An 84,130-nucleotide genomic window follows, 5' to 3' on the forward strand; every position below is an offset into this window, starting at 1 on the left:
GAACAAACCGATTTCTCCATTTACAGACGGTCTGATTGGAGGTGCTGAGCTTTTCTGCAATCTCGCTATTGGTGAGACCTCTGGCACACTCAGGAACTATTCGTGAGCGAAAGGCAAGCGCTTGAGCCGTTTTTCGTCGTCGAGACTAGGACGCTAATGGTTCCTTCTCCTCCGCATTTAAAACCAGTTCCGCCTTTGGTCTGCCAGCCATGCAACACCGCCCCCAATGGATGTTTACCGATAGAGGGAGTACAAGCTATTGTTAAATGAATATTTGGCTCAGCACACTAAGGAGCCACTGAAAAATAGGAATAGTTTTGATGCCGGCGAGGAAGCACCACTCGCAACAGCACAATTTACGGGTGTAAATAAGGATGTGAGACGGGGCTGACAACGTCCTGCGCGAAAACAGGCCATTTTTCAGAGGTTCCTGAACAGCAAACTCAGTAAGGGACGGTACTTTAATGCCGATATAATCGGGGAGGCATTTTGCTTTACAATACCGGCAAGCTGACATGGCTGGCGGAACATATTGATCATTTGCCCTCCTTGGCAGAAAAGTACGTTCGGGAAAAAACCGACAACTTCGGCTGATTGGTTTTTATCTCCATAGGCCCACAGATACAACCAAAGGTTGAAAAACCGGTCGCAGATGAAAATAATGGCGGCCCGATCAACCACCGGTCCGACCGACAATGACTCACTCCTTTTTGCAATTACTGGCTTTGGGAGACCTGCCCTTTCCGAATACGGATGGAAAACTTACCAGTCTGGCATTTCAGGCCTGTCGTTTTTCGGTTGCAGCTTATGATGATAGCGCTCCGCAATTGTTCAGCATCTCTCCACCTGCTGGTTTTGAGCGTTTTGTCGGTAAGCGCAAGGCAGAGTTTGTAGCGGGCAGGGTCTGTGCACAAAAGGCTTTGGGGCACCTCGGGGTTCACGGTGCACAAATCGCCATCGGCGCGAACCGGGCACCGGTCTGGCCTGCCGGCATACTGGGGTCGATCAGTCACAGTCATGAATATGCCTGTTGCGTGGCCGCGAGCACACCAGACAGTACTCTAAACGGGATCGGCATCGATGCCGAGCAGATCATGTCTGCTGAGCGGGCCGATAAGCTGTACGGCCATATTGTCAGTGAGTCGGAAAAACACTACCTCCAGACACTGAACTGCTCATGGCCCACGGCCCTGACACTGGTGTTTTCGGCCAAGGAGAGCCTGTTTAAAACCCTCTACCCGGCCGTTCTCCAGTATTTCGATTTTCTCCACGCCGAGGTCACAGCTATCGATCTGAACCAACAGCGCATTACTCTCAGACTACTTAAAGATCTCACTGCAGAGGTCCGCCAAGGCAATATTTATAATGGCCTGTTTGCGATAGAAGCAGATAGCGTGCAGACTCTGGTTTATTATTAGCCCGGCAAGTATTTATGCCGGGCTAACAGGAAGCCTGTTACAGGGACATGGCCATTTGTTCAGTCACAAATCGCTTAAATATACAGGATCCTGAGTATTCATACTGACTGTTTCAACCACTGCTACATCCGGATATGTATCACGGATCAGCAGATAACGTTCACTGACACACAACTTCAGACGCCTCCATGAAAAACGCTTTAAAAATATTCTCCGGTCACTCCAATCCCACCATCGCCCACGAAATCTGCCATCATCTGGGCATCGCGCTCAGCCCGATGGAGATCTCACGCTTTTCCAACGACAACCTGCATGTCCAGATTCAGGAAAATGTCCGTGAACGGGATGTCTTCATTGTGCAGTCTTTCACCCACCCGGTCAGCGACCATATCATGGAATTGATGATCGCCATCGATGCGCTCAGGAGTGCGTCCGCCCGCCGGATTACCGTAGTTATTCCCTACTATTCTTACGCCCGGTCGGACAAAAAAGATGCTCCCAGAATTTCCATTACCGGCCGCCTGATTGCAGATCTGCTGCAAACGGCCGGTGCCAACCGGGTGTTGACCATGGACCTGCACGCAGACCAGGTTCACGGATTTTTCGGCGTGCCTGTCGATCATCTGACTGCTCTGCCAACACTGGTCGACCATGTCAAAGACAATTACGACACCTCCAATATTGTGGCCGTTGCCACTGATGCCGGTGGCGCCAAACGGGTGGGCAAGTTTTCCACCCGCCTGAATGTTCCCATGGCCATCATCGATAAGCGTCGGGTAAGTGATACCCAAGTGAAGCAGGGCGTGGTCGTCGGTGATGTCAAAGACAAAGATGCTTTTATTCTGGAAGACGAGATCTCTACTGCCGGCACGCTGGTCTCCACCGTTGAAACACTACTCGCCGCGGGTGTCAGAAGCGTCCACGCAGCAGCGACTCATGGCGTACTGTGCGGCCCGGCCATTGAACGTATTCAAAACAGTGGCATCGAATCGGTGATCACCACCAATACCGTGACCGTTGACGATACCAAACAAACCGACAAACTGACCTTATTGTCTGTCGCTCCCCTGTTTGCCGAGGCAATCAAGCGCATACATACGGGTGAGAGTGTCGGCGCATTATTCAGTTAAGGCGAAAACTATGTTTGCAGCTATTTTCAAAGCCAAGATCGGTAACCAGGATGAACGATACCGCCAGACGGTCGCCCGTATGCGCGAACTCGCGTTTGAACGGTATGGCTGTCTGGATTTTATCTCAGTGACAGAAGGTGATCAGGAGATTGCCATTTCTTACTGGGAGAACGAAGACAGTATCCGGCGGTGGCATCAGGATGCCGAGCACACAGAAGCTCAGCAGCACGGACGCAATGGCTGGTATAGCGCCTATGAAGTCGAAATCGTGGAACTCAAACGCCGCTACCGGTATCCGGCAGACAACTGATATTGCCGTGGGGTCACTGCGACCTGGCGTTTGAAGTGACGATGAAAGTGACTCTGATCGGTAAATCCAGTATCCGCCGCGACAGCGGCGATGCTGTTACCGGTCTTCAATAGTTGACGGGCATGGTTGATACGTCGGGTAATCTGCAATGCATGCGGGGTAATGCCATAGTGCTGCCGGAATGCATGCACCAACCGATATCGACTGAGGCCCGCTACTGCAGCCACGTCATCAAGACAAATCTCCCGTACACATTCATCGGCAATAAATTCATAGGCCCGTTGCAGATGGGAAACATTCTTGAACTGGGCTGGAGTATCACAGTGCTGGTCCGCCTGGATCAACCCGGCAAAATAATCGGTCAGATTGACTTCTGCACTCAAACGACTGTGTGGTGAGATTAATAACGAACACAGCTGATGATATTGCTGGTAATGGGAATCGCCACACAACAGTGACTGACTCATGGCCTGAAAGCCACTGTCCGGACTGCGTTCGAGTACGTCGGCCTGTAGAGCTGCCAGCCAATCAGCCTGCAGATACAACATCCGATAAGACCAACTCTGCAAATGCAGCGGATTACAGGCGTGGACCTGGTCGGGATTCATCAACACCACCGCACCGGGACCAATCCTTCGAGTCTGACCGCTGATAAAATAATCCGTGTTGCCGGAGTCCACCACGCCGATGGAAAATTCTTCATGGCTGTGTCGATGATAAGCCACCGAAGTCGCACTGGCCTGCCGGATCTCCAGCATGGGTAAATGTTCAGGACGGTAAAAAACCTGCTGCCCGCTCACACTCAACAACACCCCATCAACGATAATGATTTCAAAAACGACTCTCCACCAAACAAGAATACAATAATGTAAGCCCAAAAGTGCCCAGCAGCATACCCGTTATCTTGTCGATATAAAACGCACAACGGCGAAACCGCTGCTGCATGTCAGCGCGGGATAACACCATAATAATGAACGCATCCCAGACAAACACAATGCTGACCATCCAGATACCGAGCCAGATTTTAAACCCCATTCCAGCCTCTTGATGCAACACCAACGTAAACAGGCTGAGATAAAACAGCGGGTTCTTGGGATTCAAGATACCCGACAAAAAGCCAACGCTGAACTCCCGCCTGAAAGTAGTCTGACTGTGAGTGCCACCGGTGGATTCTGTCAACGATTGATAATCACGTTTACGGGCTTTAAGTGCCCCAAATGCAAGATAGGCCAGAAATAATCCGCCGGCCAGCTTTATCAACAGCATTACCGTCGCCGAAGCGGCCAAAAGCGCACCAACACCCAGTAAACACAATGCAATGTAAACGCCATTGGCAGTCGCAATACCGAAGGCGACCCCAAGGGCCAATCGGCGGTCATGACGTACGGCGCTTCGGACCACCAGAAAAAAATCCGGCCCCGGACTCAATAATGCCAGAAAATGTGCCAGCGCCGCTGCGGCGAATGTGGCGATAAGATGAACCTGCAAATCCGTAGTTCCTCATAAACGGGTGACAGGTCCAGCTTAGATACCGATAGTCAGAAAAGATTGTACAAAATTGCTGCCGGGCTCATGGAGCGTCAGCCAGTGGAGCTTTCCAGATCAACATAGGCATCAGGTACGAAACGGGGCAGACAGAGTGCCAAAAATACCAGATCTTCATCGCCGGTATTGGTGATGCGCTGTCGGCATCCTGGTGGAATGACCACAACTGAACCTGCACTGACAGATTGCTGCAATTCACCGACTTCCACCCGGCCACAGCCTTGCTGAATCACATAACGTTCGGTAATGCCTTCGAGCTGGTGCCAACGGGTGGTGACGCCCGGCCGAACCGTAGCACGGGCAATGGACAGTTCTGGCTGAGTATCACTATTCAGCAATTCCAAAATATAACAACCTTCATGGAAGTAATATTCTTCGCTGGCAGGCTGATGATGAATAGATGGCTGAGCAGGCATAAACGAGGCCTCCAAAAAGCATACAGAATACCAGCATCCTACTCAGCGCACACTGTGATAGGACCGCTGCCCTTGCGGATGACTGTACACCAACTGCCATAACTGGCCCTCACGGGAACGGAAGTAACCGGCACAGCTGTATAGATAGTAACGCCACATGCGATAAAAACGATCGTTGTAATCCTGTTTGAGGTCCGGCCAGCTTTGCTCAAAGTTTTCAGCCCAGGCCATCAGCGTGGTATCGTAATCAGGGCCAAAGTTATGCCAATCCTCCAGCCTGAGCAAATCCACACTATTGTCATTGATATGCTTACGGGATGGGACTTTGCCATTGGGAAAAATATATTTTGAAATAAAACGATCACCGGCATCGGAAGTGGGCTCCTCACCAATGGTATGCAATAAAAACAAACCTTCTTTTTTCAACAACCGGTTCACCACATCAAAATAAGTGCGATAATTTTTGCGACCTACATGCTCGAACATACCAACCGATACTATGCGATCAAATTTACCCGTTAAATGCCGATAATCTTCCAGACGAATATCAACATCGTAGTCGTGAGTAAGCTGCGCAGCCAGTTTCTGCTGCTCTCTGGAAATGGTAATCCCCGTGACTTTAACACCGTAATGTTTCGCGGCATATAACGCCAGACCGCCCCAACCACACCCGATATCCAGCAGATGCATGCCTGGCTCAAGTTGCAGCTTCCGGCAAATCAGATCCAGTTTATGCTCCTGAGCCTGCGCCAGGTTTTCAGCATCCTTCCAATATCCGCAACTGTAAATCATGTACGGGTCCAACATCCGTTCGTACAGTTGATTACCGATGTCGTAATGTACCTCACCGACCTGATAGGCACGGGCGAGAGACTGAAAGTTAAACATCATGTGCGACAATGCACTGAAGGCAAGTTTGATGCGCGCTGTGCCAATGAGTTTTCGGTTGAGCTGAGCTCCCAGTATTCGGGTAAATAACATATCCAGACGTTCACAATCCCACCAGCCTTCGATATAGCTTTCACCGAGACCAACAGAGCCACTGCGGGCCACACGTGCAAACAGGCGGTTATCATGAACAGTAATATCCCAGGGTCGATCACCATTGAGTTTGACATCCGCCAGATCGAGTAATTCCTGTTGAAAACGACGAGCAAGAGGTGGCAGTGTTGCAGAGTTTGGATATGATTTTTCAGCGTCATTAAAAGAATATTCTGTCATAGCACGACTCCCTCTGTTGTGATCGTCGAACCATAATCTCCAATCCGTAAATTCGTCTCCAATAGGTTTTTTTAATGATGGCAATAAACGTCTTTTAGCCTTAATTTCTAAATGGTCAAACAGGTTTCTATGCAGCTCTTAATCTCAAATGAATTGGTTAACATCCTGACTATGTGTTCAAAAACCCACGCTGGTGAGCAACCAAGATAACGGATGTACCGAGTTTCAATGCAGGAGCTTGCAAGTCCAAAATAACCAGTTTGAACAGATGGTTAATGCCGATATATAACGATCTGCCTCTATATCGCGATTGCAGGAGAAGACCCGACAGCACACAACCGGCCCTGCTTAAGAAACCGAAATACCACAGTACGATTACGACGAACCGGGAGACCAATCCACTGGTTGACCCTTTAAAATGTTATGTTATAACATAAAAAAATACATTAACCTCAGGCCACCTGCATGAACAGACTCCCCGTCACCGTGTTATCCGGATTTCTTGGAGCCGGCAAAACAACCGTACTCAACCACATCCTTCACAACCGCGAAAACCGCCGCGTGGCCGTCATCGTTAACGACATGAGTGAAGTCAACATTGATGCCTCTCTGGTACAGCAACAGGTGCAACTGCATCGCAGTGAAGAAAAACTCATTGAAATGAGCAACGGCTGCATCTGCTGCACCCTGCGGGAAGATCTGCTGGTGGAGATCCAGAACCTTGCCAAAGCCGGGCGCTTTGATTATCTGGTCATTGAGTCAACCGGTATCTCCGAGCCGTTGCCAGTCGCGGAAACCTTTACGTTCGTGGATGATCATGGTGTCAGTCTGGCAGACATGGCCAGGCTCGATACCCTGGTTACGGTGGTGGATGGGGTCAATTTTCTCAACGATTATGACGAGGCGGAAAGCCTGCAAAATACCGGCGAATCTCTGGGAGAAGAGGATGACCGCAGCGTAACCGATTTACTGATCGATCAGATTGAGTTCTGCAATGTCATACTCATCAGCAAAACAGACATGATCGATGCCGACAAACTGGAACGACTCATTGCCGTGTTAGGTAGCCTGAATCCCGATGCCGACATTATTCCCTGTCACCAGGGCCAGGTTGCTCTGGATCGGGTACTGAACACTGGCCGGTTCGATTTTGAAAAAGCCCAGCAGGCCCCCGGCTGGCTCAAAGAACTACGCGGCGAACATACGCCGGAAACAGAAGAGTACGGCATCAGCAGCTTTACTTACCGGGCACGCCAACCCATGCACCCGGAACGTTTTTTTACCTTTCTGCACGGTGCGCTGCGGGATCATGAACTACTACGCTCAAAAGGATATTTCTGGCTCGCCAGTCGCCATACCGAGGCCTGGGAGTGGAATCAGGCCGGTGGCATTGCCCGTTATGGCATTGCCGGCCGCTTCTGGTATGGGATTCCTAAGACCCAATGGCCCGACGACGACGAGTATCGTCAGGCGATAGCGCGTACCTGGCAGGAACCCTGGGGAGACATGCGTCAGGAGCTGGTGTTTATCGGTCAGAAGCTGGACCGCGACAAGCTCGCCAGCCAGCTTGATGAATGTCTGCTCAATGCAGAGGAAATGCAGGCGGGTATCAACGAGTGGAGTGCTCTGGCAGACCCATTTCCAGCCTGATCAACAAATCTGTAAGAAAATGACCGCCTTTATACGATCCTGACAGACTCTTTAAGTTCGATGAATTTTAATGTGCACCGATTGACGTTTTACAGAAATACGTGGCAGTTACCCGACACCCCCGTATACAGATGTTAACATTCCAATATTAACAACCCGGGCAGGCGTAAGGCCTGCTTTTATTTGCGACAAAAGTATTCACAGCCCATGACTATTCCCCCTGTACTCCAGCAGTCCCGGTTTCAGTTGTTCAGCCTGATCGCATTACTGTTCACAACGTTTTACCTGATCATCTCCTGGCCTGAAGAACCTCATCTCGAAACACTACCATTGCCATCTGCGACCATTACAGTCCCGGCTCTGCCCGAAGCCAGCGAAACAAAAGAACAACTGATCATTCCCCAGGAGCTGACCAGCCGTTATCAGATTCAATCGGGCGATACCCTCAGTGACATCTTTGCGCATTTCGGCCTCGGCCAGTCCACTCTTGCGGCCATACTGGAAGCCGATGGCGAAAAAGCCGCACTGGATACCCTGCAGCCGGGTAACACTCTGGTATTTACCCAATCAGTGCCCAACAGCGAACTGCAGCAGCTGTCGTTGATTGTAAATCCGGCCCGGACCGTTCAATTCACCCGGACAGCAGACGAGACCTTTCAATCGGAAGAGATTGTCAAACCCACTTACTGGCACCGGCAACTGATCAGTGGCGTAATCGACAACAGCTTTTACAACGCTGCCCACCAGGCAGGACTCAGCGACAGAGACACTCTGAACACACTGCATATTCTTCAGGAAAAAATAAATTTTCGTCGCGAAATCAGACCTGGAGACTGGTTCGATATCGTGCTCGAACAGGAAATGACCGGTACCGAAACCACCGGACAAACACGGATAAAAGCCATATTGTTCGGACTCGGCAAAACAACTCAAAGCGCTTTTCTATACGACGATGGCCGCTACTACGATCAGAACGGCCAAAGCCTGACCCGGTCATTGCGACGCTATCCCGTAAACGGAAAAGTCCGCGTCAGTTCGCCGTTTAATCTGCATCGGGTCCACCCGGTGACTGGAAAGCGAATGCCGCACTACGGTGTCGATTTTGCGATGCCAATTGGCACTTCGGTGTTTTCCGTCGGCGATGGCATTGTGACTCGTATAGCCAATCACCCCTATGCCGGGCGATACATTGAAATAGAACATCCCGGACCGTTTAAAACCCGCTATCTCCACCTGAGCAAAATCCTGGTGAAACGCGGACAACGCATCAAGCGCGGCGATAAAATTGCACTGTCCGGAAACACCGGCCGAACCACCGGTCCGCATCTGCATTTTGAATTGCAGGTCAATAACCGTCCGGTGAATCCTCTAACCGCTAAAATTCCAACCAGCAGTCATATTCCACGTGCGGAAATGGCACGGTTCAAGGAGATCATCAAGGCGACTCAGACGTATATTCGCGATACCGAGGGCACCCATCTGGCATTCTGGCAACAACAGAACAGCTCATCCAATTAAACCCCGCCTGATTTTATCCGGGTTAGACCATAACCCGGATAACTACCTCCAAACGCAGTAGTGCACAGAAGTTGCGAACCTCCGAACAAAAACAGATCACACGCTCGACTCTGCTCCCCAAAATAGACCAAACACACCCCTTTTTGCTTGATTGCAGACACCCATAATACCGACAAGATATTTGCCAGAATCATGGCAATGTTGAGGTTTTGTCATCGTTTATTCACGTTTTTGTCATTAGATAAAACAAAAATTGCATTTGCGTAACTAAATTGGCATTGGTTATGCCACCTTATTTGACCAATTGGTCAATCATGTAGAACTTCCGGAGATGATCGAAACGGCTGTCGATCTCAGGCAAAAAAGAACAACGATAAGGCTCTTGTTAGCTAACTCATTAAATTTCTAGCGTTTTCAATGCCCCAAGGATGACCGGCACGCGCTGCTCAAAAGTTCTCAGGATAGGTTTATTCCGGCGGCCATACAGTCCGTCAGATCGGTTTGGAAAACACTCAGAAAGATCTGAAGGAATAACACAACACTCCATGGTTTTACGGCCACTGGTCAACATGGAGGTATTTCGCTCATCACCGGGCAACTCTAAATGGCCAGGTGAATACCGACATAACGTATAAAAATATTGGGGGTAATAATGAAAAAGCAGTTGTTGGCAACCACCATTGCTGTCCTAGCGGGTGGAACCCAGGCAGATTTGATGATCGACGGGCAAGCCGCCAATGCGGGTACTTGCGGAACTGGCGACATCACTTTGATTTCAGCCATTCAGGGCAGCGGCGGCAGCTCTGCACTGGAAGGTCAGCAAGTCACGGTTGAAGCCGTCGTTTACCAGAACCAGCAAGCCACTGCGCAAGGTTACTTTATTCAGGAAGAAGAGGCTGACAGCGACGGTAATGAGGCAACGTCCGAAGGTATTTTTGTGTTCGACACCAGCCTGCCAGTAACGGTCGGCGACAAAGTCCGCCTGAGTGCCAAGGTCACTGAATACAAGGGTTTGACAGAATTGTCATCCGTTTCCGGGCTAACCGTTTGTTCACAGAACAATACCCTGCCAGCAGCGACCGCCATCACCCTGCCGGTCACCTCTTTGGAGGCCTTTGAACAGGTAGAAGGCATGCGTGTCAGCCTGGCCAACAGCAATCTGGTGGTGAGTGATTTTCATGGTAATGGCTATGGTTTTGGAAATTATGGACAATTTGTCGTTTCCAACGAACTACATTATCAGCCCACCGAAGTCTCGGCACCTTCCAAAGAAAGTTACGACGCCGCCATCGAAAATATCAGACTGAGCAGCCTGCTGATCGACGATGGACAGTCTTCGCAACATCCTGACCCTATCGTGTTTCCCAACAGCGAAGGGTTCAGCAATAGCAATTACATTCGTGTCGGTTATGGCGTTAGTGGTATCACCGGGGCAATGCATGGTTATGATAGCGGCAGCACAACATATCCCTACCAAATCATTCCATCCATTACACCTACTTTCGATCCTCTGAACGCTGACCGCACACTCGCGCCCATTGTGGACAGTTCTGCCAACCTGAAGATTGCCAGCATGAACGTGCTGAACCTGTATAACGGCATCATCGTGGATGACAAGCCTTACTTCCCGACAACAGCCGAAGAAAAAAATAAGACTTATGGCGATTATCGCGGTGCCAATTCGGAAGCAGACTACAACATCCAGGTAGCCAAAATTGTGGCCGCCCTCGACGCCATGGACGCCGATGTGATTGGCCTGATGGAAATTGAAAATGACGGTTATGATGAAACCAGCTCAATTGCTGCGCTGACAAATGCCCTGAACGCCGTACAGACCACCGATGGTGAATATGCCTTTGTCAATCCCGGTGGCAAGATGGGTACCGATTCAATCTCCGTTGGCCTGCTCTATCGCCCCGCTGTGGTGACACCGGTCGGTACCACCACCGTGCTGGATTCCACCAATTCGCCCAAAGATGGTGAGGGCAACCCGTTGTTCATTGATGACAAAAACCGTCCATCATTGATTCAGTCGTTCACCCACAAGGCCACCGGCGATCAGTTTACCGTGGTGGTCAATCATCTAAAATCAAAAGGCAGCAGTTGTTCTTCTCTGGGAGACCCTTACCTGACTGATGGACAGGGAAATTGCAACCAAACCCGCACCAACGCTGCCAAAGCACTGGTGACATTTATGGCCGGTCACCCAACCAGCATCAATACCGATAATGTCGTATTTATCGGCGATATGAATGCCTACGCCAAAGAAGATCCGATTGCGGCTCTTGAAGCCGGCGGCTACATCAACCTGAAATACACCAGTGCCTCTACTGAAGCACAGCCGTTCTCCTACAGCTACTCCGGTTTTCTCGGCAGTCTCGATCACATGATTGGCAGTAGCGGCATGAAAGACCGCCTGGTGAGCGTGGATGACTGGCACATCAACTCACTTGAATCCAATCTGCTCGACTATGACACCACCCTTGATAAATACAACTCCAATGACCACTTTGCCAGCCTGGATCCGTACTATTCGTCAGACCACGATCCAGTCATTGCCGGGTTTGTGATGAAAAGTGCCACGGAAGACGGCGATGAAGATGACGACTCCAGCAGTGGTTCCACCGGCTTGCTGTTATTGCCTGTGTTGTTCATGCTGATGGTCGCCAGAAGAAAATACTGACCATTGCCCGACGATTGAACTGGCCCGAATACTTGCCAGGCTAATCAAACATCCATGTTTCTTTATGAGGTCACCACGGTGACCTCTTTTTTCTACTCTTTTGTCAGCCATCAGCCAGGTTGGCAAAAAACGCTTCCAGACTCTGCTCGCCATAACAGGGAGCCTGCATATCCAGGCTCATAGCCTTGGAAAAAAACTCTATCGGCCCATATACAGAAACCGGTGTTAGCAAGCGCATAACTGGCACCAGAGCGTTCACCAGCCACATGGGCAAATGAGTAATTCTGGCGGGTTTTTGAATGGCTTTGAACGCCAGTTCAGCAATCTGATCATGGCTGAAAACCTGCGGCCCCCCCACATCGATCTCCGTTTGTTCACTTTGAAACATATCACAGCAGACTTTGGCGAGATCGGCGCCGGAAATTGGATTGAAACGCAACTGGCCGTTGCCCAGTAAATAAACCCGACCACTTTGTGCCATGGAGAGAAATTCCTTCATATCGGCGAAAAAGCCACTCGGGCGAATCACACAGTACGGTAGCGAACTGTTTTGCAATCGGGCGACAAATTTCTCCTTGGCCTGGATCATTTTGATATCCGGCAACTTATGGGCATTTAAAACAGACACATAGATGAATTTTTCCACCTGACTTTTTTCAGCCAGCGTCAATAAATTCAGATTGGCACCGTAGTCTACTTTTTCATAGGTCAGACCGTCTTTCTGGCGGGTAATGCCAATACTGGTAAAAACCAGATCAATGCTCTCCATTACACCTGTCAGACTGTCGATCTCTGTCGCCTGACCAACGAACGTCTCATCAGCAATTCGACTGAGAGCCTGCTGTTGTTTTTCCGTGCGCACCAACACCCGAACCCAATACCCTCTGGCCTTCAGTTCAGTCAGCATCGCCCGCCCCAGATAACCACTGGCACCGGCCAGCAATATTTTTTTCATGATCTCGTCCTTTTTAGTCCGAATGGACCAAAAAATAAAACCTTGCACGCCATCTGTCAACCAAATACAGTCCAAATGGACTATAAAGAGAACATCATATGCCCAAGATCATAGACCATGATGCCTATCGCCTGGTATTGACCGAAAAAGCGGTTGAAATTTTCGCCCGCTATGGATACTCCGGGCTGGGCATGCGTAAAATCGCCGAACACCTGGGAATTTCAAAAAGTGCCCTCTACCACTACTTTCCCTCCAAAGAGGCATTATTTTCTGCCTGCACGGACCTCATCACCCGCTTTGAAATGCCGGCTCTGGATGTATCGGAAATGTCGATAACAGAGCGTGTTGATCTGTTGATGAATCTGTTTCAGTCCATGGAAGGTAACTTTAAAGGTGAGCTGACTCTGTTACTCGACTACCTGCGGGACATGACGCCCTCACAGGTCGCCAAGGACAGGAATATGCAACTGGCGAACAAACGCTATCTGCAACTGGTGACCGAACTGGTCGGCAGCGAACATGCCGAAGCAGTCCGATGTATGATGTACGGTATTTTATTACAGCGCTTTCTGGACGGTCGTAAAACAGATTTTGAGGTCATCCGAACGGCCATCCATCAACTTCTGCAAATCCCTTAAAAAATGATGGCAATGTTTCGATTTTTCATCTTCTCCCTACTGTTATTATCTGCGACCGCTCAAGCCGACACCGTTATCACCGCAGATGGCGGCACCTATATCGGGCCATTGGTTGACGGCAGGTTTGAAGGCGAAGGAACCTTGAGCTATCCGGGTGGGCGCCGTTTTGAAGGTCATTTTCATCTGGGCATGTTGTCGGGTTTGGGTCATCTGATTCAATCAGACGGTTCAGAATATCAAGGCGAGTTTGCCAATGGCATGCCGAACGGTCACGGCACCTGGCAATATAAAAACGGCACTGTGTACTCGGGTACGCTCGATAACGGCTGGTGGGTCAAAGGACAACTCGATTCTGCCAACGGCGAACACTACGAAGGTGAATTTGACCAAAACCGTTACCATGGTTATGGCTATCTGAAATATGCCGATGGCACCATCTATGAAGGCTATTTTAACCATGGCCTGCGCCATGGTCAGGGCAAACTGATACCACCTCACAAATGGGTGTATGAAGGCACCTTCAAACAAAACGACCTGCCCTACGGCACTCTCACTGGACCGGATGGTGAGCATTATGAAGGAGAATTGCTCAACTGGCGTTACAACGGCCAGGGAATTTATCACGCCGATAACGAATCTTATGAAGGGGAATTCAAGGATGGCCTTTATCATGGCCAGGGCACACTGACCATCAAACGTTCACGGCAACCGGATCTGGTACAGACCGGACAGTTTGAATACGGTGAGTTTGTCACTGAGGATGAAGAGGCGTATTTCAGTGAGTACGAACAGCTGCCCGAACAACTTGATTTCATCATCAACCATCAGTCCCAGTTGCTACAGCAACAGTTGTCCGGACTGGCACCGCAAACACCGGGTGTCGTCGACACTTACATGATTCTGGCAGCACCTTATTCCAGCCAGACCGTGTTTCGCGACGAAATCGATATTATTTATGACCGCCTCAGCAGCACCCGGGGATTACAACATCATATCGTCAGAATGAGCAATGAAATCGATCTGAGCAGCCCGTATCCTCTGGTCAGCCAACTGGCATTAAAAGACATGGTGACTGCCGTCAGCCAACGAATGGGCGCTGAAGATCTGCTGTGGGTTTATATCACCAGTCATGGCAGTCGTGATCACAAACTCTCTGTCAATCTCAGCTACCAAAGACTGCCGGACATCGACAGCACCACTCTCAGAGACATACTTGATGGAACAGATCAGGCCAAAATCGTCACTTTATCTGCCTGCTATTCCGGAGGTTTTATCGATGACCTCAAACGACCGGATACGCTCGTCATCACCGCCGCTGCCGCCGACAAAACCTCGTTTGGTTGTTCTAACGACAACTACATGACCTACTTTGGCGAGGCGTTCTTTATCGACGCCTTTGATATGGAATATTCTCTGACGGATATTTTTGACAGGGCAAAACAAGTTGTCGATAACCGGGAACAGCAACAAGAGCTGACCAGTTCTGATCCCCAGATCAGTTTGAGTGAGGGTGTATTGAACACTTATGAACAATGGCGGGCACGGTTCCGGAACTAATCAGGCATGGCAAAATTTGGTAAGGAAATTCTCCGTCGTCACGATGGTTATGGCGCAATTCAGATATTTGATAACGGCAACAAGCGCACTCTGATGTTTGGTGCCGACGACGAACAGGGATGTATTCTTAACCGTACTCCGGAAATCGTACAGTACGATTACGTTCGCGCCATGCTGCTCAGTCTGTTATTCCAGAAGGACGTTCACCGCTGTCTACTGCTCGGCATGGGAACAGGTGCACTTGCCACAACCTTATGGCATCACCTGGAACAACTGAAGATTGACGTGGTGGAACTGCGACAAGCTGTGATTGATCTTGCCTACAGTCACTTTTATCTGCCACATGATGAGCGTCTTAAGGTGCAATGCAGAGACGCTGGCGACTATTTGAAACACTCGACAGCTACCTATGACCTGATCTGCAGCGATATTTATCATGCTACTGGCATGGATGCCCAACAAGGTACCCGAAAGTTCATCAAACGCTGTTCTGACCACCTGACCAACGACGGCTGGCTGGTTCTCAATTACTGGCAACAGCATAAAAAACTCGATCTGATTGCTTTGTTGCAGCAACGTTTCCGTCATATCTGGACGAATAATATCAACAAGGAAAACTGGATTATTTATGCCACAAACAGCGCAATCACAATCACCGAAAAACAACGTAAGGTAGAACTGAAGCGAGTAAACAATCTGTTCGGTTTTTCCCTGGCAAAGGTGAACAAAGGTATGAAACTTTACGCTCCTGACTAGTCACCCGACGATCAGACAGGTCATTCTGATCGCGTCGATTATTTTCGGATTAAGGAGACAGCCCCAAAACCAATCAACTCAGACCTCAGTGACATCCTGCTCATACAACTCTAATGGCAGACCATCCGGATCCTGAAAGAACGTATATTTTCGACCGGTATACTCGTCGACTCGTATCGGCTCAACCATCACGCCCTGTTGCTGCAAATACGCGACGACATCATCCACAGACTTCACCAGGAAGGCCAAATGCCGTAGCCCCCTGGCCTCCGGTCTGCTTGGTCGGGCCGGCGGATCAGGGAATGAAAATAACTCCAGCTGATTACCATTGGGTAACTTCAGATCCAGCTTATAAGAATGACGAGCGGCTCGATAATGCTCAGCGACGATCTCAAGCCGCAATATGTGAGTATAAAAATGTTTTGATCTTTCGTAATCAGAACAAATGATCGCTACATGATGAATACCCTGCAGCATACTAGCCCCCTAAAAACAGAAACACAGCTACTGATGAATGGACAGAACTATACCCGTTGCAACGGTTGATAGGGAGGTTCCGGCAACTCCACAATCATCGCATCCCCTGCCCGGACAACACCGCCCTGCAGCACGATGGCCATGATACCGGCTTTACGAATCAGATTACCCTCTTCATCGCGATCCAGCACTGCGGCTGTCAGACCTTTTTGGTAATGATCAAGCTGGGCACAGGGATTACGCAACCCGGTTACCTGAATAACCGCTTCAGCACCGATACGAATAATGGTGTGGGTTGGCAATGACAGCAGATCGATGCCTTCAGTGGTGATATTTTCACCCATGGTGGCCGGATAAACGTTAAACCCCTGATCCTGCAGTTGTTTGATTAACTCACCGTGAATCAGATGAACCTGACGTAGATTGGGCTGACTCGGGTCTACCTTTACCCGCGAACGGTGCTTGACGGTTTCGCCCTTATGCGCGTCACCCTCAACGCCCTGACCGGCAATCAAAGTAATGGATTCTACAACGTGTTTGGAAAAACTATGGGTAGCAGATTTGCTGACAGATACAACAGTAGTCAATAACGATACTCCTCATTCAATATTTCACAAAAACTGAATTATGGGACTGGGCTAGCTCCTTATTTAACAGACTCTGACGCACAAAGAACAAACGAAGTGCAACGCCGGAATGCTACCAAATTTCTTTCTCTTTGACATCTGCCAGATACTGCCAGATCTAAATTCAGCAAGTTGGGCATATCACCAGGCAATACACATACAACGGCGATCATTCGTTGATTCAAACAACGATATACTTTGGCAGGATAACCGTGATGGGAATACGTACCACTGACAGCGGCGACGGATCAGTGATCCAAATTTAAGTTTCACTGCAATCGGCATTTATGAAACCATTAAAACAGCCGCGTCGTTTCTACTATATTTGGCGCATTGTCCGCAAAAGCAGTCCAGGAAAAACAAACCATCAGCAAAGAAAAAACCAGCCTATTTTAGATAATATAAGCTAGGGGGCCTCTGAAAAATAGGAATACTTTTGATGCAGGCGAGGGAGCACCACTCGTAACACCGTAATTTACGGGCGTAAATGAGGATGTGAGACTGAGGCTGACAACGTCCTTCGCGAAAATGGCCATTTTTCAGAAGTTCCCAGAGCTAATGATTCATCACATTAGGAACAACAAACCGAATGGAAAATATGTACATTGGATCAGAGAGCCCCCGTTTTATTCCCCTCCCCAAGCATGAGTCGTAATGAATAATGTTAAGCTGGGCGGCTCTCTGCACAGATGGTTTAAAACTCAGGAGGAGTGTTGTTGCAATACCGCCAGTTTGAGTAGTCCGGCGATTGACAGGGAATCGGTGATCCGACCATCCATGACCATTTCAATCGCTTGCTGCAACGGCAACTTATACACTTCGATGTCTTCACTCTCTTCCAGTTGCTGTCGGCCCGTCGACAAATCAGTTGCGACGAAAACTTTACCGTATTCATCGGTCACTGAGTTGGAGGTATGTATTTCCAATAGTTCCTGCCATTTGGAGGCACATAGCCCAACTTCCTCTTCCAATTCGCGCTTGGCGGCCTCAAGCATGTCTTCGTCCAGCGGTGCACCGCCTTCAGGTATTTCCCAGGTGGCCTGTTCCAACGGATAGCGGGTCTGCCGGACCAACCAGGTATTGCCGGCGTCATCTATGGGAATAACACCGACCGCGCGATTTTTGAAGTGCACCACGCCATAAATACCGGTTCCCCCCCCTGGGGTGATTACGGTCTGGTGAGAGACTTCTATCCAGGGGTTTTCATAACGGGTTTCCTGACTCAGGCACTGCCAGTTGCCAATACACTTCACGGTCATTTTGGTTCTCCAGGTAACAATAGCCTTATTGTCTCGAATACCCGGCGCGAAAAACAGTCTCCCCGATAACGATCTGATTCGTATTTACAACGATTTCACTTGCTAAACCGATAATCTGTCTATACTGAAAAAAAAATCGGTATGGCTACGCCGGTATCCTTCATCATTATGCAGTTGGTCGAGACATATCGGCGCAGGTACTTCACAAGGGTGTAAGATGCAGGATTTCCGTTATGTTCAATAACCTTAAATTAGGTATACGGCTAGGTATCGGTTTTGGCGTACTGATTCTTGGTATGGTCATCATCGCTGGATTTGGCATTCTGGAAATATGGCAATTCAATAGTCAGGTGTCCAGGGTCGTCAATATCTATACTCCCGCGCAGGGGTTTCTACTCAATGCCGACAGAGATCTCCAGCAGGCTCTTGTTGCGGAACGCAGTATGTTGATGCTGCCAGTTGGCAGTGAAGGCTTTCTGGTGCAACAGACTGCCCACAGTGAAAATATCCAACAAGCCCGGGAGCGAGTAGAAAAATATGCCAGCCTGGTCACCAGCGAACGCTCCAACGAACTGGTCACAACATATCGCCAATACCAAACTGAATGGTCAGAGACTACCAACAACCTGGTCGATCAACTCATCAACAGTTCCGACAATTTTACCCGGCAGGCTCTGATCAAACAGAGCCTTGGTGAGGTAGATGAAGAATTCAATACCATGAGAACGGTGATCGATGAAATCGGCAATCTTCTGACGGAACGCATTCTTCAGGAAGAAAAAGAGGCAAAAGCAGCCTATATCCAGGCCATTACGCTGATCTCTATCGCTGGCCTGATTGCAGTGGTTATTGCCGTTATTCTGGCCCTCCGCATTATCCAGGGAATACTGAAAGAGCTGGGCGGAGAACCCCGTTATGCGGCAGAAATTACCCGTCAGATTGCCGCAGGAGAACTGGATATGTCCATCCAGCTCAAGGACGACGATCACGACAGTCTGCTGGCAGCACTAAAAGTGGTCAGCGATAAAATCAAGTTACTGATCAGCGAAATGAACCACATGTCTCGTGAGCATGATAAAGGCAATATCGATGTGACGATCAATGCTTCCAAATTTGGTGGTGCTTACAAAACCATGGCCGAAGGCCTTAACAAAATGGTTCAGGGTCATATCATCGATCAGCGCAAGGCCATGAGCTGCATCGAAGCCTTCGGTGCCGGTAGCATGGACGCCGTATTGGAAAAATTCCCCGGCAAGAAAGTCTTTATCAATACGACGATCGAACAAGTGAGAGCCAATATCAAGGCATTGATCGAGGATACGAATCGTCTGGTGAACGCTGCGGTCGCCGGCGAGCTCGATGTACGGGCTGATCTGAAAGTCCATCATGGTGATTTTCGGCATATCGTGGAAGGACTCAATGGCGTTATGGAGGCCTTCACCCAACCTATCAGCGAGATCACCCAAACCATGCAGGCCATTGAAAGCGGCGACTTGACTCAAAGTCTGGATGCCAGCCGTTTCCATGGCCGCCTGCTGGACCTGCGCAACGCCATCAACGCCACGATCAGTCAGCTGGCTCAGACCATACAGGAAGTCCGCAGCTCCGCAGATGCGCTGAACAATGCGTCGGTGTCCATCAACTCCACCTCTCAAAGCCTTAGTAGCTCAGCCTCCGAACAGGCCTCTAGTGTTGAGGAGACCTCCGCCTCAGTAGAACAAATATCAGCATCCATCGAGCAGAATGCCAGCAACGCGAAAACGACCAACGAGATCACTGACCGGCTCATGAAAGAAGCGGAAAAAGGAGGCCAGGCAGTTCAGCAGACGATTACCGCCATGCGCGGAATTGCCGAGAAAGTCAGCCTGATCGATGTCATCGCCTATCAAACCAACTTACTGGCACTGAACGCTACCATTGAGGCCGCCCGTGCCGGCAATCATGGTCGTGGTTTTGCCGTGGTGGCCGGTGAAGTGCGCCGGCTGGCGGAACAAAGTCAGGCCGCCGCTCAGGAAATTGGCGATGCTGCGCAAAGCAGTGTGGATTTATCTGAAATGGCCGGACAACTGTTCGAGGATATTATTCCCACCATTCGACAAACCTCAGAACTGGTGCGTGATGTCTCCGTGGCCTCATCACAACAGGCTACCGGTGCCAGACAGATCAACATCACCATGGAACAGTTGAGCAGGATTACCGAGGAAAATGCCAGCGCCTCCGAAGAACTTGCCGCTGCAGCAGAAGAAATGAACGGACAATCACAGTATCTACGGCAATTGATGTCGTTTTTCAAAATGCCGGCCGCCTGACAAAAATATCGCGACCTCTCTGTCGCGAAACAGGATTGGGAGTGTCGAGGCCTTGTGCCTCGAGGCTCATTTTCTCAATTTGTTAGCGTGGTGTGCATAAACTTTTAATGCTGTTGTTGGCCAGCATGACAAAACAGTTCATTTGTCGGTTCAAAACCATCTATAAAAATTACTATCACTTTCTGCCTACTCGATTGCCATACACTATAATCGGACTATAATTATGGCTCTCCGCGATTTACCAGTAGACTGGACTACGATGTATCCATGCCCCATAGAGCTCATTTGTTTTCCTTGCGGGTTGCTCACGCATTCAGAGATGCCTGCATCACCGAGAAGTACTCTTCCCAACGATTAATCAAAGATACGTTGGCTGGCATTACAGTCGGTATCATAGCCATTCCCTTGTCAATGGCATTGGCCATCGCCAGCGGTGTGCCGCCACAACACGGTTTATATACGGCGATTATTGCCGGCTTTATCATTGCTTTAAGCGGAGGTTCGCGCTTCAGCATTTCCGGGCCAACTGCCGCCTTTGTGGTGATTCTGGCTCCGATTGCTCACAACCAGGGCCTGTCGGGTTTGCTGCTGGCATCGGTCATGTCAGGGGTACTACTGCTGATTATGGCTTACCTGCGTCTCGGGCGATTTATTGAATACATTCCTGAGTCCGTCACCCTTGGTTTTACCGGTGGCATCGCTGTTTCCATCGCCACTTTGCAATTAAAGGATTTTTTCGGTCTGACCACCGGCCCCATGCCTGAGCATTATCTGGAAAAGGTCATGACCCTGGCCCAGGCACTGCCAACCACCCACTGGCCCAGTCTGCTGGTCGCTTCTCTGACGCTGCTCATTATGATTCTCTGGCCACGGCTGAGAATTGCCGTACCGGCCCACTTGCCGGCTGCCATTCTCAGTAGTCTGTTTGCGCTGGCACTGAATCATTATCAATGGGAAGTGGACACCATTGGCTCCCGGTTCACCTATCTGCTTCCCGGTGGCGGTACTGGTTTTGGCATTCCACCTTATTTGCCCACATTTGAGTGGCCCTGGCTACAGGCCGGTGCAGAAGGTCATAGCAGTGGAATCAGTTTCGCCCGAGTAATTGAGCTGCTGCCGTCAGCGTTCGCCATTGCCATGCTGGGTGCAATTGAATCCTTGTTGTGTGCCGTGGTACTGGACGGTATGACAGGGCGACGCCACAGCGCCAACAGCGAGTTACTCGGCCAGGGTATCGGTAACATCCTTGCCCCGTTCTTTGGAGGCATTACTGCTACTGCCGCCATTGCCCGTTCAGCCGCCAATGTGCGGGCCGGTTCTACATCACCGGTGTCGGCTATGATTCACGCCATCGTAGTACTGTTGGGACTGGTATTACTCGCACCGCTGCTGGCCTACCTGCCCATGCCGGCCATGGCTGCTTTGCTGGTCATGGTAGCCTGGAACATGAGCGAGGCGCACAAATCCAAACACCTGATCAAAACCGCCACCCGTAGCGATATCTGGGTTTTTCTGACTTGTTTTTCACTGACCGTGCTGTTCGATATGGTCATCGCCATAACCACCGGGATATTACTGGCAGCGTTATTATTTATGAAAGAGATCGCCGACATGACCAAGGTCACGGAGATTACTAATAACAAACGCCTCATCAATGATCCGCTACCGGAAGGCTGGAGAGTTTATAAAATCAACGGCCCACTGTTCTTTGCTCCGGCCGAACGTATCTTCGGGGAGCTGGCATTGCTGTCAGAAAATGCCCGAGGCATCATCATTTATCTTGATGGCGTTCCAATTCTGGATGCCGGCGGAGTTTCTGCCATGAATAAACTGATCGAAAAATTCAGACAAGATCAAGGCTGTGTCTGGTTTGCTGATTTTCAGTTTCAACCACTCAAAACCCTGGCAAGGGCAAAAGCGACCCCTATTGAAGGAACCAGTCGCTATTTTTCCACACTGCAGGATGCACTCACCGAACTGAATAAGATCAATCCTTAAATCCGCACCAGAGTACCTGCTCAAAATACAGCTGGGTACTCTGTTATTTGTCCTGACCAACTCTTCAATTTATCTGACACCTGGTGGCAATTTAACCTCGATAGGCAGTTGGCCAGGGCTTTAAAACCATTCTAAACAGGGGCTTTTCGCTGACAAAGGTTCAACCACCTCAACGCTATGGTGGAAAATATAAGTATTAAGTCACATATAATGTCGACCACCGGCAGGTAATTTACTTTGTTACAAAATGTTAATATTTGATCTCCTTATCAATTTCAATTGATTTATCTCATCTCTATGCCAGTCTCATCACACTTCACCATATTGTAGGATGGGCAATAATTTTTTTTTCGGCTAATTTTCAAAACTCACACGGCTTCTACAAATATCCAAATTGATATTTTTAACTAAGCTTGAGTGAACAACATTGATAATCAATAACAAAAAAGATGTGTCTGGACTCATCGCAGTGATTTTGCTTCAACATTATTGATGTTCTACAAAATTCAATCGGATAAAAACAAGCAAACGACAAATAACTAAAAACAGTTACAAGTATTCTACAAAAACCTGGATGTCTCTGTAACCGGTTACATGAAACGTAGTTGCCTCTTTAACCGCAGTAAGGCACTGGAATAATTCCAGCAGTATTCGAGTAGCAAAGAAGGAGACGTAAACGAGCAAAGTGATTTAGTGACTATTGAGGATCACATACATGAGTAAAGCGAAGAAATCGACAAGAACGCTTTACAGGGATGTAAAATACGCAGGCACCCTGTTGGGTCTCAGCGTCGCGATTGCGGCCATTTCACAAGGTGCACAAGCAAGTTGTACCTATGAAGTCGCCAACCAGTGGAACTCTGGTTTCACTGCTACAATTACTATCACCAACGATACCGCCAGCGCTTTGAACAGCTGGTCTGTCAACTGGCAATACAGTGGCTCAAGCCGCGTTGGTTTTGCCTGGAATGCCAACCTCTCTGGCAGCAATCCCTACACAGCCACCAGCCTGGCCTGGAACGGCGCTCTCCAACCTGGTGAAAGCACCACATTTGGTTTTCAAGGTACCACCAGTGGCACCGCAGAAACACCAACAGTGACCGGTACTGCGTGTGGTACCAGTGACGGCGGCGATGGTGGAGACGGCGGCGACGGCGGTGATGGTGGAGATGGCGGCGACGGCGGCGACGGTGGAGATGGCGGATCTACCGGTGATGGTGTATTCCGCGTTGATGAAACCGGAAACATCACCAAAGACGGCGAAATCAAACCCATTCAGTGTGGTGCCTGGTTTGGTCTGGAAGGACGTCATGAGCCTTCTGACGATCCGGATAATCCAAGCGGTGCACCGATGGAACTGTATGTTGGTAATACCTTCTGGGCCAACAACAGCCAGGGCACTGGTCGTACCATCCAACAGACTATGGATGAAATCAAGGCCAAAGGTATTAATACCATTCGTGTGCCGATTGCCCCACAAACACTGAAAACAGATGATCCTCAAGGTGTTAGTGCAGTCTTCAAAAACCACTACTCCGTCAGATCTGAAAACTCACGTCAGGCGTTGGAAGACTTCATCAAACTGGCCGATAAAAACGGACTTGATGTCATTCTCGATATTCACTCCTGTTCAAACTACATTGGCTGGCGCGCAGGCCGCCTGGATGCGAGCCCTCCATTCACAGACAAAGACCGTGATAACTATGATTACCTGCGGGAAGACTATTCCTGTGGTACGGGTGGTCCTGGTGTCACAATTCACGAATACAACGAAGAACTCTGGTTAGACAACCTGCGTGAACTGGCTGGATTCTCAGAACAATTGGGTGTTAATAACATCCTGGGTATCGACATCTTTAACGAGCCATGGGATTACACCTGGGCAGAGTGGAAAACTCTATCAGAACATGCCTATGCAGCCATCAACGAAGTTAACCCGAACGTCCTGGTCTTCGTAGAAGGTATCGGCAGTAAAACATCTGATGGTACACCGACTCCTAATGGTGACCCGGATCTTAACCCGAACTGGGGAGAAAACCTCTACAGTATGGCTGATGATCCTTTGGATATTCCTAAGGAACGTCTGGTGTTGTCACCACACATCTATGGCCCTTCAGTAGCGGTACAACCACAGTTCATGGATCCGGCACAACCTGAGTGTGAAGGTCTTGAAGGTGATGCCGCCGGTGATGCGAAGTGTAATATCGTGATCAATCCACCACTGCTCAAACAAGGTTGGGATGAACACTTTGGTTACCTGAGAGAACAGGGCTACGCCATGGTTATCGGTGAGTTTGGTGGTCATCTGGATTGGCCAAACGATGCTGCCATCCGCGATCAGGACCGTTGGGCCCACATTACTCCTGGAGTTGACAGAGAATGGCAAAATGCTGCTGTGGACTACATGATCGAGAAAGACATCCAAGCCTGTTACTGGGGTATCAACCCTGAATCCGGCGATACTGGCGGTCTTTATGAGCACGCTTACGATCCAAGAACCAATACCTCTGGATGGGGCGAGTGGGTAGGCTTCCAGGAAGAAAAATGGAACTTGCTGGAACGTTTGTGGGGTAACTGATCTCTACAGCAACGCTTAAAACCATAAAAACGGGGCATTGATTGCCCCGTTTTTTTATCTCCTGACCATCCAGCCAATAAATCGTCCTGACCAGGAACAGAAACTGCCTGAAAGCCAGTCATCTGGCTAAGTTCAAGTGCTCGTAAAAGCATCCTGTCCGGGATCGGTAAATATCACCTTGAGTGTGTACTCTTTGGTGCTGTCACTTTCCGGCTTACCCGGTGGGGGAGGTACGAATATCGCGGGCGTCTGCACTTCTACTGTCAGTTCTATTTCAGTGGAAGCAAGCACCAGATTTTTTCCGGCACGGGCATTTTCCGCAACCGTTTTCAAGGTGAATGATTTGCCTTTTATCATCCCCGGTGTTGTTACGTAAGGCTGATACGTGTAATTACTGACATAACCATCAACCCAGTTCTGAATATCATTTTCAATCAGGGCTGCTTTTCCATTCACATTGATAACGGTTTGCGCACCACCATTGATAACATCTGTAAGCTTGTCAACCTTCATAACAGGATTCACGGGTGAAAGAGAAACTTTCGCCCCCCCCACACTGACCTGCGCCATATTAAACACTCCCCGTTAAGCCATTGAGCGCCATGGTTAAAAAAAGCTCACAATAACCTAATGACATTACTGAACCTCCTCTGCGGTATATATCTTGACCCTCTCCTCGACTTCCGTTCCGCGCCGGTTCTGGTAAGTGAGCCGTTGTATCTTGCTACCGGTAACCTTAATCCTTGCACCAGGCATGAGTAATACTTCGTCTTCGTTCGAATGCAAAGACAAATCACTGATGTCTTTTCCTTTATTTCCACGCAATTGCAGCTCCACAAGCACCCGGGTCGTACCTTTACCGGTTTCAATCGCGGTTTCAGCAAATTGCAAAGCCACATCCCGGTTCCGGGAATAACTGGTGAACTGACGAACTGAATATTCTGTCTGATAATAACCGGTCCAGAGCTTCATAGGGTGTTCAGCCTCCCCTCTATAAACCACCTCCTCACTGGATGGCAGGTTGTCCAGCGCATCCATGGCCATATTGGCGTGCAACAATAACTCTGGATAGATTTCCTCAACAAAGTTGGCCACTTCCCTGGTGATTCGGTTGGTTTCGTTGGTTCGCTCAGTCGCATCTGTCATGGTATTCAGATAATTAGGCTGGACGTTCAAGGCCTTCAGCTCTTCCGGGAATTCAACTCTCTGACCAGCCCCCGCCCCCCGCAAGGCGACCATGCCGTTAATAACATTCCGTAATCTCCTTTTTATTTCAACGTCCGGTGCATACCAGTGTTTCGCCTCCATCACTGTATTGATCAGCTGATGCGTACCGCTGCTATAGACGCCCAGCGCCGTTCCAAACGCACGATTGAATGAACCCAGTCTTCCCTGGCCGTCATTACGCTGAGCCTGCTCATATCTCCCGCGGTATTCCGAGGCAAGCCTTTCGGTGGTACGAAACCGGGGCAAAGGAGGGCCGGCTTCAGGATCTGTCACTTCCCCCGTATCCAGATCGGTTACAGGAGAGTATCTCACCGGACCAAGACTGGCCAAGTCCCAATACACTTCTTCATGAGGGAACATATTCTCATGACCAACCCGAGTTCTTAATTCCTGCGTCTCTAAAGGCGCAATATTCATGTACATGGCAATGGGGTCACTGATACTTTTCTGCTCACCAGGTCCGTTAACGCCGGCAATCTGCGCGCCCCTTAAAATTTCATACAGCGAATGATCTTCCGTGGGAAGCATCCAGCCCATCAACGCCAGACGAAAATCCACCGCCTGCGGCTGGGCATTTAAAAACTGATAGGCCTTTAGCATTCTGGTGGTAGTGCCCGACACTCCGGCGATGACCGGCATCCGCAATTTATCGTGAACTTCTTTGTACCAAAGGCTGTCAGGACTAATTTCATACCTCGCCTTACCGCCTTGCCACGGCAATGCCCGATCTCTGGTTTTTTCTCTACGGATGTCGGTTTGACGTTTGAAACGTAGATAATCCCCTATTTTCCGGCGGGTATCGACCTCCTGAAAGGTGTACTTCAGTTCTGTATTCGACAACGGAACACCCAGCTCTGCCATAGCACCCGCAGTATAAGGCTCAACGGCATTGCCCTGGCGATCATGCCGACCCCACTGACTGTAACCAACCTCGTACTCAAACGCCTGCGCAGATAAATTACCCAAGGCAAAAACATCTTCGTCAAAGTTATAACCCATATTGCGGAATCCGAAACGTCCGACTACATCCAACAGAGTTCTGACACCCGGGCGCAGAACTCTGCTGTTCAGGGTGTTACGATAGAAACTATTCTGACGAGCAAGCTCTTCGGCATTTAGCCCGAGATCGCCAATCAGGTTATCCCGGCGGTCAAAAATGATTTCATGCAGGATTGCTTTAAACCCTCGTCTTAAATCATTACCGTAGCCGGCACCATAATAAGCAGCATTGTAAAAGGCCGTCATTCTCTCCCGCAGATTACCCTGATGAAGCACTTTGAGCATTTCTTTGTAATCCAGGTTGATTCCCACCTGCCCACTGCTTTCCAGTTCATCTTTGAAAAAGACTTCCCGTAGCAATTCTGGCCGATTCAGCTCATGGGTGTAGCGCGTAGAGACCACCTGTTCCATTCGGTTAATGGCTGCATTCAGTGCCGCGTTTGCGCGCGGGTGCCCGGCACTATAAGCCCCGAGGCGTTTCTCATACGCCTCGGCAGCACTGAACCAGGTGCGCGAATATGTCGGGTGACGCAACAACAGATCATAAGATCCTGAAGTGACACCTTTACGTTGCACAACTGCAGAACCAAGGGGTTTTACCACATTTACCCGCAGCGAGGCAGATGCTGCCTGGTGGTTCATTCGCGAGGCCCTTGCCCCCATCACGTCGGCTTCGCGTTCGAGTCCATCATCATTGTTCACGGCCGTTTTGCCTTTCATCTGCAACATGGGTTTTACCCGCCCCTGCTTCTGCTGCACGATATGCCATGCTTCGTGTGGCAAGTGACGTTCCTGTCCGGGAGCCAGATGAATCTGATTGCCAAACGCAAATGCATGCGCCTGATACTGAGCAGGTTGTACCGAGTTGTAATGAACTCTCACATCATCCATTGAATAACCGGATAGCTGCTCTATACCGGCTTTGAGGCGATGTGGTAAACCCGTACGACGGTCTTGCGGTGCCATAGCACCACCTGCGACGCCAGAGCCATCACTGGCAGCCTGTTTGAATTGCATGGCTGGAGCCCCCTGACAGGAGGAGACTGCAACATGGCCATTGTCGTGCGGCATGTTCGTGCTGATGGTTTGTTCTGGCTGTGGGGCCAAATTGGTTGTAATGCTTTCTTTGTTCGTCTGCTCTACGTACATGAATTCACCTGACCCTTCAACGTTGTCCGGTTTTTCTGTCTGACTCAGTAATGACCTGAGGCTCACCACCATTTACCGCCACCCAGACATCTGTGGGCGGTAATGGCTCATCCGTGCTGTCCGGGCCCTGCGGTTCTGGTGGCTGATCGGCACCGATATCCGCCAGCCGGTTCTCGCCCATACGCAACTTCTGCTCCCAGGTAATGGCCCACAATGCCAGCCGACTGATGGGGTCGTTACCACCATACAAATCTGCCGCACGGGACAGAACTGCCGTTCCCAAACGCCAGTCCCGGGTGTGCGGTGTGAAGTTATTCGTCAAACCATGCACATCCGCGCTTTCTATCGCTGTGGCTGGAAAGGCTTCGGCCATTCCCCATCGCTGGGCGCTGGCACTCATGTGAGTCAGCAGTCTGCTGAGCAAATCCTGGGCGACTCGTTCACGCTCGACGGCATTGGCGATACCATCAGCTTCACCTGGTTGATCAACCACCAGCAGATACATCACCAGCTGCAGTGTGATATCGCTCTGACCGGTTTCCACGTGGGTGATCTCACCATTGCCGACATGCGCCACAAACACGCCGGGCGTGTTTTTATGGACTTCCACCAGTTCTGTGGTTTCAATATAGCCGGGCAACACCACGCAGGTTTTCAGCTCGGTAAAATGTTTTTTCAAATCGACAACGATGCTATCGAGTAATGTTTGTATGCTGACCATAATGTATATCCAAGAGTTATCATCTACCGGCATCGTTAAGAAACCTGAAAAAACAGCCGGTCTTTCAGAAGTGTTTTACCAATCCTGCACCAGGCTTTCATCCAACGCTTTTTCAGCTTTCAAATACTCCTGTCGCACGGCAGTGAGTAAATGCTGCATACTGATAGCCTGTTCCTCATTGGCCGCAACAAACGCCGCGTGCAAGGTAATATTCCGTATTGAACCGCCCGCCAGAGATAAGCGTGCCAGTTTGTCATAATCAATATCTTGTTTCGGTGCGGCAGCTGGCAGCAGAGACTGCCAGAGTTGCTTGCGTTCAACCGGAGTAGGAAATGGAAACGGTATGATGAAACGCAGACGACGGGTAAAAGCAGGATCCATGGCACTACGCAAATTAGTAGTGAGAATAGAAATACCGGCATAGGCTTCCATCCGCTGTAACAGAAAACTGACGCCCATATTGGCATAACGGTCTTTGGCTTCCTGTACCTGAGAGCGCTTACCAAATAAAGCATCGGCTTCATCAAACAACAACACCGCACCACTGTTTTCCGCTGCCCGGAAAATAGTATCGAGCTTCTTCTCGGTTTCACCGATGTATTTATCGATCACGACACTGAGATCGATATGATAGAGATCGACATTTAAAACACTCGCCAGTACACGTGCAGCCATGGTTTTTCCAGTACCACTGCCACCGCAAAACAGTGCACAAATTCCCAGCCCATAAGCACCAGGAGTGGCAAACTGCCATTGCTGATACACTTTATGACGCTGTTGAGCCTGCGCCACAATCGCCTGCAGATTCTGTTTTTCCCGCTCTGGCAATATCAGTGCATTCCAATCGAGCGGCCGGGGTGTGATGATTTGCGCCAATCCATGCAAATGCTGCTGAGCCTGCTCCCGGCTGTGAGACCATAGTTTTTGTGGCAATGAAACCGGACTGGAAGTCTCCACTTCGGTATGTACCTCCATTGCGACCCGACGCGCGATCATGTCCACCTGTTCAGCACTGAAACGATATTGAGTGCTGATACTATGAATGGCATCGTCAACCGGGTCATTGACGTTTGTATGAGTCTTCAGATTCAAGCGCTCATGTAAATGGCTATGCCACAACTGCCGCTGTCGTTCTTCATCAGGCAACTCCACAGTATGGTAATAAACCGTGGTGCCAATGAGCTGTATCTTTTCGGTCCCATAGAGAATGCAGGCACCAGGCAGATCCCGAATCAGCCGCACCAGCCAGCGACTCAGAATGTGCCGGTCAGATACATGCGTCTGCTGTTCAAAAAGCCGTTGGCAATCCAGCAGACACAGCGCCTGTCGGGCGATCAGTTCGCGCTCGATCAGCTGCAGCATATGCTCTTGCTCTTGCGTCGCGGTGGGTAGATGAAAAAGACTGAACCGAAAAACATCGCACCGCTCGACCCGGGCCAGGCTGGCAACACTCTCAATGGCTTCTGCAAAACTGCCCGCCTGTAATTGCAATGCCGTCTGCTGAACCCGGCTGCTGATCAGTATGCGGGACAACGATTCAACCTGCAGGGGTTGATCAAACGACACACTCCGGTCAGTGTCTATCCATTCCAGAAAAGCGGACACAGAGGAATCAATAATGGGAGTGCCGGTCAGGTAGAACAACAACCATTCATTCAGAACCAAGGAGCGTTGCAGTAATACAGGCGTATCATTGTCAATATGCAATAATTGAAAAAACCGCAATGGTGCCTGTGGCGCCAATACCCCACAATGACCATCTCCCAGGCGCAACGCAAGATCCATATTCGGCAACGGTTTACCGTTCAACTCCTGATACAGGCGGCCTATTTCCGGGTCAAGTTCTGCAGCCAAGCACATTAAGATCAGACGACGTTCAAACGCACTCAGTGCAAACAGTTCACAAATCCGGTTCAACAAAACAGAATCGGCAACCGTATCTTTTGGAACAGATAAATGCCGTATATTTTTTTCGACTGGCACGGATCCGGACTGGCACAAAGACTGCAGAACATGCTTCAAATCAGCTAGTTCGCCAAGCATTGACTGATAACTTTCCTGCAACCAGTCTGTTTTCTGTTCATACGAGTGAACGCTCATGGTGTTAACTCCGTTATTACCCGTTAGCAGGATACGGTTCCTGACATGCTTCGAGATTGGTCAGAAAGCCGCTGCTACTCAGGCTATGAGTGACGGTTTTCACGGTATACTCACCATCAACTCCGGTACGTAAAGAAGATAACGAAATTCTACCGGCCGCTGTGATGTTAGCGTTGCCCAGAACAGAGAGACTCAATGTCTGGTCTTGGCGGTTCAGTTCATGAAACTTGGCTTTTGCGGCTGCCTCGGCTTCCTCTTTGGAAGCAAACACATGCGGCAGACGCATCAGAGTATCGCCCTTCGCCAACGTACCCGAGGGACACATTTCTTCACGTTCACAGGCATCAATGAGATCCCGCCAAGTCGCACAAACATAAGTATAATTCTGCTGTCGATTGATTTTTTTGGTCCATTGAACGATGTCATGGCGAGCAATACTGACCGGCTTCATCGGTATTCCACTGGCCGAAGTTCCCTCGCCTTTTTTCATGAACAACAGGTTGCGCCCCATGACTTTAAACACGCCGTCGTAAAGCTCAGCCAGACGGGTCAAAAAAGCACCATTGGACTCTTTCTGCTGGTTGATGCTGTCAATTATTTCCTGGCCAATTAACGGGCTGACTTTGGCGGTCAGTCCATGCTGCCTGGCAATCTGCTCGACCAGGCTGGACAGCGACAAATCATTCCAGGTGCAGCTGACATCGCGGTTTAGCAGGCTGGAATTGGCGGAGATGGTCATGGTTCTCCCATTAGAGGATTCATTCAAGCTGATATGACTCACCAGATACTCACCCATGTTAACCAGACTGGGTTCATAACCCAGGTGCAGAGTGATCACCGTCTCTTGTTGCAGATCAGGCAAAAAAATACCGCTGCCTCTCCAAGTAGGTCGATCATCCAAGGTTAATGACAACTGATCACTCACTAAACCACTGTGCTGAACCAGTTGAATAGCAACCATCCGGTCCATAAATTCTTTCCGCGCCCACGTTCCATTTACCTTCAGACTGAAACCCGGAATATTTGCACCAAGCAGTTGAGCGCTTATTAATCCCATATTTTGACACTCATATCCTGTTCCTCAGACGTTGCCAGATCGGGTAGCAAAATGCTCAACCCGGCCGGCAGACTCAGTGGGTAATCCGCCAACCCGGGATTGGCCTGTAACACCCGCTCCACCGTACCGGTAACAACCAGGTCACTCCCCGGACCTAACAGAAACCCGTTTTCCACCAACTGTGGTTCCGTCAGCAGGCCAGGATCGACGGCCATCGCTGCCGTTCCCAGATTGACTTCCTTGATGTAGTACTGCCAACAGATGTTGTCGAGCATGTCACCGGCTTTAGTGTGATAATAGTTTGCCATTGTCGTGTCTCTTTGAATGTCGTGATAACTTAAGGGTCTACGGAATAATGACCTGCATTACTCTGACGTTCTCGCAGCTATTATTGAGAGCCTTTGTTACTTCAAAACAGCAGCATCAAATCTTCGTTGTAACGTTTCAGACTGACGCTGAATTCAATTTTTTTCGGTATTCCATCAGCAAAAAAGACACTTTTGGTTTCCTGAACATTTTCAATAATCCAGCGTCCATAAACGAAACCATTACCATCCAGCAACGGCATTGCCACTCCGATTCCAGCGGTCAGACGTACTAGCGACAACTGCCGTATACCACCTTTATACTGTGGATAGATGGTGCCGTTCAGGCTGATACTGTCATCGCCCGGGCCAATATACTGGCGCGCAGGACCGCCGACTCCGAGATGCTTAAAAAACGGATGTCCCAGGCGCGTCTGAGATGCCCACTGATAAGACGTGCTGTGCTGCAGCTTCTCATAAGCGCCGGTATCGATGGAAAATACTACCGGTCCCAATAACATCATCATCGTCTGATCTCCCTTCTGTCGGTTGCATCAACCATCTGCGGATTAACCACAACCTGTAATGCAATATTGTTCATTTCAGTGCTCCGTAATAACTGGGTGGCAAAGGTCTGGGTGGCTGCGACTGCATTGCTTGCTGGAGCATTGTCGCCATTGAATTCACCGTCTGTTCGAGCTGGCGAACCGTCTGACTCTGCTGCTGGGTTGCACTATGCATTTGTTGTTGAAGCGCTTGTAACTGTGCCTGATAATCTGCGTGGTTCTGTTTGTCAGTCGCCACCAATGCGGCAATATTCTGTTGTATTCGCATATTGTCAAAAGGTGCTGAAGGAATATGTTGCTGAGACGGAGAGTCATCAATAGCAGCGGCTGTCAACGGTGGTGTCGATGGTCGTCTTTCTGCCGCAGCAGACGCGCTGATCAGCTGCGTGATCAGACTTTCTCCGCCTTGCGCGGTCATGTCAGAATGACCAGAGAATATGTTTTTCGCATTGCCTTCATCGGTTACACCATTCAATATCGAAAATACCCGACGAGGAGACAATCCAGGCGCTCTCGTTGTGCGTTCAGGGTCGCGCTTCCAACCAATATCATGATCACTCGATGGCCTGACAGACGACAATGACTCTCTCATAAGTTCATTTTTGTGATGGGACCAATAGGTCGAAGTCTGATACAGGCGTAAATCGCGGTTTTGATGTAAATGGGATACCTGCTCAAAGACCGTGTTGGTATGCAGAGAAGCCTGAACCCCGGTGTTGAAAAACTGTTTGATAACCCTGGACATATTCAGGTAACGGCGATTATCGGACAACAGCTTACTATGGCTGACGGCTGCCGGGGATTCACCTGTAAGCAACCATTCATAAGGCAATAGGTATTGGCGATAACGTCGTGATGACGTCAATTTTGGTAGCACAACAACCTGCCATATTTTGGGGATACCTGGTCGATCTGAACGCAGCATTTTCAACCGACAACCGTATCGGTTGCCCATAACGGTTGAAACCCTAAAGCAGGCTTTCAAACGATCAGCAGTACACAACTCATCAGCATACTGGCCAAAATTTTTATTATCATCCTTTCTATAGTCGCTCATCACATTACCACGTATTGGTTACCGTTTTTCGGCGTCTGCAAGCAACCGCCGTCCAGTCTCCAGCCACTCCAGCAATTCTTCTTCTTCCAGATCCAACAATTCATTCAAACCCCAACCACTGCGCTGAGCCAGTACAAAAACGGCCTCACGCAAACGTTGAGGTTCTAGGATAAAAAACCGGCCAGGCACTCCTGTAATTTGCCGTAATCTGCAAGATCGAGCAGTTCAATATGCTGAGGTGCTATTTCACACAGATTGGCGATCAGACGAATTTCCTTCTCCGTTTCACTGCCGCTGGCTTTTTCTGCCACCAGGCGGTCACGCACCAACGGCCGGCGCATGACCAAATGATCAATCTCCATACCATCGGCAGTTATTGGATAATCCAGCCGTATGGTTTCGGCTGTGGCCTGTCGGTTTTGGACCGCAGAGTTTTGTAAGCTGATTTCGGAGTTCAACATGTTATGTTTCCTCTCACTGTTAATTTAAGGCAACCCTGAAGAATTACCTGCATCATCTACTCTATTCAGAGTGTCCTTAAGTGCATTTAGGGAACCTCTAAAAATGGCCTATTTTTCAGAGGCCCTTTAGATAAAACCATCAGATCCTTTCGGTATCTGGTTTTTTCCGGCAATTTTGCGTTCGCGGTTATCCACATCGATTTCAATCAGGGTTTCCTGGTTTAACTCAAGACGGTAATAGCGCAAAGAGAAATGTAACCGCAGCTGGGTCTGCTGACCTGGTTGCCATTGCCCCATGTCGAGTTCAGTAATGCTGCCACTGGCATTGATTTTCAGCGGTACCACCTGATCCTTATCACTCAATGCACCTCTGATTTCCAAAGGCAACAATTCAACACTGCCATTGATACCACCGTAGTAATTAATCACCCGCATATTGGCATGTGGAATACCAAAGCGGCGAATCAGTTCTGCATCGTATTCCGACAGAATCAGTTCGCATTCCATTGGTTCCATTCCCATATCAATCTTAACCCCGGTATCCAGTCCTCCCAGACGATACTCTTCAGTGCGTAGTGTGAGCTTTGGCAGCGTGATCTGCTGGATACGCCCGGCATATCCCTGACCTGCCATAAACAGGTTAAAATTCTTTAATACTTTAGGAACCAGCATTTTTTCATCCTGCAGAAAAGTTCGTTATGGGTTAATCCCTTGCCAGACAAATGGATAATATCGGTACGTAGCCATTGCCGCTTTTTACACAGCAGTGGCTCGCAGATGATTATTCAAAGACTCATCCGTTTGGTTACAAACCAATAGCCGCACGCAGATCCGCCAATTGATCCTTACCATTAATTGTGCGTACCATGTTTTTCACATCCACTTCAATCAACTCTTCTGAGCCCATGGTCAACTTGTAATAGCTCACACCAACACTGACGTTCAGTGATGCTTTTTCACCGGATTTCCAGGATCCCATTTCCAATCCCTTCCAGAAGCCAGTCAGATTAATGATCACAGGCATGATGCTGCCATCGTTGTCTAAAGCACCACGCAGCGCCAGAGAAACACTGGAACCATCACGCAGGCCAAAACGTTTGATAACTTCGCTGTTGTACTCGCTAAGAGAAAAACTGCACTCCAGTTTTTCCATACCCATATCCATACCTATCGGTGCATCCATACCACCGTTATAGATATCGATCGTTTTCAGATTGAGCTTGGGCAGTGTCACTTCTTCCACCAGGCCGGCAAAACCGAAACCATCGACAAATAAATTAAAACCTTTTAAGACCTTAGGAATGATCATGCAAAAATCTCCTCTAAATAATCATTGACCAGACTGCTACGGAATGTAATGTGCTCAGCCGGATAGGGAGGCGTAAAATCAAAGTCAATATATACTTTTCCCTGTGCAATATTTTCCGGTGTATTCAAGTCGGGATCGGCGAAACACTTGCCATCGATAATTGCACCGATGCTTTTCAGATAACGCAGATAACTGTTGACACTCTCAGTCACATTTTCGATATAGGTTTTAGTGATGTTTTGATCAACTGCATCCAGGTGTGCGCGTAACAGCGAGTCATTAATCAGATCGGCGGTGCGGCGAACGCTGATAAATGCAAATTTAGGATCGGATGAACAGGAGCGATTGCCCCATAACCGGTAACCGTTTTGATGAATGATGGTGGCCACCTGTTTTTCATTCAGACGGTTAGCAGTGGCAAGGCTGTCACCGAGTGAAAAATCAATACCTCGGGATGTTCCGGTAATGCCGGAAATAGTGCGGTTGGAAGGACTCCACCAGAACCCGCGGTCGTTATCCGATCTGGCAATCACACCAGCAACGCGTGCAGAAGCCGGCTGTACCAATTCAGTGCCACTGGCTTTGTCAAACACCAGCACATGTGGATCAACCAGATAGACCCTCGCACTGTCGATATTTCCGCGAAAGGTGATTGCGTCTTCATCACTGCCATCCGGGCCATCTACAACCGCTACGGCTCGCAATCGGTCTGCCACTTCGATCATCGCATCGACCACTCCGGGTTGCTGACAAAACCCTGGGGCAATCAATATGCGTGGTGTCATATGCACTCTGCTTTCTGCAGCAAGCAAGTTGCGCAAACCCTGCTCAACATCTGGGGACTCATCACTGTCCGGGTCATTGATGTTAATCACGACCACCATGGCCCCGCCCTGATCGAAAATCGCATCCAGCGCATCGGGAATGGTACTGCTACCATCTGCGGATCCGAATATTTCGATAGCATCCTTACGAGAACCGGAAATCAGAACAGGCTCATTCACTGGGCCTTGCGCTGCGGTTCCCACCAAGCCGATGACCGAGGAAGCGACATTAGTAATGGGCCGTGGCCCGCCTTCTAGTTCTACAACTTCCACACCGTGTAAAAAAGCCATAGCATTCTCCTGTGTAAAAACATTCATAATTTAAATCCAGTACTACCGTTATCTGGAATTGTTCGAATAACTACTCATCCAACAGCAATCAGGCAAATTAGAACGATCGCTAAGTTAATAGCGAGATATCCCTGCTCATCCACTTGACCCAACAGCAATACCTCACAATTCTATTTCCACCAGATTTTTATTGATAAACAAGACATCAACATCCCAGGTTTCATTATTTCCATGAGTTGCAAAATCTGCCCTGATATACCAGACACCATTGACGTCATAGGGATACAGCCGGATGATATCTACAGTTCCTTTTTCATTGATGTCACCGTTTGTGGCAGCAAAACCGACGATGGCAGCAATGTATTCAGAGGTTTTTTTACCTGTATTATAGGTCACACTGTCACCCAGTTTTTTATATCGCTTATAGATAAAAGGCTTGTGCCCCGCGATGGTAAAACCAGTACCGGTATTGAGTTTGCCGCTGGTATTTATGTCACCAGCAACATCCAGCTTGCTGGTTGGATTACCAGTACCAACACCCAGTTTCCCGGTGCCTCCTTTCAGGATCATTTGCTGCTTTTCCTGACCACGGGCACCGCTGTAAAATTCAATATCGGAGGTATTCGAATGTCCTCTCAACAGTACCCTGGTAGCCTGCTTACTATTTTCATCTGCAGTGGTTAACTCCATGGTGGCTTCACCACCTACTTGTGATTGGGTAATACTGATAGGATAGTGATTCAGATTTTTGCGTAGAGTAAGAAGATGCTGTGTTGGTTCCATACCGATACCCACCCGAGCGCCCAGGGCAAAATCTCCAGCCTGACCAAGTACCATAGAGTCTTCACATTCATTTGCCTCACAACCAAACAAACGGATCTGTGATTGATGGCACTGCCAGGTGCCGGAACCTTTGTTACTGGCCCGACATGCATACACGGTAAAAGTGGAAAGCTTGCAACCGGCTACACCACCACCGTTCACCGCCAGGCTATGATAAATATGGTGTGCTTCGATATGTGTGGCGGAAACACCATATATAGCCCCACCATTTCTACTACCTTGATGGTTAACAAGCTTATTGTTTAGCTGACATTGACGGACATTTTCCAAATAAACGGCTGCCCCGTTATTGGCGCTAATAAAATCGCCTCCCAGGTCGTCGACTCCGCCACGTCCGTCAAAACTCCACCCGGAAAAATGAACACCGGTCAGTGGCGATTCGGCTTCTCCGAGCAATTTGATTTGTACCTCATGGGACCCTTTAACAACCACTGTATCCTCTGCATTAAAACCGATGATACTGACGTTGTTTTTCACCACGATACTGTTTTTCAATACGTAGGCCGGACGACCATTAAATGTGTGATGAACACCGTCCCCCATACCTCCAAGTGCGCCGGCAGACAGGTCAGGAACCTGGTTCTCATCATCAGGATCCAGCGCAGGTAGTTCGGGCAATTGAACAGGGCTCAGCACGATGGTCAGGTTTTCCGCGATTTCGGTATCGGCGCCACGGTTAAAGATCAAATCAAATTCAGCCTGAGTATGAATTTTGACGGTCTGCTTACCTACCAGAAGATTGTCCCGTGCCACTGGCATGGACAACGGATGCTCGCGGTCAATAATGATACTCTCTGCCTCTGTTCCGGTGAGAACCAGATCAAATGCCAGGACAAAGTCTGTACCGTAGATTTTCTCGGCCAGCTTTTTTTCCTCAGAGGCATAAACCGCAAACAACACACCATTTTCCAGAAAGAAGCCTATTTCATAGATAGGATAAATATCCGGAATATCGTTGCCTTCATCACTTATCGTGGACGTCAGATAAAGCTGATTCTGTTGGGTACCGACCAACTCACCACCTTCAACGAAACTGCGTTGAATTTCATGTTTCAATGCTGTCATGTCACGGCTGGCGGTATAGGGTCCATCACCACCATCCCCCACGCCAACATGCGTTATTTTGGCTCTGATGCCGCGATTTTTAGCATCGATCAAAGCAGTAATGCCGGCATCCGTTATGACAGGTTTTAAGTTCATGCTCATATCATTGTTCCAGAACGTTTGTATCTAATGTAGGTGGCTGTGATGGTAATGTGGCAGACATGCTAAAGCGCTTATAACTGACCGCCTGCGTCGCTGCCGCCATTTGCAAAGCACTGGTCTGCACGGTACTGATGGTAAAGTTGTAATGACTGCGTACCGGTTTTACGGCATCGATCACTTCCCGCAATTTGCTGTTGAACGCAGCACTACCGAGTCCCAGCATGTTGTTATTGATCAACAGGTCCAACTGGAAGGTGTGTGGCGCACCCGGCGGACTTTGTTGCCACCACTCCGTTAATGTCACGTTAGCATCGGTAAAGCTGTTCAAAGCCTGCTGCACGGCAGCACGAGTGCCTTTATGTTTGTGCACGAACGCAGAATTACTAATCAACTCACGGCGACGACGCGCCTCTTCCGCAGGGTCATCAGGGTTATCTGCCCAAGTGTCAACGGATACCGCCCACCCCAGCCATGGTAATAGTTCGTCAGGACAGGTGGAGGAATTCCAGAGTGTATGGATATTGACCGGCAACTGACCCAGCCGTGCGGAGGTGGCAGCCAGATTGCGCTCAAGCGAAGTCGCAGAAGGCGGCATCAGATGCTCACGTGTCGTCAAATCGCGCCGCGCATAAAGGTATTCGCAGTCATTTACGTCACGCACAAACACCAACAGACACATGGCCCCATCCGGGATATCGGTATTCGAAAACCTGTGCGTCAGTGGTGAAGTGGCACGAAAACGAACGAGACCCTCGACATCATTCTTTTTTAATCCGCAAGCGGCAATCAAACTGTTACGAATCAGTTTTCGATTGGTTGCATCCCCCCAATGTATTTCGTAACTGACCAGATCATCCCGATGCGTTGAAAAATCTACATAAACACGACCGCTCAGAGATCTGCTGCTACCAGTCCCCAGCGGTTGTTCATTAATAAACTGCAGTGCACTGGTACTGGGATTCAACAATTTAGTGACCATGGTTCTGTCCTTCTTACAAATGGCGGGTTAAATCTCAACACTGACGCCATACAACATCTCGCCATACTCATTAACACTAAAGGCCAGCAGGTGTGTGGCTTCCTTCGGTGTCGGTTGTCCGGCAATGTTGAATGACAGTGGTTCATCCTTAGAAAACACCACCAGAGGTGGCAGCTCATAAGTGATCCTCACATCTGTCTGCAGATTTTTAAGTGCTTCACTGATTGCAGTAATGGTTTTACCGGTTTGCTGATAATCCCGGTCCTGCAAAAACACCATGCTGCCATCGAGGTTGGTCATCCACAGTTTTTCGGCATTGTCATGATCCAGGGTCACAGTATGCTGATCATCGAACTGATAGGCCTTGGCACTGAGAGGAAGCTTGCGGGTATTGTTGCCGCCCCAATAAACGGCATAATGGGAGATATCCATTTCTTTTTCTTCTGGAACCACGCGCAATACGGTTACAGTGCCCGTGGTTTTGTCAAACTGAATACCGGAAGGCATGACAGTCGGCATACTGGTCGCTTGTTGAGTCCATTTGATATCTTCCCTGATCGTACCGACCGCCACCTGGTCGCGCGCGATCAGAACATCACTGACAGGCTCATGCAAAATGACATTCTGCACGCCATTTTGATAAAGCGCGGATATCAGTCCGGCACGGGTAATATCCGCCCCCAGGCGATGGTGTGATTCCATAAAAGCGAGCACAGCCTCTTTAGCAGCTTTTCTCACTTCTTCACCACCCACTCCCGGCAACAGCACCAGACTGGCATCCACCTGATAAGGCACGATTTCGGCCGATTTAACCTTGACCCAATCGGTCAATGGCCGAATCTCGTCCGCGTTGACAGCATCTTCCACCAATCGGATCAATTCACCGGATGCGGTACCACTGCCCTCACGACTGAGTACGCAAATTTCCACTTCTCCAGGACGTTCTGAATAAACAGCTACATCCTTAACATCTTCTGACGCCGAGCTTGCATGAAACAGATACGCTCCTTCTGACCCGGCGGTAGAAAAACCTTCAAATGCCAACTGCGTACGAGTCCTCAGGCGATCATCGTCCTCATATTCCGGTTGCTCCCCGGCAGCCACCGCCTCGTGATTGAGTAAATGCCGTTGAACATTCACCAGTGCCGCAAGGTTATCAAGATTACTGCCTGTGGCAGTGGCCAACATGACGCCGCGGGCAGATTCGTTAATACGCTGACGAAGATGCAACTCACGATAAGCCATGACCTGCAACAGTTTACTAATGGGATCACTCTCCAACAGACTGTCTACATCCAGCTCAGGCGCAATCATTTGCAACTCGTTTCGGGTAGCGGCCAATATGGTTTCGTAGCTCAACTCCTCTACCAGATCAGGTGGCGGGAGTTTGGATAAATCAATACTGGTAAATGTGCTCATAAGTTCACCTTCCCAAGTTCTGACACACTGAAATAGCGTCTGTTTGTGATAGCAGTGTTCAACAGAAAACTGATGTGATGATCAAGTGCACACGAGTACACACTGCCATATCCATTTTTTGTATTCATAAATGGCCCTTCCTGCAGATTACAAAAACCGGGTCAATGTATTCACGAATTGATTCAGACCGCACAGATTGTTCAATCCTCAGTGACATCCAGAGTTCCAATAATCGTCACCTTACCTTCAATGACGACACGTTCTTCATTTCCTTTTTTCTCGATTGTTATGTGGGTGGCACCTACCGTCATCCGGACAAATTCATCCGCTACACAGGAAATACTGACAGAGGCTTCAGCTTCCGGCGCACTTTTCAGAGCCACCTCCAGCTGATGCTTGTGACGGTCATAACTGATACTCGTGCCATCTTTGTAAAGCCGGGTATGAAGATCGCTGCCCTCTGCCCCAAGCGTATTCAATGGGGCGGGATAATCCGCACGCGGCTCGACACCATTTGCGCCTGATGCAAACGTCAGCGCTCCGCGATAAATGGAACCGACGATGACTCCCAATACCAGATTGCCGGAAGGTGCAACGACCAACACCTGCTCATCGATGTCCGGCACCCACCACTCGCCATCATAACCAGCTCGCGCATTCAGCCAGGGCATCCAGTTACGGGTGTAGCTGCCCGGCGTGTCTCCACCAACCTGCACCAGTATCCGGGGGATATCTTCGGGTGCCGCGGCATCCTCGGGCCCGGGTCTGACCACGCGTCCATACATCACCATCCCACCAAACATATTGGTGTGCTGATCAAGTTTGGATCTCATCGCCACATCTCCGCCAGGTTGGTCTGACGAATGATTAACAGTCATAAATAGACCTTATAAAGAGTTACTTAACCGTAATGTTTTCCAATCGCACAGCCCGGCTGTCCGGCACATAAAAGCCTTCAATCGTAATATTCAATTCGCCGTCATTCAGACCACTCACCAATACCCGATTGAGCCTAAGTCTCGGCTCGTAGTTTCCCAGGGCTTCAACCACCGCCGCCTGAAGCTGAGGAATCAGCGCTGCGTTTACAGGGTTATCCAGCAACTGCATGATGCGCGACCCATAATTGCGGCGCATAACCCGACTGCCTACTGGAGTCGCCAGGATGTCCTGTACGGATTGCCGCAGATGCTCAAGGCCTTCGATCGGTTTCCCTGTCTGAGCATTCATACCTTTCATGCAATGTACTCCCGGTAACAATGAAAATGCGGTACCACCAAAGGCCGTACCGCAAAGGTTATTTTTGGAATTACTTTCCGAATTTCAGCGCATACCAGACATCACCAACACCATGGCCATTGATATCTCCTGCTTGACGATCACCTACCCAGGTATAAAGCGGTTGGTTTTTATAAGCCCACTGATAAGTGCCATCTTTGCGTTCAATAACACTGAACTCCCCCCAGGTTTTGGCATTCTTTTTGGCTGCGAAGGGTGGCCAGTTCGCCGCACAACCGTCATAACAGTTGGATGTCCCTACACTATCTTTGGCAAAGGTGTACAACGTCATCCCTTTAGCGGTGGCGAATACCTTGCCAATTGAGCTATCTGCCTGCATAACAACGGATGCAGGCTTGCTGCTACTGCCGTAAGAATCGGCATACGTGTTGCTGGCGCAGGAATTGAAGAGAAGTGCAGAGATAACGAGCGCCGCTTTAAGGTAAGCAGAATTCATAATATGTCCTTTTATGTTTTTGCTTTGATTTCTACTTAACGAAGCGACACTCGTGTTTGGATGCAAAAAAAAAATATTTTTTTAAAGAGCTGATCAGAAACAGATAAAACCCCCTGCCCGATACCATGTCCATGGGCCACAAACGCACCATCAGCCCTTATGCACAAGTCACAAGAATGGGTTATCTTTCAGGTCACAAAATTGACAAGACCCAAACACGTCAGCGACGGACATTTGTTTTGCCGTCAGAATGCATCTGTGATTCAATGTTTTTGCGCCGAAACAATAAAAACCCGGCACAACCTCATTAATCCAATCAGAGACGGCCGTGATGGTGCTCATTTCCCAGCCGGCAACACTGATAATCTGCAATGCCAAATCATTGATCTTCGGTTGGAGACATTTGATCTTCACACTGACGTTAAGCCACTGAAGCGTTAAAACACGACAAAGAATGCATACACACGAGTACTGAGCGATGAAATTTACCGATGGTCACTGGCTGACCCGCGAGGGTTACACCATCCACAGCGCCAAAACCGTTTACGATATAACCATCACCGAACAGCAGGTCACCGTTTACCTGCCCTGCAAGCCTATCCGGCACCGGGGCGATACCCTTGATGGACCCATGCTGACACTTGAAATCAGCTCACCGGCCAGCGATGTGCTGCGGCTGCATTGCCGTCACTTTGACGACGGCCTGGTGCGTAACCCGGCGTTTACCGTTAATGACCGGCACCACCCGATGACCACGCAGCAGGATGGTGACACGGTGTCCATCCACTCGGGTCAACTGCAACTGGTGATGCAAACGACACATCCATTTGCCATGGCTTTTTACGATAACGGCCGCCGCGTCACCGGCGGTGATGACAAAGCTCTGGCCTGGATTACCCATCAGCAACAGACATACATGCGCGCCCAGCTCGATATCGGCGTCGGCGAGCAGCTTTATGGTCTCGGTGAACGGTTCACTCCGTTTGTGAAAAACGGACAGGTGGTCGACTGCTGGAATCAAGATGGTGGTACCAGCACCGAGCAGTCATATAAAAATGTACCGTTTTACCTGAGCAGCAACGGTTATGGCGTGTTCGTCAATCATCCCGAGGCCGTCAGCTTTGAACTCGGTTCCGAAGTGGTCGCCAAAAACCAGTTCAGCGTGGCCGGTGAAAGCCTCGACTTTTACCTCATCAATGGCCCACACCCAAAAACGGTATTGGAACGTTATACTGATCTGACCGGCCGGCCACCGCTGCCGCCGGCATGGACCTTCGGACTCTGGCTGACCACCTCATTCACCACCGACTACAACGAACAAACCGTGCAGCATTTTGTCGATGGTATGTTGGATCGGGACATTCCCCTGTCAGTATTCCACTTCGACTGTTTCTGGATGAAAGGCATGCAATGGTGTGACTTTCAATGGGATACTGACAGCTTTCCAGACCCTCAAGGCATGCTCGCCCGATTACATGACAAGGGCCTGAAAGTGTGCGTCTGGATCAATCCGTATATCGCGCAGAAGTCACCGCTGTACCGTGAAGCGGTCGAGCACGGTTATCTGCTCAAACGGGCCGATGGCGGAGTCTGGCAATGGGATCTCTGGCAAGCAGGTATGGGCATCGTTGACTTTACCAATCCCGCGGCCACTGACTGGTACTGCCGTAAACTTGAACCCCTGCTCGACATGGGCGTCGATTGCTTTAAAACCGATTTTGGAGAGCGTATTCCGACCGATGTGGTCTATCACAACGGTGCCGATCCGCTACGCATGCACAACTATTATGCACAGCTCTACAACAAAACTGTGTTTCGCCTGTTGCAGCGCCACCGGGGCGAGCACGATGCCGCCGTGTTTGCCCGTTCAGCCACTGTCGGCGGTCAATGCTTTCCGATCCACTGGGGGGGCGATTGTTACGCCACTTACGAATCCATGGCCGAAAGCCTGCGCGGCGGCCTGTCGCTGACCGCTTCCGGCTTTGGCTACTGGAGTCACGATATCGGTGGATTCGAGCATACAGCCAGCCCGGATCTGTTCAAACGCTGGCTGGCCTTTGGCCTGCTGTCCAGCCATAGCCGCCTGCATGGTAGCTCGTCTTACCGGGTACCCTGGCTGTTCGACGAGGAAGCCGTCCAGGTAACCCGACATTTTACCCAGTTGAAACATCGGCTGATGCCTTATATCTATCAATGCTCGGTCACCAACCGCGACACCGGGATCCCGGTTATGCGCGCCATGCACATAGAATTTCCCGATGACCCAACCTGCCTGACGCTGGATCGCCAATATATGCTGGGCAATGATTTACTGGTGGCACCGGTCTTCAGTGACGATGGTGATGTACAGTTTTACCTGCCGGCTGGAAAATGGACCCACCTGCTCGACGGTGAAATGCTGACCGGCCCAGGTTGGTACCGGCGGCGATATGACTACATGAGCCTCGGACTGTTTGCCCGTCCAGGCAGTCTTATTGCCTTTGGTCATCAGTCCGGGTCCGTCGTTTACGACTATGACGAACAACCACACCTACATCTGTATTCCCTTGCGGACGGCGAAATCGCAATGACCATCGTACCGGACAAACAAGGCAGGGAGAGTGGTTGTATTCGTATTGAACGACAGGGAGAGCACCTGAAACTGCAGTCCAGTCTGGTGAGTCATTACTCACTGACTATTCTTGACCATCAGGTGTCGATGGAGGAAGTAGAAATTACCGCAAAAACGACAACTCTGACGCTACTGTAGCGTCAGAACAGGAAATCCCCGGGTAAGCAAACACTCACTTACCCGAAAAGCCCAATGATTACCAGGCCGGTGCAACCGGTTGTCCGGTCTGCAGGGATTTGAATGCCGCTTCCGCCAATACCAAAGCGCGTTGGCCATCTTCAGCGGTTGGTTCAGGTGCTTTCTGCTCGCTCATGGCATCCATGAAATGAGCCCATTCCGCCACGTAAGATTCTGCATAACGTTCCAGGAAGAAATGTTGCGGCTTCTGCGATACCACACCATCGGCTGTGGATTTCACCAGACTGCTTTCAAGGATGTTATTCACATTCAACATGCCCTTGCTGCCATGAGCCTCGACACGCTGGTCATAACCATAAGCCGCCCGACGGCTGTTGGTAATCACCGCCATCTTGCCACTGGCACATTGAAGGGTAACCACCGCTGTATCGATATCACCGACAGCTTTGATGGCCGGATCCACCAGACTGGCAGCATGAGCAAAAACGCTCACCGGATCTTCGCCGAGCAGAAACAACGCCATGTCAAAATCATGAATGGTCATATCACGGAACATACCTCCGGATACTTTCAGATACTCCGCCGGCGGCGCACCTGGATCACGGGAATGAATAGTCAACAACTCAAGCTCACCGATATCACCAGCATCCAGACTACGCTTCAGGTGCGCAAAATTGGGGTCGAAACGGCGATTAAAACCGACCATCATGGTGCCTTTGTGCTCATTCACCACGCTGACACACTGGCGTACCCGGTCAATACTCAGGTCGATCGGTTTTTCGCAAAAGACCGCCTTACCATTACGGCAGGCGATCTCGGTCAGGTCAGCATGGGTATTGGTTGCCGAGGCAATGACAACAACATCCACCTGCGGATTCGCCAGTACGGCATCCACCTCTGCCACCTGCGCATTGTATTTCTCTGCCAGCGCCTTGGCCGCATCAGCATTAATATCTGCCACAAACGTTAACTGGCTGTCAGGATGGAAGGCAATATTACGCGCGTGTATCTGACCGATTCGGCCAGCGCCGATAAGAGCTACCGATAACATAGTTATACTCCAAGCAATTGGCCTGTGCAGGTTAAAAAAACCAGCCAGGAACGGATTAACAGATGAAGACCCGGAACTCCCCGGCCTTCTGCCTAAAATCGGAATCACCAAGCATGGATTAGCTAATTGTTATGTCATACCTGGGGATGGAAAAAAGATACTCCTCACTCATAAATGATGCAATCAATATCATTTTGAGTGCATTTATTGAGGTATTTTTAGTGCCATATACACATCATAATGAGATAAAAACACCCGCAACAATGGACACCCGATATAGACCTTTGAATGGACACCCACCATAGGCGCACTCCATGGACACCCACTGAAGTTCAGCAAATTCTGGATATGTTAAGCGCACTATTGAAAGACCCCTCACGTTGTCAGCTTACACTTAACAAGGTTTTTAAAGGGACACCCATCTGTTTTAAAACGACTGTTTTAAAAGGACACCCACCTGATATTAAAATAAACGCCGACTGACACACTGGAAGCCATCATATTTTTCGTGCAACAGGCAGAAAACATTTGCATTTCTTTTGAGGTTTTTTTTAGCATAAACACCTCAAAATGATACAGGACCCTCCACATGGCGCGGGAACTTCCCAAAAGACCAACCCTGAAAGCCGTTGCCGCCCGTGCCGGCGTCAGTCTGGCCACGGTTGACCGGGTTCTGAATCAGCGCAGTAATGTCAATCAACACACCCGCGAGCGGGTGCTCATGGCCATGGCAGAGTTGTCTGGTAACACAGATCACGTACCAGCTGTCCCGTTCAGCCGGGCAGAAAAAACCCTGCACTACGGGTTTGTCATGGAGTCCAGTATTGCCTTTATTCAATCCATTCAAACCGCCATCGACCAGACAGAAAGCAGTCTGGCCGGACTGAACGTTCGTCTGCACAGCTATACCATGCCTCCTATTTTCAACTTGCCGGGCTTTCTACAATTACTCAGGCAGGCTGCGGCAGAAAATGACGGGCTGATTCTGGTTTGCCGCGAAGATCCCTCCATTGCGGCCTGCGTCAATCAAATCATCAGCGAAGGTATACCGATTGTCTGCCTGACCAATGATCTCAGCGATATTGCCCATCTCGGCTATGCCGGGGTTAATCACGTCAGTGCCGGCCGAACCGCCGGGCACTTTATGGGCCATTACATCGGTGACCGCGAAGGTGAAATCGTACTGGTGGTGAGCGCCCCGTTTCGCTCTCAGTACGAACGCGAGCTAGGGTTTCGGAGAATTTTACGGGAGGAATTTCCAAATCTGACGATCCGGGAATCACTGAATAACTGTGACCGTGATGAAGAAAGCTATCAAAACCTGAGCAAGTTGTTTCACAGCGGGGTCAAACCGCTAGGCGTCTATAACCTGGCAGGCGGTAACGTGGGTGTGGCCAAAGCCATAGAAGAAGCCGGATGGACCAGTGATATTGTGTTTATCGGCCATGAACTGAATGCTGATTCATACGCGTTACTGGCCAATCAACAGGCACATGTGATTATCGATCAGGATCTGCACATGGAAACCATGACCGCCGTTTGCACTTTGCTGCATCATCACGGCGTTGTGCATCAAGCTCCATCACTGGTACCAACCACTCCCATTATCACCATACGGGAGAACATCGGCATGCAACCCCAACCGGGCAACACGCCACTGTTTTTCAGAATGTGAGTCGCGCGGATCAGGCCGGATGCCAACCCAACTCTTTGGAGACGATGGCACTGTTTTCCCTCAACATCGTAATATAACGCTCGCGTTTTTCATCGTCGTGGCGCAGTGTTGGATAGGAAATACTCATGCCGGCAACCGCGTTACCAAAACGATCGAATATCGGAGTAGCAATGCAGCGAAGTCCTTCTTCCTGCTCCTCGATATCTTCCCCAAACCCCTGTTCACGGACAATTTCCAATTCACTGAGCAACATATCGATATTGCGATGGGTTTTGGGAGTCCAGGGTAAAAACTCGGTATTCGCCAGAATATCGCGAACATCACTCTCACTCTTGTTAGCGAGCAGTACCTTACCAATCGCAGTGCTGTAGAGCGGATTACGCCCACCAATCGTGGACTGCATACGCAGATTGTACTGGGAGTCTATTTTGAAGACATAGATAATGCTCTCGCCATCACGGGTGCCGAGGTGCATGGCTTCTTTGGTATGTTCACTCATACGACGCATAACCCGTTCGGCACTGGCAATCAGATCAACATACTCAAGTGACCGGGCACTTAGTTCAAACAGTTTGAGCGTCAAAGAATAACGATCAGTTTCTATCTCCTGGCGGACAAAACCGAGCATTTTCATCGTTTGCAGAAAACGATACACCGTACTCTTTGAGGTCATCAGTTTCTGCGCCAGTTCAGTAACGCCGATAGTACGTGTTTCTGACAGCTCAGAAAGTATGCCGAATACCTTCATGACCGATGAGACCGGCTCCACTTGAACGCTTTGACTTTCTTCCGACATTTTTAACTTTCCTCACCGATTCGGGATACATGGATAGTAGCCCGCCACATCAGCAGATATGACGAACCACTCTCAGGACAACGGCTTATCAGGCCTTCTCAACAACTGCCCTGGCGTCAGCAATCAATTTACCCAGGGTGTCAAAATCGCCGGCATCCAACAGATTTTTATCAACCATCCAACTGCCACCGCAGGCAAATACTGCCGGCAAAGCCAGATAATCAAGAATATTGACCGCATTGATACCACCGGTCGGCATTACTCTGATATTGCGATAAGGGGCCAGAATAGCTTTCAAAAACTTCACCCCTCCGGTTGCTTCCGCCGGGAAAAACTTAACGGTGGTAATCCCCAACTCCATCACCTGCTCAATCTGTGAGGGGCTGTTAACACCGGGTATCATGGCAACGGACTGTTGCTGACAATACTGAACAATTTTTGGGTTGAATCCGGGACTGACAATAAAATCAGCTCCGGCAGCAACAGCTTTATCAACCTGCTCAGTGGTCAACACCGTACCAGCACCCACCAGCAGTTCCGGTTGTGCGGCTTTCATGGCCGCCAATGCTTCAGCTGCAATATCAGAACGGAAGGTCACTTCGGCCACCGGCAGGCCATTTTTCATCAGCGCGTCTGCCAACGGCGCAGCACTGGACAAAACATTGATTTCAATGACCGGAATAACTTTGAATTCCGCCAATTGATCAGCAAGACTGGACATGGTTTAACTTCCTCTAAGGCATAAAAGATTTTGGGATGATAGCACCCGGATGCTGAATCACGGTCGATGCGAGTCGATGCCCATACTGGGCCGATTCTTCTGGCGACAAATGGGTTAACCGGCCAAACCAGTAACCGGCTGCAAATGAATCTCCAGCAGCAGTGGTATCGACTACGTTTTCGACCCGTTGTGCACCTACTTCCACGAGGCGCTGCTGATGACGAATCACACAAGGCTCTGAACCCCGTTTGATCACAACCTCTTCACAATCATAATGGGCCAGTATCTCTTCGACACTGTTGTGTCCCCACAATACCTGTTCGTCATCGGCAGTCAGCAGAGCCAGATGCGCCAAATCCAATACTTCCCGATAGGCCGCCTGACAAACATCCACCGAAGGCCAGAGCAATGGCCGATAGTTATTATCAAATACAATGCGCCCGCCATTACCAGCATACAGTGCCAGTGCATCAAGTAGATTCCGGCGCCCCTGCGGCGTCAATATGGCCAGACTGATGCCAGACAAATACAACCATTCAAACTGCTGAAACTGTGCTGCCAGAACATCACCGCTCTGCTCATCAAAAATATATTTGGCTGCCGAGTCATTGCGCCAGTACTGAAAAGAGCGCTCGCCTTCATCATCTACCGAAATCTGATACAGCCCGGGGCGCTTGTCAGCCACCTGGGCAACGTCACTAATATTCAACCCTTCTTCCTGCCAGGCATGCAGTAGAAAGTGACTGAGCTGATCTTCACCAAGGCCGGTTATATAATGCACATCAAAACGATGATCCAGCATCCGCCGAAGATAAATCGCTGTATTGTAGGTATCCCCGCCCCAGGATTGCTGCAGAGCACCGAACATCGGCCCTCTCAGCTCAATCATGCATTCACCAATCAGGGCAATACGGATTGGTTGTTCAGCTTCTTGTTGCATTGGTCATTCCGGCACAGTCAACGGTTAATGAAAAATCAAAAATGAATAGGTTTGCACTTACGTCATATTTGGGGAATCGCTAAAAAATGGCCTGTTCTTCACATAACCCCTTAGAACCAAGCGACCCAAAAAACCTATGAGCACTTAAATACAAAGATACTCATTTTATAATTTTTATTATTGTCTTCACTCAATAAACTTTATTATTAACAGTTAATTGCCGTTATTTAATATAACGGCAATTTAACCTTAAATACTGATAATCTGATTAGTTGTTACACATTTCACAGACCTGAACAGCTTAATCCTGTTCTCAGTATTTCTCGATTCGGTTAGCGCGCCAACCAGCCACCGTCAACTGCAATGGTGTAACCATTGATGTAACGGGAAGCATCTGAAGCCAGGAACACAACAGGTCCGCCTACGTCGCTTGGCGTTCCCCAACGACCCGCAGGAATACGATCCAGAATTTCTTTAGAACGATCTTCATCTGCTCTTAATGCTGCAGTATTGTTGGTCGCCATATATCCTGGCGCAATTGCATTGACGTTAATGCCATGCTTGGCCCATTCGTTAGCCAGCAAACGGGTAACACCCATCACAGCACTTTTGGAAGCCGTATAAGAAGGCACCCGGATACCGCCCTGGAACGACAGCATTGAGGCAATGTTAATGATATTTCCGGGAGTACCCTGAGCCACTACCTGTTTGGCAAATGCCTGAGCCATGAAGAATACCGCTTTGATATTGATATTCATAACATCGTCCCAGTCTTTTTCGCTAAACTCGATAGCGTCCTGACGACGGATAATGCCAGCATTGTTGACCAGAATATCAACCTTGTCATAAGCCTTAACAGCTTCTTCGATCACCATGCTAACCGTTTCGATCTTGCTCATATCGGCGATAACGCTGTGAAATTTACGACCGGTTTCCGCCATCAGTGCAATGGTATCGGTTGGCTCAACAATATTCACACCTACGATATCTGCACCCGCTTTGGCCAGTGCCAATGCCATACCTTGTCCAAGACCAGTATCACAACCGGTCACAATCGCTACCTTTCCAGTCAAATCAAACATTTCTAACATAAAAAACCTTCCTAAATATCATTCGTTAATCCGACGTGTTACAGCAGATCGGAAACTTTTACATGGTCCATATCATCAAAGACCTGATTTTCCCCGCACATCCCCCAAATGAAGGTGTACTGTTGAGTGCCCACCCCTGAGTGAATCGACCAACTGGGGGAAATCACAGCCTGTTCATTTCTTACCAATAGATGACGGGTTTCTGATGGCTCTCCCATCATATGAAACACTGCTGCCTCAACGTTCATATCGAAATAGAAATACACTTCCATCCGACGTTCATGGGTATGACACGGCATCGTATTCCAGAGACTTCCAGGAGCCAGCCTGGTCATCCCCATAGATAACTGACAGGTCGGCAGCACATCGGGCACAATGAACTTGTAAATCGTGCGTTGATTGCTGGTTTCCGGCGCTCCCAGAGTGACAGGTGAAGCCTGTTCAAGAGTAATAAGACGACTCGGATAAGCGTGATGGGCCGGCGCTGAATTGAAATAAAACTTCGCCGGATCAGTGGCATCGACAGAACTGAAATTCAATTGTTGGTGTCCCTGACCGGCACCGATGTACAAGGCCTCCTGAGACCCCACCTGATAGGTATCACTGTCCACCTTGACGACACCGGGTCCACCAATATTGATCAGTCCGAGTTCGCGACGTTGCAGAAAAAAATCCGTACCCACAACATGGTTGTATTCAGAGCCGATTACCACGCTCCGACGAACCGGATGAATGCCTCCCACAATGATGCGGTCGATGTGACTGTAGGTCATGGTGATATCGTCAGCCTGGAAAATCTGTTCGATTAAAAACGCTTCCCGCAACGCTTGGGTATCGAGAGTCTTCGCATATTGGGCATTGATACCCTGTCTGGTTTCCAACTCTGCCATCTCGTTCACCTCTTCAACCTGAAGTCACACGTTAACCCGAAGCTGACACGCCATGTCGCATAGGATATCGATTTGAAACCGCAATCTCAACTATTACAAAACATTGTTTCAAATATAATAAAATAAAATATCAATAATTACTGGAACACTGTCACGCCATTTGAGGGTAAATCGGTACTAACCTAAATGCTGATTCAACGCAGAGTGATCTGCGGGCATTTATCGACTTGACCATAAACACCAGATACAAATACCTTCTTCACACCCAGGTCTACATGCGCAAAAAAGCAATCTTGGATACAGCAAAGGTACCGGCACCCCGGCGGACCAATCTCATTTAGCCAGCGGTATGTTTATACAGTCGGAACGGAAAACTGAATTATTGTTGGATAAATGCTTTCCGGTTTCTGACCACTGAGAGTGAATGACAGGCCAGCAACGAAGCCGGCCCGTCGTCAATCACAGTTGCTTAACGCATGGCTTTACGCAAAATACGCTCGCCCTGTTTAGTGAAATCTGCGGCAGCTTCTTCAACCGTTTTGGAACCCTGATCCATCTGCTCAATTAATTGTTGGAACAGGCTGACTAGCTGAGGGTTTTCAAAATAGGCGGAAGTAGTCAGTTTCTTCGGCAGCGAATCGATCTGAGCCAAACCGGACACAGACAGGTCAGATGGCTTCAGCGTGCCATCATCAGTCAAAAGCTCGCGCGCTTTTTCACTCAAAGGAACGCCACGGGCCAGTGCCATGCTTTCGATACCGGCTTTTTCATTCAGCAGGAAGTTCAGCAGCTTAGCCGCTTCTTTATCGTGCTTGCTGTTTTTGCCAATGGAAAACATCAGAGATGGCTTGTAAAACAGACCGGAATCAGTGGCACCCGGCAACATCGGATATTCACCGAGTTCAAGTGACATCGGCGGTTTCAGGTTATCCTGATATTTATTGGCAGCCGTGTTCCACATATATATGCCGCCCCACTCACCATTGATCCATGGCTTGTATTCATACAGGTTACCTGCGCCGAAAGAAGCAATGTACTTGGTGCTTGGCACAACATGGTTTTTCACCATATCCGCATACATTTGGAAAAACTCAACCATTTGCTTATCGCTGTAAACAAACTTCTTGTTTTTCTCGTCGATCATCGGAATGCCATATTTTTGAACCATATAAGAACGGTTCAACGCAATCACATCACGCCATTCCATAACAACCGGATAATAGTCTTTGCCCAGTTTTTCCTGGAACACAGGACCCGCGTTCATCAGATCTGTAAAGCTCTTAGGATATTTCAGGCCAGCTTTAGCCCAAGTGTCTTTATTGAAATAAAACACCCGTGCAGTCATAGAAACCGGAATACCGTTCAATTTGCCGTTGTTCGTTCCCAACGCTAAAGCTGCCGGATCAAACTGATCCAGATCGATGATGTCGGCATAATCGAGCAGGTTTTTAAAACCATCACCAGTGCGGGAAAAAATGGGCATCCAGTTCCAGTTGGTCTGCATCAGATCCGGTTCAGTATTACCAGCGATCTGTGTGGTCAGACGTTCCAAGTGACCAGTCCAACCTGTGTATTCGGCTTTAATAGCAATACTCGGATTGGCTTTTTCAAATGCATCCACTGCGGCGTTGGTCGCTTCGTGACGACCGTTACCGCCCCACCAGGACATACGAACTTCTGTCTTCGCACTCGCCTGTGAGACACTACCTAAAGCAGCCAAACCCATGAATAGCAATGGTATGGATTTTTTTATCATTGTTATTACCCTCTTATTTTCGTTCGAGCGAAATGTTTTCTTCGGTTTCTTTATCAAAGATGTGACAGTTATCCACTTCAAAATGGAAGGTTACTTCTTTGCCCTGCGCATCGGTCAAATACTCTTCCACCTGTGCAGATGGAATACGCGCACACAAATGTTCCTGTGCCACGGAAAAATATACGTAAAACTCAGATCCCATATTTTCCATCCGAATAACAGTACCTTTTACAAGCTGATCCTTAGGTGAATCAGCTGTCGCCAGATGAATAAACTCTGGACGTATGCCAAACGTAACAGATTTTAACGGGTATTTAATCACTGGTTTTGATTTCTCAAGTCCAAGACTGACAGTCTGTTCGGCAAAAGTGACCATACATACCTGACCGTCTGCACTTTGCAAACGCGCATCTACCATATTCATTTCCGGCGCGCCGATAAACCCTGCAACAAACAAATTTGCCGGAGCTTTATAAAGATTAGCCGGAGTATCCACCTGCATGATATGTCCATCTTTCATGACACAGATACGGTCACCCATGGTCATCGCTTCTGTCTGATCATGCGTGACGTATACCGTGGTGGCAGAACGATTCGATTGCTTCAGCGCTTTGTGCAAATCAGAAATACGCACGCGCATGGATGCCCGTAACTTGGCATCCAGGTTGGACAATGGTTCGTCAAATAAAAACACAGCCGGACGCTTCACAATTGCACGACCAACCGCCACCCGCTGTGCCTGACCACCGGATAATTGCCGCGGCAAACGATCCAGCAGTGGTGTTAACTCAAGCAACTCGGCTGCTTCTTCAACATGCTTATCGATGTCTTCTTTGCTCAACTTCGCCAACTTCAAACCGAAGCCGAGATTTTCGCGAACGGACATATGCGGATATAACGCATAATTCTGAAACACCATGGCAATACCGCGTTCTTTTGGCGCCAGGTTATTCACAACCGCTTCGCCGATACGAATACGACCACCGGAAATGGTTTCCAGCCCCGCCAACATACGCAAGGTGGTGGATTTGGCACATCCGGAAGGACCGACCATGACCATAAACTCACCATCTTTGATTTCCAGGTCGATACCGTGAACTGCCTTAAAGCCGTTCGAATATACTTTGGTTACTTTCTCAAAACTGACCTTGGCCATAATTCATCACCTATCCTTTAACACCACCAGCAGTAATACCTTCAATGAAGTAATTCTGCGCCATTAAAAACACAACAATCGAGGGCACAATGGCAATGGAAGCCATAGCAAGAATTTCGTTCCACTGTGCACCCTCTGTGACATCAATGGACATTTTCAACGCCAGTGCTATCGGGTATTTATCAACACTTGAGATATAAATCAGCGGCCCGAGGAAATCATTGACTGACCACATGAACTGAAACAGTGCCACGGAAATAATGGCAGGCTTCAGAATGGGCACAACGATATAGATCAACAACTGAAATGAATTACAACCATCAATCATGGCGGCTTCTTCCATGTCCGTTGGCAATCCACGCAGAAACTGAATCAACATGAACACAAAGAATCCCTGAGTGGCAAAAGCCATGGGTAAATACAAAGGCATATAGCTATCAAGCATGCCCATTTCACGGAACATCAGATACTGCGGAATCAACAGCACAGATTGCGGCAACAAAATCGTTGCAATCAACATGGTAAACCAGAATTTTTTGAACGGAATATCAAACCTGGCAAATCCAAACGCAACAATCGTGGAAGAAATCACCGTCAAAATAACTTTGGGAATAACATACATGAACGTATTCAGAAAGAAACGTCCAAAGGTATATTCTGTACCGGTCTTCCAGCCATTAATGAAACCATCAAGCGAAAACTCTTTTGGCCACAGGCTCAAAGAACTGAAGATTTCATAGTTCGGCTTAAACGCCGCGGCCACCATCCAGAACAATGGATACAGCATGCCAAGACCACAGATCAGCAGGATGACATACCGGATAGAAGCATTGATTTTTTCACGCCGTAACGTCTTCTGAACTTCTCGATTAATCTGCAGTTCGTCCAGTGCCGGGTCGTCGATAAAGGAATGATTTGTCATTATTTTCCACCCTTGTCCCCTGAGTAAAACACCCAGTATTTTGACGATTTAAAGGAAATTGCCGTAAATATCGCGATCACCACGAACAACACCCACGCCAGAGCACTGCCATAACCAAGATCAAAATATTTAAACGCGGTTTCATAAATGTACAGCGAGAACAAGTACGTTGCCTTGGCTGGCCCACCGTTGGTAATAACGTAAGGCGCAGTAAACTCCTGGAACGCCTGAGTGGTTTGCATAATGAAGTTAAAGAAAATAACCGGAGTAATCAGCGGAATAGTAATTTTGGTAAACATGTGCCATTTAGATGCACCATCAATCATCGCCGCTTCATATTGGGACTGAGGAACATTCTGCAGCGCTGCCAAAAAGATCACCATCGCCGAGCCAAACTGCCACACCCTTAGCAATGTAACCGACAACATGGCAAACGCCGGCTCACCCAACCAGGATATGGGTTCGATGCCAAAAAATCCGATAAAGGAATTCAGTAGACCATCCAACGAAAAGATGGCTCGCCACAACACAGCAATGGCTACACTACTACCCAAAATTGAAGGAATATAATATGCAGTGCGGAAAAACTTGATACCACGCAATTTAAAGTTCAGTACAAATGCAATGAACAGAGCGAAAGCGAGCTTCAAAGGAATGGTTAAAAACACATAGGCAAATGTAACTCCTAAGGATTTATAGAACGTGTCATCTTCAAGCATGTATTGATAATTTTCCAATCCGATATAAGCGGGTGGATTTATCAAATCATAATCAGTGAAGCTGATCACAAGAGACGATAAAAAGGGAAAGGCCGTAAAGACGACTAACCCAATAATGTAGGGACTGATATAAGCCAGGCCCAACTTCCGATTTTCATACATAACTGCCAACTCAATGTTTTTTGTTATTTCAGGGCTCAAGAATAAATGGTATGTGGTTAATTTTTTTTTGCAACCATATTATCAGTATTTTTGAAATGCTATTTCATTTTTTGATCTAGATCTATATAGTGACCTTTAAACCCGCTCCAAAGCCCGTAAAATACACACTTCCCGCGAACTTGGTGCGGCCATCTCTGCAACCTCCAGATGCATTGACAGAGATCAAAAACCAGATACAAATAACCTAATAATCAACAACTTAACTATTTGACTCGGTAACCGACGCAATTTTCTAGATGAGGAAAATCATGGCTTTAGGCAGCACAACCCAGTTGCAGTTTTCTACCTCCACCGATTCTGATACCGGTGCCGCCGTTACCCGGCTGACTCCACAAGGCGCTATTTGCCATAGAACATATTTTTATCAAAAAAGCTTCACTGATGACGGAAAGAAATTACTCTTCGCCGGCAATTTTGATTCTCACTGGAATTATCATCTGCTCGATTTTGAATCGCAGACTGCCACCCAGCTGACAGAAGGCGGCGGCGACAACACCTTTGGTGGCTTCCTCAGCGCAGATAACCAATCATTAATCTTCGTCAAACATAATCGCAGCCTGGTACGCGTGGATCTCGCCACCCAGCAGCACGATACTCTCTACGAAGTCGAAGACGGTTGGGTTGGCTATGGCACCTGGGTACCCAACAGCGCCTGCACCAAAGTCGTTGGCATCGAAATCAAAGCCAGCGACTACATCGAGTTGACCGACTGGAAAAAATTCGCCGAACTGTTTCATCGCAAACCACGCTGCCGACTGATCAGCATCGACCTGCAGACCGGTCAAAGAAGCACCATCCTGGAAGAAAACACCTGGCTGGGTCATCCTATTTACCGACCTTTTGATGACAATACCGTGGCATTCTGTCACGAAGGTCCGCACGACCTGATCAAAACCCGCATGTGGCTGGTGGACGAAAATGGCGACAATGTCCGTAAAGTCCGCGAACAACAAGAAGGTGAAGCCTGTACCCATGAATTCTGGGTTCCGGATGGCTCCAAAATGATCTTCGTTTCTTACCTGCATGGCGAGAGTGACCGCTGGATTTGCTCCATCGAGCCCGAAACTCTGGACTTTAAACGGGAACTGAAAATGCCGCCCTGCAGCCATCTGATGAGTAATTTTGATGGCAGCATGGTCGTTGGCGACGGCTCGGACACCCCGGTTGACGTGGCCGACGACTCCGGTCATCAAATCGAAAATGACCCGAATATCTATGTATTCGACCTCAAAACCGGCTCCAGCCGGGTAGTATGTCGGCACGACACCAGCTGGGAAGTACTGGAAGGCAGCCGTCAGGTGAACCATCCGCATCCGTCTTTTACACCGGATAACAAACAGGTCATGTACGGCTCAGATAAAGAGGGAACACCCGCCATTTATCTGGCTACGGTGTAACAAAAGTGCCTGCAACCCGCGTGGTGGCAGGCGTTCTGCGCAGTCTTAAGAGGCTCGCACAAAGGGCAGCAAACATTTTTAAAACGCCTTTTCATAATTATTTGAACTTGATTTCTGTTTGCTGCAAGATTAACCACCACAAAATAGTACGGTACCGCATCAACACATTGCGATGCCCGTCATAGCACACAACTGGAGGCACCATGTTTGTATACAACAAAGATGTTCAGCTTGAAGATTTAGGGGATGGCGTCTCCCGTAAGATCATGGCATACAGCGATAACATCATGACCGTCGAAGTACATTTCGAAAAAGGCGCTATCGGTCCGCTTCACAGCCATCCCCATGAGCAGCTGACTTACGTCCTGTCCGGCGAGTTTGAATTTACCATCGGTGACGAAACCAAAGTTGTCAAAACCGGTGATACGCTCTACAAAGAACCGAACATCATGCACGGCTGTCGCTGCCTGGAAGCAGGCGTACTGCTCGATAACTTCACGCCCGTGCGCAAAGACTTTTTAAAATAGAATTAATCCGCAACCACAGCAAACGCGAGAAACAGACTATGAAAATTGCACTGATGATGGAAAACAGCCAGGCTGCCAAAAACCCGGTGATTCTTGAACAACTCAACACCGTGACCGCTCCAATGGGTCACTCCGTGTTCAATGTCGGCATGAGCGACGAAAACGATCATCACCTGACCTATATTCACCTGGGCATTATGGCCAGCCTGCTGCTCAACTCCAAAGCGGTTGATTTTGTCGTTGCCGGCTGCGGTACAGGCCAGGGCGCGATGATGTCCTTAAACATTCATCCGGGCGTGGTATGTGGTTACTGCCTGGAGCCATCTGATGCGTTCCTGTTTAACCAGATCAACAACGGTAATGCCCTGGCACTGGCTTTCGCCAAAGGTTTTGGCTGGGGTGCGGAACTGAATGTCCGTTACATTTTCGAAAAAGCCTTTACCGGTGAACGTGGTCAAGGCTATCCGCTGGAGCGCAAAGAGCCACAGGTTCGCAACGCCGGTATTCTGAACGAAGTCAAAGCCGCGGTTGTTAAAGACAACTACCTGGATACCCTGAAATCCATTGACCAGGACCTGGTCAAAACCGCCGTCACTGGCGAGCGTTTCCAACAGTGCTTCTTCGAACACTGCCAGGTTCCTGAAATTGCCGAATACGTCAAATCACTGATTTAACGAGTCATTACTCCCTGGGAGTTTTGCCGGCCCAAGTGGCCGGTTTTTTATGCCTGTGAATCCGGCCCCACCGTCATCTCATACGCGCAACAACGGTCACCGCTCATAGCATGATGGGAACGTCGCACCGTCACCTCCGGCCCTAACAACTGCTGAAACATCTGCAGCTCCAGGCAACAAAAATCCTCACAGGAACTCGCCGCCGAATGGATCGGGCAATGATTTTCAGTCAATCGAAACAGACCAGCCCCCAGCTGTTCACTCGTCGCCATATAGCCATCCTGCCGACGCAGCTCCGCCAGCCGGACAATCCGGGCCGAGACCGAAGAACATCCCTTGAGCGCCTCTTCGTAACGCAGCCGTACCCGCTCACTGTGGTGACAAATTACCCGCTGTAACGGCGCTGCTCCAAATTCCTCCTGAATACACTGAATCAGTCCGACCAGCACATCCGCATGGGCATCCGGAAATTCTGTTGTCGCCAGCGATGTCAGTCCCCAGCGCTTTTGTGGCCGGCCACGCCCACTTGCAGGCACCGTTTCTACCGTTACCAGCTGCTCACTTACCAACCGCTGCAACTGCTGCCGGGCCGCCTCCACGGTAATGCCCATAGCCGCGCCAGCCTCGGTGGTCGTCTGCGGACCATGGTGCTTAAGGTAAGCCAGCAAACGCTCTCTCGGAGTCTCCTTACGAGCAGAATCATCTTGCGGATCAGCGTGGGCTTTGATGTGTGAATGATTATTCAATGACATGGCTTGGAAAAATACCGGAATTACCCACCGAGGTAAACCAGACCGGGCACAGATACCCTGAAGAAGCCGGCCCGATCAGAGCCGGCGGATGACCACCGAAACAGATAACACAATCACCCCGGTGATCAAAGACATAAAAGAACAAGAGCTGCGAAGCAACCCCCGTACATCACCCGGACGTCCCTGTCCTATGGCTCAACTCAGAAACGGTTGAAGAACTTCCAAATGGCCGTTGGAGAGAATGAAGGCGTTGAATGGCCGCCATTCCACGAACACCAGACCACCGGATAACCCGCATCGCAGCCCTGATATTCCACACAAGGTGAAGGATCTACCGGCACGGTATTATTGGAGCAATGGTTGGAACGAACGTACAGGTCTCTTGCAGACACACCGTTGTCGTGGCTGACCACATTGTCATAGATACCGTGAGAAATCCAAGCAGGCATCGGCTTGCCGCTGTCATTGAAAGGTGTCCACAACGCACCAGACATTGGTGCAATCGCACGGAACACATCGCCCATCTCGCGACCCACGGCGTAAGACATCATGCCGCCATAACTCCAGCCCACAGAAAACACTCTGCTCTTATCAACACACAAAGAATTGTTGAATTGATCCAGCATCGCCCGCAGGAAGGCCATATCGCGGCCATTGGTGTTTGGCCAGCCATTGTCATCCTGACCATTGGCAACATAGCGGTCAGGTGCCACAAAAATCGCTGAATTGTTCGCCAGGTTTTTCAAACCATAATAACCGCCATTGGCCACATTACTGGCATTGCCTCCCAGCCAGTGCCAACCGAAGATCAACCGATAAGGTTTGCTCATATCATAATTGGCGGGTACATCCAGAATGTATTCCCGTCTTGCGCCGTTCACATAGATGGAGTGACGACCTGAACTCAGAGATGGCACGTTACCGCAACCGGCAGAAGGATTAGTACCCGCTGGAGGATCAGTCGGGTCTGTTGGATCTGTTGGATCACCACCGCCTACAGGCAAAAATGACCACAACTGACCAGCGCCACCCCACCAGGAATACAGACGGATATCACCGCCAGGTTGGGTACTCATTTCCCACACATCAAGCGCTTTACCATTCAGCTTTGATGTCACGGAATAAAAACCATTGGCCGCAGTATCGATATACCAGCGCTGATTGTCACCACCATGATAGGTCCACTGTTGTACCTGAGCACCGTCGTCCATGGAATAACCGGCCACATCCAGCGACTTACCACTGTGGACCGCACGAATGGAATATGTGCCATCACCCAGTGCTGTCACATCAAACTGCTGATTGGTAGCGCCATTGCCGGTATATTGCAATACGTTAGCACCGTCATCCTGGGATCTATTCGATACATCCATATACAACCCACTCAACGAAGAAACGATATTGTAGCGACCGTTTTCAATTGCCTGGGCACTCGAATACAACAATAACAAGACCGTACAACCTATTATTTTTTTAAACATTGCTAGCTCCTAAATTTAATTTAATACCAACCAGTCAGATAAATTAATTCAGGAAAACATCGTGCCTGAGTTAATAAAACAGCAACTTCAACATAGTGGTAAAGACGAGGGTCGATATTCAATAAGCGCATAACGCCAAGAGCACTTCCAGAAAAATCGTTTTTGTGATGACTGCATCAGCCTCATTCAAAAGCACGAGCCTTGAATACTCAGCGACGACAGAAAAAAATAAGGTGGCTGCCTAACTGCAGCGATCCTTGCGATGCCTCCTTTAAATCACGCAAAAATTTTTATAATTAGAAGTACGCTTACAATCAATAGTATCAACTTTAACAAGGATTCAATTGCTACTTTAGGAGTTCAAGCCTTCGATAACCGGGAACTGCATCCCACTTAATAATTCACTTGAAGACAGTTTTCTCAGAAACAGAAAGTGATCACAACGAAAGTGTGAACACCAAACAAAAGCATGATCAGTCGCCACTCAAATACACAGCATATGATCACATTTATCTGTCTAAAAACCTGGCCAGAGCTACAAAATGGCCCTCTACAGCATTGATTGAGCACAAAACACAAAACCACATATAACACGATGACACATACAAATACTCATCCCTAAGTACAGACATTTACGAAACACCGCTCAGACTCATCCCCAAAAAAAAAGAGACAACAACAACCCAAAATCAGCACAACCAATCCGTTAGCCATACACCACAATTAATGAAAAACCTGTAACAAATAAATTCAGCAGATGACCGTACAACACCAGAAACGATAAGCACCATTACCAACCCCTATCACCGGAGTATTATTCAGGCAAAAAAAAACGGACATCCAGGATGTCCGTTCTTGAAAGCTTATATGGAAAATCAGGCGAAGTTGCTGCCTGCAAATTCCCAGTTAACCAATTTCCAGAATGCGTCCATATAACTTGGGCGCGCATTGCGGTAATCGATGTAATAGGCATGTTCCCAAACATCTACTGTCAGCAATGCAGTGACGCTTTCATCTGTCAGTGGGCAACCGGCGTTGCTGGTGTTCATGATATCCACAGAACCATCGGCTGTTTTCACCAGCCAGGTCCAGCCAGAACCGAAGTTATTGACCGCACTGTTGGTGAACGCTTCTTTGAATGCATCAAAAGAGCCCCACTTAGCAGTAATGGCATCCGCCAGCGCGCCCGTTGGCTCGCCACCACCGTTAGGGCTCAGGCAATTCCAGTAAAAGGTATGGTTCCAAACCTGGGCGGCGTTGTTGAATACACCACCAGAAGACGCTTTTACGATCTCTTCCAGGCTTTTGCCGGCCATATCAGTGCCTTCAATCAGGCCGTTCAGCTTAACCACGTAAGTGTTGTGGTGTTTGCCATAATGGAATTCCAGAGTTTCTTCAGAAATATGAGGTGCCAGCGCATTTTTTGCGTATGGCAGAGAAGGTAGTTCAATCGCCATGTTGTAATCCCTATCGGTTTTATCGGAGTGGATTGGCAAACCCAACAGAGTTTGCAGAGCCGCTATTATGTATTTTCCAAGTCAAAACTTGTAGTAAAAAATCGACCGATTCCGTCATGAATGCGCAATTCTTCCGCCACAACCACCTTTACACCAGGCATTGGTCACAGATTGAGCAGTGGTAATTGATCAGCACCGCGAAAACACCGCAACGCCTGGCGCGGCCACTATCCGAGGCCGTGCGGCACCGATGTCTGACGCTGTTCGCACGCCTCCACATCCAGATACAACTGCTGCAGCCGGTCATGCAGCGCCTCCACAAATATCAACGCAGTACCGGCAATATTCGCAACCGACTCATCATCGGATTCCGATAACAGACGGACAATGGCACGGCTGCCACTGAGAGCAGTGATCATATGACACAGATCGAGCTTGATAGAGCTAAAAGAAGGGATTGAATCAGACATAAAGAAGCGTCCTGTTTTGAAGCGATTCCCCTGCCCTCCCGTTGAGTTCGAAGCAACTGGGGGCAGGCCGAGCGGGTTCGAACTACCGTCAAAACAGAAACGGCCCGGCCGAAGCCAGCCCGCCGACCTGCCATAACATGCAGGCGCGACGAATCGCAGGCGATGAGCGGCATTTTGGTGCCACTCAGCCTCTGTTTTGATAAACGGGGTTCGAATCCCGGCACCGGGATTGACCGGCGCAGCACGGATGCTACGTGAACCGCTTTAGGGAGGTCAACCAACAAACATGGATCAACGGAGGCACAGACTCAGATACGAACCTGCCAGACATCCAAAGCCTCACGGCTGTACAAGCCGGAATCCACCGCAAAGATGCCCGCGACCAGAGTCTCCAGACTCACCGCATTCACCCGACAGCCAAATGGCAAGGGCTGATCCAACTGATCTGTGGCGCAAATACGAAACTGCCCGGCCATCTCATCCAGCCAGGCATAAAACCAGCGATCGACCCCAACGGGCAGACGGCCATACAGAGACGCACACGCCAGCAAAAACGCCGACAGCGACTCAGCCCCCCAATCCGCCAGGGTCTCGTGGTCGAATGAGAAGAAGACCTGATCCTGGGTTTGCCCGTTTTCTAGCGCCTCCACTCGTTCCTGTTCCAGCTCATCAAGCCATTGCTGCAGGGTTATGTGCATGGTGTCGATCCTCATTATTAATCAGGCACAAAAAAACCCGGCACTGATCAATGCTGGGTTCTGATCGAAACGTGACAGAGAAAAACTACTGCGCCTGACGAGCCTTGGCCAACTCATTAGACAACTGCTTCACCCGAGCCTGCATTTTAGGCATTGCCGATTGCATGAGCGTTTGCGACAACTGCATCGACGCCTGCATCAACTGCGGCATCTTTTTCAACACCGCCTGCCCGGTCTCGGTTTTATAAAACGCCAGCATGTCATCGATCTCCTGTTCGGAAAACTGACGACTATAAAGATCGATCATACCCGGCTGCATTTTTTCCCAGCTGAAATCCGCCTTCATAATCGCCACCACATCTTTATAGTACTGATCAAACAACGGCTGTTCTGAAGGTTTAATATCCAACTCTTTACTCACATTCTGGAGCATCGGTTCCATCTGAGCGTACATATTGTCGATCAATGCATTCATATTCATAAGATCCATCAGCTCCACCACCTTAGCCTCCTTACTACTATCCGCGGCAACGGCAGTGAACGAACACAACAACAAACACACAATCCAAAACTTAGACATACTATTTCCCTTATTTTCCGGCTAATACATTAAAACGCCAAAGAATGCCTCAACACAGACTAAAAACCAATGCCGGCAACAGCCACATTTCTAAGCTGCCTGTGCGGCAGTGAACCAACATGGTCATGGTGTGTGGTATGGCGATAGTTTCTAAGCTGCCTATTCGGCAGTGAACAGGCTAGTACCTCCTGTAGCTGCGCGGCGGTATTTCTAAGCTGCCTATTCGGCAGTGAACAATGCCTAAACTAGACGGCTTGGGCGCCGACTTTTCTAAGCTGCCTATTCGGCAGTGAACTAGTAGAGCAGGACAACGGGGAGAAGGTCGAATTTCTAAGCTGCCTATTCGGCAGTGAACGGGGAATATTACGCTCCGCCTGTATCAATGAATTTCTAAGCTGCCTATTCGGCAGTGAACGATTGATGGCTTTTATCATCAAGCTCTACAACTTTCTAAGCTGCCTATTCGGCAGTGAACACTCCTTAAAGCCCGGCGCGTCCGCGTCAAACTTTCTAAGCTGCCTATTCGGCAGTGAACTTGCACTGGCAGGTGTTGGGATTGCTATGAAATTTCTAAGCTGCCTATTCGGCAGTGAACGTAGAAACCGGTGAGTACTTCGGGCTTACGACTTTCTAAGCTGCCTATTCGGCAGTGAACTTTGCCGGCAGTAGTCTTCGGAGACGTCAATATTTCTAAGCTGCCTATTCGGCAGTGAACCTTGAGACTAGCCGGGGCATTTTCTGTTCACATTTCTAAGCTGCCTATTCGGCAGTGAACCCTCCATGCTGCCAACTTTGTGCAATTTGAATTTTCTAAGCTGCCTATTCGGCAGTGAACACATATCAACACTGGTACAGGAGATTGAGGCATTTCTAAGCTGCCTATTCGGCAGTGAACAAATGCCGGCGGACATCCTTTATTCGACATATTTTCTAAGCTGCCTATTCGGCAGTGAACCTACCATACTCTGCCGCTTCCGCTTCGACGTTTTTCTAAGCTGCCTATTCGGCAGTGAACGAAGCTTGGCAATTGGCCGGCTTTGACAACCATTTCTAAGCTGCCTATTCGGCAGTGAACATATTCAGCAGTTGATTAGCATTGATACAGATTTTCTAAGCTGCCTATTCGGCAGTGAACGAGGAAAGTTTTTGTCATTCTGGGCACTCCCTTTTCTAAGCTGCCTATTCGGCAGTGAACCTCTCTCAAAAGATGCATGCAAATGAATTGTTTTTCTAAGCTGCCTATTCGGCAGTGAACAAATCTGCACCGTCCTGGAATGCCTGGGCCAATTTCTAAGCTGCCTATTCGGCAGTGAACAAAAAATATAGTCAGCTAAATCCGGTGCTACATTTCTAAGCTGCCTATTCGGCAGTGAACTTTCACTTTGACGATCATTATCTGTGGGTACGTTTCTAAGCTGCCTATTCGGCAGTGAACTGTCCGCGCAGCCTGCCGTCAGAACTGACCTGTTTCTAAGCTGCCTATTCGGCAGTGAACTTGGTAAATTGCCGTCATATGGTAATTAGTCATTTCTAAGCTGCCTATTCGGCAGTGAACACCTACCCGCATACCCTACGACTTTGTCAGAATTTCTAAGCTGCCTATTCGGCAGTGAACGGTTAGAGGTTAAACAGTTACTCAAGGAACGTTTTCTAAGCTGCCTATTCGGCAGTGAACACGAAATATCTTTTCATACTCGTTCGGAAAATTTTCTAAGCTGCCTATTCGGCAGTGAACTCCTACTACTTTTGTAGGAGATTAGACAACACTTTCTAAGCTGCCTATTCGGCAGTGAACAGTTTGAAGTTCTCTCCGATGCCACTGAAAGTTTTCTAAGCTGCCTATTCGGCAGTGAACGAAATCTCAGCAGCAAATTCTGAAGATTCAAGCTTTCTAAGCTGCCTATTCGGCAGTGAACGTCACCCCTTCTATCAAGAAATTGATAGCATTTTTCTAAGCTGCCTATTCGGCAGTGAACAGTTTCTTTCAAGAAACAAACCACATTATGTTTTTCTAAGCTGCCTATTCGGCAGTGAACTGAAGTATAAACGCAAAAAAATAAGCTACAACAATCACTTAGCGAAAAAACAATGATTTTACCAATGTTTTTTGGCCTTGTTGTAACCCATTGATTTTCAAGCAATTTTTTAAAGAGCCAAAAAGATTGGTATTTTTGGTATCAATCTTTGGTATTTCTTCCAGCTGCGCCGGTTATATCTTCCGTTACTTGATAACGTCCTGTTATACAAATCAGCCGGTGCATGCCCCTGATCGCAGCATCTCGTTTTTGTACTGTCATCGAGCGCTGGTTGCAAGTGGCTAATAGTGCTAAGGGCGCAAACCGATTTTTTACTTTGAAAGATGGAAGGGTTTGGAATGCCCACCTTTGGTTTTTTTAGGATTTATAATCACGCTGCACCTGAGCATAGTTAAACTGCTCAAACTCCTCCGGATCGCATTTAATGATGATCTCTTTGTCCCCATTCTTATCGTATACTTCGTGGATTTTATCAATAAAATCCTCCGAGTTCGTATACTTGATTTCAAACTTTGGCCCTTTTCCCTTCGCAGCCTCTGTCAATGGAATCATACCGATGCGACCCAGTACCTCGCCTCGACTAAAATCTCTCCGACGTATCTTTGCAGGTAATGAATATGTTGCTTTGTTACTCTCATTTTTTAAGGTGATAGTAATTTGGTCTTGTAGTCCCAGAATTATTTTCAATTTGTTTTCCACAAATACATATAAAATGAAACTATTCAGAAGCCCTGTAAAAATGCTGAGGAACATTTGTGACCATAAGGTTAGCGGATTAAAATAGATAAAAACCGCACTGACCCCTAATACCGGAAAAATTAACATTACAATTATTGGCAAAAAAAGCCCTGATCCTTTGGAATTATTCATTTTCATTTCCCCTATAGTTTATTAAAGAATTTATATGCCTTAATCCGATTTTTAGAATCATTTTCGGGTAATCCCCAACTTTCTATTAGATCTTTATGGATCTGTTTTACCAAGCGTAGTAACTCATCGAAATCATCTCGATCTCTTGTTTTGTTCAATTTTTTTTGCTGAACATCTCTGCCAGATTTTTTTCGTTTATCCCCCTAACTTCATCTTCTAACTGTTGACCTTCAGACATCAAGTTTTCTCGAGTCCACTTGTTGTCCTTATGCATATACCCATACCCCGAAGAGGTCTTGGCACCGATACCCTCTTCATTTAATGCGCGTTGCAGTATGGTCTGGCAGATCTTGACGTGTTCCGGTTTGCCTTCCAGTACAAATAGAAAGCTTCCAGTCACGGCGATTAATGCATTGGGAATAGGGCTGTCTTTATCAGTGGGGGGAAGACGGCCACCGTTGTAATATTCCGGATGATGAGTTGTCACAATATCTTGTATAAAAGGCTTGTCTGAATCTTTGGGTACCCACCAGGCATCATGAAACGTCACAAGACCGGAGATGGCTTGTTTGTTTCCGTCCACATCATATGTTCCCAACAGTTGTTCCACTAATGATGCATGCTCAGTGGCATGTTTGGAGATCCAGGCACGAACAACACCTTTTACACTGGAACCTGGGATATACGGCATGCCGTAATTGCGACTCAAAGTACAGCCGGTTTCCAGAGGGCCCGGCGCAGAGACGCCAATCAGCAGCCTGTTTTCCAGCTGCATGGCACAGCGACCAAAACGATTCTGATCATGAGTCACCAGGCACCAGCGTTTGAAGGCCTGTTTGTATTCTTGAGAGGCAGAAATATTGCAGATCTTGTTGATGTGCTCAGTCTTAACGTTATCTCCATTGCTATCAGAACCATTTGTTTCCGGTATCTCCGGCAAACCTTTGTATAGCAATAACCCAGGATTTACGCCATCGTTATGACGATAGTCCGATAGGATTTTTGTTCGTATCAGTTGAATTGTCATGCAACCGACTCCTCTTTTTCCGCACCGTCGATACTCTCACCTGTGGCATCGATTTTGAGAATTCCCTGTACGTAACGGCGCATCCACGCAGAGACGGTTAAGGCGTGACGGGTGATTTCCATGGTCTTAAGTAAATCCATTTCCAGCAGCTGGGTGTGTAGCTTCTTCTCTTCGGGAATCGCCTTGATACTTTTCAATACAGCACTGAGATCTTCCAGTGCTTCCTGATGCTCTGTTTCATTTTTGGCCATTAAAAAACCGGTTGTCTGGGTAAGACCGTTTTGCATAATCATGGCCGGCAGTTTATGCACCAGGGCACCATATTTTTTAGGGTCTTTTGATTGTGTTCTTTTCACAACCTGTTTGTAGGCTTCTGCGGCTATGCGTTGATTTCGTGATAACAACATCAGGCAGGCTCCTGTGTGTATTTGCGAAATTCGACCAAACCGTTACCAGTGCCGACATTCCCTCCCATTTGCAGTAATGCATACTTAGGAATGGCCGCGTTCAGTTTGGAGGCGGTTTTCTCATCCTCTGGCTTGCGGGAGTTCGTGAGACTGTAGATTCCCCAAAGCAAGGTCTCTGCCGGCAGGTTTTCTTCGGTCCAGAGTGCGCCGTCGGCAACGACACCGTTTTCCTGATCGATACGAATCCGGGTACGGATTTCGGTCGCGGTTTCGGCCAGAAACGAAAACACGTCATCGGGCAAAATGATAAAACGATTTTGCATTTCTTCCTGCTCCGGTGATTCTTTATGTACCACCGCAGAAAAATGCTGTGCCCACTGTTGAGTATCTGAACCCTCTCCCGCCACGAGATCGAGATCTTCCAGCACAATTTTGTTTTTTTTACCCAAGTTCTTATGCGTGTTCAGATTGCCGATTAATGCCTGTTCAGGTTTGGGTGTAGGGACTTTCAATGGTAACTGGCAGTCTTTGCTATAACGCCTGAGAATAAACGGACAAGTGGCATAGGCGAGAATGCCGTATACGGATCGTACCGGTAACAGCAGCAAATGTGCGTCACTAATGGACAATGCGCCGGCAAACCCTTTCTGTTCTGATTTGAGACCCGGCCCGAACAGATGATCTGCATTGGTATTCTCTGTTCGGCTGATTTGTTCACGCAGTACGCCTCTGACCGTGGAACCCGGCACCAAGGGCAGCTGGCTGGCACGGTCGCGGGCAATGGGCTGATCGACGATACCCAGGGATTGACCGGTACCGCAGTGTAGAATGGTATGGCTGAATAAGTGGTAGGTATATTGTGACATAACAGGTTTCCTGTATTCGTGTATCAGTGAGCTGAATCATAAGGGGCTGGCAGGACAAGACCGAAACCATCAAGATTGTCCTGGTGTTCATCGCATACATGGCCAAACCATAAAGAGGCGATTTGTTCCGGCGACGGTTTTTCACCCACCCATTCAAACCAATAGGTTGAGCCGGCCGGTACCATCCGTCGTGCCGGACGGGGGCAGCGTTTCTCCAGATTCCAGCCGGAATGCGGTTGCCAGCGCCCCAGGGCAGCTGCACGCAGTTGTAGTGGAAATGGCTCCAGACCGGGTAAAGTTCCGATCAGCGTGTCGGAATTGAGCCAGCGGGGTTGCCAGCCCATAGTAAACAGGGCTGGTGTCAATAATGTCAGGATAATGCCATCTGCTTTGGCAATGTTTTCGAGCCATTGCACTGGTGGCTGTGGAACCGATTCACAAGGTTCAATGGTTGTCAGCCGCCGTTCGCCACCGAGGTTGACCCACTGGGTCGTCACGGCTCCGGTAATACCTCCCAAAATACCGATAGCGGACGTTGGGAATGTCTCGCTCGGTTGTTTCTTCTGCCACATATTGAGTCCGGTGGTCTGGAATATCTGACCACTTGAGGCTGAACGGGTACGGTTTTCCATGGCGATGTGGGTACGAATGTCCGGCGGTGCCGGCAACCAGCCATTTTTTTGTACCTGATTAAACGATACCGATGCGGCATCTTTGCGCCAGGCCAGTAAGTCCTTCAACGACCACCACTGAGGACCAGAGACTGGTTTACCCTGTATTGTCTGACGGAATTGAAGTGGCCACAGAGCCGCTCCTGGCAGGTCACATCCTTCACCATCTGCCAGTGGCACCGGAGTAGCGGAAACAAGACTGACGACAGGGTCTTTAGAATTATCTAAAGAGTGATAATGAGCGTCTGCAGGTTTTGGTACCATCAGGGTATCGACGGTGACCACCTTATTTTCTGTACCCAGTTTTACTGGTAATAAACCACTGACTGAGAGTTTGCGAAGTGCTTCGTTCAGTGGCTGACCGGTACTGCGAGCATAGGCATTACGCAACGCCCCTGCCAGAGTGGACGGTGGCGGAAAACGCGCGGCTTCGGCATCGGAGATTTCGTCAAATGGTCGACCGGAACGAATGATTAACGGATCTCTTGGTTCAAGCAGATAATATTTCATCGTGGTATCCATCGATTTTATGCTCCTATGTCGGTCTGGGTTTTACCAGACAGCCAGCGTGCAATTAACAGCAGATCGGCCAGTTCGCTCAAGGAGAGTTCCTGTGCTAATGACTGTATTTCGGTTTTGAGCGTGGGAGAGATTTTAGCGTCGCTTTGACCGGGCAAACGCGCACGCGCCAGCATACGTTGCAGTTCTGATGTTTGGATACCGATGCGATCACTCTCACTGATGCTGTCGTCGTGGGTCCATCGCAATCGCAACGACATCTCGCGCAGATCCTGACTGATTCTGGAGGGGAGTTCTGAGGCGCTAAATGCCTGGATAAATTGATCCATGGCATTCAGAGTTTGCTTATCATCCCAACGGCAGCGCCACTGAATGTCATGACCAGAACGGATGCCCAAATGAATAGCCAGGGCTTTACGGGGCTTCTGTTCGATACTGCCTTTGGCGTGTTTTTCAGCAGCGACTGACCGGTGTCGTAATTGCCGCATGGGTTGTACAAAATGGCCAATCGCCAAACCGACGGAAAGTGTTGGGTATGGATCATTGCCACTTAGCAGCGGCTGTGCCACTGGTTCCATTATCCTGGCAAATTCTGTCGCCAGTTCTTTAGCACAGGCAAATGCTTGTGATAGCGGTACAAATGCCAACACGTCGTCACCACCGGCATAGATCGCCTGGCCTTTTTGATCACGAACAATGCTGTGCACCGAGGAGGCAAACTTGTGCAGCGCAGCGGATATTGTCCGTGAAGCCTGAGCATCTTCAGCTTTGCCCAGCAAGGCTCCCATATGATCTCCATCTGCTTTCAGCAATACACCATATGGAACAGGCGAAGAGTCAAGGCGGTTTAACAGATGCAACAGTTCTGTTTTATCACTCTCTTCAACATCGGCCAGTGCTTCCAGACGGCTTGTAAACAGATACTCCGCATCGTAAGGAAAGGATGCATAAATGTCCTGATTACCCTTCGTTCGGGTGGCAATGTTTTTTTCAGCCAGTATTTCATAGGCACTGTTAAGATTCGCGAGGGTTTCAGGGGAAAGACTTTCAATCCAGTCATTCGCCACGATACGACTGAAGGCGGTAAACTGATCAGAGGGACCGGCCAGGCGCTTGACCACGCCCAGGGAATCCAGTAGTTCATCACCACTTAAACCCAGAGACCGACGTAACTTCTGTTCATTCGGCTTAAGCAGCACGGAATCATTGGCACCATCAAGAGATGACTTATGCACCTCTCTGGCACCAGAGGGTGGCAAAAAATCACGCGTATTTTTACGCGCTGACAGCAACGCCCCGACTCGATTGGATGCATATTTATAGTCGCCATTTTGTACGAGCACCCAGGCACTGAATATTTCCAGCATGTCCTGCTGCTGGTTCTGCCAGCTATCAGGATCAATACACTGATCAATCTGGTGAGCTTTCAGCTTTTCATAAGCCTGCTGGAAGATATCTGCCAGACGGTTTTGTGCCGCTTTTTTTGTTTCTGCAACAAGAACAGCCAAATCCTCTTTGCTTTCAACCGAGACCTGCGCCCGAATGACATTGGCAATATTTGCACTCTCCGTCAGGGTATCGGTTTGTGGTTGCAACGCTTCATCGGGGTTTTCCGGATTCGGAAAAATCAGACACCCGTTATGGCGCTGATGCAAATGTAACGCTGCCGCTCGGGACACTTCAGACAGCAACCAGGACCCACACCACAAATCACGAGTACGCCGTCCCGCTTCAATCAGGCTTTGCACCGGCCCGATACTGATCACCAATAGATAATCGTTCATGAGTCCCTCTGTTCAAAATATTTTAAAAACGCCGACAGCGGATCATCCGCCAAAGGTGAGCCGTCATAGTTCATGGGAAAAATTTCTTTGGCAGCGTCTTTTTTCTGTTGATCATCAGTTGGCCAAAGATTGGGGGATTTACCTTTTGGTGATGGATGCAAACAAAGTTCCTCGGTTAAGGCTTTTTCCCAGCCTGGTAGCAATAACGCTGCTGAATGCCATTTTTCATCAATCCTGTAAGGTCGAAGGATTAAAGGGCTTGCCATGCGTTTGAAATCATTAGCAGGTAACAATTCTGGCTTTACAGGGTCTTTTTGCTTTGAGGCCTGATCCTTTCTTTTGGGTGCACCTCTAAACTGAAAATTGATTGGCAACCCAAAGGCTGCTCGTGGAAAAAGATTTCGATCCTTATCTGTGGGAGTGTATTTTGGATCAGAACACCCCGTCAGATTTCGTACCGATTCAGCCTCCGGCCATAAACTTCTTCCGATGATTGTCTCTGTTTTACCTTTTTTGCAGAAGACTTTACCAATACGTCCGACACCAATGCCCTGGCGGAACTCCTGTAGAAGATCTATCCCATAACTCCATGCTAAAAGTGCTTCGCCATTTTTATCATATTTCAAAACGTCAGGGTCAACATGGATTAACAAGGCACCCTTATTCTTCACCTCACCCGATTCCACCGGTGAGATATCAGCATGTTTTATCCAAACTGCGCCAAGACCACGCCGGGTCCTGGCACCGATTCCGCCAAACGATGCCCACCAGCGAATAGCTTCCTTTATTTGATCTACTTGTGTAGCGCTTAATTGATGACTAAAACGAATAGTCAGGTGAAATGTGAGGCCATGGTCAGCAATTTTTTTGTGTTCCTTTTCGTTTTTATCTTTTTGACCAGGAAAAAGGGCATATGCATTTTTATAGTCACCTGCAACAGTAACTGGTTTCTTGGAATTCCCTTGTTTAAGTTTTGTTATAAACGATGGAGAAGTCTTCAGGTCTCCAACACTAGACACCCGCACGTCCACCTTGCTAGCCTTGGTTTTGGGGCTATTCTTGTCATTTCCGTCACCCAGACCAATCCCACCCCAGATGTCACATTCCTGTTTGAACATTTCCTTCTCGTCAGTTAAGCCACTGACAATTCGCCACCAAAAACGCAGATGGCCACGAATGCTACTGGCACGAATCGGCATTTTTTCATCTATTTTTCCAGCTTCAACACCACCACCAAACATGGGGGTAACCAGCTCACAGGTGTATGTCTTTTCCCAGCCGGGAATGACATCAGATTCATTGGAATGCCGCTTTTTAACAGCCCTCTCCAACTCCGAGAGATCAAGGTTTGGCGGTTCTCTTCGCATCGTTATCTCCTAGCTGCAAATAAGAAAAATTGATTAAAACCACGGCACTGTCGCACATTGGCTCAGGCCATATTTGGAGAAGTCTCCGGGTTGGGGTTTTGGGTAGCAGGTGCTTTGGTCGATGAACAATGGAAATTGTTGACCGGTGGAGCTGCTTTTGAGTGTCAGAAATGGCTGACTGAGTTTTTTTTCAATTTCGTGGGGAATCCGTGTTTCGGCCTGCTGGCTGGAGAGTTGGTGGCGTCGGGCAGTACGGCGGCGCAGGCGTTCGGCGTTGGATTTGCTCTGTACCCGTTTAACAACGCGAAATTCCTGCACTTCCGGTACTCGGGCAATTGTGCTCACCTGGGTATATTCGCCCAGGCCTTTGCGCCAGGGTAAGGTTTCCAGAGTTGTCAGGCTGGTTTTGTTGCCATGTATTCTCAATACATGACCAAGGTTACGGGTTTTGCCGGCTTCAGCGTTGGGAAAGCTAACAGCAATGGCGTTGTCGGGCAGGTTAACGAGGGTTCGGTGTAATTTGGCAAATAATGCGTTCATCAGCATGTGCTGACTGAACTCAGGATCAGGCAATACCTGAATTTCGTAATAGTAATCCATGTCTTCATTCCAATCCGTGGTCACTCAGTCAGAGTTACCAAAAACAGCAGGAATCCAAGTTGCCATATGGCAACTGAACCGTTTCGGCCGATAGGGGTATCAGCGCTTCAGACTTTTTGATGAGGAAGTGTCAGCGGTGGTCATCGAATTCCGCTATGCACGCGCAGTGAGGGTTCTGGTCATGATGGGATCATTAAACTTCCTTAGATGACGTCTTCCATCTGCGGGAAATTAGTATATTCCCAACCTCGCTTCAACGTCAGAAAACCATAAATTAGTATGAATTTGAAAAATTATATTTTGATTATCATGATACACATCAATGATTTACTGTCGTCTTTATCCTGGCCGGCTATCGGATATATTGCGACGTTTTGATACTTGGCAGTTTACGAAACGTTGTTGGATGATGTGGGGTTTGGTGGGTGAGTACGCAAGGAGAAGTGCTAGGGTGAAGCATCCATGCAACACCGTTTAGGAAACCTCTGAAAACGGGCCTCTTTTCGCGCAGGATGTTGTCAGCCCCTGTCTCACATCCTCATTTACGTTCGTAAATTGCGGTGTTGCAAGTGGTGCTTCCTCGCCTGCCTCAATACTATTCCTATTTTTCCAAAGGCCTCTTAATTTGAATATTTCATGACCGGGTGTGCTGACCAATACGTAACTGGTACATCAAATTTATATTTCACCTTCATCAGGCAAACTCCAGTATTTGTTACCTGGCTCATACACTTTGTCTTGATCAACCTGTTTAAAGAGGCTCTCCAGTTTTGCCTTCAGCTGATCGCCTTTGGCATTTTTGGGTACTGCAAAACCGATAGGAATATCCAGTACGCCGCGATAATAAATACCATGAACGCCTTGCAACTGCAGGGTATTCATAACGGAAGCACGCTCAAACAGTAAAGCATCTATCCGGCCGCTCTCAAGCATTTTAACCAGACTTTCTACACTGTTGCCCCCAACAAACTGACCTACAGGAATACCAAAAATGTCCGAGAAAAATCCTTCATTACCTTTTGGGGTACCAATGCGTTTTAGTGTCTTAAAGTTATCTTCAGATATTTTTGCTGCATCGAGTGAGTAAACATCCGCTGGAGAGTTGATTGACCAGTTCAGCTCCTGGGCGTAGGTATAAAATTCCGGCACTTCCATCTCATAGGGTGTGTGGCCAATTAAATCGACATTACCAGTTTTTAACTCATTTTTGGCTCTGGCGTAGTTGACGATTACAATCTCAAATTTCAGGTCAGATAATTTTTCGATTTCTCTTAAAAAATCCACACTCAAGCCATTACCATCTTCAGTAATCAGTGGAGGGAAAGGCTCCAACATTACTTTTACGGTCTCAGCGTAGGTGTTTTGAAAACTAAAAAAAACAAATACTACCAAGGTCAAAAGTATGTTTTTCACTATCAAGTCCTCTCGGGCATAAAAATTTTAATATTCTGATATATATCAGATTAGTCGCGTTTTTTTTGATATCAAGGTTAAAAAATTTTTGAGAAAACAGTAACTTTCAAAAACCGGGGAAAATCAGTACATCAACATAATCATAGACGTAGTTTTGATCTGTCGGTACAAAATTTTTGTACTGTCGGGTATGCCAATGCCAGTATTTAACGACTGAATGTTTGCTGGCATATATAACGGGGATTATCCGGCCCGAAGATAAAAATACTTTTCGGCTTCCATGTCTTTTTTATGATAGACAGATAAATACATCAACCCCGTAAATTTCCAAGGGTTTCTGAAAAATAGATGTTATTGGCTTGTATGAGGACTAGGGCCTATTTATCCCGGACTTCCGCTGTTTAAACCTGCTCAGTGTTAATCACTCATCGACACTCAAATGGTTATATTCAAACAACGCACTTAATCCCAGACCACCACCAATACCCAAGGTAGCCAAGCCGCATTGACCAGAGGTGTCGCTGCGCTGCATCTGGCTGAATAATCGAGTCACAAGTACTGCGCCGGAAGCACCATAAGGATGACCCAGAGCAATGGCGCCACCATCACGATTGATTTTTTCCGGGCTGATGTCGAGGCTGTCGAGAGTGCCCAATACTTGTGCAGCAAAGGCTTCATTGAGTTCAATCAGATCAATCTCTGACAGGGATATCTGCGGATTTCTATGCAGTAGTTTGCGGGTTGCTGGCACCGGTCCGAGTCCAAGCAGATTTGGATCGACGCCTGCGGCGGCGGCATCGCGAAATATCACGGCACGGGTCAGCCCAAGTTGTCGGGCTTTCACGGCACTGGCCACAAGCACCAACGCGGCACCATCGTTATGATGACAACAATTTCCGGCAGTCACAGTGCCGGTGCTGTCGAATACCGGTTTCATACGTGTCAGCAGAGCCTTGGAGAGCGTGGCACGAGGACCTTCATCGGCATGAATGATACCTGATGAGGTGTGTATGGCGACCAGTTCAGCATCAAAAAGACCTTGTTGTTGTGCTGCCACCGCGCGCTGATGGCTTTGCAGGGCGAGGGCATCCTGGCGTTCACGGCTGATACCACAGTGACGGGCAACATTTTCGGCCGCTTCACCCATGTCCGGGTCACCAATGCTGTCGGGGGCAAAGCGGGCGCGGGCGAAGAAACGAGGTTGGGCATCGGCGCTTTGCGGACGCTCCATACGCCAGGGGGCGGTGCTAACGCTTTCCACACCACCGGCCAGATAGAGATCACCGGCACCGGCCTGTATCTGACGACAGGCCTGGATGATGGCTTCGAGCCCGGAGCCACATTGGCGGTCCACGGTGACGCCGGGCACGGTTATGGGCAACCCGGCTGAGAGCGCAGCCAGGCGGGCAATGTTGCCACTGCTGGCAGTGGCATTGCCGATGATAACATCATCGATCTCTGTACCGGCCACAGTAGTATCAACCAGTAATTGTTGTATCAGCGGGGTGAGCAAACCGCAGACATCGATGCGGTTGAACAAGCCGTGGGCACGGACAATGGGAGTCCGCCGGGCGGCGATGATGACAGCTTGATTAGAGGCGCTGGAGGGTTGCATGGTGTTGTTGAATCCAGAGTTCGAGGGTTTTACGGGCAATTTTGCCACTGGCGGTCAGGGGCCAGTGGTCCAGATGGTAGATGTCCTGGGGGATTTTATGGCGACCAATATGCTGGCGGCAGGCCTGAATGAGCTCGGAGGCACTGAGGTGCGGGTTGTCGGCCAGCTGTACGATGGCAACGAGGCGGTGGCCGGCATAGGTATCTTTAACCCCAAGGACAACCGCTTCGGCAATGACGCCGGTGGCTTTCAACGCCCGTTCCACTTCACTCAGGTAGATATTGTGCCCCCGGCAAACCACCATTCCGCCGGCGCGGCCGGCAATGGTCAGGCGTCCATTTTGTAAGTAACCGAGGTCGCCGACCGTGGCACCCCAATGGTTCTGGCAAAAGGTGGCGCTTTCGTCATTCCAAAGGTAACCCTGACAGATCAACGGACTGCGCAGGTAGACCTGACCAGTCTGACCGTCAGGTAGTTTCTGGCCGTGCTGGTCACGGATACAGATCTCGACACCGGGAAAGGCATGACCAACGGTATCGATGGTGCTGTCAACATTACTCGGTGTCAGTGGATTTATGCTGATAAAGCTCAGTTCTGAAGCACCGTAGTATTCGAACACTTTAGCGGCTGGAAACAGTTGCCGGCATTGTTGCCAGTGATGGCGTTCGAATTTGGCACCAGCACTGACCACCTGGGTAAGGGCTGGAAACTGTAATTGTTTTGGCTGTGCGTACACGGCCAGCGCGGCGATCATGGTGGGCACAACCACTAGTCGGCGAATACGTCCTTCGGCCAGCCGCCGGGCCAGTGTGATGACATTGAAGTTGCTGTCGGTCACAAATTCAGCGCCGGCATTGAGGCTTTCCAGCAATGCAAACAACGCAATGCCCTGGGCCATGGAGCCCGGTGCCAGAGTGGTCATGTCGGCGTTCAGAGAGAAAACCTTTTGGCTGTATTCGAGGCTGTCCCGCCAGGATTGCCGCGAGCGGATAAAGGCTTTGGGCATGGACGTGGTACCGGAAGTGAGGCCAATCAGAAAGGGCTGATCACCGTTATGGACGGATATGACCGGCAATGCTGACCCACTGGCACATTCAGGCTCCGGTTGATTCACACAATAAATGGTGATGTCGAGCTTACAGGCCGGCCCGTACAGTGGATGGCTCCGGTCAGGCAGTATCAGCAGGTCGGGTTTGAGCCGTTGCAGTAGTGATTGCATCACCCCCCTCGGCAGATCCGGATCGAGCACGGCCACTACGTTGGGGGCCGCTGATGCCGCCAGAAACAGTTCGACAAAACGATGGTGGTTGCCCAGGCAAATAACGGTAAGGCGGGCATGTTCGGGTAATTTAAAATCTCTGCTGAAGCGCCCGGACGGCAGCTGGTTAATACGTTCCCGGGCCTGCTGACTTCGTTGCCATAGCTGGCCATAACTCAGACGCTGATCCCCTACCGTTGTGGCAGTCCGGTCAGGCTGCCGGCGGCTGTGTTGTTCCAGCTGTGCATAGACTGCCACCTTCAGGACTCCTGCAGCAGTGGCATCAAGGCCTGGCGCACGGCTGTTGGAATGGCTTGGGCTCTGGCCTGACCTTTCTGTACGCAAACCCAGACAATGCGCGCCTGTACCCGTGGCGTGGGTTCTTCGGCAGCGTACACACTGACGTGGAATGCGATCGTGGTACGGCTGAGTTTCACCGGTCGTACGTGGAAGTAAAGCTGCTGTTCAAACGATGACGGTCGATGAAATGAGCACTCGACCTTGTGTACATGATAGGCGTGGTCATGGGCAGTGGGCGAAAAAAACTCACTGAGCCCCTGTTGACGCAGATATTCGGTGATAGCGGTTTCGCAGTAGGGAAAATAGACGCTGTTGTGCACATGGCCGTGCATGTCCACGTCGTGAAATGAAATTCGTACCGTCCACGCGGCATGCTGTTGAATGTCGGTCACCTGTCACCTTTCCCGTTGAGAACACGCTACAATCCCGCTGCTTTTTGTTAAAGGATGTTTGAGATGTCAGCAGCAGCCAGCATTATCCATCAATTCGGTCACCCCGGCGAGGTGGTGGAGTTGTTTGAGCAGCCCATACCGGAACCGGGTGCCGGTGAGGTGGTGGTGCAGATGCAGCGCAGTGTGATCAATCCTTCGGATCTGATCACCATTTCCGGGGCGTACCGTTCCCGCATCGCGTTGCCATTTCAACCCGGGTATGAGGGGACCGGCGTAGTGGTGGCCTGTGGTGACGGGGTGACATATCCAGCGGTCGGCACGCAAGTCTTGCCGATTGGCCTGCCAGGCAGTTGGAGTACGTATAAGCTGACGCCTGCGCAGTGGTGTATTCCGGTGTCTGAGGGGTTGAGCCTGGAACAGGCGGCGACCTTGTATGTAAATCCAGCCACAGCCTGGTTGATGCTGCATGACCGTGCCCGAGTACAGCCGGGCATGCGAGTGGTGATCAGCGCCGGGGCTTCAGAGATTGGCCGCATGTTGATCCGGCTGTTGAATCAGGTTGGCATTGAGCCGGTGGTGACGGTGCGCCGGCGTTCATCTTTGCCACGCCTGCAGGGACTGGCGCTGGAGACAGTTTTGTTCACCGAGGCGCCGGATTTCGATCACGCGCTGCAGCCGGGTTCGGTGGACCTGCTACTGGATGCCGTGGGTGGCGAGGTGGGCATGGCACTGGCCCGTTGCCTAAAGCCCGGCGGGCATTTGATTCATTATGGATTGTTGTCAGGGCAACCACTGGCCGCCGATCTACCCTTGCAGTTGAGCGGGGTGACGTTTGAATTGTTTGTGCTGCGCCATTGGATACATCAGGCGGAAAAATCCAGCATTCATGCGCTGTTTCGAACACTGGAGTCTCTAATGCTGGCCGGCACAGTGAGCAGTAATATTGACTCGGTGTTCCAGCTGGCTGATATTCACAAGGCGTTCAAGCGGATCGATGATCCTGACCGGGACGGCAAGGTATTGTTGGATCTGATGTGATCCCCTTTATTCACCAAGGAATCTGTTGTGAAAATTGATGCATTAACGTCATTGCGTTTTTTTGCCGCTTGCGCGGTATTGTTCAGTCACCTGCGCTTTTTCGGCGACAGCGATTCGGCATTTTTGAGGACGCTTTATAGTAAGGTGTTTTGGGAAGGCTATATCGGTGTTACGTTTTTCTTTATTTTGTCGGGTTTCATTCTCAGTTATTCCTATCAGCAACGATTGCACAAGGATCATGGCCTGAAGGCCTTTTATGTCGCCAGGGTGGCGCGGATTTATCCCCTGCATCTGCTGACACTGTTGTTGGCGATTCCCTGGCTGACGCTGATTGGTGAACAACCTTCTGCCCTGACGTATGGCATGAACGCACTGCTGTTACAGGGCTTTTCACCTGACCGCCATGTGCATTTTTCCATCAATCTGCCGGCCTGGAGTTTGTCGTCGGAGATTTTCTTTTATGCCTTATTCCCGTTGCTGATCCTATTGAAAAACCGCCTGCTGCTGGGGTTGTGGGTACTGTGTCTGGGGTGGCAGGGAATCATGCTGTCGCCGTTGCTCAACAATGAAAGCCGGCATTTCTGGATGTATGTGTTTCCGGTCTCCCGGTTAATGGATTTCTGTACCGGGATGCTGTTATACCGACTGTATTGTCGCATGGTCGAGCGGATAAAACCGACTCAGGCTACCCTGATGCAAAGCGGCGCGGTGGTGCTGTTGGCATTGTTTTTTGCGCTAAAAGGCAAGGTTCCGCAGACATTGCGTTATGACCTGTATTATCTGCTGCCGATGGCGCTATTGATACTGGCATTCAGTTTTTCCACCGGTACGCTGTCGCGCTGGATCTCCGGCCGGGTACTGATCATTCTCGGCGAAGTGAGTTTTTCACTGTATCTGGTGCACTATCTGGTGGCGCAGTACCTGCAATACCTGACCGACCGTTACCAGCTGTTTCATGGCACCCGCGGCGACCTGATTCATGCGAGTCTGGTGTTGGGCATCAGCCTGCTACTCAGCCTGGGATTGTATTTCTACTACGAAACCCGGATGCGTCGATGGGTTAAACAACTGTTCAGAGTGTGATGCAACTAAGCAAGCAGGACAACTGCCAGCCGGACATTATTGCACAGGAACAATGTGCATGATGCGCGGGTATAACTCCGGATCTTGTGGATAGTCATTCTCTTCCGGTGACAACAGATTCAATGCAGTCATCGGAAGATTCCTCCTCTTCCACCTCACCTTTTTCGTTTTCGATATTCAGCGAGATACTGATCATGAATAGCAATACCCTTTTCATCAGGTTTTATCTTATTTTCCAGGCACAAAGTTCATAATGCTCTCATACAAGGCTTTGTCTTCTGCGCTTTCTTCTTTAGCAGGGAGCAACAGCTCCATAACCTCTTCCGGAATGCGACCATCCTTAATCCGACTCAGAGTACCGTCTCGATACCCCGATGGATCACCTTCGGCCACCTTGGCTTTGGTTCTTGGGGTGAGTTCGAAGTGGTCTGTCTTAGGTTGGCCTTTTGGACAGTCGATTGCCTTGCAGAAAATCGTCCACCAGGCCTGCAATTCCCCCTGACCGGCAAAGCCAACTGCCAGTTCATGTAAATAACGATCCGTCGGATATTGTTTGAGCCATTGTTTGATTTGTGTCTGCCTGGCCTCGAGAATAACAACGGTCACTTCATAGAACGTCTGGTTGCGATAGGAAAACCAGCGCGCCCGCAAGGTTTTTGGAACCGGTTTGCGCCCCAAGCCCGACTGAGAACCAACCGGAATATTGTCAACGGTACCACCGGGTAAATTCCCCACCGGCACCTGCCAGGCTTCATTGACGATCAGATACTCACCCCAAACTGGCCAACCTTCACCACCGATACCACCTTCGCTAAACCCATAGTCATAGGTTTTTTCCTGGCAGCCGGAGAACAGCAGAATGATGGTTAAC

General features: G+C 49.1%; 77 protein-coding genes and 1 CRISPR repeat array. Of the genes, 19 read left to right on the forward strand and 58 right to left on the reverse strand.

The window, feature by feature from the left end; all coding sequences use genetic code 11:
• Positions 1–100 (reverse strand): helix-turn-helix domain-containing protein (locus ACQY6I_RS20535; RefSeq protein ID WP_428241141.1); only part of this gene is annotated, 100 nt, incomplete at its 3' end.
• 320 nt (positions 101–420) lie between these two features.
• Positions 421–696: a hypothetical protein gene (locus ACQY6I_RS20540; RefSeq protein WP_428243385.1), complete on the reverse strand. Its 276-nt coding sequence runs from the start codon at positions 694–696 to the stop codon at positions 421–423.
• Here ACQY6I_RS20540 and ACQY6I_RS20545 point away from each other — a divergent pair.
• From ACQY6I_RS20545 to ACQY6I_RS20555, 3 genes are all read left to right on the forward strand, one after another.
• Positions 696–1,418 carry a 4'-phosphopantetheinyl transferase family protein gene (locus tag ACQY6I_RS20545; RefSeq protein WP_428243386.1) on the forward strand — a complete coding sequence of 241 codons (723 nt, stop codon included), beginning with the start codon at positions 696–698 and terminating at the stop codon, positions 1,416–1,418. The two genes, ACQY6I_RS20540 and ACQY6I_RS20545, sit on opposite strands and share 1 nt — an antisense overlap.
• Before the next feature lie 188 nt (positions 1,419–1,606).
• The gene (locus ACQY6I_RS20550) at positions 1,607–2,548 is read left to right on the forward strand and encodes a ribose-phosphate diphosphokinase (protein WP_428243387.1); all 942 of its coding nucleotides are present in this window, start codon (positions 1,607–1,609) and stop codon (positions 2,546–2,548) included.
• Positions 2,549–2,558: 10 nt separating this feature from the next.
• Positions 2,559–2,858, forward strand: a complete 300-nt coding sequence (locus ACQY6I_RS20555) for an antibiotic biosynthesis monooxygenase family protein (protein WP_428243388.1) — start codon at positions 2,559–2,561, stop codon at positions 2,856–2,858.
• Here the strand turns inward: ACQY6I_RS20555 and ACQY6I_RS20560 are convergent.
• The 4 genes from ACQY6I_RS20560 to cfa form a co-directional block, all read right to left on the reverse strand.
• Positions 2,834–3,658 (reverse strand): AraC family transcriptional regulator, encoded by an 825-nt coding sequence (locus ACQY6I_RS20560; RefSeq protein ID WP_428243389.1) that lies wholly within the window; start codon positions 3,656–3,658, stop codon positions 2,834–2,836. The two genes, ACQY6I_RS20555 and ACQY6I_RS20560, sit on opposite strands and share 25 nt — an antisense overlap.
• 31 nt (positions 3,659–3,689) lie before the next feature.
• Complete coding sequence (locus tag ACQY6I_RS20565; protein ID WP_428243390.1) at positions 3,690–4,346, reverse strand: LysE family translocator; 657 nt, start codon at positions 4,344–4,346, stop codon at positions 3,690–3,692.
• 92 nt (positions 4,347–4,438) lie between these two features.
• Entirely contained in the window at positions 4,439–4,819 is a 381-nt protein-coding gene (locus ACQY6I_RS20570; RefSeq protein WP_428243391.1) for a cupin domain-containing protein, read from the reverse strand.
• 42 nt (positions 4,820–4,861) lie between these two features.
• Positions 4,862–6,040, reverse strand: coding sequence for a cyclopropane fatty acyl phospholipid synthase (gene cfa / locus ACQY6I_RS20575; RefSeq protein ID WP_428243392.1), 1,179 nt, complete (start codon positions 6,038–6,040; stop codon positions 4,862–4,864).
• 465 nt (positions 6,041–6,505) lie between these two features.
• Here cfa and zigA point away from each other — a divergent pair, with 465 nt between their 5' ends.
• The 3 genes from zigA to ACQY6I_RS20590 all read left to right on the forward strand — a co-directional run bounded on the left by zigA (position 6,506) and on the right by ACQY6I_RS20590 (position 11,891).
• Positions 6,506–7,690, forward strand: a complete 1,185-nt coding sequence (zigA, locus tag ACQY6I_RS20580) for a zinc metallochaperone GTPase ZigA (RefSeq protein WP_428243393.1) — start codon at positions 6,506–6,508, stop codon at positions 7,688–7,690.
• Between the two features lie 207 nt (positions 7,691–7,897).
• Positions 7,898–9,208, forward strand: a complete 1,311-nt coding sequence (locus tag ACQY6I_RS20585; RefSeq protein ID WP_428243394.1) for a peptidoglycan DD-metalloendopeptidase family protein — start codon at positions 7,898–7,900, stop codon at positions 9,206–9,208.
• A 652-nt stretch (positions 9,209–9,860) separates the two neighbouring features.
• Positions 9,861–11,891 carry an ExeM/NucH family extracellular endonuclease gene (locus ACQY6I_RS20590; RefSeq protein WP_428243395.1) on the forward strand — a complete coding sequence of 677 codons (2,031 nt, stop codon included), beginning with the start codon at positions 9,861–9,863 and terminating at the stop codon, positions 11,889–11,891.
• 103 nt (positions 11,892–11,994) lie between these two features.
• Here the strand turns inward: ACQY6I_RS20590 and ACQY6I_RS20595 are convergent, their stop codons facing one another.
• Complete coding sequence (locus ACQY6I_RS20595; protein WP_428243396.1) at positions 11,995–12,846, reverse strand: SDR family oxidoreductase; 852 nt, start codon at positions 12,844–12,846, stop codon at positions 11,995–11,997.
• A 98-nt stretch (positions 12,847–12,944) separates the two neighbouring features.
• Here ACQY6I_RS20595 and ACQY6I_RS20600 point away from each other — a divergent pair, with 98 nt between their 5' ends.
• Genes ACQY6I_RS20600 through ACQY6I_RS20610 form a run of 3 tightly spaced genes read left to right on the forward strand, consistent with a single transcriptional unit; the run spans position 12,945 to position 15,797 of the window.
• Positions 12,945–13,484 carry a helix-turn-helix domain-containing protein gene (locus ACQY6I_RS20600; RefSeq protein WP_428243397.1) on the forward strand — a complete coding sequence of 180 codons (540 nt, stop codon included), beginning with the start codon at positions 12,945–12,947 and terminating at the stop codon, positions 13,482–13,484.
• 12 nt (positions 13,485–13,496) lie between these two features.
• Positions 13,497–15,041: a C13 family peptidase gene (locus ACQY6I_RS20605; protein ID WP_428243398.1), complete on the forward strand. Its 1,545-nt coding sequence runs from the start codon at positions 13,497–13,499 to the stop codon at positions 15,039–15,041.
• Between the two features lie 6 nt (positions 15,042–15,047).
• Positions 15,048–15,797 (forward strand): spermidine synthase, encoded by a 750-nt coding sequence (locus tag ACQY6I_RS20610; protein WP_428243399.1) that lies wholly within the window; start codon positions 15,048–15,050, stop codon positions 15,795–15,797.
• 78 nt (positions 15,798–15,875) lie between these two features.
• Here ACQY6I_RS20610 and gloA2 read toward each other — a convergent pair whose 3' ends face one another.
• From gloA2 to ACQY6I_RS20625, 3 genes are all read right to left on the reverse strand, one after another.
• Complete coding sequence (gene gloA2 / locus ACQY6I_RS20615) at positions 15,876–16,274, reverse strand: SMU1112c/YaeR family gloxylase I-like metalloprotein (protein WP_428243400.1); 399 nt, start codon at positions 16,272–16,274, stop codon at positions 15,876–15,878.
• A 47-nt stretch (positions 16,275–16,321) separates the two neighbouring features.
• The gene (locus tag ACQY6I_RS20620) at positions 16,322–16,861 is read right to left on the reverse strand and encodes an MOSC domain-containing protein (RefSeq protein ID WP_428243401.1); all 540 of its coding nucleotides are present in this window, start codon (positions 16,859–16,861) and stop codon (positions 16,322–16,324) included.
• 740 nt (positions 16,862–17,601) lie between these two features.
• Positions 17,602–18,159 carry an NUDIX domain-containing protein gene (locus tag ACQY6I_RS20625; protein ID WP_428243402.1) on the reverse strand — a complete coding sequence of 186 codons (558 nt, stop codon included), beginning with the start codon at positions 18,157–18,159 and terminating at the stop codon, positions 17,602–17,604.
• A 233-nt stretch (positions 18,160–18,392) separates the two neighbouring features.
• Here ACQY6I_RS20625 and ACQY6I_RS20630 point away from each other — a divergent pair, with 233 nt between their 5' ends.
• The 3 genes from ACQY6I_RS20630 (at position 18,393) to ACQY6I_RS20640 (ending at position 25,044) form a co-directional block, all read left to right on the forward strand.
• Positions 18,393–20,468: a HAMP domain-containing methyl-accepting chemotaxis protein gene (locus ACQY6I_RS20630; protein WP_428243403.1), complete on the forward strand. Its 2,076-nt coding sequence runs from the start codon at positions 18,393–18,395 to the stop codon at positions 20,466–20,468.
• Positions 20,469–20,735: 267 nt separating this feature from the next.
• Complete coding sequence (dauA, locus tag ACQY6I_RS20635; protein ID WP_428243404.1) at positions 20,736–22,466, forward strand: C4-dicarboxylic acid transporter DauA; 1,731 nt, start codon at positions 20,736–20,738, stop codon at positions 22,464–22,466.
• A 715-nt stretch (positions 22,467–23,181) separates the two neighbouring features.
• Complete coding sequence (locus ACQY6I_RS20640; RefSeq protein WP_428243405.1) at positions 23,182–25,044, forward strand: cellulase family glycosylhydrolase; 1,863 nt, start codon at positions 23,182–23,184, stop codon at positions 25,042–25,044.
• 132 nt (positions 25,045–25,176) lie between these two features.
• Here the strand turns inward: ACQY6I_RS20640 and ACQY6I_RS20645 are convergent, their stop codons facing one another.
• From ACQY6I_RS20645 to ACQY6I_RS20735, 19 genes are all read right to left on the reverse strand, one after another.
• Positions 25,177–25,614 carry a hypothetical protein gene (locus tag ACQY6I_RS20645; protein ID WP_428243406.1) on the reverse strand — a complete coding sequence of 146 codons (438 nt, stop codon included), beginning with the start codon at positions 25,612–25,614 and terminating at the stop codon, positions 25,177–25,179.
• A gap of 66 nt (positions 25,615–25,680) precedes the next feature.
• The gene (locus ACQY6I_RS20650) at positions 25,681–28,419 is read right to left on the reverse strand and encodes a DUF4157 domain-containing protein (protein WP_428243407.1); all 2,739 of its coding nucleotides are present in this window, start codon (positions 28,417–28,419) and stop codon (positions 25,681–25,683) included.
• A gap of 16 nt (positions 28,420–28,435) precedes the next feature.
• Positions 28,436–29,140 carry a hypothetical protein gene (locus ACQY6I_RS20655; RefSeq protein ID WP_428243408.1) on the reverse strand — a complete coding sequence of 235 codons (705 nt, stop codon included), beginning with the start codon at positions 29,138–29,140 and terminating at the stop codon, positions 28,436–28,438.
• Positions 29,141–29,215: 75 nt separating this feature from the next.
• The gene (locus ACQY6I_RS20660) at positions 29,216–31,240 is read right to left on the reverse strand and encodes an ATP-binding protein (protein ID WP_428243409.1); all 2,025 of its coding nucleotides are present in this window, start codon (positions 31,238–31,240) and stop codon (positions 29,216–29,218) included.
• A 16-nt stretch (positions 31,241–31,256) separates the two neighbouring features.
• Entirely contained in the window at positions 31,257–32,297 is a 1,041-nt protein-coding gene (locus tag ACQY6I_RS20665) for a phage late control D family protein (RefSeq protein ID WP_428243410.1), read from the reverse strand.
• The gene (locus ACQY6I_RS20670) at positions 32,288–32,605 is read right to left on the reverse strand and encodes a tail protein X (protein ID WP_428243411.1); all 318 of its coding nucleotides are present in this window, start codon (positions 32,603–32,605) and stop codon (positions 32,288–32,290) included. The genes ACQY6I_RS20665 and ACQY6I_RS20670 overlap by 10 nt, the downstream gene beginning before the upstream one ends.
• 101 nt (positions 32,606–32,706) lie before the next feature.
• The gene (locus ACQY6I_RS20675; RefSeq protein WP_428243412.1) at positions 32,707–33,129 is read right to left on the reverse strand and encodes a phage tail protein; all 423 of its coding nucleotides are present in this window, start codon (positions 33,127–33,129) and stop codon (positions 32,707–32,709) included.
• A gap of 70 nt (positions 33,130–33,199) precedes the next feature.
• A complete protein-coding gene (locus tag ACQY6I_RS20680; RefSeq protein WP_428243413.1) occupies positions 33,200–34,225 on the reverse strand; it encodes a hypothetical protein in 1,026 nt (341 codons plus the stop codon).
• Positions 34,226–34,243: 18 nt separating this feature from the next.
• Positions 34,244–34,378, reverse strand: a complete 135-nt coding sequence (locus tag ACQY6I_RS20685) for a hypothetical protein (protein ID WP_428243414.1) — start codon at positions 34,376–34,378, stop codon at positions 34,244–34,246.
• A gap of 11 nt (positions 34,379–34,389) precedes the next feature.
• On the reverse strand, positions 34,390–34,686 hold the full coding sequence (locus ACQY6I_RS20690) for a phage tail assembly protein (RefSeq protein ID WP_428243415.1): 297 nt from the start codon (positions 34,684–34,686) through the stop codon (positions 34,390–34,392).
• A 126-nt stretch (positions 34,687–34,812) separates the two neighbouring features.
• Positions 34,813–35,358: a phage major tail tube protein gene (locus tag ACQY6I_RS20695; protein ID WP_428243416.1), complete on the reverse strand. Its 546-nt coding sequence runs from the start codon at positions 35,356–35,358 to the stop codon at positions 34,813–34,815.
• 133 nt (positions 35,359–35,491) lie between these two features.
• Positions 35,492–35,995, reverse strand: coding sequence for a phage major tail tube protein (locus ACQY6I_RS20700; protein WP_428243417.1), 504 nt, complete (start codon positions 35,993–35,995; stop codon positions 35,492–35,494).
• The gene (locus ACQY6I_RS20705; RefSeq protein WP_428243418.1) at positions 35,992–37,110 is read right to left on the reverse strand and encodes a phage tail sheath subtilisin-like domain-containing protein; all 1,119 of its coding nucleotides are present in this window, start codon (positions 37,108–37,110) and stop codon (positions 35,992–35,994) included. The genes ACQY6I_RS20700 and ACQY6I_RS20705 overlap by 4 nt, the downstream gene beginning before the upstream one ends.
• Positions 37,111–37,272: 162 nt before the next feature.
• A complete protein-coding gene (locus tag ACQY6I_RS20710; protein ID WP_428243419.1) occupies positions 37,273–39,159 on the reverse strand; it encodes a phage tail protein in 1,887 nt (628 codons plus the stop codon).
• Between the two features lies 1 nt (position 39,160).
• Entirely contained in the window at positions 39,161–40,138 is a 978-nt protein-coding gene (locus ACQY6I_RS20715) for a phage tail protein I (protein ID WP_428243420.1), read from the reverse strand.
• 27 nt (positions 40,139–40,165) lie between these two features.
• Positions 40,166–41,557: a baseplate assembly protein gene (locus ACQY6I_RS20720; protein WP_428243421.1), complete on the reverse strand. Its 1,392-nt coding sequence runs from the start codon at positions 41,555–41,557 to the stop codon at positions 40,166–40,168.
• A gap of 200 nt (positions 41,558–41,757) precedes the next feature.
• Positions 41,758–42,390, reverse strand: a complete 633-nt coding sequence (locus ACQY6I_RS20725; RefSeq protein ID WP_428243422.1) for a phage baseplate assembly protein V — start codon at positions 42,388–42,390, stop codon at positions 41,758–41,760.
• Between the two features lie 64 nt (positions 42,391–42,454).
• Positions 42,455–42,793, reverse strand: coding sequence for a GPW/gp25 family protein (locus ACQY6I_RS20730; RefSeq protein WP_428243423.1), 339 nt, complete (start codon positions 42,791–42,793; stop codon positions 42,455–42,457).
• 70 nt (positions 42,794–42,863) lie between these two features.
• A complete protein-coding gene (locus ACQY6I_RS20735; RefSeq protein ID WP_428243424.1) occupies positions 42,864–43,289 on the reverse strand; it encodes a COG4315 family predicted lipoprotein in 426 nt (141 codons plus the stop codon).
• A gap of 478 nt (positions 43,290–43,767) precedes the next feature.
• Between ACQY6I_RS20735 and yicI the strand changes: the two genes are divergently transcribed.
• Positions 43,768–46,038, forward strand: a complete 2,271-nt coding sequence (gene yicI / locus ACQY6I_RS20740; RefSeq protein WP_428243425.1) for an alpha-xylosidase — start codon at positions 43,768–43,770, stop codon at positions 46,036–46,038.
• A 58-nt stretch (positions 46,039–46,096) separates the two neighbouring features.
• On the opposite strand, the gene iolG is transcribed toward yicI, so the two are convergent.
• A complete protein-coding gene (gene iolG, locus ACQY6I_RS20745) occupies positions 46,097–47,089 on the reverse strand; it encodes an inositol 2-dehydrogenase (RefSeq protein WP_428243426.1) in 993 nt (330 codons plus the stop codon).
• Between the two features lie 589 nt (positions 47,090–47,678).
• On the opposite strand from iolG, the gene ACQY6I_RS20750 reads away from it, so the two are divergent.
• Positions 47,679–48,764, forward strand: a complete 1,086-nt coding sequence (locus tag ACQY6I_RS20750) for a LacI family DNA-binding transcriptional regulator (RefSeq protein ID WP_428243427.1) — start codon at positions 47,679–47,681, stop codon at positions 48,762–48,764.
• 10 nt (positions 48,765–48,774) lie between these two features.
• Here ACQY6I_RS20750 and kdgR read toward each other — a convergent pair whose 3' ends face one another.
• From kdgR to ACQY6I_RS20795, 9 genes are all read right to left on the reverse strand, one after another.
• Positions 48,775–49,560 (reverse strand): DNA-binding transcriptional regulator KdgR, encoded by a 786-nt coding sequence (kdgR, locus tag ACQY6I_RS20755; protein WP_428243428.1) that lies wholly within the window; start codon positions 49,558–49,560, stop codon positions 48,775–48,777.
• An 88-nt stretch (positions 49,561–49,648) separates the two neighbouring features.
• Positions 49,649–50,281 (reverse strand): bifunctional 4-hydroxy-2-oxoglutarate aldolase/2-dehydro-3-deoxy-phosphogluconate aldolase, encoded by a 633-nt coding sequence (locus ACQY6I_RS20760; RefSeq protein ID WP_428243429.1) that lies wholly within the window; start codon positions 50,279–50,281, stop codon positions 49,649–49,651.
• A gap of 13 nt (positions 50,282–50,294) precedes the next feature.
• Positions 50,295–51,221, reverse strand: a complete 927-nt coding sequence (locus tag ACQY6I_RS20765; RefSeq protein WP_428243430.1) for a sugar kinase — start codon at positions 51,219–51,221, stop codon at positions 50,295–50,297.
• 332 nt (positions 51,222–51,553) lie between these two features.
• Positions 51,554–52,312, reverse strand: a complete 759-nt coding sequence (gene kduD / locus ACQY6I_RS20770; RefSeq protein WP_428243431.1) for a 2-dehydro-3-deoxy-D-gluconate 5-dehydrogenase KduD — start codon at positions 52,310–52,312, stop codon at positions 51,554–51,556.
• Positions 52,313–52,350: 38 nt separating this feature from the next.
• The gene (gene kduI / locus ACQY6I_RS20775) at positions 52,351–53,202 is read right to left on the reverse strand and encodes a 5-dehydro-4-deoxy-D-glucuronate isomerase (protein ID WP_428243432.1); all 852 of its coding nucleotides are present in this window, start codon (positions 53,200–53,202) and stop codon (positions 52,351–52,353) included.
• 469 nt (positions 53,203–53,671) lie between these two features.
• Positions 53,672–54,958 carry an ABC transporter substrate-binding protein gene (locus tag ACQY6I_RS20780; protein ID WP_428243433.1) on the reverse strand — a complete coding sequence of 429 codons (1,287 nt, stop codon included), beginning with the start codon at positions 54,956–54,958 and terminating at the stop codon, positions 53,672–53,674.
• A 13-nt stretch (positions 54,959–54,971) separates the two neighbouring features.
• A complete protein-coding gene (locus tag ACQY6I_RS20785; protein ID WP_428243434.1) occupies positions 54,972–56,114 on the reverse strand; it encodes an ABC transporter ATP-binding protein in 1,143 nt (380 codons plus the stop codon).
• A gap of 10 nt (positions 56,115–56,124) precedes the next feature.
• Complete coding sequence (locus tag ACQY6I_RS20790) at positions 56,125–57,036, reverse strand: carbohydrate ABC transporter permease (protein WP_428243435.1); 912 nt, start codon at positions 57,034–57,036, stop codon at positions 56,125–56,127.
• Positions 57,036–57,917, reverse strand: coding sequence for a carbohydrate ABC transporter permease (locus ACQY6I_RS20795; protein WP_428243436.1), 882 nt, complete (start codon positions 57,915–57,917; stop codon positions 57,036–57,038). The genes ACQY6I_RS20790 and ACQY6I_RS20795 overlap by 1 nt, the downstream gene beginning before the upstream one ends.
• 308 nt (positions 57,918–58,225) lie before the next feature.
• On the opposite strand from ACQY6I_RS20795, the gene ACQY6I_RS20800 reads away from it, so the two are divergent.
• The 3 genes from ACQY6I_RS20800 (at position 58,226) to ACQY6I_RS20810 (ending at position 60,575) form a co-directional block, all read left to right on the forward strand.
• A complete protein-coding gene (locus ACQY6I_RS20800; protein WP_428243437.1) occupies positions 58,226–59,374 on the forward strand; it encodes an oligogalacturonate lyase family protein in 1,149 nt (382 codons plus the stop codon).
• Between the two features lie 203 nt (positions 59,375–59,577).
• Positions 59,578–59,901 carry a cupin domain-containing protein gene (locus ACQY6I_RS20805; RefSeq protein ID WP_428243438.1) on the forward strand — a complete coding sequence of 108 codons (324 nt, stop codon included), beginning with the start codon at positions 59,578–59,580 and terminating at the stop codon, positions 59,899–59,901.
• Between the two features lie 38 nt (positions 59,902–59,939).
• Positions 59,940–60,575 (forward strand): RpiB/LacA/LacB family sugar-phosphate isomerase, encoded by a 636-nt coding sequence (locus tag ACQY6I_RS20810; RefSeq protein WP_428243439.1) that lies wholly within the window; start codon positions 59,940–59,942, stop codon positions 60,573–60,575.
• Positions 60,576–60,622: 47 nt separating this feature from the next.
• On the opposite strand, the gene ACQY6I_RS20815 is transcribed toward ACQY6I_RS20810, so the two are convergent.
• From ACQY6I_RS20815 to ACQY6I_RS20900, 18 genes are all read right to left on the reverse strand, one after another.
• Positions 60,623–61,327 (reverse strand): helix-turn-helix transcriptional regulator, encoded by a 705-nt coding sequence (locus ACQY6I_RS20815; RefSeq protein ID WP_428243440.1) that lies wholly within the window; start codon positions 61,325–61,327, stop codon positions 60,623–60,625.
• 200 nt (positions 61,328–61,527) lie between these two features.
• A complete protein-coding gene (locus ACQY6I_RS20820; protein WP_428243441.1) occupies positions 61,528–62,808 on the reverse strand; it encodes an RICIN domain-containing protein in 1,281 nt (426 codons plus the stop codon).
• Between the two features lie 875 nt (positions 62,809–63,683).
• A complete protein-coding gene (locus tag ACQY6I_RS20825) occupies positions 63,684–64,265 on the reverse strand; it encodes a superoxide dismutase (RefSeq protein ID WP_428243442.1) in 582 nt (193 codons plus the stop codon).
• 227 nt (positions 64,266–64,492) lie between these two features.
• Positions 64,493–64,735: a hypothetical protein gene (locus tag ACQY6I_RS20830; RefSeq protein ID WP_428243443.1), complete on the reverse strand. Its 243-nt coding sequence runs from the start codon at positions 64,733–64,735 to the stop codon at positions 64,493–64,495.
• Between the two features lie 308 nt (positions 64,736–65,043).
• Positions 65,044–65,433 (reverse strand): hypothetical protein, encoded by a 390-nt coding sequence (locus tag ACQY6I_RS20835; protein ID WP_428243444.1) that lies wholly within the window; start codon positions 65,431–65,433, stop codon positions 65,044–65,046.
• Positions 65,434–65,518: 85 nt separating this feature from the next.
• Positions 65,519–66,013 (reverse strand): DUF2059 domain-containing protein, encoded by a 495-nt coding sequence (locus tag ACQY6I_RS20840; RefSeq protein ID WP_428243445.1) that lies wholly within the window; start codon positions 66,011–66,013, stop codon positions 65,519–65,521.
• An 87-nt stretch (positions 66,014–66,100) separates the two neighbouring features.
• Positions 66,101–68,049: a CRISPR direct-repeat array (repeat unit 28 nt; unit sequence TTTCTAAGCTGCCTATTCGGCAGTGAAC).
• A gap of 357 nt (positions 68,050–68,406) precedes the next feature.
• Positions 68,407–68,919, reverse strand: coding sequence for a hypothetical protein (locus tag ACQY6I_RS20845; RefSeq protein WP_428243446.1), 513 nt, complete (start codon positions 68,917–68,919; stop codon positions 68,407–68,409).
• Between the two features lie 154 nt (positions 68,920–69,073).
• Positions 69,074–69,946: a type III-B CRISPR module RAMP protein Cmr6 gene (gene cmr6, locus ACQY6I_RS20850; protein WP_428243447.1), complete on the reverse strand. Its 873-nt coding sequence runs from the start codon at positions 69,944–69,946 to the stop codon at positions 69,074–69,076.
• Positions 69,943–70,353 (reverse strand): type III-B CRISPR module-associated protein Cmr5, encoded by a 411-nt coding sequence (cmr5, locus tag ACQY6I_RS20855; protein WP_428243448.1) that lies wholly within the window; start codon positions 70,351–70,353, stop codon positions 69,943–69,945. Before cmr5 ends, cmr6 begins: the two co-directional genes overlap by 4 nt.
• The gene (gene cmr4, locus ACQY6I_RS20860; protein ID WP_428243449.1) at positions 70,353–71,219 is read right to left on the reverse strand and encodes a type III-B CRISPR module RAMP protein Cmr4; all 867 of its coding nucleotides are present in this window, start codon (positions 71,217–71,219) and stop codon (positions 70,353–70,355) included. Before cmr4 ends, cmr5 begins: the two co-directional genes overlap by 1 nt.
• A 23-nt stretch (positions 71,220–71,242) precedes the next feature.
• A complete protein-coding gene (locus tag ACQY6I_RS20865) occupies positions 71,243–72,412 on the reverse strand; it encodes a type III-B CRISPR module-associated Cmr3 family protein (protein ID WP_428243450.1) in 1,170 nt (389 codons plus the stop codon).
• Between the two features lie 5 nt (positions 72,413–72,417).
• Complete coding sequence (gene cas10 / locus ACQY6I_RS20870) at positions 72,418–74,193, reverse strand: type III-B CRISPR-associated protein Cas10/Cmr2 (RefSeq protein ID WP_428243451.1); 1,776 nt, start codon at positions 74,191–74,193, stop codon at positions 72,418–72,420.
• On the reverse strand, positions 74,190–75,560 hold the full coding sequence (cmr1, locus tag ACQY6I_RS20875; protein ID WP_428243452.1) for a type III-B CRISPR module RAMP protein Cmr1: 1,371 nt from the start codon (positions 75,558–75,560) through the stop codon (positions 74,190–74,192). Before cmr1 ends, cas10 begins: the two co-directional genes overlap by 4 nt.
• A gap of 33 nt (positions 75,561–75,593) precedes the next feature.
• Positions 75,594–76,160, reverse strand: a complete 567-nt coding sequence (gene cas6f / locus ACQY6I_RS20880; RefSeq protein ID WP_428243453.1) for a type I-F CRISPR-associated endoribonuclease Cas6/Csy4 — start codon at positions 76,158–76,160, stop codon at positions 75,594–75,596.
• Between the two features lie 678 nt (positions 76,161–76,838).
• A complete protein-coding gene (locus ACQY6I_RS20885) occupies positions 76,839–77,573 on the reverse strand; it encodes a substrate-binding periplasmic protein (RefSeq protein WP_428243454.1) in 735 nt (244 codons plus the stop codon).
• A 421-nt stretch (positions 77,574–77,994) separates the two neighbouring features.
• Entirely contained in the window at positions 77,995–79,188 is a 1,194-nt protein-coding gene (locus ACQY6I_RS20890) for a thiolase family protein (protein WP_428243455.1), read from the reverse strand.
• Positions 79,166–80,704 carry a class I adenylate-forming enzyme family protein gene (locus ACQY6I_RS20895; RefSeq protein WP_428243456.1) on the reverse strand — a complete coding sequence of 513 codons (1,539 nt, stop codon included), beginning with the start codon at positions 80,702–80,704 and terminating at the stop codon, positions 79,166–79,168. The genes ACQY6I_RS20890 and ACQY6I_RS20895 overlap by 23 nt, the downstream gene beginning before the upstream one ends.
• Positions 80,705–80,706: 2 nt before the next feature.
• Positions 80,707–81,138 carry an acyl-CoA thioesterase gene (locus ACQY6I_RS20900; protein ID WP_428243457.1) on the reverse strand — a complete coding sequence of 144 codons (432 nt, stop codon included), beginning with the start codon at positions 81,136–81,138 and terminating at the stop codon, positions 80,707–80,709.
• Between the two features lie 63 nt (positions 81,139–81,201).
• Between ACQY6I_RS20900 and ACQY6I_RS20905 the strand changes: the two genes are divergently transcribed.
• Both ACQY6I_RS20905 and ACQY6I_RS20910 read left to right on the forward strand, forming a co-directional pair.
• On the forward strand, positions 81,202–82,176 hold the full coding sequence (locus ACQY6I_RS20905) for a zinc-dependent alcohol dehydrogenase family protein (RefSeq protein ID WP_428243458.1): 975 nt from the start codon (positions 81,202–81,204) through the stop codon (positions 82,174–82,176).
• A 27-nt stretch (positions 82,177–82,203) separates the two neighbouring features.
• Positions 82,204–83,259 carry an acyltransferase family protein gene (locus ACQY6I_RS20910; protein WP_428243459.1) on the forward strand — a complete coding sequence of 352 codons (1,056 nt, stop codon included), beginning with the start codon at positions 82,204–82,206 and terminating at the stop codon, positions 83,257–83,259.
• Between the two features lie 228 nt (positions 83,260–83,487).
• Here ACQY6I_RS20910 and ACQY6I_RS20915 read toward each other — a convergent pair.
• On the reverse strand, positions 83,488–84,130 hold a 643-nt coding region (locus ACQY6I_RS20915; RefSeq protein ID WP_428243460.1), incomplete at its 5' end, for a DUF2931 family protein.

Source organism: Gynuella sp., from assembly GCF_050297175.1.
In the GTDB taxonomy this organism is placed as follows: Bacteria; Pseudomonadota; Gammaproteobacteria; order Pseudomonadales; family Natronospirillaceae; genus Gynuella.

Coding starts and splice junctions, on each gene's coding strand:
- ACQY6I_RS20820 (WP_428243441.1), bottom strand. CDS start 62,808: ATGTTTAAAAAAATAATAGGTTGTACGGTCTTGTTATTGTTGTATTCG.
- ACQY6I_RS20630 (WP_428243403.1), top strand. CDS start 18,393: ATGTTCAATAACCTTAAATTAGGTATACGGCTAGGTATCGGTTTTGGC.
- ACQY6I_RS20825 (WP_428243442.1), bottom strand. CDS start 64,265: ATGGCGATTGAACTACCTTCTCTGCCATACGCAAAAAATGCGCTGGCA.
- kdgR (WP_428243428.1), bottom strand. CDS start 49,560: ATGTCGGAAGAAAGTCAAAGCGTTCAAGTGGAGCCGGTCTCATCGGTC.
- ACQY6I_RS20710 (WP_428243419.1), bottom strand. CDS start 39,159: ATGAGCATGAACTTAAAACCTGTCATAACGGATGCCGGCATTACTGCT.
- ACQY6I_RS20695 (WP_428243416.1), bottom strand. CDS start 35,358: ATGCTGGTTCCTAAAGTATTAAAGAATTTTAACCTGTTTATGGCAGGT.
- ACQY6I_RS20865 (WP_428243450.1), bottom strand. CDS start 72,412: ATGGATACCACGATGAAATATTATCTGCTTGAACCAAGAGATCCGTTA.
- ACQY6I_RS20690 (WP_428243415.1), bottom strand. CDS start 34,686: ATGTTGAACTCCGAAATCAGCTTACAAAACTCTGCGGTCCAAAACCGA.
- iolG (WP_428243426.1), bottom strand. CDS start 47,089: ATGTTATCGGTAGCTCTTATCGGCGCTGGCCGAATCGGTCAGATACAC.
- ACQY6I_RS20705 (WP_428243418.1), bottom strand. CDS start 37,110: ATGGCTTTTTTACACGGTGTGGAAGTTGTAGAACTAGAAGGCGGGCCA.
- cmr1 (WP_428243452.1), bottom strand. CDS start 75,560: ATGCGAAGAGAACCGCCAAACCTTGATCTCTCGGAGTTGGAGAGGGCT.
- ACQY6I_RS20735 (WP_428243424.1), bottom strand. CDS start 43,289: ATGAATTCTGCTTACCTTAAAGCGGCGCTCGTTATCTCTGCACTTCTC.
- ACQY6I_RS20725 (WP_428243422.1), bottom strand. CDS start 42,390: ATGAGATCCAAACTTGATCAGCACACCAATATGTTTGGTGGGATGGTG.
- ACQY6I_RS20655 (WP_428243408.1), bottom strand. CDS start 29,140: ATGGTCAGCATACAAACATTACTCGATAGCATCGTTGTCGATTTGAAA.
- ACQY6I_RS20810 (WP_428243439.1), top strand. CDS start 59,940: ATGAAAATTGCACTGATGATGGAAAACAGCCAGGCTGCCAAAAACCCG.
- ACQY6I_RS20600 (WP_428243397.1), top strand. CDS start 12,945: ATGCCCAAGATCATAGACCATGATGCCTATCGCCTGGTATTGACCGAA.
- ACQY6I_RS20650 (WP_428243407.1), bottom strand. CDS start 28,419: ATGTACGTAGAGCAGACGAACAAAGAAAGCATTACAACCAATTTGGCC.
- zigA (WP_428243393.1), top strand. CDS start 6,506: ATGAACAGACTCCCCGTCACCGTGTTATCCGGATTTCTTGGAGCCGGC.
- ACQY6I_RS20665 (WP_428243410.1), bottom strand. CDS start 32,297: ATGGGATTAATAAGCGCTCAACTGCTTGGTGCAAATATTCCGGGTTTC.
- ACQY6I_RS20845 (WP_428243446.1), bottom strand. CDS start 68,919: ATGAATAATTCCAAAGGATCAGGGCTTTTTTTGCCAATAATTGTAATG.
- ACQY6I_RS20785 (WP_428243434.1), bottom strand. CDS start 56,114: ATGGCCAAGGTCAGTTTTGAGAAAGTAACCAAAGTATATTCGAACGGC.
- cmr6 (WP_428243447.1), bottom strand. CDS start 69,946: ATGACAATTCAACTGATACGAACAAAAATCCTATCGGACTATCGTCAT.
- dauA (WP_428243404.1), top strand. CDS start 20,736: ATGCCCCATAGAGCTCATTTGTTTTCCTTGCGGGTTGCTCACGCATTC.
- ACQY6I_RS20675 (WP_428243412.1), bottom strand. CDS start 33,129: ATGATGATGTTATTGGGACCGGTAGTATTTTCCATCGATACCGGCGCT.
- ACQY6I_RS20815 (WP_428243440.1), bottom strand. CDS start 61,327: ATGTCATTGAATAATCATTCACACATCAAAGCCCACGCTGATCCGCAA.
- ACQY6I_RS20570 (WP_428243391.1), bottom strand. CDS start 4,819: ATGCCTGCTCAGCCATCTATTCATCATCAGCCTGCCAGCGAAGAATAT.
- ACQY6I_RS20625 (WP_428243402.1), bottom strand. CDS start 18,159: ATGACCGTGAAGTGTATTGGCAACTGGCAGTGCCTGAGTCAGGAAACC.
- ACQY6I_RS20645 (WP_428243406.1), bottom strand. CDS start 25,614: ATGGCGCAGGTCAGTGTGGGGGGGGCGAAAGTTTCTCTTTCACCCGTG.
- cmr4 (WP_428243449.1), bottom strand. CDS start 71,219: ATGTCACAATATACCTACCACTTATTCAGCCATACCATTCTACACTGC.
- ACQY6I_RS20890 (WP_428243455.1), bottom strand. CDS start 79,188: ATGCAACCCTCCAGCGCCTCTAATCAAGCTGTCATCATCGCCGCCCGG.
- ACQY6I_RS20730 (WP_428243423.1), bottom strand. CDS start 42,793: ATGAAAGGTATGAATGCTCAGACAGGGAAACCGATCGAAGGCCTTGAG.
- ACQY6I_RS20590 (WP_428243395.1), top strand. CDS start 9,861: ATGAAAAAGCAGTTGTTGGCAACCACCATTGCTGTCCTAGCGGGTGGA.
- gloA2 (WP_428243400.1), bottom strand. CDS start 16,274: ATGCTGCAGGGTATTCATCATGTAGCGATCATTTGTTCTGATTACGAA.
- ACQY6I_RS20605 (WP_428243398.1), top strand. CDS start 13,497: ATGTTTCGATTTTTCATCTTCTCCCTACTGTTATTATCTGCGACCGCT.
- ACQY6I_RS20720 (WP_428243421.1), bottom strand. CDS start 41,557: ATGAGCACATTTACCAGTATTGATTTATCCAAACTCCCGCCACCTGAT.
- ACQY6I_RS20830 (WP_428243443.1), bottom strand. CDS start 64,735: ATGTCTGATTCAATCCCTTCTTTTAGCTCTATCAAGCTCGATCTGTGT.
- ACQY6I_RS20670 (WP_428243411.1), bottom strand. CDS start 32,605: ATGGCAAACTATTATCACACTAAAGCCGGTGACATGCTCGACAACATC.
- ACQY6I_RS20585 (WP_428243394.1), top strand. CDS start 7,898: ATGACTATTCCCCCTGTACTCCAGCAGTCCCGGTTTCAGTTGTTCAGC.
- yicI (WP_428243425.1), top strand. CDS start 43,768: ATGAAATTTACCGATGGTCACTGGCTGACCCGCGAGGGTTACACCATC.
- cas10 (WP_428243451.1), bottom strand. CDS start 74,193: ATGAACGATTATCTATTGGTGATCAGTATCGGGCCGGTGCAAAGCCTG.
- cmr5 (WP_428243448.1), bottom strand. CDS start 70,353: ATGTTGTTATCACGAAATCAACGCATAGCCGCAGAAGCCTACAAACAG.
- ACQY6I_RS20835 (WP_428243444.1), bottom strand. CDS start 65,433: ATGCACATAACCCTGCAGCAATGGCTTGATGAGCTGGAACAGGAACGA.
- kduI (WP_428243432.1), bottom strand. CDS start 53,202: ATGGCAGAGTTGGAAACCAGACAGGGTATCAATGCCCAATATGCGAAG.
- ACQY6I_RS20805 (WP_428243438.1), top strand. CDS start 59,578: ATGTTTGTATACAACAAAGATGTTCAGCTTGAAGATTTAGGGGATGGC.
- ACQY6I_RS20545 (WP_428243386.1), top strand. CDS start 696: ATGACTCACTCCTTTTTGCAATTACTGGCTTTGGGAGACCTGCCCTTT.
- cfa (WP_428243392.1), bottom strand. CDS start 6,040: ATGACAGAATATTCTTTTAATGACGCTGAAAAATCATATCCAAACTCT.
- ACQY6I_RS20750 (WP_428243427.1), top strand. CDS start 47,679: ATGGCGCGGGAACTTCCCAAAAGACCAACCCTGAAAGCCGTTGCCGCC.
- ACQY6I_RS20905 (WP_428243458.1), top strand. CDS start 81,202: ATGTCAGCAGCAGCCAGCATTATCCATCAATTCGGTCACCCCGGCGAG.
- ACQY6I_RS20555 (WP_428243388.1), top strand. CDS start 2,559: ATGTTTGCAGCTATTTTCAAAGCCAAGATCGGTAACCAGGATGAACGA.
- ACQY6I_RS20610 (WP_428243399.1), top strand. CDS start 15,048: ATGGCAAAATTTGGTAAGGAAATTCTCCGTCGTCACGATGGTTATGGC.
- ACQY6I_RS20660 (WP_428243409.1), bottom strand. CDS start 31,240: ATGAGCGTTCACTCGTATGAACAGAAAACAGACTGGTTGCAGGAAAGT.
- ACQY6I_RS20680 (WP_428243413.1), bottom strand. CDS start 34,225: ATGAGCGACTATAGAAAGGATGATAATAAAAATTTTGGCCAGTATGCT.
- ACQY6I_RS20780 (WP_428243433.1), bottom strand. CDS start 54,958: ATGATAAAAAAATCCATACCATTGCTATTCATGGGTTTGGCTGCTTTA.
- ACQY6I_RS20765 (WP_428243430.1), bottom strand. CDS start 51,221: ATGCAACAAGAAGCTGAACAACCAATCCGTATTGCCCTGATTGGTGAA.
- ACQY6I_RS20795 (WP_428243436.1), bottom strand. CDS start 57,917: ATGTATGAAAATCGGAAGTTGGGCCTGGCTTATATCAGTCCCTACATT.
- ACQY6I_RS20715 (WP_428243420.1), bottom strand. CDS start 40,138: ATGGTCACTAAATTGTTGAATCCCAGTACCAGTGCACTGCAGTTTATT.
- ACQY6I_RS20550 (WP_428243387.1), top strand. CDS start 1,607: ATGAAAAACGCTTTAAAAATATTCTCCGGTCACTCCAATCCCACCATC.
- ACQY6I_RS20800 (WP_428243437.1), top strand. CDS start 58,226: ATGGCTTTAGGCAGCACAACCCAGTTGCAGTTTTCTACCTCCACCGAT.
- cas6f (WP_428243453.1), bottom strand. CDS start 76,160: ATGGATTACTATTACGAAATTCAGGTATTGCCTGATCCTGAGTTCAGT.
- kduD (WP_428243431.1), bottom strand. CDS start 52,312: ATGTTAGAAATGTTTGATTTGACTGGAAAGGTAGCGATTGTGACCGGT.
- ACQY6I_RS20700 (WP_428243417.1), bottom strand. CDS start 35,995: ATGATCATTCCTAAGGTCTTAAAAGGTTTTAATTTATTTGTCGATGGT.
- ACQY6I_RS20840 (WP_428243445.1), bottom strand. CDS start 66,013: ATGTCTAAGTTTTGGATTGTGTGTTTGTTGTTGTGTTCGTTCACTGCC.
- ACQY6I_RS20790 (WP_428243435.1), bottom strand. CDS start 57,036: ATGACAAATCATTCCTTTATCGACGACCCGGCACTGGACGAACTGCAG.
- ACQY6I_RS20640 (WP_428243405.1), top strand. CDS start 23,182: ATGAGTAAAGCGAAGAAATCGACAAGAACGCTTTACAGGGATGTAAAA.
- ACQY6I_RS20760 (WP_428243429.1), bottom strand. CDS start 50,281: ATGTCCAGTCTTGCTGATCAATTGGCGGAATTCAAAGTTATTCCGGTC.
- ACQY6I_RS20595 (WP_428243396.1), bottom strand. CDS start 12,846: ATGAAAAAAATATTGCTGGCCGGTGCCAGTGGTTATCTGGGGCGGGCG.